This is a genomic window from Solitalea lacus (assembly GCF_022014595.1).
Classification (GTDB): domain Bacteria; phylum Bacteroidota; class Bacteroidia; order Sphingobacteriales; family Sphingobacteriaceae; genus Solitalea; species Solitalea lacus.
Genome location: NZ_CP091740.1, coordinates 1,845,488 through 1,960,830, shown reverse-complemented (window position 1 = coordinate 1,960,830; position 115,343 = coordinate 1,845,488). Strand labels below are relative to the sequence as shown.

Below are 115,343 nucleotides of genomic sequence, written 5' to 3'. Positions count from 1 at the left end.
CTTGGCCTCACCTGTAGCAACTTTGGCAACCGTTTTATTTACCGATAATCCGAAAGAAATTGGCAACCCTGTTTCTTTAATAATTCGTTGTCTAAGCTCATGCGTCCATTGCTGACAGCCAAAAAATCTATCCATACCGGTAATATCCAGGTAGTGCTCATCAATAGAGGCTTTTTCGACCACAGGTGCGCTCTCTTTGATAATCTGTGTCACTTCGGCTGATTTTCGAGAGTATTCTTCCATATCTCCTTTTACAACAATTGCATCCGGGCAGAGCATCTTAGCCATACGCATCGGCATTGCTGATCTAACGCCGAATCTCCTTGCTTCATAGCTGCACGAAGCCACTACCCCTCGGTCAGACATGCCGCCTATTAACACCGGTTTATCTATCAGCTTACTGTTTCTAAGTACTTCAACTGATACGAAAAAAGAATCGAGATCTAAATGCACTATGTTCCTAATCATTATTCAACTATTGCTTTTGATAATTTTTTTATCAAACTTTACTAAATAATTTAGTAAATAAATTTAAATAATCAAATGATTTTTTTGAGTTCAAATATTAAGTGGTTAAGGAAAAGGGCTAAAAAAAGTCAGGGAATATTGGCAGAACAATTGCATATCACCAGAGAAATGCTGAACAGCTATGAGCATGGCTTAGCCAATCCTTCACTACAAGTGTTGGTTAACATGGCCGATTATTTCGGGCTCAGCACTGATTCACTATTGCGAATAAACCTAACCACGTATCACGAATTACAATTCAGAGCGTTGTTAGAAAAGGAACAATTGAAAGGCCATCTAGAACCAAAATAGTATGAAAACAAACCTTGCTACAAATAATATCATTGAATTTTCGCCAGAAATTCTGATGAAATTTAGACAAGAAGGCTATAAAAGCATTCATCTGCAACACCTAAACAATGCAGATGAAGCAGTTTTTCTAGTTCAGGCATCTTATGAAGAAGCTGAGTCAAAACTGACCATTATTCATAACAGTTGGTTCAGTAAACAACACAAAACCTATTCAATAAACAGTATAGAGTTAGAACAAATAGCTGAAGGTACTGAAGGAATTTCTTACCAGGTTCTCAAAAAAAATTGGGGAACAGCTTGTTAACTGCAAAGCTGAAACGCTTTATCCAACAGCAATCATCTTAATTTTGCTTTATAGAGTAAGTATTGAACACCCAGCTTTTACTTACAAGTAGAAGCAACGGTGCTTTGGATGCAGTGCTTGAAAGAATATCTCCAAACAAGAAAAGGGAACCTTAGGGTTCCCTTCGTATAAAAATCGGCACAAGACTTATTCTCCCACCTGTTTTAATTAGCCAAAACCTCATCCAAGGCTTTTTGCAATTCTTCTTTTTGATATGGTCGTGGAGCGTTGTTGTTTACAATTTTTCCATCCTTATCAATTAATACATAATGAGGTATTCCTGTAATTCCATAATCTCTACAAACAGGATGTCTCGTCCAACCTTCAGCAAGTAAGTTTACTCCATGTAAATTAAGCTTATCTAGGTTCGACTTCCATATAGTTTCATCAACATCAACACAAATGTTCAGGAATACGATGTCCTTATTCTTGTTGTTTTCATGCAAAGCTGGAACGTGATTTTTTATATCAGATACACATGGTGGACATCCCACACCCCAAAAATCGATGTAAACCGCCTTTCCTTTAAAATCTGAAAGAGATACCGTTTGACCTTTTTCATTTTTAAGTGTAAACACAGGAGCTGAATTGCCAGGCTTTAGCTTGCTAACCTTTGCATAGAAAGCATTGAGTGTATCAATGTATTCCTTAGTTTTTGCACGAGGTAAAAAATCTTTATAAACTGCCTCGACTTCGTTAAACGAATAATAATAAAAGCCCAACATAATACATTTAGTTACGTACCAGTCGCGTATTTCATAAAGGGAAATATTTGCTAAGCCGAAGTAGTAATCCTTCCAACAAGGTGAAAATGGTGCTTTGTTTGGGGCTTCCTCTGAAATACCTCCATCAGGAATTTCGATATCAAATGGTCTAAAAAATCGGATATAATTGAATATGAAGTTTCTGTATTCATTAGATTGATTAAAATACCATTCTGACAGTATTTTATAAGGTTCCTTGTTATAAAGAACAGCAACTTTATTGCTGATCTCTGTAGGCGTGGTTATTTTCAAATAATAATGCGGTAAAAGTCTTTCACTTTGCAATACAGATGTGTATCTGAAATAAATATCACAAGCAATTTTTTCTGATGTTCCTTTTATAATTCCATCTTTTAGCAAAAAATTAATCTCTTTATTGTAAAGTGTGTTAATTTTTGAAAATTTAACAGAGTCGGAAGATTTGATTTCGTATAGCTCCTTGTTCAGTTTAAGAAAATCCTTCCAGAATTCCTGATGCAAACCCATTAAAAGCTGAATTTCCCGGTTGCGGATATTGTTTTTACTTTTTATTTCAAAACTGTTTGTGAAATCGTTAGCATCCCAATTAATTTCTAAAGAGTCATTGGGTTTTAAATATTGAATATAGGCTTCGTTATTTAAGTAGAGGTACACATCTTGGTACTCGTCTGTAAGTTTAATTTTAGTTTCAAAGCAGCCTTTTTTGTCAATCGGTATAGTCTGAATAGAATTATTAAAGTAACCGATCAAGCAAATGCTCCATTCCTGCTCTTTATTGTTTTTTACTTTTCCTTTTAGTACCGCAAATTTTTCTTGTGGATTGATTTCATTGGCTTGTCCCAAAAGGTTAATAGAGAAAAATATCCCTATAATTAATAAATAGTGCTTCATGCAAATAAATTAATTCGTTAAAATAAAATTACATAACTAAAACGATCAATCTAAAAGTATAGTATTACAAAAGCAGCAAGTTCCGACTTACGGCGAGGTACAACGATCGATTAAAAAGACTAATTGACTTTGGATCAAGCGGAAAATCTGTGGGATAATTTTTTCAGGCATAGATATTCGATAATCTAAAGAGGAAGAAGCTAATATTTCTAACGCCTCTAAAGGCAGAGCGGAAGGCTTTGATCTTGGCATTAAAAGACTCGGCCGAAGCATTGGTACTGCGGTTGTCGAAGTAATTCAGAATGGTCAGGTAGTGATATTGTATGGACCGGGCTACCGTATTGAAGGACTTAAATCCGGCTTTCTCCACTTTATCGTACCATTGGGCAAGCCTTGTAAAGCCCAGTCCTTTGTCTTTAGTGGAATGGAACACCCTTCCAAGATGCATGGCCAGTTCATAGGCTCTTTCTAAATCGGGATATCTTTCGAATAAGAGCTCCGCTCGTCTTCTTTGGGTGGGCGTCCATTTGCTTTCTGCTTTGAACAAGAGATACCGGCTTCTGGCCAGCAACTGTTTCATCGTATCGCCGTTGTCAAGCACTTCTGGGCGGTACTTCATTCCAGTTTCCTTTCCCAGCTCGATCTCCTTGTTCTCCTGTTCAAGGGCTTGCCATCGATAGTGAATCCGCATTTCCTGAACCGCCTCATAAGCCAGTTTTTGGACATGAAACCGGTCGGTGACCAAACTTGCTTTCGGAAAGGAATACTTGGCAATTCTTTCCATGGTTGGAGCCATGTCCAGGGTCACCTCTTTTACGTTGTTTCTTTTTCGAGGCGAGATGCGTTCCAGCACCTTCCTGACATCCTCACTATTGGTGCCTTTTACCAGGGCAATTAAAGCTCCTTTTTTTCCCTTGGCGGCCTTGTTGGTAATGACCGTGTACAGTTCTCCCTGGGACAGAGCCGTTTCATCGATGCTGATGCATTCTCCCAGGTTTTCTTCGAACAGCATCCATTCTTCGGCGTGTTCCCGCTGATCCCAGATCAAATAATCGCTTAAGAAATGAACATATTGTTCCTCTAATAGCTTTCCATCCACGTTATAGTAGTCTCCGACACTTTTACAGCTAACGGGCTTGGTGTCGAGCAATAGCTTTTAAAAAAGCCGCGAATTCCTTGGTCATTCGCGTTCCTTTGGCTACATGTTCCCAATTTCTGAACACGATCTCTCCCGTACTTTCATTGATCCATCTTCGCCGCTTGATTAACAAATAAACCGCTTTGCCACGGATGGGAAAATCCTGAACCTGAATTTCATCAAAAAAACCTTTGGAAGTTAACCGTTCATGACGGTATTCCTCTGGCTTTTCATTCTTTTCCTGTAAATGAATATGAATTGTTTGCTCCGAGTGAGCAACCTTGGAAATGCTAAAATAATCTAAGATCCCTGTTGGAAGTATTAAATGGACTAAACGTAAATCTTCACCCTGCATAAGCTGCAAAGAAAATAGTTTTTATGCTATCCCCCAACTTTTCCGCTTGATCCTTGACTTTATTGGTCCTGAATAGACCTCAGGTGTATAAACAAGCAAAGGGAACCCTATGGGGGTTCCCTTCGTATAAAAATCGGCACCGACCTACTCTCCCACCTGTTACGGCAGTACCATCGGCTCTGGCGGGCTTAACTGCTCTGTTCGGAATGGGAAGAGGTGGACACCGCCGATATAGGCACCTGAATATCTTTTCAGTTCTGTTTCGACATATTGTTGAAAGAAGTTACTGCTGTTTTTTGGTAAACGAGGCTTTCTTTTCAGAAAGTTTCGGAGAATTAGTACTACTCGACTGTGATGTTACCACCTTTACATCTGTAGCCTATCAACGTGGTCATCTTCCACGATCCTGTATGGATATCTCATCTTGTGGTGAGTTTCGCACTTAGATGCTTTCAGCGCTTATCTCGACCGAACGTAGCTACTCAGCAGTACAGCTGGCGCCATAACTGATTCACTAGCGGTTCGTCCAACCCGGTCCTCTCGTACTAAGGTCAGGTCCACTCAAATATCCTACGCCCACAACAGATAGGGACCGAACTGTCTCGCGACGTTCTGAACCCAGCTCGCGTGCCACTTTAATCGGCGAACAGCCGAACCCTTGGGACCTTCTCCAGCCCCAGGATGTGACGAGCCGACATCGAGGTGCCAAACCTCCCCGTCGATATGAGCTCTTGGGGGAGATCAGCCTGTTATCCCCAGCGTACCTTTTATCCTTTGAGCGATGGCCCTTCCATGCAGAACCACCGGATCACTATATCCTACTTTCGTACCTGATCGGCTTGTCGGCCTCACAGTCAAGCATGCTTTTGCTATTGCACTCCACGTACGGTTACCAAGCGTACTGAGCATACCTTTGAAAGCCTCCGTTACTCTTTTGGAGGCGACCACCCCAGTCAAACTACCCACCACACAATGTCCCCCACGTCCGCGGGGTTAGACACCGAATACAGAAAGGGTGGTATTTCAACGTTGACTCCACGAATCCTAGCGAACCCGCTTCATAGTCTCCCACCTATCCTACACATCCTGTACCCAATGTCAATGTGAAGTTGTAGTGAAGGTGCATGGGGTCTTTCCGTCCCGTTGCGGGTAACCGGCGTCTTCACCGATACCACAATTTCACCGAGCTCATGGCTGAGACAGCGTCCAGATCGTTACACCATTCGTGCAGGTCGGAACTTACCCGACAAGGAATTTCGCTACCTTAGGACCGTTATAGTTACGGCCGCCGTTTACTGGGGCTTCGATTCAATGCTTCGCCCTTTCGGACTAACATCCCCTCTTAACCTTCCAGCACCGGGCAGGTGTCAGGCCTTATACCTCATCTTTCGATTTTGCAAAGCCATGTGTTTTTGTTAAACAGTCGCCTGGACCTTTTCACTGCGGCCCCCGTTAAGGGGCGCCCCTTCTCCCGAAGTTACAGGGCCATTTTGCCGAGTTCCTTAGCCATGATTCACTCGAGCACCTTAGGATTCTCTCCTCGACTACCTGTGTCGGTTTGCGGTACGGGTATCTATAACCTGAAGTTTAGAGGATTTTCTCGGCAGCCTTTAGGATCACTATCCGCGCCCCCGTAGGTTTGCGGTACTTTCAGCTTTCTCCATCACTCACGGATTTGCCTATGAATGATATAGGTACGGCCTTTAACGAACTATTCCGTCAGTTCGCGGATCTTTCACCACTGCGTCTCCCCGTCACAATTATAGATAGTATGGGAATATTAACCCATTGTCCATCGGCTTCGCCCTTCGGCTACACCTTAGGCCCCGACTAACCCTAATCCGATTAGCGTTGATCAGGAAACCTTAGTCTTTCGGTGTGCAGGTTTCTCGCCTGCATTATCGTTACTTATGCCTACATTTGCTTTTCTAACCGCTCCAGCATTTCTGACGAAATACCTTCACCGCTGTTAGAATGCTCTCCTACCATAATACAGAGTATTATCCATAGCTTCGGTAATATACTTGATGCCCGATTATTATCCATGCCCGATCGCTCGACTAGTGAGCTGTTACGCACTCTTTAAATGAATGGCTGCTTCCAAGCCAACATCCTAGCTGTCTATGCAATCGGACCCCGTTAGTTCAACTTAGTATATATTTGGGGACCTTAGCTGATGGTCTGGGTTCTTTCCCTCTCGGCCTTGGACCTTAGCACCCAAAGCCTCACTCCAGCGTATATGTGTCTAGCATTCGGAGTTTATCTGGATTTGGTAGGATTTGACTCCCCCGCATCCAATTAGTAGCTCTACCTCTAGCACACTCAACCGCCAGGCTGTTCCTAAAAACATTTCGGAGAGTACGAGCTATTTCCCAGTTTGATTAGCCTTTCACCCCTACCCTCAAGTCATCCGAATACTTTTCAACGTAAACCGGTTCGGACCTCCATTACATGTTACTGCAACTTCATCCTGCTCAAGGGTAGATCACAAGGTTTCGCGTCTACTCCCACTGACTATGCGCCCTATTCAGACTCGCTTTCGCTTCGGCTCCGGATCTGAAATCCTTAACCTTGCCAGTGAGAAGTAACTCGTAGGCTCATTATGCAAAAGGCACGCCGTCACAGCTTACGCTGCTCCGACCGCTTGTAAGCGCACGGTTTCAGGTTCTATTGCACTCCCCTGTTCGGGGTTCTTTTCACCTTTCCTTCACAGTACTTGTTCACTATCGGTCTCTCAGTAGTATTTAGCCTTACCAGATGGTGCTGGCAGATTCCCACAAGGCGTCTCCGACCTCGCGGTACTCAGGATACAGTTAGGTATAACAATCTTACCAATACACGGCTGTCACGTTCTATGGCTGCTCTTCCCAAAGCATTCTTGTTCTTTTGTTAAGTCCACGGCACTGTCCTACAACCCCCATATTGCCGTAACAATATAGGTTTGGGCTCTTTCGCGTTCGCTCGCCACTACTTACGAAATCACTATTGTTTTCTCTTCCTCTGCTTACTTAGATGTTTCAGTTCGGCAGGTTAGCGTATTTTACAATCAGTCTTCAACTGATTAGGTTTCCCCATTCGGAAATCATCGGATCAATTCGTATTTGCCAATCCCCGATGCTTATCGCAGCTTATCACGTCCTTCATCGCCTCTGAGAGCCAAGGCATCCCCCGTGCGCCCTTAGTAACTTTCTTTTATTACTAAGACTTGCGTCTTAATGCTTACATTATAGAAATTAATCTATCTGTTGCTCGTTTACCTTTTCAGGTAACTTCTTTCAATATGTCAAAGAACTTCGTGAACCCTTTGGTTCATTGGTGGAGAATAACGGATTCGAACCGTTGACCCCCTGCGTGCAAGGCAGGTGCTCTAGCCAGCTGAGCTAATTCCCCAAGCTTTTTTAAGTAGTCCCGAGCAGACTTGAACTGCTGACCCCTACATTATCAGTGTAGTGCTCTAACCAAACTGAGCTACGGGACTTTGGATTGTTCCTGTAGGCAGTAGGCTTGTTCATTCATCTACCCTTCCTACCGGTACTTGGGTTTTCTCTTGGTGAAGTCTTGAAATGAGATTGTATAGCGCAGCAGCTAGTGATAACTGCTATCCTTCTCTAGAAAGGAGGTATTCCAGCCGCACCTTCCGGTACGGCTACCTTGTTACGACTTAGCCCTAATTACCAGTTTTGCCCTAAACCGCTCCTTGCGGCTACAGTCTTTAGGCACCCCCAGCTTTCATGGCTTGACGGGCGGTGTGTACAAGGCCCGGGAACGTATTCACCGCGTCATTGCTGATACGCGATTACTAGCGAATCCAACTTCATGAGGTCGAGTTGCAGACCTCAATCCGAACTGTGAATGGCTTTTTGAGATTGGCTTCATATTGCTATGTCGCAGCCCTCTGTACCATCCATTGTAGCACGTGTGTAGCCCCGGACGTAAGGGCCATGATGACTTGACGTCGTCCCCTCCTTCCTCTCTACTTGCGTAGGCAGTCTGTTTAGAGTCCCCATCTTAATGCTGGCAACTAAACATAGGGGTTGCGCTCGTTGCGGGACTTAACCCAACACCTCACGGCACGAGCTGACGACAGCCATGCAGCACCTAGTTTCGTGTGATTGCTCACTAATCTATTTCTAGATTATTCACTAACTTTCAAGCCCGGGTAAGGTTCCTCGCGTATCATCGAATTAAACCACATGCTCCTCCGCTTGTGCGGGCCCCCGTCAATTCCTTTGAGTTTCAATCTTGCGACCGTACTCCCCAGGTGGATTACTTAACGCTTTCGCTTAGCCGCCGACTGTATATCGCCGACAGCGAGTAATCATCGTTTAGGGCGTGGACTACCAGGGTATCTAATCCTGTTTGATCCCCACGCTTTCGTGCCTCAGCGTCAGTTACACTTTAGTGAGCTGCCTTCGCAATCGGTGTTCTGTGACATATCTATGCATTTCACCGCTACTTGTCACATTCCGCCCACTTCATCTGTACTCAAGCGAACCAGTATCAAAGGCAGTTCTACAGTTGAGCTGCAGGCTTTCACCTCTGACTTAATTCGCCGCCTACGCACCCTTTAAACCCAATAAATCCGGATAACGCTTGGATCCTCCGTATTACCGCGGCTGCTGGCACGGAGTTAGCCGATCCTTATTCTTCGGGTACCTTCAACTCATTACACGTAATGAGGTTTATTCCCCGACAAAAGCAGTTTACAACCCGTAGGGCCGTCATCCTGCACGCGGCATGGCTGGTTCAGACTTGCGTCCATTGACCAATATTCCTTACTGCTGCCTCCCGTAGGAGTCTGGTCCGTGTCTCAGTACCAGTGTGGGGGACCATCCTCTCAGATCCCCTATGCATCGTAGCCTTGGTAAGCCGTTACCTTACCAACTAGCTAATGCAACGCATGCCCATCTCTAATCACCTTAGTTTTAACAGTTAAATGATGCCATTCTGCTGTTTTATGCGGTATTAATCTCCCTTTCGGAAGGCTATCCCCCAATTAGAGGTAGGTTGCATACGTGTTACGCACCCGTGCGCCACTTTCATGAAGAGCAAGCTCCTCAATCTCGTTCGACTTGCATGTATTAGGCCTGCCGCTAGCGTTCATCCTGAGCCAGGATCAAACTCTCCGTTGTATACTTTAAGTTTGTTCCTTGTATCTTGCGATACAGGTGGTTCCGAAGAACCATTGTCTCTTGGATTGACAGTTATTGTATGCTAGCTTCTTGTATTGCTACAAGTTGCTGCGCTATTCTCATCTCTTCAAAGAACGTTCGGTTAACCGTTGTTAACCTGTGGCGGATAGTACCGGAGTCGAACCGATTCGTCTTGCGACTTCCCTGTATCCTTCGTCGTTTTTTCTTTCTTCTTTTTCGCTGCCGACCTTCCGTCTCAGCGGGGCTGCAAAGGTAAGCATCTTTTTGACTTCTGCAAGAACTTTTTTTTAATTTTTTTTCTCGCTTTTTCGCTTTCGATTCCTTTTCAGGCCAGTTTTTCAATTTCTTCCGCTGTTGACTGATTCAGCAGCGTCCCCGTCGTTTGGGGAGTGCAAAGGTGAAACTTTTTTTCTCTTCTGCCAAATTTATTTTAAAATAATTTTGGCCGCTTTTTTTTACGTTTCCAGGTAGCCTTCCGCTCGCTCCGTTTCCTTCCTCACCTGTCCTTTCGTCCCTCAAGTCCTGCCGCCCTCCTTCCGATTGCGGAGCGCAAAAGTACGACTCTTTTCCGTTCCTCCAAATCCTTGCTCCCCCTTTTTCCGCTACCACTCCCTAACCCCCTGGTGCACTGTAGGAAAAATTTGAAAGTATTCGGATAATGTTGGTTATTTCTTCTTCTCCTACTCCTATTAAGCTATTAACAGACTCTGTGCTTTGCTTCTTTTAATATAAAAGCGGTTGAATGTTTTGTTCATAAGCCGGTGATCACAAAACTAAAACCCATGTACAGAAATTTAACGTACGATTTGAAAATTTGTACATTATTTACGTACATATGTGTAAAAAAAAGAAAGTTATGAGTACAGCGATTAAAGAAAATGCGAGATTTGATGTACGTCTTCCCAAAGAACAAAAAGAATTCTTTGAAAAAGCTGCATATTTAGGTGGTTTTAGAAATTTAACAGACTTCATTATTCTAACCATACAAGAAAAAGCAAAAGAAATAATCAAAGAAAAAGAACAAATAATTGCCTCTGAAAAAGACAGCGAAATCTTTTTTAATGAAATTACTAATTCTAAGAAGCCTTCAAAAACATTGAAAAAGGCCTTAGAAGATTAGACAAAGATAGGTTGCAATCAATCGTAGGACTTTGTTTAAAAGGCTGGATTTGCTTTAATTAAAAGATTATAAATAATATGTTTATGACCTCTCCAGACATGTTTATATGGAGGTAAACGGAATAGTATTTTCTTATTGGAAGGTATATTGGGAGTTACTCTCCAAGTAAAAGTAATGGTATCCATAGGGGAAAAATATATGTTACTTATGCAGCATCACTTATAATTTTGAAAGTTCGTTGTTAATTACTTGCAGTTCATCGGTAGTAAGGCTAATGTTTGTAGCCTGTGCATTCGCAATAGCCTATTCTACATTGGGGCTTTTCCTTACAACCCCGACGACCACTTAGTTCAGCACTTTAATCAACTTAATGCTCCCGGAAAATACTTTAATGGAAAAGATCTGTTGCAGATGTTGTTTTTGTTCGCTAAATTCGATTGTTCGCGTTTATCGAACATGGACAAAAAACGAACAATGAAGCAAGGATTAATCAATGAAGTGTTAGCTCAACTGGCTACAATATTGCCCAAAAACACGGTTTGGAAAGTACTTGAACCCACTAACCAATGGTTAGATGGACAGGTAGAACTCACTATGCAGGGGCAAAAACTTACATTTCCTGTAGAATATAAAACAGAAGTTAGGAATCAACATCTTCCAAAATTGCTAAATCAAAAGGAGCAATGTGAGAATTTATTGCTGGTAGCCGGCTATATTTATCCTAAAATACGGGAAGAATTACGTACGGTTGGAATCAATTATATAGAGACGTCAGGCAATGTTTACCTAAATCAGCCACCGTTCTACATCTTTATTGATGGCCATAAAAAAGAGGCCCCAAAGCAAGAACTTAAAACCAGAGTTTTTACCAAAACAGGATTAAAGGTGGTGTTTGCCTTATTGCTAAACCCTGAGCTTCTTAACGCACCGTATAGGATTATTGCCGATGAAGCCGGTGTGGCCTTAGATACCGTCCATAATGTCATCAACGGTTTAAAAGAATTGCGTTTTATCAAACCAATTGCTGATAAACAATACTTATTCGAAAACCAAAAGGAACTCTTTAACCGATGGATGCACGAATATGATGCAAAACTAAAGCCCGATTTGCATTTGGGTAATTTTCGTTTTGCTAAACCCGATGATTTTTATACCTGGAAAAACACACCAATTAACGCACCGGCAACCCAATGGGGGGCTGAGCCCGCGGCTGATTTATTGACTAATTACTTGAGGCCTGCAATACTTACACTTTATACAGATGAGCCTAAAATAGAAGTAATGAAACAGCTGAAACTATTGCCCGACAAAAATGGAAATGTTCAGCTTTACCAGAAATTTTGGCAAACAAATAAAGATGATCATCAGCCTCATGTACCCGATCTTTTAGTATATGCTGATTTAGTAAACCACGGCGATCCACGAAACTTTGAAGTAGCACAAAAAATTGATGAGCAGTACCTACAAAATAGATTTAAATAAAATCCGTCAGGAAAACATGAAAGAGGTCTTTGTCTTGCTCGAAAAATCCCTTTCAGAGCTAAAAATTGACTTTTATTTAATTGGTGCCATTGCGCGGGACGTATGGATTTCAGGAGTCCATAAAATGACGGCTAACCGTACAACCCGCGATCTGGATTTGGCCGTATTAGTGAGTGCAGAAGAAGAGTACAAGCAACTGAAAGAATACCTGGTTAATACCGGGCGTTTTGTCCCTTCGCGCGAAAATCAATACGTGCTGATTTTTGAGGAAGGTATAGAGGTTGACCTGCTTCCTTTTGGTGGTTTGGAGATTGAAGGACTAAAATTACCTAACAGCCTGGCATTAACCACTAACATTACAGGGTTTACGGAGGTTTTTACCGAAGCCACCCAGTTAATGGAAATTGAAGGGCTGCCATTTAAAGTATGTACTCTGCCGGGTATAGTGGTGTTAAAGCTCATAGCTTATGACGATCGTCCCGAAATGCGGCGCAAGGATTTAGTTGATATAGGTGATATCTTATTGAAATACGACAGCATAGCTGGCGATGAGTTATACAGCGAAAAACATTATGACCTTCTTGAACTTGAAAACACGCTGGTTATATCTGCTCGTTTAATGGGAAGGCAATTGAAACCCATCCTGGAAAAATCAGAGCCATTAAAGGAGCGAATTGTAAGCATATTAATCAACAATCGTTTAACTCCGCATGATTGCCACATTAACCAGGCTAATTACCGCAATGTGACCGACGAAGAAAGTACAATCGATTTATTAAAAGAACTCTTAACCGGACTAACCCATGACCACTAAATAAGCCGAAAAACTGAAACAGATAAAACAAATAGCTGAAGGTATAATGGGCAGCCAGAAACGGCTGTAAACAAACAAAGCCCCTTGGGGATTCCCAAGAGGCTCGTATAAAAATCGGCACCGACCTACTCTCCCACCTGTTACGGCAGTACCATCGGCTCTGACGGGCTTAACTGCTCTGTTCGGAATGGGAAGAGGTGGACACCGCCGATATAGGCACCTGAATATCTTTTCAGTTCTGTTTCGACATATTGTTGAAAGAAGTTACTGCTGTTTTTTGGTAAACGAGGCTTTCTTTTCAGAAAGTTTCGGAGAATTAGTACTACTCGACTGTGATGTTACCACCTTTACATCTGTAGCCTATCAACGTGGTCATCTTCCACGATCCTGTATGGATATCTCATCTTGTGGTGAGTTTCGCACTTAGATGCTTTCAGCGCTTATCTCGACCGAACGTAGCTACTCAGCAGTACAGCTGGCGCCATAACTGATTCACTAGCGGTTCGTCCAACCCGGTCCTCTCGTACTAAGGTCAGGTCCACTCAAATATCCTACGCCCACAACAGATAGGGACCGAACTGTCTCGCGACGTTCTGAACCCAGCTCGCGTGCCACTTTAATCGGCGAACAGCCGAACCCTTGGGACCTTCTCCAGCCCCAGGATGTGACGAGCCGACATCGAGGTGCCAAACCTCCCCGTCGATATGAGCTCTTGGGGGAGATCAGCCTGTTATCCCCAGCGTACCTTTTATCCTTTGAGCGATGGCCCTTCCATGCAGAACCACCGGATCACTATATCCTACTTTCGTACCTGATCGGCTTGTCGGCCTCACAGTCAAGCATGCTTTTGCTATTGCACTCCACGTACGGTTACCAAGCGTACTGAGCATACCTTTGAAAGCCTCCGTTACTCTTTTGGAGGCGACCACCCCAGTCAAACTACCCACCACACAATGTCCCCCACGTCCGCGGGGTTAGACACCGAATACAGAAAGGGTGGTATTTCAACGTTGACTCCACGAATCCTAGCGAACCCGCTTCATAGTCTCCCACCTATCCTACACATCCTGTACCCAATGTCAATGTGAAGTTGTAGTGAAGGTGCATGGGGTCTTTCCGTCCCGTTGCGGGTAACCGGCGTCTTCACCGATACCACAATTTCACCGAGCTCATGGCTGAGACAGCGTCCAGATCGTTACACCATTCGTGCAGGTCGGAACTTACCCGACAAGGAATTTCGCTACCTTAGGACCGTTATAGTTACGGCCGCCGTTTACTGGGGCTTCGATTCAATGCTTCGCCCTTTCGGACTAACATCCCCTCTTAACCTTCCAGCACCGGGCAGGTGTCAGGCCTTATACCTCATCTTTCGATTTTGCAAAGCCATGTGTTTTTGTTAAACAGTCGCCTGGACCTTTTCACTGCGGCCCCCGTTAAGGGGCGCCCCTTCTCCCGAAGTTACAGGGCCATTTTGCCGAGTTCCTTAGCCATGATTCACTCGAGCACCTTAGGATTCTCTCCTCGACTACCTGTGTCGGTTTGCGGTACGGGTATCTATAACCTGAAGTTTAGAGGATTTTCTCGGCAGCCTTTAGGATCACTATCCGCGCCCCCGTAGGTTTGCGGTACTTTCAGCTTTCTCCATCACTCACGGATTTGCCTATGAATGATATAGGTACGGCCTTTAACGAACTATTCCGTCAGTTCGCGGATCTTTCACCACTGCGTCTCCCCGTCACAATTATAGATAGTATGGGAATATTAACCCATTGTCCATCGGCTTCGCCCTTCGGCTACACCTTAGGCCCCGACTAACCCTGATCCGATTAGCGTTGATCAGGAAACCTTAGTCTTTCGGTGTGCAGGTTTCTCGCCTGCATTATCGTTACTTATGCCTACATTTGCTTTTCTAACCGCTCCAGCATTTCTGACGAAATACCTTCACCGCTGTTAGAATGCTCTCCTACCATAATACAGAGTATTATCCATAGCTTCGGTAATATACTTGATGCCCGATTATTATCCATGCCCGATCGCTCGACTAGTGAGCTGTTACGCACTCTTTAAATGAATGGCTGCTTCCAAGCCAACATCCTAGCTGTCTATGCAATCGGACCCCGTTAGTTCAACTTAGTATATATTTGGGGACCTTAGCTGATGGTCTGGGTTCTTTCCCTCTCGGCCTTGGACCTTAGCACCCAAAGCCTCACTCCAGCGTATATGTGTCTAGCATTCGGAGTTTATCTGGATTTGGTAGGATTTGACTCCCCCGCATCCAATTAGTAGCTCTACCTCTAGCACACTCAACCGCCAGGCTGTTCCTAAAAACATTTCGGAGAGTACGAGCTATTTCCCAGTTTGATTAGCCTTTCACCCCTACCCTCAAGTCATCCGAATACTTTTCAACGTAAACCGGTTCGGACCTCCATTACATGTTACTGCAACTTCATCCTGCTCAAGGGTAGATCACAAGGTTTCGCGTCTACTCCCACTGACTATGCGCCCTATTCAGACTCGCTTTCGCTTCGGCTCCGGATCTGAAATCCTTAACCTTGCCAGTGAGAAGTAACTCGTAGGCTCATTATGCAAAAGGCACGCCGTCACAGCTTACGCTGCTCCGACCGCTTGTAAGCGCACGGTTTCAGGTTCTATTGCACTCCCCTGTTCGGGGTTCTTTTCACCTTTCCTTCACAGTACTTGTTCACTATCGGTCTCTCAGTAGTATTTAGCCTTACCAGATGGTGCTGGCAGATTCCCACAAGGCGTCTCCGACCTCGCGGTACTCAGGATACAGTTAGGTATAACAATCTTACCAATACACGGCTGTCACGTTCTATGGCTGCTCTTCCCAAAGCATTCTTGTTCTTTTGTTAAGTCCACGGCACTGTCCTACAACCCCCATATTGCCGTAACAATATAGGTTTGGGCTCTTTCGCGTTCGCTCGCCACTACTTACGAAATCACTATTGTTTTCTCTTCCTCTGCTTACTTAGATGTTTCAGTTCGGCAGGTTAGCGTATTTTACAATCAGTCTTCAACTGATTAGGTTTCCCCATTCGGAAATCATCGGATCAATTCGTATTTGCCAATCCCCGATGCTTATCGCAGCTTATCACGTCCTTCATCGCCTCTGAGAGCCAAGGCATCCCCCGTGCGCCCTTAGTAACTTTCTTTTATTACTAAGACTTGCGTCTTAATGCTTACATTATAGAAATTAATCTATCTGTTGCTCGTTTACCTTTTCAGGTAACTTCTTTCAATATGTCAAAGAACTTCGTGAACCCTTTGGTTCATTGGTGGAGAATAACGGATTCGAACCGTTGACCCCCTGCGTGCAAGGCAGGTGCTCTAGCCAGCTGAGCTAATTCCCCAAGCTTTTTTAAGTAGTCCCGAGCAGACTTGAACTGCTGACCCCTACATTATCAGTGTAGTGCTCTAACCAAACTGAGCTACGGGACTTTGGATTGTTCCTGTAGGCAGTAGGCTTGTTCATTCATCTACCCTTCCTACCGGTACTTGGGTTTTCTCTTGGTGAAGTCTTGAAATGAGATTGTATAGCGCAGCAGCTAGTGATAACTGCTATCCTTCTCTAGAAAGGAGGTATTCCAGCCGCACCTTCCGGTACGGCTACCTTGTTACGACTTAGCCCTAATTACCAGTTTTGCCCTAAACCGCTCCTTGCGGCTACAGTCTTTAGGCACCCCCAGCTTTCATGGCTTGACGGGCGGTGTGTACAAGGCCCGGGAACGTATTCACCGCGTCATTGCTGATACGCGATTACTAGCGAATCCAACTTCATGAGGTCGAGTTGCAGACCTCAATCCGAACTGTGAATGGCTTTTTGAGATTGGCTTCATATTGCTATGTCGCAGCCCTCTGTACCATCCATTGTAGCACGTGTGTAGCCCCGGACGTAAGGGCCATGATGACTTGACGTCGTCCCCTCCTTCCTCTCTACTTGCGTAGGCAGTCTGTTTAGAGTCCCCATCTTAATGCTGGCAACTAAACATAGGGGTTGCGCTCGTTGCGGGACTTAACCCAACACCTCACGGCACGAGCTGACGACAGCCATGCAGCACCTAGTTTCGTGTGATTGCTCACTAATCTATTTCTAGATTATTCACTAACTTTCAAGCCCGGGTAAGGTTCCTCGCGTATCATCGAATTAAACCACATGCTCCTCCGCTTGTGCGGGCCCCCGTCAATTCCTTTGAGTTTCAATCTTGCGACCGTACTCCCCAGGTGGATTACTTAACGCTTTCGCTTAGCCGCCGACTGTATATCGCCGACAGCGAGTAATCATCGTTTAGGGCGTGGACTACCAGGGTATCTAATCCTGTTTGATCCCCACGCTTTCGTGCCTCAGCGTCAGTTACACTTTAGTGAGCTGCCTTCGCAATCGGTGTTCTGTGACATATCTATGCATTTCACCGCTACTTGTCACATTCCGCCCACTTCATCTGTACTCAAGCGAACCAGTATCAAAGGCAGTTCTACAGTTGAGCTGCAGGCTTTCACCTCTGACTTAATTCGCCGCCTACGCACCCTTTAAACCCAATAAATCCGGATAACGCTTGGATCCTCCGTATTACCGCGGCTGCTGGCACGGAGTTAGCCGATCCTTATTCTTCGGGTACCTTCAACTCATTACACGTAATGAGGTTTATTCCCCGACAAAAGCAGTTTACAACCCGTAGGGCCGTCATCCTGCACGCGGCATGGCTGGTTCAGACTTGCGTCCATTGACCAATATTCCTTACTGCTGCCTCCCGTAGGAGTCTGGTCCGTGTCTCAGTACCAGTGTGGGGGACCATCCTCTCAGATCCCCTATGCATCGTAGCCTTGGTAAGCCGTTACCTTACCAACTAGCTAATGCAACGCATGCCCATCTCTAATCACCTTAGTTTTAACAGTTAAATGATGCCATTCTGCTGTTTTATGCGGTATTAATCTCCCTTTCGGAAGGCTATCCCCCAATTAGAGGTAGGTTGCATACGTGTTACGCACCCGTGCGCCACTTTCATGAAGAGCAAGCTCCTCAATCTCGTTCGACTTGCATGTATTAGGCCTGCCGCTAGCGTTCATCCTGAGCCAGGATCAAACTCTCCGTTGTATACTTTAAGTTTGTTCCTTGTATCTTGCGATACAGGTGGTTCCGAAGAACCATTGTCTCTTGGATTGACAGTTATTGTATGCTAGCTTCTTGTATTGCTACAAGTTGCTGCGCTATTCTCATCTCTTCAAAGAACGTTCGGTTAACCGTTGTTAACCTGTGGCGGATAGTACCGGAGTCGAACCGATTCGTCTTGCGACTTCCCTGTATCCTTCGTCGTTTTTTCTTTCTTCTTTTTCGCTGCCGACCTTCCGTCTCAGCGGGGCTGCAAAGGTAAGCATCTTTTTGACTTCTGCAAGAACTTTTTTTTAATTTTTTTTCTCGCTTTTTCGCTTTCGATTCCTTTTCAGGCCAGTTTTTCAATTTCTTCCGCTGTTGACTTCCTCATCAGCATCCCCGTCGTTTCGGGAGTGCAAAAGTACAACTCTTTTCATTACCTCCAAATCTTTTTCTCCATTTCCTTCCCACTCCCCACCTAACACCTTGGAATCCTGATCGAAAAATTTTAGAAAAGAGATTTAATGTAATCAAAATTCATCAATTCATCAAGAGAAATCTCAAGTAATATTCACTCCCATTAATTACAGAAAGGATGACAATTGCCATCCTTTCCTTCTATTCCTTCTATTAATAATTCAATATTAATTTAAAATATCATCCAGGTGAAGCCAGTCGCCAACCTTTTTTTCCAGTTCTTTAATATTCTCGCAAGAGATAATTACATCCGGACGTAATGTATCCAATTGCTTTCCAGCAAACTCTTGTGCATACCCTCCATAAGCTTTCAATGCAAAGATTGGTTTATTTTGAATCCAGGCGAAACAGATTTCAGAAAGAGTAGCTGCCCCTCCCCCAATCACTATAATAAAATCCCCGCTAAGAATATTTACATAGTTACGGGCATGTCCCAGGCCTGTTGGAATTACAACTTTACACCACGAATTGGCCTTAGTGCTTTCCTCAAAAGGTAAAATCCCAACAGTCAACCCTCCGGCTTCTGCAGCTCCTTTGCTAGCAGCTTCCATGACCCCTCCTCTTCCACCGGTAACAACAGTAACTCCCATTTTAGCTAAAATGGCCCCAACAGTTTCGGCGGCTGTTAATGCTTCCGGTTCTGCATCCGAATCACCGATTACAGTTGCTTGAATTCTGCTAACATTCATAAAATAACTTACTAAAAAAGTAGATTTTGATTGTAGAAATAAATTGACAAAAATCCACTTGATAAAAATTGATTGCTTAAACTTTACAGCTAGGGTGAATAATCAATGTTCGCGAACCAAGAGTTGATTAGCAAAATCGATAAGTAATTGTTTACGGGTTTGGTCGGCCTTTATTTCATTTAAATGTAAAAGAGCATCCTCTACAAATGCTTGCATCTTTTCTTCTGCAAGCTCTCGTAAATTTAGTTCGTCATAAATTAATTTGATGGCATTTACTTTTTGCTCAGCAATAAAAACCTGTGTATTTAACCAGTGATTGAGTGATGATTTTGCCGTTCCTTGAGCCATTTCCAAGGCCTTAATCAACAAATATGTTTTTTTGTTAGCAATGATATCTCCACCTATCTGTTTACCAAATTTCTCCGGCTCGCCATATACATCCAAAATATCATCTTGAAGCTGAAATGCAACACCCAACTTTTTACCAAACTGATACAAATGTTCTGCATCAGCTTCTGATGCTCCTCCCAGCAATGCCCCCGTTTTTAAACATGCACCTAACAAAACAGCAGTCTTTAATGCTATCATATTGATGTATTGATCAACATTAACAGTATCATACTGTTCAAAATTCATATCGATTTGCTGACCTTCACAAACTTCAGCCGCCGTTTTATTAAACAGATTCAAAACTTGGCGAAGATGCATATCAGAAACCTGCATCATTAACTCATACGCCTTTACCAACATCACATCTCCGGAAAGAATTGCAACATTAGGATTCCATTTTTCATGAACGGTAGCTTGCCCCCTACGAATTGGGGCATTATCCATAATATCGTCGTGCATCAATGTAAAATTATGAAACACCTCCAGACCTAAAGCCGGAATTATGGAGGGTTGAATTTCATCGGTAAACAAATTGCATCCCATAAGTGTCAATACCGGACGCATACGTTTTCCGCCCAATTGCATTAGATATCGAATGGGTTCATACAACTCAGCTGGAAACGCCGGCAATGATATTTGATCTACTTCTTTACTTATTATATCTTGTAATTGCTTAATTGAATACATTATTATTTAATAGGTTTGAGAGAGGAATGGTTACTGGTGATTTAACACCATCACAAAATCAATTTGGCGCTTAATAAGATTTACTGCTTTTACTTTAATCTTTACGGTATCTCCCAGTTGATATTTTTTCTTCTTACGTTGGCCAATGATGCAGTAATTGGCTTCATCCAATACATAAAAATCATCATTCATATCTCGCAGTCGAATCATTCCCTCACACTTGTTATCAATAATTTCCACATACATACCCCATTCAGTTACTCCTGAAACCACACCTTCAAACTCTTCTCCAATATTATCTTTCAAATATTCGGCTTGCTTATACTTAACCGAAGCACGTTCTGCCTCTGCGGCTTTTTTCTCCATTTGCGAAGAATGTTCGCACATTTTCTCATACTGAGCTTCATTTGCCGATTTACCATTAACCAAATACTGGGCAAGCAATCGATGCGAAAGAACATCAGGATAACGGCGGATTGGAGAGGTAAAATGTGTATAATAATCAAAAGCTAACCCGTAATGGCTGCTCTTTTTTGTAGTATAAATTGCCTTGGCCATTGAACGTATTGCCAGTTGTGTTAATACATTCTGTTCTTTTTTCCCCACTACGTCATCCATCAGAAAATTCAATGATTTTGAAATTTCCTTATGGCTCTTTGTGCTAATTTTATAACCAAAGCGAGAAGCAAATTCTGAGAATTTCAACAACATTGTTTCATCAGGCGCATCGTGAACACGATAAACAAATGTATAAGTACGTTTTTTAGGACCTAGCTTAGCAACATATTCAGCAACCCGACGGTTGGCCAATAACATAAAATCTTCGATCAATTTATGTGCATCCTTACGCTCTTTCACATAAACACCAATAGGTTTACCTTTTGCATCAAGCTTGAACTTAACTTCAGTTGTTTCAAAATTGATGGCTCCTAAAGCAAAACGGTGATCCCGAAGAATGTAAGCCAGTTTGTTCAATGTTAGCAGCTCATCTGCAAATTGTCCATCTTTACCCTCCAAAATTTCCTGCGCTTCTTCATAGGTAAAGCGTCTGTCAGAGTTAATAACCGTGCGACCGAACCATTCATTGATAATATTTGCTTTCCCATCCATTTCAAAAACGGCTGAAAAAGTCAGTTTCTCTTCATTGGGTCTAAGCGAACAAACTCCGTTTGACAAACGCTCAGGCAACATCGGGATTACACGATCAACCAAATAAACAGAGGTTCCCCTTTCTTGAGCTTCCCTATCCAATAAGGTATCAGGTTGAACATAATGAGATACATCCGCAATGTGAACCCCAATTTCATAATTTCCGTTCTCCAGTTTTTTGAAAGAAATTGCATCATCAAAGTCTTTTGCATCAGCCGGGTCGATAGTAAATGTAGTTACAGCTCTGAAATCACGACGTTTTGAAATTTCTTCAGATGTAATTACATCCGAAAGCTGATTGGCCTCAGTTTCAACATTTTCAGGAAACATAATAGGGAATCCGAAATCAGCCAAAATGGCGTTCATTTCGGTATTATTCTCCCCTGGCCTACCTAACACATGGATAATTTCACCGATAGGATTTTTGGCACCCTGAGGCCAGTCGGTAATGCGTGCAATGGCCTTATCTCCATCTTTAACATTTTTCAACCCTTGCTGCGGAATGAAAATATCATGCAGCATTTTTCGGTCATCCGGAACTAAGAAACCAAATTTACCCTCAAGTGTAACTAATCCAGAGTATTCCCATTTAGTCCGTTCCAAAATCTCCACTACTTCACCTTCTGGCTGGCGACCATTATTTTTTGCGTAAACGAAAATTTTAACCGTATCTCCGTTTAAAGCATTGCGTAGTTTCCGAGGAGCTATGTAAACATCCTGATCCAACTCAGGAGTTATAACATAAGCTGAACCAGATGCAGCCATATCAACACGACCGACTACAAATGTTTTTAACGCTTTTATCTGAAATTTACCGGGAGTTGGCTCACTCAATGTTCCCTGTTTAGCCTCTGCGCGTAAGACTTCGAGAATTACTTTCCTCGACTCTTCATCATTAATATTTAGTTTGGCGCTTATTTGCTTATAATTAAGCGCTTGGTTAGGATGCTGCGATAATATATTTACCACCAATTGGGTAAAAATCTGGCGCAATCCTTTCATTGTTTTTTTCGCCATGCAACGAAGATAGGAAAATTAGAAGTAGGATTTAGAGGTTGGAAGTAAAGTAGAGCCGCTAAAAACTTGCGGCAAACCAATCCTTTATAAAATAAAAGGCGAAAATTATGCTTACGATCATTTTCATTGCTGTTCCAGCAATAAATCCGGCAAAAGAACCTAGTCCAGATTTGAGTGCCTTTTGCCAATCACTGGTATCGTGGATCAGTTCACCCAAAATCGCTCCCACAAACGGGCCTAAAATTATACCCAACGGACCAAGGAAAACACCTACTAGTAGTCCAACAGCAGCACCACGTTGACCATAAGGAGTTCCACCCGACCGTTTGGTTCCCCATACCGGAATGTAGTAATCAAGAATACTTACTACCAAAACAATTACAGCGGTAAATATTAAAAACTTATCACTGTACTCTACCCTATCTGTAAAATGAAGAAATAACAAACCCAGCCAACTAAGCGGCGGGCCTGGCAACACAGGCAAAAAACTCCCTAAGAAACCGCCAATTATGCAAACCAACCCAAGTGCAATGAGTAATATATCCATCCTTGATACCTTTATTAAACTTTTAGCAGTTTACCTTTGGGAATTGCATCAATTAATCTTTTAGTATACTCCTGTTGCGGATTATTGTAAATCTTCTCAGGATCACCCATTTCCTCAATCTTTCCTTTTTTCATTACCACCATACGATCAGAAATGAATTTTACGACAGAAAGGTCATGCGAAATGAAGATATAAGTAAGATTAAACTCTTCACGAAGTTCAATTAACAAATTAAGTACCTGAGCCTGAACAGATACGTCCAAAGCTGAAACTGATTCATCACAAATAATAAACTTTGGATTCAGAGCCAAAGCACGGGCAATGCAGATACGCTGTCTTTGCCCTCCAGAAAATTCATGCGGATAACGATTGAAATGCTCCTCCTTTAAATTCACCCTTCTAAGCAATTCTAATACACGCTCTTTCCGTTCTTTGTCATTCATTAACACCTTATGAACCTGCATCGGCTCCATAATTGAACTTCCAACAGTCAAGCGAGGATTTAACGAAGAATACGGATCTTGAAAAATAATTTGTACGTCTTTGCGAAGTTCGCGCATTTGTTCATTAGACAAACTACGCAACTCCTTCCCCTCAAACAAAATACTCCCTCCGGTGGGTTCAACTAAACGCAAAATACTTCGCCCCAAAGTTGTTTTACCACAACCGGATTCACCTACCAAGCCTAAGGTTTCACCTGGATAAACATCAAACGTAATATCATCCACTGCTTTAACATAGTCATTTGCCTTACCGAATAGGCCTTTTTTAATTGGAAACCATGTTTGCACACCCGATAGTTTCAGCAGTGGTTCCTGTGCATACAATTTTTTTCTTCTCTCTTCCCTTTCGCCGGATTTGAATCCAAATTGGTCATCTAAATTATTCAAGTTGATGGCTGTTTCAAGGATAGTTCCGTCTTCTGTGACTTCCATAAAATCTGAAACAGTAGGCAATCTTTTAAGTCGAAGATTCGCTGCCGGACGGCATGCCAGCAACCCTTTTGTATATGGGTGTTGCGGCTGGAGAAAAATCCTGTCGGCTAAACCTTGTTCAACCACCTGACCTTTGTACATTACCACAACCTTGTCTGATATCTCAGAAACCAAACCCAAATCGTGAGAAATGAAAATCATGCTCATCCCACGATCTTGTTTCAGTTTTTTCAGAAGTTCAATAATTGTTTTTTGTACAGTAACATCTAGGGCAGTTGTAGGTTCATCAGCTATTAACAGTTTTGGATTACATGAAAGTGCCATGGCAATCATTACACGCTGTTTTTGACCTCCAGAAACCTGATGTGGATAAGAATCATACAATTGTTCGGCTCTTGGCAGCTGCACCTCATTAAACAAATCAATGGTTTTTTGGCGGGCTGTAGCTTTATCTACCTTTTGATGCAATCGAATGGCTTCAGAAACCTGATCCCCTAATGTGTAAACGGGATTAAGCGACGTCATTGGTTCTTGAAAAATCATCGCAATTTTATTTCCACGGAAAGCCCTAATTTCTTCTTCAGAAAGGGTTAGCAAATTAGTTGTATTCCCTTCTTCGGTAAATAAAATCTCCCCTTCATTTCGGCCGTTGCTCTTGGCAATCAATTGCATGATTGATAATGATGTAACTGATTTACCCGAACCCGATTCTCCTACAATGCCTACTACTTCTCCTTCATCTAGGGAAAAGTTGACATTTTTAACCGCTATTACCCAACCGTTTTCTGTTTTAAAATGTGTATTAAGATTTTTTACTTCAAGAATTGCCTTTGACATGCCCGCAAAATAGCAATTAAGAATGATTGGAACGATAGAAATTTAGAGGGAAATAAATGCGACAGAGGCTATACAATTTCAACTTTATCAGCAGAAATTAAATTGCTTCCTTTAAACTTTAACAAGAGCTGAGCGATGGTAAGCACGTCTTTTTCGCAATAAGTACGAATTCGTTCCAAATCGTGGCTGTTCCAGTAAACCTCTCCCACCATGCTTCCATCAATATCATCTTTTGGAGTTGGAATTCCGAAAACTGCAGCTAATAACCGAAGGGAAGTATAACTTTTATAATCTCCGAATTTCCATAGCTCCATCGTATCGAGGAGATTGATTTCCCAAGGCCTTTTCCCTGCATTATCTAATAAATGAGGGAGAAGAACCCCATTGATCAGCATTCTTCTTGACAAATAAGGAAAGTCGAATTCCTTCCCGTTATGTGCACATAAAATGGCAGTACTTTTTTGTTTGTGAAGCAAATCTGCAAAATCATTCAGTAAAGCCTTTTCATCATCACCATAAAAGGATTTCACTCTAAAACGTTTGTCATCTCCATCAATAATAATTCTACCAATAGATATACAAACAATTTTACCAAACTCGGCATAAATGGCAGCTCGTTGATACACTTCTGAAGCTGATTGATCCTCTTTTCTAAAGTATCCCGATTTAGCATCCCACAGGAGCTTAAACTCTTCACTTAACGAATCAAAATCTGACTGTTGTGAAACCGTTTCAATATCTAAAAATAAAATATTGGGTAGATGTAGGTGATGCAGCATTGTACTTATTTATAACTAACAGTTAAAAAACATACAATAACTAAACCATTTTTCTATAAACTAACTTTTGCAGCTAGTTTAATTCCACCTTTAGATTCTCCAGAATAAGTATAAGTTAATCGTTTAAAATACCCTACCGATAAAAATCTGAAAATATTATCCAAGCTTGCCCCTACTTCAATATAAGGCTTATTAAATGTTAATGATTTTAAACCTAAAGGGCGCTCCATCTGCCACTGATTTAGTAACACTTTATTTTCATTACGTAAACTACCAAAGACCAACCCTGCATATATGCTCGTTCTGCATCTTAAATAACGGCTTAATTGAGCAAACACAGGCACTCGGTCACATAATGGAGAATCGAATGAATGATTCCAGTTAAAAGCTACGTATTGATCACTTACAAACTCGGCATATTTCATTTGGTTGAATCCTCTGTCAAAAATCATGATCGATTCATTACCTTGATGAGTTCGTAGTAATGGAAATGGCACTTTGGAGAAAATATATCCTCCATTTATCTGGAAAAAGGAATGGCCTAAGCCCAAAACATTTATATTTTTTTGCGAAATATTAGCATAAACCTTCTGGTAATTATACTGTCCACCCAACAAACCTTTCACCCCCTTTGCCAACCAAACCGTAAAACGAGGAAACTGCATTCCGCCCATATTAATCTGACGGTTATTCTTCATCCTTATTTTTTTCTGGGTTTTCATAAAAGATATTTCCAGAAGGATTTCAGAATAAGTTAAATCATTAAACCGCATTGGACTTAATTGGACATCCTTCAAACTGGAATTATGGAAAGAAAGTTTCTGCCTGATTTCAGCAGTCAAATCAGTTTCAAACCATACTTTGTTCTGATTTTGATAGAATGGCAAACGCTCTGCAATAGCCGCCCAGCGTGTACTTGTGATAAACAACTCACGCATAAAGGCATTAGCATTTACCCATTCACTGTTGTTCTCCCCTACTATACTCAGCGGCAAAATATCTTTCTGAATGCTTGCCCCCCAAATACTGTTACGCTTATTTCTATATCGATATGCTACCTCTGACGAGTATTTAAATTGTTTATCAGTAAAACCGTACGCAATTGATCCTGCTAATTGCCAATTTGCATGAAAGTATTGATTGCTTCGCAAAGCTACTCCTGGTCTAAAGCCTTCCACATCATTCCATAACCCAAATCGAGTAATCGGACCAATATCAACTTGTCCAACCGGATAATACAACGTACCTATAACGTTTGCTAATTTCACATTTTGCTTTACTGCTCCTAGATTTCGCATCGCTTCTATCTGAGAAAAAATAGCAGGAGGAACCGTTGAAGAACTGTTTAACCTGGCAACTAGCTCCCTGCGCTTTAAATCAAATTCTGAAATTGTGGTATCTGCAAGTTGATAATAGAAATTTGGTTCGTAGAGTTTATTGGCTACTATATTTGAGTTTAGGGTTAGATAGCTAACGTAGATACGAGGTAAAAGATTTTGAGGATCAACTACCTCCGCCTTCGATAAAGTACTAACCGGAAAGCATGCACTTTCACCTTTTGCTAAATGCTGTTCAATACTAAGGTTTTCAATAAAATTGATGGTGGTTTTGTTATTCGTTTGTAAACTAAGCTTAACCGGAGCATAATCATTAATACTTAACCAAATAGTACCGGTAAATGCCAGCGCTGCCGGATTATGAGGTTTTATATCAATTCGCGTGCACCATACGCCATCAACTAAATCACTATCGGCTTTTAACTTATACTTATAGTTTAAAATACAACCATCTCCTAAAGGAGAAGAAAAGTCCTTTGATAAGATTCGGATGTAATTATTGAAGAAATTATAGTTATTAAGTTTTCCCGTCAATAAATCACCGGCGGCATCCACGTCATCAATACCAATTCCTTTCACATTTTTATTAACCACATCTTCCCTTTCCGCTTGCGGATTGTTCGAATTATAGTAGTTACTATAGGTTTCGGCAGCAACAATAGGTATCATTGAATTACCGAGACTGTCTTTCACAATATTCAATTCCTTGGCTTTGGTTCGCATCTGTTTAAAAATGCGCATACCATTAATTGATGAACTATCCGCACTGCTCAAGTAGCTTTCAACGCGGCTGTAGCTTTCGTATTCATAGGCCTTTAAATTGAATGGATTATTGATTTTCCTTCTTTTCAAGGCTTCCCGAATAATGTCGTAGGCAGGATCTTCTCGTTTGAACGTAACTATATAATCGTTCAACAATACTGTTGAAGAAACTAACTTAACCACTAAAGTATCGGTTTGACTTTCATCAAAACCCACGATCGCCTTTTTGTAACCTACAAAGTTTACCTCTAGAGAATCCTTAAGATTTTTTGGTATCACCAATTTAAAATAACCATTTACATCTGTAAGAATTCCAGTCCCTTTAGTTTTCAGGAATGAAACACTTGCGCCGGGTAACGGATCTCCGTATTGTTCGTCTATTACTTTTCCATTAAGCACCCATTGCCCATTTACAGTTACCGGAATAAGGAATAGAAAAAATAAGAAAATGCGTAACAATAGGACTTGCCCCGGCATATAATTGGTTTAGCTTTAATTAAAATGATAGATTAGAATGAGAGGCAAACATTTATGCAAAGAAAAAACAATAGAATTAAAAAATAAATGCCGGTTACCTATTTTTTATATTTTTATACATGTTTAAACAATCATCATAAATATCTGACTCAACAAGCTCTTTCATTTATCAAAGCTATTGAACGACCTCATTTCTGAAGTGGAATCATAGGAATTAAGGAATCAATAAATTGGAATAAAAAATGACACCTTTTAAGGGTGCCATTCTGCTATTATTTTGAACTTAAGTTCGCTCGATAGAAAATCAATTCATCCCAACGTTTATCAATATTCTCTGCAACTTTTTGGATGAATTTATCATAAGAACCCGCTCCGTTAGCCGCATTATATCTTTCAGCCATCGGCTTACGATAGCCTTCTGCTAATTCTTTTAAGCCCCCTTTCATCCGAAAGGCAATTGTAATTGAAGGAGGGCCTGATGCCACTGATTTATATACGGCAACAGATTCATTTCCTGATTGCCACATTTTTTTCAAGGATTTAATCATTTCTAAAACCTGGGGAAACTTACCGGGTTTAGGATAAAGATGGATTAGGGAAACTTTATCAGTATAATCAGTAAGGGCAACTGTACTTAATTCCTCACTATATACCCCATAGGCTGAGGTGCCACGATCCGAAATTAAAGGAGCAATATTAGTGTTCCAATCAGTCATATGTTCAGCGCTTATATCGCCGCGCCCATCAATTGCATCCCAACTGGTGGGTCCTTCAACGATATTATAACCGCCAGCATCCGGACCGGTTTCAATACTAAACACTCTCCACCGCCAATCTCCGGTGTGAAATTTTTGTGCGTGACTGGCAAGAGCTTTTTCAAATTCAGCTCCTTTGTCGGGTTTAGGGAATACTCGTGTTGTATTAACAACATTCTTTGTCTGGCTCATTCCTAATACTGGAAGAAGCAACAGAAGAAAAAAAAGCTTTTTCATTTAGAGAGAGTATAAATAGGTACCATAAAAATAGATATGTATTTTATTGAATAACTAGTAATTTAATAAATAAGATTGAAAAATAAAATGGATTATACAATTTATTAACAAGTTCGAAGAAGCGTGATTACTATTGATAACAAAACGGAAGAAATAGCTTTTAGAATGGCCATAAAAATCACAATAACTTGAGCTGCATTTTTACTTCTCCTTTTCCAAAATTTCAAATCCAATTTCCAGTCGTTCACCATTTTCATCTACCAAAGTAAGTTTATGTTTACCCGGTTTAGGATTTAATGCAACTTGATGAAAGCTTTTGGTGGTTTCAATAAATTTATCATCCAGATGCCAAAAGATTGCTGTTTCGGCGTTACGATGGGCAACTGAAAAAATCGTTTTTCCTTTTGAACCGTCAAATTCTAACGGAACATAAATTTTAGATCCATTTTTCGGATAAATCATGTCCATTGCAGTGCCTTGTTCTGTGGCTCCAACACAGTCGGGTTTAAAAGGTGGTAGTGGCTGATAATATTGATTTTTTGATTTATAATACCATTCCATGGATGGAGGAAGAACAAACCATGCTCTAGTTTTCATTTTGTCGGGAGATTCACAGTCAGCGTTTACACGATACCTCCCGCTTTGGTCTAAATGTATCAACTGATGATAAGGACACATCTGTGTATTTACGCCAGCTTTAGGTACCCAAACCGAATCAGACATTTCGCATAGCTTACTTGCTTTATATCCGCTTAGCCTGCAAATGGGTATTTTTCTAAGTTTATCATAGGGTGCATCAAACCAGTTTCCGGCTGGTAAAAGTCTGAAAATATCAAACATAACCGGAGCCGCCATAGAGATGCCAGTTAAACCGGGCCGACCTTCTCCATCAGCATTACCAGCCCAAACTGCCACAACATATTTTGGAGTAAGTCCTATTGCCCAACCATCGCGAAACCCAAAACTAGTTCCTGTTTTCCAGGCAATACGTTGTGTTGATGAAAATTGCTGCCAAAGTTGTTCTTCTCCGGGACGCATAACTTCTTCCATCGCATTAAATGTGGACCAAATTGCTCCAGCATCTAAAACTCCATGATCGCGTAAGTTGTCGGCGTTATCAGCCATATTAGTTTTAACCAGACAATAATTAGGCTGATGAAAATCTTCTGATGCATATTTCCCATTATCTCTGCTTTGATGATTTAATGTTCGGGCCAAACCGGCATAGATTCCGGCCAATTCCCACATAGAATTCTCTCCTCCTCCAAGTATCAATGATAAGCCATAATGTCCTGATGGTTGTTTAAGTGTAGTAACTCCAAGTTGCTTAAGCTTATCGTAAAAACGTTCATAGCGATAATTCTGCAACATTTTCACCGCTGGAATATTTAATGAACGTGCCAGAGCGCGTGATGCCGGAACAGCTCCATCGTAGCCTAAATCGTAATTTTCGGGAGTATACCCGGCAACCTGAGTTGGTATATCAGGTATCAAGGTATTAGGCAAAATATCGCCTTCAGAAAGCATTGCAGCATACAATAATGGTTTTAAGGTACTACCCGGACTGCGAGGAGCCGGTATTACATCAACCTGGTTATCGGAAATGCCATTAACAATATTACCAACGTAGGCCAGTGCATTTCCGGTTTCAACATCTAATACTAAAGCAGCAGCGTTATCAACTCCATTTGCTTTAAAATAAATATGATGACGGTTTAGGATATCAGAAACTTTTTGCTGCAGTTCAAATTGAACAGTGCTAAGGATGCGCGTTTCTTTGAATAATTGAGGCTGATGCTTAAAATCATGCACGAACCGATCCAGTAGGTGAGGTGCAAAACGGGGTAATGCATATGGTTTATCAGGTAGCGGCTCCAACTTTGATAATTCACAAGTGCTTTTGTCAATAATGTTTTCTGACAATAATTTATCCAGCAACCTGTTTCTCTTTGTTTCCAATATTTTCCTGTTTTTACCCGGATGTACCAGCGAAGGACTATTAGGCAGCACTGCCAAAGCAGCTATTTCTCCCCAGCTCAATTGATCAGCCGAACGACCGTAATAACGCCAAGATGCAGCCTCCAAACCAATAACATTAGTTCCGAAAGGAGCATTAGCAGCATATATAGCCAAAATTTCTTTTTTTGACTTTGAAAGCTCTAACCGAAACGCCAAGAGCATTTCTATTAACTTTTGACTGATAGTACGTGGCTTATTTCTTGAAAGTCTTACAACCTGCATAGTGATGGTACTACCACCGCTCACTACTGAGTTAGCTTTTATATTTTGCTCAATTGCCCTCCCAAATGCTAACGGATCAATGCCCAAATGGTGATAAAATCGTTTGTCTTCAAAGGCAACAATGCATTTCGAAAACTTTTCAGGGACTATTTCATTGTTTGGAAAACGCCATTGTCCATCGCTGGCTATTGTTGCACCCAGAAGCTCGCCTTTATTATCTTCAAGAACAAAACAGGTAGGAGAATTAAATAATTTATCAGGAAGGGAGAAGAACCTAAACCAAATTAACCCTATTAAAATAGCACAACAGATTAATTTCTTTGTTTTAGATAGGTTTTTGAGCTTTTGCAACATTATGTAAATATATAAATGGCAAACTCAAACACTATACTTTATTGAATTTCATCCTTACCGCAGAACAACAATTTACAACCTACTGTATATCAACTCAATAAAACTTAAACACCAATAATAATTCCGTAAATTTATACCACAAGTTCTTTGCAACTTAACTACTAATGCTATGAAACGCAATTCCAGTCTTTTCATAACGTATCTAATAGGCATGTTATGGATATTTAACGGATGCGGCGGCGCACCTGAACAAAACACCGAAATGAATAATGATCAGCTAGTCGAACGTGGCAAATACCTAACCATCGCAGCCTCTTGCAATTATTGTCACTCACCAAAGTTATCAACTCCTTATGAAGGATTGATTCTTGACAGCACCCGCTTACTTTCAGGTCATCAGGCAGGAACGGCTTTATCAACCATTAACTATAAGGTTGATTCTACGTTAACTCGTAAGGGTGATTGGGCTTTGATGAGTTTAGACATGACAGCCTTTGCCGGACCATGGGGAATTTCTTACACTGCTAACTTAACACCCGATACCGCCACTGGTATTGGTGCCTGGAGTGAAGATGCTTTCATCAAAACACTCAGAACTGGTAAACACTTGGGCCAACCAGGCGGACGTAATGTATTGCCTCCTATGCCATGGGCACTAATTGGACAAATGTCTGACGATGACCTCAAAGCTATTTATACTTATTTACGTACCTTACCTCCAGTTGCAAACCAGGTTCCTGCTCCTGTACCGCCAGAAGAAGTGAATAAGGTTTTAACAACAAAGAAATAAGCCGATACCTAAAGAAATTTTTAAAAAAACAAGTCAAGAATTCTCGAGTGGTTTGGAAGGGACTTAAAGGAGGAAGTCCCTTCAGGGATTTATAACTTACAACATTTAATGTCGAATGATATCGTTTGTTCGCTTTTAGCGTAGCAAATAAAAGGAGCTTAAATCATTTCGAGTTCATAAAACCTCATATTTTTTACCCCTCATGCAAGCCTGCCCGGAAAAGGTGCGATGAAAACTGTGCGATCTTTTCCGCCGTGACGTAAAGATAATCACAAAAACTCGAGCGGACATTGTTGTAGTGACTTATGAAAAGACATGCTATTAACCGAAAAAAAGCCGCCGCATAATATGAATTGTGGTAAAAATCAAGAAAAAGCGACACAATTATTCGCATAATTTTCCTTAAACTCCCGATTTGACAATGGCAAAAGCTTAAGCAGTTTGTTGCAAACGGCAATCAAAGCAAAGAATGAGATAACCCATGTTCTTTTTTTCAAAAATATTACCAGAGTTTTAAAACCCACTGACATTCAGCCTGCCGCCGGTAACGCATTTGCCGCTTAAAGAACTTGTAGGCACAGCACTATTTAAAATGGCCGCTTTAATTGTTGCTGCCGATACTCCTGGGTGAGAAGCTGCATAGAGAGCAACGCCGCCTGTAACATGTGGTGTGGCCATTGAAGTGCCGCTGTAAGATCCATAAGAGGAGGTACCGACATTGCTAGGCAAGGTAGAATAAATACCTGAACCGGGAGCCCCAATATCTACAGTATTAACACCATAATTGGAGAAACTTGATAAAGCACCGGAAGAAGTAATAGACGCCACTGCAATAATATTGGCACTTGTATAGCTTGAGGGATAACGAAGTGTTAAGTCATTGCTTGCGCCGTCATTGCCGGCAGCAGCTACAAATAGAATATTAGCCGCATTTGCTCTATCAATGGCATCTTTTAAGCCCTGCGAAAAACCACCACCTCCCCATGAGTTATTCGTTGCCGGAATATTAAGGCTATGGCGGGTTTTCAAATCTGTTATATAATCAACAGCTTTAATTGCATTTGCAGTGGTTCCCCCTCTTCTGCCCAAGAATTTGGCGGAGATAATTTTAACTTTCCAATTTACGCCCGCTACTCCAATTCCGTTGCCACCGACTGCACCGATAGTACCCGAAACGTGGGTGCCATGATCATCCTGAGTACCATCAAAGGTGGTATTATCATTCTTGTCAAAATCCCAGCCGTGAATATCATCTTTATAACCATTGCCGTCATTATCTACCCCATCCACTGGATCAAAGGGATTCGTCCAGAAATTAGCCGCAAGATCTGAGTGTGCATACATAGCTCCCTCATCAATCACCCCAATATATACCGAACTGGAACCTGTATGGCCCGCCGCCCAAGCTTCACCAGCCTGGCAGCCATACTGATTTACCGGAGAGGTGGCATCACCATACATACCCCATAAAGAACTGTTAGTAAAATAAGGGTCATTTGATAAAACATCATGCTGATAAATATAGTTAGGTTCCGCGTATTCGATCTCTGCTGCTCTCTTAATCTTACCAAGCGCTTCAAGTACAGCAAGAGGCATATGAATCACAACAATTCCTTCATTATCACCAAATCTTTGCATGGTTTTGGTAAGAATCTTTTCTGAAATATTAGCGTTGATCCTTGCCAATATTTTGTTTTTGACTTCTCCTGAAAGACCTTTCTTAAATTTTACGATTAATTCATTTGGCACATAATTACTTGCTTGCACTGTCGATGCACTTTCTGTCGTTTTTAACTGGACACTTTCTTCTTTTGTAGAGGTTAAAATTTCTTCTTGTTTTTGACAAGAGCTGATGAGCATTGCCAACAGGCCTGCAGCAGCGATAATTAATTTTTGATTTCTCATAATACCGGAGATTTGTCAAGCAATTGACCACTAAGTCAATAAGCAAAACCAGAAGCAATTGTAATACCAATATTACTTAAAGAAGGTCTCTTTGATATGATTTCAAGAAGTGAGTGACAGGCACTTGTTGCGAAAGTTGAACTGTTGCTGTAAAAATATTGATTGGATGAAGGACTAACGTATGTCGCCCATTCACTTGTTTGTGGTATTGCTTATTTTATTAAGAGAGAGTATTAGTTGGTTCCATTACAGCTAACGATTTATAGCATGGCGATGGTGGGGCATTTGAAAAAATCAGCCCAACATTTGCACAGATGCCCAGTGGAAGTACAGATGTTGAATATACAACCATCTACCCCTCTATTGTCAAACAAAAGTTAGCGGTAGTGCTTCTGGCAACATAATAGAAGCTCCACTCCCTATTTTAGTCCCCTGGTAATTAATGAAGCATTTTGATTTACTTCAAAGTCAACCGAAGAAACGTTTTTTACGAACGGTCGGCTTACAACTGCTTTTACAAGGTCAGAATGCATAAAGTCCTCCATTGCAGTTTTGTTTTCCCACAAATAGAAACCTCCAAAAGTATTTTTCTCTTCGTCTGCCAACCAGATTTTTGAAATAAGACCATGTACTTTCGATATAACTGGTGCATCGGGTTCTACCATTTGCTTAAGATATTCCGCTTGGGAGATATCTTTTAATTGATAAGTGATTAATTGTGCGTGCATTATTTTATTTTTTAAGTTAATAAATAATTAATAATGATGCAAAGGTAGTTAGTTGTATCGTCATAGCATTACCAAAAACGTTTCGCAGCGCATTGCTGCCACTAAATGTGCAAGCTTCAAAAGAAACTTATTTGGAAACAATTTATCGGCTTAACCTTGCAATAAAGCCCCTGAGTCTTCAATAGAATTGACTTCAAAGAAAAAGGCTCTGAAATTTGTCCATCCAAATCTCAGAGCCTTCTTTTTAGCAGGGGTTGTGCAACAGCTACGCATGTTATAGCCCGTTTTACTCTTCCCGACCCAAAGCAGGATTATTTGATAAAAGTCGTCTGCTGTGATGTACTGTTAAAACGTCAATCAGGTCTGCAGAAACAATACGGTAAATGATTCTATAATTGCCCTGAATGATTTCTCTGACTGCTTGATTGTTAAATTCTGGAACAATACGACCAGCTTTTGGCTGTGTCTCAAGGATTTCAACTGCATCAAAAAAACGTTGAACCTGAATCTCGGCATATCGTTCAGAGTCTAGGGCAATAAAATCAGCAATATGTTCAATGTCATGAATTGACTGGAGCGTCCAGTTTACTTTAACCATTTTTTAAGTTTTTCTTTGGCTTGGTCAGTGGTTAAAGTTTGTCCGGAGTTAGATTGTTCGAGTCCAATCTCAATTTTTTGAAGCAATATGATTCTGTCAAGCAAATCGTCTAGAGAGAACTTTTCAGGTAAGTCCTTTATTGTCTGTATTAATTGTTCTTTTGTCAACATAGTCCTACAAGTTACCCAAATATAACAAATTTGCAATGAAGTGCTGAACAGTGAACTAAAATGGGCTATAACGTTTTGCGCTTGACGCAGGTGCGAAGAAAGTTCCATTTCATTGTCCAGCGTGACGAAAATAATTTAACGTATTTGGATTTGCAAGTTGCACGTCGGCGCACTTGCGGCATAGCGCGTGTGCTTGTTGCACAACTCGGGTGAATATCCACACTTTCGGTTAAATTACCAACACAGCGGTTAAAAAAGGGGCTTTGGGGTTATTTTTAAAGCATGCAAGGCCGTAAAACCTACCAAGAAAAACTCTTTACTTCTTTCCAGCTCTCCGCCCAGCCTTCATCGCTTGTCCTGCGGACACGACGAACGCTTAGTTGTTAGCTGTCGCTTTATTTATCGCATCGATGTTTGATTACTTCCAATAACCTATCCTGAAAGTCTTGTAAGAACAGATTACCCCAAAACCTATTGTAATAATTTACTTTTGATGTCAATCGATAACTTGAATTGAGACTTAATTTCAATTGATGGTTGTCCAACTTTTTAATTTCGTACGTAGCATTTACAAAGTGAAAGTAACCACCTTCCAAAACATGCTTATCAAATACTCTGTTCCCAATGGTTGTTGGGTCAACCTTGATATCAAATGAAACACGTTGATTGGGTTGCCAATCCGTGATTGTTTCAATAAAAGTCAACCCTCCCTCAAAATGACCTATTCTCAAAGCTCCTAATTTTTCTTCTTTAAGTTCTGCTGCTATTGGTCTTGGAACGCCCAAACGATTAAATAAACCTGAATTATATTCTTTACTTTGGATTTCAGAAACGCGAATGATATTATTCCAAACGAAATTTGGTGTTGAATTTATTGTAACTTCACTTTTAACGGTATAAATTTCAGAGGGGCTTTTGAAAGCTTCTTCTAAGGGCGAAAATAAAAATGGGATTAATATTACAGTTAATAAGGTGTTATGCCTTGAGGCTCTGTTAATCCTAATTAGGCGGAAAATTAATGCTCCGATTGTCGCTAATATGAAAAAGGGACCTCCTAGAATTAAGAGACAAATTGTTTCTTCCCAACCCAACAAAAACATTATTAAAAAGGCCGATGAAACGGTCAACCATGGAATGAAAATAATTGTCTTATAAGATTTGATTTGCCTATCGTCCGCGAAAATCAAAGGGACAATTCCCAAAACTGCTGGCACAAGAAATAAATAAGACAAGGAAACGAGAGTAGCCTTTTCGCCAAAAACGAATCTAGTTACCAGTCCATAAGCAACTCCAATAATTAGTCCTAAATAAACCAGTTTATTTTTTTCTGTAAGTCTTTTTAACATTATTACTGTTGCCCTTGTTTAAATTTCATATTTGCACAGTGCCTCCAAGAATGCCTATAACGTTTTGCGCTTGACGCAGGTGCGAAGAAAGTTCCGTTCCATTGTCCAGCGTGACGAAAATAATTTAACGTAGTGGGTTTTGCAAGTTGCACGTCGCCAGCACTCATATCATTGTAAAAGTATTATATTTTATGTACTCAGGTAAAAAGAGGAATCAGGGCCCCGCACTAGACAAGTGCTTTGCACTATGTTGTTCGCAAGGCATCCCTCTTTTTGTTATTCTTTTCAGCCTGAACAGTACTTAAAGGCGTGCTTAATCCCAACACGACCTTGTATAACACATGAGTATAGGCCGCAGAAAGAATGGAGTTTTTCTAAACCACTGCATTATGAACAACAACGACTACTTGAAGTACGGCATTGGCATCGACATGGCCAAAGCCAAATTTGATGCTTGCATTGGGGTAATCAACTGCCAACAAAGCTTTACCAAACTGAGCAGCCGGCAATTTGCCAACACCCCGAAAGGGTTTGTGGAGTTGATAAAATGGGTTAAAAAACAATGCAAACAACCTTTACCTCAACTTTTTGTGATGGAAGCCACCGGTGTGTACTATGAAAACCTGGCTTTTCACCTTAACCAGCAAGGAGAACATGTGGCCGTAGTGCTGCCCAACAAAGCTAAAAAGTACAAAGAATCCCTGGGGCTGAAATCCAAGAACGACAGCATTGACGCCCTGGGCCTGAGCCGCATGGCTTGCGAACAGGCCTTGGCGCTGTGGAAAGCCCCGCAAGCTGGTATCTACGCCTTGCGAACGCTGACCCGGCAAATTAAAAACATGGCTACCCAGATTACCGTAGCCTCCAATCAGTTGGAAGCGGTTCAGTATGGCATGTATACCGACAAGCTGGTGGAGAAAATGCTGCGGCAACAAATCGCCTTCTTTAAAAAACAAAAGGCCCTGCTGCTCAAAAGCCTCGAGCAGGCCATTGCTGCCGACCCTGTGCTCAGCGCCAAGTTTGAAAAGATCCACATCAAGGGCTTGGGGCGATTGGCTGTGGCCACCGTGGTAGCCGAAACTAATGGCTTTGAACTCTTTCACAACAGTGCCCAGTTAGTCAGTTATGCCAGCTATGACGTGGTGGAAAACCAATCGGGCAGCCATCGGGGCAAAACCAAAATCTCCAAAAAAGGTAACAGCCACATTCGCCATTGTCTTTTTTTTCCGGCCTTGAACATGGTGCGCTACCGAGTGAGTCCTTTTGTTCAGCTGTACGAACGTATTTATGAACGCAGCCGCATCAAGATGAAGGGATATACGGCCATCCAGAAAAAACTGTTGGTAATGATTTATACGCTGTGGAAAAACGATATGGCTTTTGATGAACAGTACCATCTTAAATCCATATTCGCTGATGGGGAGAAGGCGCCTTCTTTCGGTTTAGAAAATAACCCAAAGGCTCAAAAGCAAGTAGTCCCGCTCAAAAGCAGGACTACACAAGATAAGCATTCCCCGACGGGTCGAAGTTTGCCTTCTTTCGGTTGAATAAAGTTAAAAAAATCTTGAAAATTTCTTGGTTTTTATGACAGTACCTTGCGGCATAGCGCGCGTTGTGTGCAGACATTATTCCCGCACCAACTTGACTTTTGCAACAAACCAAGGAACTGGTTCTAGTCCATTCACCTCATCATTCATGTAGACCACTACTGGTTTCCAATCTATTCGATCGTTAAACAAACCATATTCATTTGCATTAAGTCCAAATGTGTTTAATAAATCTTCTGAAATGCTATTACAATAGAAGGTATGGAAGCTACCGTCTAGCTCGACACCAATTAAGTCAAAACCTAAAAGTTCTTCTTTAGTAGACTCCGATTCAATAATCCTATTTGAAAGATTTTCATAAAGCCCGATTGTCCCTGAGTTTTCACCTTCTGGTTTAAATTCACCAACAAAATCGTTTGTTTCAGATTCACTGAAATAAACGGCCATGATTTTTACATCAGTTAGATGAGAAAAGAAAATTTGTCGGTATTCTTTTGCTGTTTCAAGGTCTGCAAATACGCTATTCCACCCAATTCTTTTATCTTCAAATTTTCTGTCAACCCATTGACGTATTTTCGAAACTGTGTTGTCATTTACAGAATAGTCTTTTTTTATGGTGTCAATTTGGAGATTATTGTCTGAAGTCCATGAATAAGCCCAACTTTCGAGCAGACTGTTATTGATGCAACTGCTACAAGTATGAACAGTCTTTCCAACTAAAGGACCAAAGTCCATTGGTCGCAGTCTGATTAAATAATATCCTCCGAGATAGTAGTTCATTTATGTTTCTGACTAACGTTTCAAGAAAAGATGTTTTAAAGGCTATTAAAGCCCAATTCTTCATTAGTCAGGCCGAATTTATCAATTTGTTTCCGAATCCGTTTCACCATGCCCAGTTTTCTTTTCTGATCCAAAAACAGGTAACCTGCTGGGTTAATGTAAGTGGCTCCTTTAATCAGTAAGTTCCAGATAATCACGGCCAGCTTTCTGGCAGTAGCGCTGATGGCCGACACACGTCCCTTTCGGAAACTGATCCGTTGAAAAAAATCCCTTAAGGGTGTGGAGTCTTTCAGGTTGCCAATGGCATTGGCTGCATTTCGCAAGGCTATTTTTAGCCGGTTACTTCCCTTGGGCACTTTGCTTGAGAGTACCTTCCCCCCGCTCACCTTGTTGTTGGGCGCCAGGCGCAACCAGCTGGCAAATTGCTTGGCATTGCCAAACTTCCGAATGCCTGCTAAACCAACTTCGCTCATTAAGGAAAGTACCGTTGAATAACTCATTCCTTCGATGGCCAGTAAATCCACTCCCTCGAACATTTGATAGGACTTCAGATTCAAGTCAATGTCTTTTGGGCTGTTTTTATTAATGCGTTTATAGATTTTAGGGGGGAGTTGATGCTGGTTTTTATTGGGGTCATTGCCAATAATCTTTTCAAGCTGCTCGCCTATTTTTACGTCACATTGCAGCACCTTCTCCTGCAGGTAATCATAAGTCTCCAGTTCCTGCTGCAAGGCAAAGAGGTAATCGGCTCTGCCGTTGCTTTGCAGGGCCAGGGCAAGTTCGTGTTCACTTTTTCGGCAGTTGCCATGTCGCAGGGAAGCTAGCTTTTGCGGATTGGATTCACCTTGGCAAATGGCTCGAATGATGCTTAAGCCGGTAAGTCCGCAAATGTCATTGACCACCACATCCAGTCGCAAGTTGAGCAATCGAAGGTATTTCTGCATTTTTTTGGAGGTAGAGGCCGCCTGATGAAGTAAGTTGGATCGGTGACGACAGTAGGTGCGCAGTTGCTCGGTCGCTTCATCGGGTAAAAAGCTGCTGTTTAACAAGCCCAGCGTGTGCAGCTTCTGGATCCACTGGCAATCTTTTACATCCGTCTTTTTCCCTTTAATGTTCTTGGTGAATTTTCCGTTGCACAACACGACCTGAAAGCCTTTGGCTATGAGTACGGCATAAAGGTTTTGCCAATAGGTGCCTGTACTTTCCATCGCTACTGTTTTGACTTTTTTCTCCCCGAGCCACTGGGCCATGGCAAAGAGATCCTGGTTATACACCCCAAATTCCCTGACCTCTTCCGGCTGTTGTCCCACAGCCACCCAGTGCGACCGGCTGCCCACGTCGACTCCTGCCGCATGAGCATTGACCACTTCCATTGGAATCGATTCCTGTTCCATGTGTTAACAGTTTAGAAACTCTTTGGAGATGTGCTTTTGGCTAAGAAAATATTCTGAACGGGGTCCCTCTTTTATGGAGGGCCACCAATGAAGTCATGGCAAACATCTCAACCAGGATTGCGCCCGTGCTTTATAGCGACACTTTTTAAAACGGCCTTGCAAAGAGCTTTCCTAATTTAATGAATTTGCCCAGATTGTGATAGACCTTTACGTTAGCCCAAGGAGTCAATTCCTCTGAAATAGGATGGATTGCACACAACGATTGGATAAACGCAGTCCTTTTTACCTTTTTGGCTTAGTTGCATTTATATTTCAGTTATCAGGCCCTCTGCTTTTTCTTATTACCTGGCCGGTATTACCTCCACCCAAGAACTGGATGTTCCAGAGCTAATGGTTGCATCATACATAGCCTCGCAATAAGATGATGGCAAATAGAATCTGCCTATATAAGATGCATTCAGTAACACATGGTAAGTAACGGTATTACCTGTTGATAAATTAAAATAGGTATAAACCGCATCGTCCTTAATATCCTTATAAGTAGCAGGCGATGAGTTGAACCTGTTCTCATCATTAGTTAAGCGGGTATTGATAATTTGCCAGCCCGAAGGAAATAATTGCGACAATGCCATTTGCTCATAATTACCACGTTTACCCGGGTTGGTAATAATCACCTCAGCCAAAAAGTCTGTTCCTTGTTCCAGTTTTCCGGGATTTATCGTTTTTCCATCCAATGATCTATAACTCACCCGCATTTGCAAGACATCAGTGTTCTGATGCTCTTCAACTTGTTCGCCTACCAAAGGTTTTCCGCTAGTAATCACCCTAACGTATAAAATATTGGTTCCTTTATTTTGTAAATTAACGGTTCCGTTCTTGTTCAAGTTAATTTGCGAAACAACTGATGAAGAATTTACCACAGCACTTGCGCCATTTATCAAATAGGAATAGCTCATCTTTGATCCTTTGTTAGACCCGCAATAATTGGCTATAGCAATTAATGAGTAAGCAGTTGTTTGCGTACTGTACCAATCTTCTTGTGAAAGTTTGGCCGCAACGGTTTGTACTAATGCACTGGCCTTTTGCTTTTCTCCCAATAATGAAAGAGTTTCCAAAATCATGGCTTGGTCTCGTAAATCGGAACCAAAAGTACCTCCTAATTGCTTATATTTTTTCACCGAAGTACTTAGTCCACGGATCAAGCTTTGAGCGGTTTCCTCTTGTCCGGCCAGTTGATATGCAGCAGCCAAACGCCATTTAGCTTCATTTGACAAGTATTTAAATGCTTTCAAGCGATTCATTGCTCCAATTTCAGGCGCTTTTACCAAGGCTAACAAGTATAATCGATAGGCTTGAGAAAGGTCTCCTCCATAAAAATTATCAGTTGTTGGTGTCCAGGCAATTGCTTTGTACTTTTGGAATTTTTTCCATTGCTGCAGCATTGAAGGCGGCAAAGTATAACCACGCTCCTGCGCTTCTAAAATAAAATGGCCTGCATAGTTTGTTCCCCATTCATCAGGCTGTGAATCACCCGGCCAATAACCAAAACCTCCATCTGAGGTTTGAAATCCTTTCAAGCGATTAATAGCCGCTTTAATATTTCTGTCGATTTCTGCTTTGCGGTGATCGTTCAAATCCATTAACTGGTCTAAGGTTAACTGTGGAAATACAGAAGAAACCGTTTGTTCAACACAACCATGCGGATACTGCATCAAATAGCTTAAACGTTTAGCCAGGTTAATCGGTGGTATATTTGAAACTTCCAGAGTTCCTTTAGCGGTGCTTAACATTCCAATCATCTTTACAGGCAGAGAAACCGACTTACCTGGCATAAGAGTAGCTTGCTGTACTTGGGTGATAGTATTATTCGGATTCCGTACATCTATTTCTACAGTTTCTTCTGATTTCTCAGCGCCACTCTGAGCTGTAACTTTTACCTTGGCAACCCCTGTTATTTGTTTTACACGTACATCAAAATAAACCATTTGCTCACCCGGCTGACTGAAATTCGCCGCTTTTGCATTTCCACCAATAACTTCTAAAAACGGATTGCTTTGCAATGAAACAGCGACAGTGTGAATGTTCTTTTCCATGGCAAACACACTAACAGGCAGTTTAAACGATTCACCAGGGCTCAATACTCTTGGCAAAGTGGCCAATAGCATCAATGGCTTTTTAACGGCAACAACCTGCTCTGCGAAACCATAAGCCCTCTTTTGTCCTGCAATAAGCATCACTTTTACCGAGCCGATATAAGGAGGAAGCTTGACAGAATGATTGTTGACACCTTTTCCTTTCAACACAAATGGCCCTAAAAACTTCACAACTGGTTTAAATCTGTTAGCCCTGTTAGCCGCAGCTGCTTTGCCGCCGTTCTGGTCACCGCCGATGCTTAGAATACGTTCCAATTCACCTCCCCAGGCACCAATTACATAGTCAAACATATCCCATGTTTTAACACCCAAAGCTTCACGGGCATAAAATACCGAGTAAGGATCAGGTGTTTTAAAACGGGTAATATCTAACAAACCTTCGTCAACCAAGGCTACGGTATAAGTCATTTCTTTGCCTGTTGCTTCCGAAACAGAAAACTTCACTTCGCTTTCCGGCCTGATGGATGAAGGAATTTTAAGTATTGGTTTCAGGATGGTATTTTTATCTTCCACCGAAATAGGAATAGCTCCATACATGCGTATAGGCTTATCATTTACAGTTTGTGAATGCGGTTGCAACAAAGTAATGTTTACAAATACATTCGGCGACATGTTACTTTCTGCTTTAAACTTGAAATGTGTTTCGCCTTTTTGTGCATCAACCCAATACGTTTTTATCACTTTGCTACCCGATTCAATGCTAATCAAAGCTCTCCCTCCTTGAGCTGATGGGATAGTTAACTTTACCTCTTCTCCAACATTATACTTTTCTTTATCACTGTTAAAGTTTAGCATAGTAGCAGCAGTAGCACCGCTTTCATCTGTCCGTGAGCTCCAATATGGATTATCAAGGTAAACAACCTGACCGGTAACATGACCGCTTGCAACATCCCTCAATCGTATTAAATACCGTCCCCACTCATCGTCATTTACTTTAAGGTTCCACGTGGCACGTCCGTTGTTAAGAGTGACGGTTTCTCTGCTGATAAACTTGTTGTATTCATCCTGGGTGAAATTACTGAAGTCATCATTGCTTTCGTCCCACCACCATTTCCATTGAATTTTAAATAACTCAACTTCAACCTGTCGTGTTCCTCCAATTAAGCCCCCGGTCGTTGTTACGTTGGCAATATCTACCGGAACATTTTTCCCAGTAGGTAACATGCCTGTATATTCGTCACCTGGAGGCGTTTTCATACCCACGTACGAACTGTATACATGATAAGGAAGTGTGAAATTATCAATACTGAAATTGCCGCCGGGTTCAAAAACTTTAACCAGAAAATTAGCATTAAGCATACCCGGAGCCATTTTATCTACGGAAATGACTGCTTTTACTGTTGCTTTTCCGTTTTCATCAAGTTGCCCATCAAAAATTGTTTTATTTTCAGTAGAAAAACTTGAAACAGGATTCTGAAAAACATAATCAGAAAAACCTTTGAAAGATGGTTGTGCAGCTGATAATGAAATATCAACTTTAGCCTTTAAACTTCGGGCTGTACCTCCAAACAACCATTTAGCATTTAGCATCCCTACTGGATTATCACCTTTGCTTAATTCCTTTTTACCAAAATCAAGATTGATTTTTAAGCGATTCGGCATGATGGTTTCAACACGAATAACTTTTTGAAATGTTGCTCCCCCCACCTTTACTTTCGCCTGCCAGTTCCCAGTTGGTGAATTAGGTTCAGTAGCTGTTGGGAATGAATAAAATCCATTTACCGACTGTGATTTCACTACTTTTTTATACAATTGCCCTTTAGGATTATACAGTTCAAAACTTACCGGATGCCCCTTGGGAAGCTTGTTTTCTAGATCTTCCAGAATAAAGGTTACATAAATAGAATCCCCCGGACGCCAAACGCCTCTTTCTCCATAAATAAAACCTTTTATCCCTTTTTGTACTTCATCACCACCTAAATTAAACTTACTGATCGGTAAAGAGCTTCCGTCATCCAACTTTAAGTACCCGCGCTGTTGGCCACTTTTGGCTAATAACAAAAATGGTTGACGAGGCAGCTCAAGTCTGACTAAACCTTCTTTATCGGTTTTTCCCGTACCCAAAACCTGGCGCTGATAATCGAGTACCTGCACTTCAGCCCCTGAAATTGATTTAGTGGATAACAAATCTGTAACTGCCACCAACATACTATTATCATTACCGCGTTTAGCAATAATACCTAAGTTTGAGGCCAGCACATTCCGTACTGCCCAACGTTGTTTATTGTAGTATGACAGCTTACAAGGATCTTCTCTTTCATCCCAACTGTAACCATATGGATAATAAGAATCGTATCGATTCCAAAAATCATCGTCCTCATCTATCTTATCACCGTAATATTCCCGTTCCTCATTTACAGTTTCCGTTGAATCATGCTCACATGTACGTAGCGCATATTCCCTTCTAAAACCAATAGTAATACGATAAATAGCTCCTGGTTCCGTTCTGATCAACTTATCCAGATCAAGAGCAAATCGATTCTTTTTATTCAGTTGGATGCCTTTATCAGTATCAAGTCGAATAGTCTTTTGTGCAACAGGTTTAGCAACTCTCCTCAGGTCAGATTCCCCATTTAGATCATTTTGCTGCAAATATTGCGGTATGTTGTTTTCGTAAATTTTGATGATGGTTACATCTACTGCGTTAAGGTTTGATGCAATGAACGGCATTACAAGTTTTCCACCAGTTGGCATTATTACGCCTTTACCAGGAATTTCAACTGAAGGTAAACGATTTTCAAAAAACACATTAGCTGTCATTGATCGTGTTAAATCAGCATCATTTGCATTTTTGATGCCGGCAGCTACATTAACAGTATAACTTTCATTTAAATAGTCAGGAGCATAAACTTTGACCTCACTTCCTGAAATTGTGTACCGCAAATCGGTAATCTGTGCAACTGAAATCAATCCTTCTAAACTTTGACTAATAGACAAAGGCTCTGAGAACTGAACCAAAACATATTGTTCGGGATCATTAATTGCTCCTACATTTAAAACCTTAAAATCGTTTAAAGCCGGAAGACTTGCTTGTTGTCCAACGACCTTATCTATATCAAGCGGGCTTCCTGAACCTTTTATAACTAATATTTCTTCAGTATTTGCTTTGTGTAAGCTGTCAATTATAAATCGATGTGTCCTTAGCTCATTTTCATGCGTCCATTTTATCAATTTATCTTTTCCTGCTAATGATGAAGAAATTATTTGTTCTACTTTTTCCGGATCTTCAGCATCAGCGGTATAGATAACTCCAGAGTAACTCATCAACTCAAACGAGTTATCAACTGCTTTAAACCCATTATAATCAATAGAAAAGGACGGCTTAATTGTAGAAAAACCAAATTCAAAATCAGCTAGCTCTACCGGCACATTAGTAACCTTTTTCAGATTGAATTTAACCTCATATGCCTGATCCGGTTTCATATCCTCTTCCGGCCTGAACTCAACAGTTCGGGCATCAACCCAAAACGCCTTACCTTTAATTGCAGGACTAATTTGTATGATTCCATCACCTAAAGGCTCATCTGCAGCATGCAAAGTTTCTGTTTGTGAGGCCAACTGAATTTTAATGGTGCTCTGCTTCGAAATTACGCCACTGGTATACGCTTCAATAAATTCATTGTAAGCTGCGTCAGGTTGCTTAGCGGTAAATTTCTTACATGAAACAAACCAATAACTGGCAGTTACTGTAACTAAAAAGAATGAGAGAAATATGAATAATACTTTACGTTTTGACGGATCGATCTTAAGGCTCATAGGTATGTGATAAGAATATGCCTTAAAATTGAGAAAAAAAACAAAAAGTTAAGAACGAGTAGACTATTTATTGCAACTTTTGGTTTCAGCCAAAAAAACAGCCCTTGCTTAACACGGGCTAAATACTTTAGGATTAACTAATTATCCATAAAAGCTTTATCTAATCATTACTCCAATCTTATCAATCAAAGGGAGCTTAACAAAGTTATCTTCGATAATACTTTCAGGCAAGAAAATATATTTTTTGTCATACATGATGCCATTGTGATAAAAGCTCAACCAATACTCATTAGTTAAACCAAAAACCTGCTCATCAATGGCTTCAATTTTGGCGTAATCTTTACTATCTACGTTTCCAATTACGTGACGTAAAAGTGTTGTTTTAACATCCTTTCCATCATGTTTACCATAACCTTTTGAATTAACCAAAACGGTTTCTATCGGAGAGTTCTTAAGGTTAAGCAGGTACACATTCCAACTGCGTCCTTCAGCTGACTCATTTTCCAAAGCAACCACAATTGCTACGTCTTCTACAATATTTTCAGGAAGGTCTTTTTTCATTGTTTATTGGCTTTATAAAAAAGTCCATGGACCACAGACAATGGACCATGGACTTTTCTGATAGTATAATTACTTACTCGACTTTTTTGTTGTCGTTTTCTTTGCCGGAGCTTTTTTTACTGTTGTAGCTTTGGCCGCAGTAGTTTTTGCAGGAGCTTTTCTAGTTTTTGATTTATCAGCTGAAGCATCTTTGTCCGCAAGCTCTTTACATTGTTCGAATGTTAAGGATGCAGGATCGGTTCCTTTCGGAATTTTCACGTTTTGTTTACCGAAAGCAATGTAAGGCCCCCAACGTCCATTTAACACTTTTACATTTTCGTCTTCATCAAACGCTTTAATCAACTTATTAGCGTCCTTTTCACGCTTAGCCAAAATCAATTCAATAGCCCTTGCTTCATCTATCGTGAATGGATCATCCTCTTTTGTTAACGAATAAAAAGCATTATTATGACGAATATACGGTCCAAAACGACCGATTGCCACAGTCATTTCCTTGTCTTCAAACACGCCTACCTTTTTAGGCAACCTAAATAGCTCAAGCGCTTCATCAAGGGTAATTGTCTCAATCATTTGACCGGCTTTCAGACTTGCATATTTCGGCTTTTCCTCATCATCCGATTCACCTATCTGGACAAACGGCCCATAACGACCGATACGAACCGAAACCCTTTTTCCGCTTTCAGGGTCTAATCCTAAATCACGGTCAGCACGCACACGATCGGCTGTTTTAATAGTATTTTCTACATCTTGATGAAAAGGATTATAGAAAGAACGAATCATTTCTGTCCATTCTTTCATACCGTGAGCAATCTCGTCAAACTCCTTCTCAACCGTAGCTGTAAAGTTATAATCAACAACTTTATCAAAATATTGAACCAAGAAATCGTTTACCAAAGCGCCTATATCACTAGGGAACAATTTGGCCTTCTCATTACCATAAGTTTCTGACTCGATTTTCTTTTCAATTTTCCCGTCTTTGAGGGTAAGCAGTTGATAATTGCGCTGCTTTCCATCACGATCCTCCTTAATTACGTAACCGCGCTTCTGTATAGTAGAAATGGTAGGCGCATAGGTTGAAGGACGACCGATACCAAGCTCTTCCAGCTTTTTCACCAAACTTGCCTCTGTATAACGTGCTGAAGGGCGAGAAAAACGCTCTGCGGCTATCATTTCCAAAAGCTCAAGCGGTTGGTTTACAGACAATGGAGGCAATATTGATGTATTTTCGTCATCGTTTGCATCTTCCTCGTCACGAGATTCCATGTAAACTTTAAGGAAACCATCAAACTTTAACACCTCTCCTTGCGCCTGAAATTCTTCCTGACGAGTAGAAACTCCAATTTTAACATTGGTGCGTTCAAAAGCGGCATCACTCATTTGTGAAGCAATTGCTCGCTTCCAGATTAATTCATATAAACGACGTTCAGCCGGTTCACCATCAATAGTATGATCATTAAAATACGTCGGACGTATAGCTTCGTGAGCTTCCTGAGCGCCGGTAGTTTTAGTTTTATATTTACGATGATGATGATATTGGCTGCCATAAGCAGTTTTAATCTCATTCTCTGCAGCACTTAACGCTGTGTCCGATAAATTTACCGAATCAGTACGCATATAGGTGATCTTTCCGGCCTCGTACAAACGCTGGGCAATTTGCATGGTTCTGCTAACGGAGAACCCTAATTTGCGGGATGCCTCTTGTTGCAGTGTAGAAGTGGTAAATGGAGGTGCAGGCGTACGTTTCGCAGGCTTAACTTCTAAACCATTTACTTTGAAATCAGCACCTAAACAGTCTTTCAAAAACTGTTCACCTTCTTCTGCCGTTTTGAAACGTTGAGGTAATTCGGCTTTTAAATTTCCTTTTTTACCATCCGTAGAAAACAAAGCCGTAATCTTAAACTGAGCTTCAGCTTTAAAATGATTGATTTCACGTTCACGTTCAACAATAAGTCGAACAGCCACAGACTGCACACGACCAGCTGATAAGGAAGGCTTTACCTTTTTCCAAAGAATAGGAGAAAGTTCGAAACCCACCAGACGGTCTAGCACACGACGGGCTTGTTGAGCATAAACCAACCCGTAATCAATACCACGAGGATTATCAATAGCCTTTAAAATTGCAGGCTTGGTAATTTCATGAAAAACAATACGTTTGGTTTTGGATTCATCCAAATTTAATGCCTGCAGCAAGTGCCAGGAAATGGCCTCTCCCTCACGGTCTTCATCGGATGCCAACCAAACCGTCTCGGCTTCTTTGGCTAATTTTTTTAATTCAGAAACAACTGCACGCTTATCATCGGGCACCTCATACTTTTGTGCAAAGTTGTTGTTCACATCAATCGCATCATCACCCTTAGCCAAATCACGTATATGACCAAAGCTTGACTTGACAAGAAAATCCTTGCCCAAGTATCCTTCAATGGTTTTGGCTTTAGCCGGTGACTCAACGATTAACAAATTTTTGGCCATAGAAAGTCAAATTTTTCGCAAATAAACTAAATTCTTTATAATACCTACAAACAATAAAAAAGGGATTTATCTTTCAGTGCTTAAATGATACCCATTTATAAACTGATAGCAAGAAACTTAACTTTTGTTTGGGTAGTGTAGATTTTTGTAACGGGCTTAACTATTTTCGTGCCAGTTGCTACATTTTTATTGGTGTAACCAAAGCTAAGACAAATATTCAACTCATTATTAACACTGTAAAAAATGATTCTCTTTTTTGACCAAGATTAATTCAGACCAATTTATGCTTAATCAATTGTACAATTACATAGGCCGGTTGAATTAATAACTGTATTTATCCTTCCACCTGGCTTTTAAAAACTGACGATATTGTGCCTCTTTGGAATTATCTCCTGGATCATAAATTTTCTGTCCGCTAAGCTCGTCCGGCAAAAATTCCTGTTCAACAAAATTACCTTCATAATCGTGTGAGTAAAGGTAGTCCTTCCCATAGTTAAGTTCCTTCATCAACTTGGTTGGTGCATTGCGCAAATGTAATGGCACCGGCAAATCTCCTGTTTGCTTTACCAGTTGCTGGGCTTTACCTATAGCTAAGTATGAAGCATTGCTTTTGGGTGATGTTGCCAGGTACACAGCGCACTGACTTAAAATGATCCGGCTTTCAGGATAACCAATAGTTTGTACTGCCTGAAATGTGTTATTAGCAATAACCAAAGCAGTTGGATTGGCATTACCAATATCTTCAGAAGCTGAGATCAGCATCCTGCGGGCAATAAATTTAAGGTCTTCACCACCTTCAATCATTCGGGCCAACCAATAAACAGCACCATTGGGATCACTACCTCGAATGGATTTGATAAAGGCGGAAATAATATCGTAATGCTGTTCTCCCGACTTATCATAAAAGGCGCCATTCTTTTGAGCCATTGTTGCCACCAGCTCGTTGGTAATCACTAAGGGGTTATCTGTAGAGCCGGCAGCCACCAATTCTAATGTATTTAATAATTTTCTAGCATCACCTCCCGAAATTCGGATCAACGCATCTGACTCCATGATTTCGATGTTCCTCTTGGCCAGAATCTCATCTGTGGTTATGGCTTTTTGCAATAGTAAATCCAGATCAGCCTTAGCAAAATGATTGAGAATATAAATCTGACAACGAGACAACAGAGCCGGAATCACTTCAAAACTAGGATTTTCTGTAGTTGCGCCTATTAAGGTAACCAAGCCTTTTTCTACCGCACCTAATAAGGAGTCTTGTTGTGATTTACTGAATCGATGAATCTCGTCAATAAACAATATTGGACGTTGTGCAAACATGCCCCTACTCGAGGAAGCACTGTCTATCACCTCCCGAACATCCTTTACACCTGCATTTATAGCACTGAGCTGATAAAATGGCCGTTTAGCTACATTAGCAATAATTAATGCTAAGGTAGTTTTTCCTGTACCCGGAGGGCCCCAGAAAATCATGGATGGAAAAGAATCCATGGCCAGCATTTTACGCAAAACACCTTCACTGCCAACTAAATGAGATTGGCTGATATAATCATCTAAAGTTTTAGGGCGAAGGCGCTCGGCAAGAGGTTGTATCATTTTTCGTGAAAATCTATCAAGCAAAAATATTTATTTTGCTAATAAATTTAGGAAATAAATTATACATCCAGTCTAACAATAGCTTTGCTTTTACCATTATACTTAGCTATCTGAAAACTATTAGCGAGGAAGGCCGTTAAAATACCTCCCCACAAAAAAGCATCTGCCGATTTAACAGCATATGGAATAGAAGGATAAGCTTCCAAAGTTTTTATTCCTTTTGATTTAGCAAAGACAATTGCCCCATGAATAAGCTTTTTTGAAATCCCCAATCTTCTGTAATCTTTCTTAACAAAAAAACAAGTGATTGACCAAACAGGCTTATCATCGAGCCTTGCTAAACTTTTAGATTTTTCAATTCTATAATAATCTTCACGGGGAGCCAAGGCTATCCATGCAACAGGTACGTTTTCAACAAATGCCATTAATCCAATAAATTTTCCGGCATTTACCAATGAATGCATTTTTAACTTGTTCCCCTCATACTTATTTTCATTAAATTCTTTGGATGATAATCGATACCACATACACCAACATCCCGCGCAACCTCCCTTTTGTCCCATTAAGTTTTCAAAATGAGACCAGTTATGGATTGAGAGTTCTTGAAATGTTAGCTCCTTCATGGTTTTGAAATATGGGTCACTCTTGGTGACGATTCATAGCATAAAATACTAAATATGATTTTTTTTACCCAAAAAACAATCAAAAACGGGAGCTTTCAGGGAAGCTTAATAAAGGTGAATTATTCGCTGTTTTACTCAAACTAAAGTTGATTGGTAAAGAGAACTGAACTCTTGCAGGTTCTCCTCTAATTATCCCCGGGTTCCATTTTCCATTCATTAATTTCACAACACGAATCGCTTCTTCATCGCATCCGAAACCAATTCCTTTTTTTACTTCTGCCTCTTCTATATTTCCCTCTTTACTCACAATAAAAGTCACCAAAACCTTTCCTTGAATATTATTCGTACGAGCCCAATTTGGGTAAGTTAGGTTGCTGAGAAGAAATTTTGACATATTATTCATCCCGCCTTGGAATTCTGGAAAAGTTACAGCTGCAGTATATTTTATATTTTTTTTCACGTTAAACCCATCTATCAATTCTCCTTTGCTGAAATTTTCTACAAAAAGCAACTCTTTGTTATCTAATTGATATTCTTTAAACTCTCCTTGCTTTTTGCCTGAATCATATGAACCAATAATCAGCGAGTTACTAAGCACTTCTTCTAAAAGCCCGGCTCCATTAGCTATTGTTTTCTTTCCAGTTTTCTTCCAATACTCAATCAATATTCTTGACTGATAACTTTGTTTATTTTGAATAATAGATTCAAATTGCCCGTTATCATACCAAGAGTAGGTTGTGGCAGTGCCCTTGTTATAATTTGTAACAGATGAGACCAACCCATTTGAATAATACTCAATTCTAGGGCCGCCATTGGGCCATTCTGTTGAAATAAGCTTTCCATCAATAGTAAAAGTTGAACTTTCACAAGAAGCATTCACCCACTTTTTACTATCAGGCTTAAAAGAAATTTTATATTCAGATGCACTATCGACATCTCTTGCAAGTACCAACTGAGTAGTCCCATTAATTGTTGTACCTTTAATTCTCTTAAAAAGAGTTTTCCTATAAGTGAAAATATCCACTTCTCTATTTTTAAGATTCAGTAAATATTGATCAGCATTATAAGTCCCTAAACCATCAACAGGTTTAACCCAACGATAGCTTGCATTTACTGTGTCTCTAGTAAATTGCAACTTATCATCCAGATAGGTTAGAATATAATCCTTAAAGTGAAAATCTTCATTCTGAGGCAAGGTGAATTCTACCGAAACAGGAACTGATTGACATACTGTCTCACCATTTTTCACAGCAGGTTTCCATGCTTTAAATAATGATACCAACCTTTTTGCTTCTTGGTCACACAAGGGATCTATCCCAGTGACTATTTTAACTTCACCGGATTCTCCGTTCTTATTAATAACTACTTGAAGTGTCACAGTACCTGATTTTTTTTCAACCAAGGCTCGATGAGGATACATCATATTAACATCGAGATATAATTTGAACTTTTCCCAACCACCAAATGGTTGAACTATGGAATCGACTTCAGAGGGATTAAATATGCGTGTTTGTGAAAAAGTTAAATCAGAAACTAAAAATAAAATGGTTGATAGTAATAGGTATTTAAATTGGTTTTTCATTAGGGTTAATAATTTTTATTCAGTCAAGCTCTTCGATAGAAAAATTCAGTTCGTTTATATTGATATGTTTATTAATACATTACACCTGCAAAACCCCAACATTAAATGGCTTTTCAATTGGAGCATGATTTGCAGCTTCAATACCCATTGAAATCCACTTACGGGTGTCTAACGGATCGATTATTTCATCTACCCACAGTCGTGCGGCTGCATAATAGGGAGTAGTTTGACTGTTATATTTATCCGTTATCACTTTCAATAGTTCTTGTTCTTTCTCTTCGGTAATCTCCTCTCCTTTTGCCCTTAAAGATGCCTCTTGAATTTGCAACAAAGTTTTGGCAGCTTGAGCACCACCCATCACCGCAATTTTAGCACTAGGCCATGCGGCAATAAAACGAGGATCATAAGCTTTACCGCACATGGCATAATTACCAGCTCCATATGAATTACCCACCACGATGGTAAATTTAGGTACTACAGAGTTGGCCACAGCATTTACCATTTTAGCTCCATCTTTAATAATTCCGGCTTGTTCGGAGCGAGACCCGACCATAAACCCTGTCACATCCTGCAAGAATACCAGTGGTATTTTCTTTTGATTACAGTTCATAATAAAACGGGTAGCTTTATCAGCCGAATCGGAGTAAATAACCCCACCAAACTGCATTTCTCCTTTCTTTGACTTTACAACTTTACGTTGATTGGCGACTATACCTACAGCCCAGCCATCAATACGGGCATAACCACATAAAATAGACTTACCGTAAAGCTCTTTATACTCGTCAAACTCGGAATTATCTACCAAACGATGAATGATATCGAGCATATCAAACTGCTTGTCACGACTCTCTGGTAAGATTTGATAAATTTCTTTTGGATTATTAATTGGCTCTTTAGCTTCAATTCTGCTGAAACCAGCCATGGGATTATGGCCAATTTTATCAACCAATGATCTTATTTTATCTAAGCAATCCTGATCATTCTCACATTTATAATCTGTCACTCCCGAAATTTCCGAATGTGTAGTGGCTCCTCCCAAGGTTTCATTATCGATATCCTCGCCAATTGCTGATTTTACCAGATAAGAACCAGCAAGAAAAACAGAACCTGTTCCATTTACAATTAAGGCTTCATCACTCATGATGGGCAGGTAAGCACCTCCTGCCACACAAGAACCCATAATGGCTGCAATTTGAACAATTCCTTTAGATGACATAACTGCATTGTTCCGGAAAATCCGACCAAAATGCTCTTTGTCCGGAAAAATTTCATCTTGCATAGGCAAATACACCCCTGCACTGTCAACCAGGTAGATAATCGGCAAATGATTTTCCATCGCTATCTCCTGTGCTCGAAGATTTTTTTTGGCTGTAATTGGGAACCATGCACCTGCTTTTACGGTAGCATCATTGGCGACAATTACACATAAACGGCCGGATACATAACCCAGCCCCGTAACCACACCTGCCGACGGACATCCGCCTGCTTCTTCATACATATTATAGGCGGCAAAGGTCCCGAATTCAGTAAAATCTGTTAGAGGATCAATTAAGTAAGCTATGCGCTCGCGTGCGAGCATTTTGCCCTTTTCTTTTTGCTTTTCTGCAGCTTTATTCCCCCCACCTAAATGAATTTTCTTTTTCTTGTTTTGGAGTTCGTAAAGGAGTTGCTTGTTAATATCTTCGTTACGGCTAACTTCTATTTCATTATCATGCATAGGGTAATGGATTATTGATTCCGAAAAATAAGCAATCCAAATTAATTATTCAGGCTTTTACAACTTTAATTAACAGCAGGTGAAAGCCTTAAGAATTTCTTTATTTAAAATAATTCTAAATAAAAATAAAATTATACTTTTGCGTCACTTTAAAATTAGTCTAAATAATCCATGAATAAATATTTACTCTCAATTCTTGCTTTAACAACCTATACTAGTGTTTTAGCTCAGAAAACCAATCAACCATTAAAAGATAGTTTAAAAGTTAACGCGCCCATCGTTAAGGAAAAATACTTAGATGAAATCGTGGTATCTGCCAGTCGTGGAACGGAGACCAGAGATAAAGTACCTTCAACCATCAGCCTTGTAAATAAAAAACAAATCGAGTCGCAGATGGCTGTGAGTCCTAACCTTGGTGAACTTTTGGCAAGAGTACCAGGCATGGCTGTTGCGTCAAACCGTACTTCTAACTTTGGTCAAACATTAAGAGGTCGTGGTTTATTGGTGATGATCGATGGAATTCCTCAATCAACTCCACTTCGTAATGGTGGCATGGACGTTAAAACCATTGATCCGGGTGTATTGGAGCGCATTGAAGTTGTCAAAGGCGCTACTGCGATTTATGGTAACGGTGCAGACGGAGGTTTGATCAACTATATCACTAAAAACCCTGATGTGACTAAAAAATTCGGCTCAACTACCAGCTTAAGCACAGGTGGATCATTGGTTAATTTACGTGAAAGTATGGGAGGCCGCATTTCGCAACAAGTATATGGCAAGCTGAATAAATTCAGTTACGTGGCAAGCGGTATGTACGAAAAAACTGGTGTTAATCGTGACGCCAATGGCAGCATTTTGCCTCCTCGCTACGGTTTAGGTGAAAATCAAGCTTATAATACCTTTGGAAAATTAGCTTATGAGTTTAATAATAAACACAGCGTTGATGTCATGTACAACTTCTACAGCAACCGCCAAAAGACAAACTATGTGGTTTTACCAGGGGTACCCGGTTCTAGTCCGGCCACAGCGCAAGAAGGCATTGCGCCTGGTGTACCTGAAGGAACTCCTCATAATCACAATGCTCAAATTCATTACGGCGCTAAGGAATTGTATGCTAATACAAGCCTTGATGTAAACTTGTATTTGCAAGATTTTTATACCATTTATTTCTGGTCACCTACCTTTAAGAACGGTGGTCAATCCACAATTAAATCGAATAAAAAAGGAGCCCGATTCAACCTTAATACTCCTTACTCAATCGGAGGTTTTGCCGATGGCAGTATTACCTATGGAGTTGACTTTTTAAATGATGTAACTTCTCAATACTTAATCGATGGTCGTGTATGGGCACCAGAAATGAACATGAAAAATCTTGCGCCTTACATGCAACTAAAAACCACTGTACTCAAGGATTTTGTATTGAAAGGCGGTTTGCGTTTCGAAAACATCGGCGTTGATGTTCCTGATTACACCACATTGATAACGATTAACCAAACAACAGGTAAAGAAACTGGGGGAGTTGCGGTAAATGGTGGTAAGTTAAATTACAATGCATGGGTATTCAATGCCGGATTACGCTATACCAGATTTCAGGAATTCAACCCTTATTTCAGCTATTCACAAGGTTTCACAATTAACGAATTAGGACGTATTTTAAGAACTGCCCAATCAAATTATTTACAAAATTTACAACCTGAAGCCATTCTTATTAATAATTATGAACTGGGCTTTAACAGTCGTTTGAACAACAATTTAAGCTTTTCGGCAGCTGGTTATATTAGCACTTCAAAACTAGGTGCCAACACTAAGGAACTAAATGGGGTTTACTATGTTCTTCGTGCTCCTGAAGAAATTTACGGTTTTGAAGTAGTGGCTGATTATAAATTTAACAACAAACTTCAAGCAGGTATTTCATACGATTATATTGAAGGTAAAGTGGATGAAAACAACGATGGTACATTTGAAAAATATTTACCGGGTAACCGTATTATGCCTCAAAAATTCACCACTTATATTGAATACAGCCCTATTAATAAATGGAGCATGAAAATGCAGTGGTTATATACTGCCGACCGAGAACGTTTCCAGCCAAATGCAACAACGGGAGCCTATGGTTATGCAGAAAGACCGGTTTCAAGCATCAATGTTTTGAACTTTAGCACATTCTATACTGTTAATCCCAAAGCTAAAATCAGTTTAGGAGTTGAAAACCTTTTGAATAATGATTATTACACCATTAACTCACAATGGGAAAATGATGCTTACTTATATCAAAAAGGTAATGGTATCAAAGCTACAGTTTCATTAATTTTGAACCTTTAAAAAAAATCAAAGCCCCTTCCCATTTGGAGAAGGGGCTTTGATTTGAATTTAAAACAAACTCAATGTCAAATATTCTTCTTCGCAAAACATATAAAATCCATAAATGGGTGGGCCTTATTTCGGGCTTATTATTATTAATCATTGCCCTAAGTGGATCTATTCTAGTTTTCAGAGAAGACATTAATAAAATTCAACTGCAACCTCCAGTTGTAAGTTATACGCAAGAAAAGCTAAGCCTTGGTAAATCAATTAGAACAATTGCCGCACGCTACCCGGATGCAGAAATTCGGTTAGTTAATGCTACTCCTAATGAAAGTGAAAGCTTGCAGTTTAGCGTACGAAAATCAAAAACTCGCCTTACAGTTTACACTCATCCTGTAACCGGCGTTGTTTTAAAAACTATAGACGCGAACTCAACATTAGTAGTATGGATGTTAAACCTTCATTACAACCTGCATGCAGGTCTAACCGGTAAAACAATTGTTTTGGTCACCGGTATATTGTTTCTATTATCAATTATCACTGGTTTTATTATCTATCGAAAATCCATTTGGAAAGTCTTATCGTTCAATGTTAAGGTAAACGGAAAAAACAAACGGTCTCTATCCTCTTCCTTGCACCGCACTATAGGTGTCTGGAGTTTACTCTTAAACTTTATTTTAGCCCTAACAGGAATAATAATTAGTTTTTCAGTAGTATCAACAGGCTTTAAAAAGAAGGATAAAAAAAGCCATTCGCATATTCCTTTACACATTAATTGCAACATAGACAGCACAATAACCAAAATTAAGGCAGAGCATCAGTACTATACTCCTAACCTTATTCGAATCCAGGCAGGAAGTCAGACTATGCAAATTGGAGGAAGCTTACCTGACGACTTTCCTCTTTATTTTCCATTTGTAAACCGTATTAAAGTTGACTTGAACACAGGCAAGGTAATAGGAAAATTTGAACGTATGACTGAAAAAAGTGTTGGAGAAAAATTTAATGAATTAGTTAAACCACTTCATTTTGGTGAATACGGTGGTTTAGCAATTAAATTTTTTTATTGCCTAGCAGGATTAAGTATTCCATTTCTTTCCATTACTGGTTTCGCTTTATGGATGCTTAAAAGAAGACAACCTCAGAAAACCAAACCTATATTAGCATAAGAAACTCTTAACCTTACTCTTTATGCTTTTTGCCATTCATTGGCAGTTTCTTTTGCAAAATCGATGAAACTTCGAGGAGTATGACCTAGTAATTGAGTAAGCAATTCAATGTCCTTGGTTGTTGCCTTTAACCCATTTTTTTGAAAATAGGCAAACATTAGACTTAAATCAAAAACCAACCATGCAGGTAGGTAGTTTAGAGCTTGTTGCTCCCAAGTTATAAGGTCGTCTCCAACATATACTATTGGTCTTCCCAATACATTACTCCATGTTTCGGCTACGCTATTTCCTGTAAAAACATCGGGACCAACCAAATTATATGTTTTACCGTCATGACCATCAGTAGTCAATGCAATTGCAGCAGCTTCTGCAATATCTCGTACATCAACTCGCGAGAGGCCTATATTACCAATTGGTTGCGGCCATACATTGTATTGCAGCAATGCATCTTTAAACATATAATCATTTTGATAAAAATGATTAGGCCTCAGGATTGTGTAAGGAATTCCTGAAGCTTTTATCGCAATTTCAATAGAAATTTTTGAACCAAAATGAGGCAAGTAAGGAGCTAAATCCAAATTATGGACAGACATATAAACAAATCTTTTAACGCCAGCCATTCGTGCTCCATTTACCGCCATAATTCCTTCGTGTGTTTCAGTTAGACTTACGCCATTAAGCATAAAAACTCCATCCATTCCCTTAAAGGCCGACCGGATTGTTTCTACGTCAAGTAAATCACCTTGAATACCTTTTACTCCATGAGGCAGATTGTCAATCTTAGCTGTATTGCGTGTAAGCACAGAAACATCAACATTCCTTGAGCGTAGTTCATCAACTACCTTAGATCCAACCGTACCGGTACCACCAATAACAAGAATTTTCAACTGTCACCCTCCTTAATTTTTTAGTTAATGTGTAATTTGTATAGAAATTAGGGGTTCCAACAAACGATTTAACTCTTACTTAATCCACTAAATACAAGCCACTTACTATCATGAATATACTTTTTGTTTGTGAATATAACAAGATGCGAAGCCCTACCGCCGCATCAATTTATGCAGCTGATAAACGGTTTAATGTGAAATCTGCAGGAGTAGATCAATCGGCTGAAAAGGTTGTCAAAAAAGAAGACCTTGAATGGGCTGATTATGTAATTACTATGGAGAAAGAACAAGCACATAAACTGCAAAGCATGTTTCCTGAACAATTTCCACAAACAATTGTACTTAGCCTTTTCATCCCTGATCAATATCAATTTATGCAACCTGAACTGATCGAAGAATTAAAAAGCCACTTTGAGTACATTTATCAAGCGAGAATTATTCCTACCGAGATGGCTAAAGAGAAAGACGATGATGAAATGTAAAAACCTTCACAGTTCATTTTGTAGAATTTGATGCAGAAACTCCTGCAATCGATTATAGTGCGAGCCTTTCCAATAAATACGTTTGCATGACTTACATTGGAAGAATTCATTGAAATACTTCCTTGTTTCTTCCTGCAACCAATTATCGATGGACTCTTTATCTACCCTAACAATTATTCCATTGCACTCCAAACACCTTACAAATGGGGCAAACTTGGGGGCAAGCTTAAAAAACCTGACAACCTCCTTAATCTGTTCGGATACATATTGAGATCTAATCCAATAACCCCACTTAACGGCATTATGTTGTAATAAATGCAAATCACGGGTTAAGATGATACGTTGTTCTTTAGCTGCAATACTCACAATGGCTTCATCGGCATAATCGTTTTCATAGAGCGTATCCAATCCAAGCAAGCGTAGAGCTTTGGCCAATTTGCCTAAATGAACATCCAGAATAAACGTGTCAGGTGTTTTATGATTGTTGAGTGAATATGCCTTAGGAAAAGTATTTTTATCATTAATTGGATAAACATCTACCCTATCCTCTTTCTTAATTAGATATGAAAAATCAACAGGCTCATTATTTACTAAAATAACGCTTACCTCTGGATGAGGAACACCCAATGCTTCAATAACATTCTTTACAGATGGTGATACATAGAATTGATACTTAATCCAGGTATTTTTCTGCTTAGATTCCAGAAAGTCATTCAATTGGCTATGAAAACGAAAACTAGCAGATTTAAGCATAAGATTTAAACTATACTTTCAAAGCTAATGCCGATGGCTGAAATTCCATTGAAAGCTAAACAACAGGGTAATCATTCTTCATTTGTGATACGGCATCTTCAACTTCCGCAACAGGTAATTGGCAAGTCTTATTAACGCAAACAAAGATTCTGGATTCTTCTGAAATTTTTCCATCAAGCAATGGCAAACTTCCCGTCTCTCCTCCCATAACCAATTTATTTGGTATATAATACTGCTCAAGAGCCAAAAGCTTTTGTGTATTATTTTTACCGGTTATCGCTACTTCATAATATGGAAATACATTTTCCATCATCAATAAGGCCCAATTTGAATAACCCGATACGTATTTGCTAATTTGAGCACTAACATTGTTCAGCATTTGGGCTGACAAATCAAGATAGTCTTGTTTTTGGAAATAGGTACCCAGCTTTAACAACACGCGAGCCAATGTGGAATTTGATGCTGGAATAACGGAGTCCATAATTTCTTGCTTGCGAGAAATCAATTGTTTGTCAGTATCAGCTGTGTAAAAGAACAAACCTGATTCTGCATCATAAAAATGGTCGATGCAATACTTAGCCAATTCATCAGCCTCTTGTAGCCATTGCTCATTTAACGTGGCCTGATACAATTCAACAAATGCCTCAGCTAAAAACGAATAATCATCTAAAAAACCATTTATTGTAGCCTTCCCTTCTTTATAATTCCGTTTTAATCCACCATTTTCTGTTTTCAAATTACTAAGTAGAAACTGGGCGTTGGTTATTGCAATGGTTAAATACTCCTCATTTTGAAGAGCTTTATAAGCATCTACATATCCCTTCATCATCATGGCATTCCATGAGGTAAGTATTTTATCATCCAATCCCGGCCTTATGCGGCCTTGACGCACTTTCATCAATTTGGTTTTGCAGCGTTCAATAATTTCCAGTAACTGATGTTCAGGCATTCCCAATTCCATTGCCAATACGTCATCATCTTGCTTACGATGAAGAATATTGGTTTCCTCCCAATTTCCTTGCTCTGTTACATTGTAGTAAATGCTAAAAAGCTCTTCGTCGCTACTTAAAATTCCCTGAAGCTCATCTTTCGTCCAACAGTAAAACTTGCCCTCCACACCTTCGCTATCCGCATCCAAAGCCGAATAAAATCCACCTTCGGGCGATGTTAGTTCTCGTTTAACAAAATCAAGCGTTTGCTCTACTACATTTTTATACAATTCTGAATGGCAATATTGATAAGCTTCTGCATATAAACTCACTAATTGAGCATTGTCGTAAAGCATTTTCTCAAAGTGAGGCACCAACCAAACCGTATCGACCGAATATCGCGCAAAACCTCCTCCTAATTGATCATAAATCCCGCCATAAGCCATTTTATCCAGCGTTAGACGTACAATTACATTGGCAGCCTGATGCTTCATTAAATGCGCATAGCGCAATAAAAATTGAAAATTATTAGGCAAAGGAAACTTTGGAGCTCTATTATGCCCACCATCGGAAAAGTCAAAATAATGTATCCACGGCTCTACTAACTGATAGAGGGTTTCAGCAGTATATAGTTGCTTTTCTTTTACAAATGACACCAAATCAGCCTGATTGATTCCCTTGAGAAGACGATCAGCATATTCTTCTGCCTCTTGGGGCTTGTTATGGTAAAAGGCATTTAAATCATGTAATAATTGTTTCCAATCATTTTTTCGGTAATATGTACCTCCATATAATGGGCGCTGGTCAGGCAAACAAAAACAATTCAAAGGCCAGCCTCCACCTCCAGTCATTAGCTGTACCGCAGTCATGTATATTTGGTCGATATCCGGCCGTTCTTCCCTGTCAACTTTAATGCATATATACTGCTCATTCATTATTGCAGCCACCTCTTCATCTTCAAACGACTCGTGCTCCATTACATGGCACCAGTGACAAGCCGAGTAACCCACACTCACCAAAATAAGCTTATTTTCCTCTCGTGCTTTTTGCAAAGCCGCTTCGCCCCATGGATACCAGTTTACCGGATTATGTGCATGCTGAAGCAAATAAGGAGAAGTTTCGTGGATAAGAGAATTGGTATGTTTTTGCATAAACGAAGATACGAAAAAACAGCCTCCCCCAACTCCTATAAAGGATAGCTGTGACTTAAACATTAGCAATATTTTAAGACCGATGGTTAGTCTCAGTCTATGAGCTACCCCGTTCACCGATCAAACAATGCTGTTTACCGAGACTTTACTAAGCATCATCGGAATGAGGTTTGGTAGGTTCCAATTCAGTATTACTTTTGGATTATTGAAACGCTAGAATTTAAAAAAATGGAAACAGAATCAAATTATCCAGAAGATAGATACAGCAGAATGAGAGAACGCAGAGAACGTCACATTCAAAAATATGGTCGTCCAAATAATTTTTTAGGTGGATTGGTGATCGTGGCCATCGGAGTTATTATTTTATTGAGACAGATGGATTTGGGCATCCCTGATTATATTTTCAGCTGGCAAACATTACTAATCGGAATTGGACTCTTTGTTGGAGCAAAGCACAACTTCCGAGGTGGAGGATGGCTAATACCAATCTTTATTGGCTCGTATTTTTTGGTAACTGAATATTATGCATGGGATCTACCCATCCGAAGGTACCTCATCCCTGCAGGTGTAATCCTCCTCGGACTTTTCATCATGCTGCGTCCTAAACACAGAGTATTTCAATGCGCAACAGAAGGTGTTTCGGATGAAGATGTGGTAAATATTACAAACGTTTTCGGTGGCACTAAGCGAACCATCTTATCAAAGAATTTTAAAGGTGGAAGAGTAGAATCAGTTTTTGGCGGAGTGGATATGAACCTATCCCAAGCCGATATTGAAGGGACTATAATACTTGAAATCGAAAATGTATTTGGAGGCACCAAAATGGTTATTCCGGCTAATTGGGAAGTAAAAATTGAAACTGTCAATGTTTTCGGTGGTGTAAATGATAAACGCCCGGTAATGCCATCTACAGAGGTTCCTTCCAAAACATTGATTATCAAAGGATCTTGTGTTTTTGGCGGAATTGATATCAGGAGTTATTAATCAAAAGAACTTTATTACAAACAAAACCTTAACAACTACAAATATGGAATGGTTTATTGCAAAGTTAGTTTACCAAATCCAATCAGGAGAAGGTAAGCATCAGCCTCAGTTTGATGAACAGTTGAGATTGATACAGGCAGAAGACTTTTCAGCTGCACTCTCTAAAGCTAAAGAAGTCGGAGTTGATCAACAAGCGGTATTCTTAAATGTGAACAAGGAATTAGTGAACTGGCGTTTTATCGATGTAATTGCTCTTGATAAAATTAACTCAGTTTCGGATAAATCGGAGGTTTATTCAGAAATTGTGGAGGCGAATAACGAAGTAGAATACTTAGATGAACTAAAAATTAAAGCACGCAAAGTTCGCCGACAACTTATTCAATTAGAGCATTATATTTAATTTCCAATCGAATAACCATCAGCTTGCAGTCGTCGGTTCAAAAACAGACGACTGCAAACTACATAGCATACGCATCATAAAATGGCCACATACCCATTAAAAAACAAATTTTTTTTATGCGCATTTTTTACTTTCTGGCTAGCCTGGGGAGTTATACATGCCATTATTCTTAATTATTCATTTGGGTTAGAATGGAACATGGCTGCAATTGATAGTGCAGCTTCCAATATACTATTGGCATGCGGTTGTGCACTTATAAGCTATATCTTTATATTCTATCGTCCGGAAGGTAATTATGCTTTCACTATAATTGAAATTATTGCAGTAACTGCTTTATGGTTGTTCTTGAGCAATGTCACACTTTCAAATCTTATAAGCTCGCCTGATTATCAACTATTCTTAAAAAAATCAATACTGGTAAGATTTTTATTAGGCTGCCTCGTAATTGGCTGGGTAGCTGTATTGAGTCTGTTCTGGTACAACAAAGAAGAACAGGAAGAACACATTCGAATTCATGAATCAACAGAAAAGTTAGCCCGGGAAGCAGAACTGTTTAAACTGAGGCAACAGCTTCAACCACACTTTTTGTTCAATAGTTTAAATTCCATTAGTGCATTGATCGTTGTTCAACCTGAACAAGCCAGAACAATGATTCAGCAGCTTTCCGACTTTTTGAGGGGAACACTTAAAAAAGAAGAAAACCAATGGGTTACAATTGAAGAAGAAATCCAGCATTTAAAATTGTACCTCGAAATAGAAAAAGTTCGTTTTAGTCATCGTTTAAAAACCATTATCAGCATGGATGAAGATGCTAAAACATGTACCTTACCCCCAATGCTACTACAACCAATTGTTGAAAATGCAATTAAGTTTGGATTGTACGACACCATTGACGAGGTAGAAATAATCATTGCTGTTACCCGGAGTGCCAATAATGATCTCATTGTAAAGGTAAGCAACCCTTTTGATCCTAAAACAAATGTTCCACAAGGAACAGGTTTCGGCTTAAGTTCAATCAATAGACGTTTGTATTTATTATTTGCACGTAATGATTTATTAGAAGTCAAACCACAAGAAACAACTTATCACGTTACCTTAAGAATTCCACAAACCAATGATTAAAGCAATATTAATTGATGATGAACCTCTTGCCAGGGCTATTGTGCAAGAATACTTAAAATTCTATTCAGAAATTGAAGTGATTCTGGAATGCGGTGATGGTTTTGAGGGAGCAAAAGCCATTAATGCACTTAAACCCGATTTAATTTTTCTTGACATACAAATGCCTAAAATCACAGGCTTTGAAATGTTGGAGTTGCTAGATTGCCCTCCTGCCGTAATATTTACCACAGCCTTTGACGAGTACGCAATTAAAGCTTTTGAAGCTAATGCAATTGATTATTTATTGAAACCGTTTTCAAAAGAACGATTCGATAAAGCCTTACAAAAATGGTTATCTAATAGATCTTCAAATGATCCTGGTGCTGCAAATTTAAAGATAATTGAAAGCATATCCACCAGTCCTGCTCAAAGCAACCGGGTGGTTGTTAAAGTAGACGGAAAAATTAAAATCATTCCTACTTCAGAAATTCAATACCTGGAAGCTGCTGACGATTACGTAAAAATTCAAACAGAGGAAGGTGCATTTTTAAAGAACAAAACAATGAGTTTCTTTGAGAAGACTTTAGATCCTCAACAATTTATCCGCATCCATCGCTCGTATATCCTCAACATGAATCAAATCGTACGAATCGATTTGTACGATAAAGAGTCGCATTTGGCTGTATTAAAGTCAGGTATTCAATTGCCTGTGAGTAAATCAGGTTATGTAAAACTGAAAGAAATATTAAGTATTTAAACCGAAATTTATAGTGAAACCACTAGTCATACTTATAGCAACCTTTCTGCTAGTGTTGTTAATTACCGCTTTGACATCTGCAGGTATTAATCCTTCATTGGCGGGGCGTGTAGGCATGAGTGCCATGTTATTGTTTACTGCACTTGGCCATTTTATGTTTACCAAGGGAATGACTATGATGATTCCTCAAGCTGTACCTTTTAAAACGTCTTTGGTTCGCATTACAGGTATTCTTGAAATTTTAGCGGCCATAGGATTATTAATTCCTTCATTATATCAGTTTACAGGGCATTTCCTTATTCTCTTTTTCTTATTGCTTCTACCTGCTAATGTATATGCCGCCATAAAGAAAGTAGATTATCAAAAAGGAGATTTTACCGGTAAAGGATTAAAGTATTTATGGTTCAGAATACCGCTGCAACTATTTTTTATTACCTGGACATGGTATTTCTGTTTATAACATTTTTTAAATTAATATCTGAGTCTACTGCCAAAAGATCGGATTCGAAAAGCTGTAACAACCCACATTAATCCCATTACAATTGAAAATGCTGCAATTAGCCAAACAAGGCTGATTGCACCTGCAACGGGGTTACTTATTATTAAAAAGCCGAAAATAATAGTCATTACGCCACTAAAGGCAATCCAGCCTTCCCCCTTTACCTCACTGCGAACATGAATGGAAAAGGCTATTTTAATAATTCCCCCAATAATGGCCCAAAAACCTACCATAAAAGCTATGGAAATGGTAGCAGCCTCGGGCAATTGCAATGCAATAACACCGACTCCCAAACTTAGTATGCCATCTAATACCAACAGCCACTTATCTTCACGACGCCCCCAACTCAAAACAACTGTAAGCAAAGCGATGAAACCATCGGCTATTAAATAAAAACCAAAGAAATATAAAAGAATGATTAAAGTAATGCTTGGCCATATAATAGCAATGATTCCAAAGCCTAAAGCAACCAAGCCGCGTAAGAAAATGACCCACCAGTTGCGTATAAGAGATTGTAACATAAGCGCATGTTTAGCTAGTTAAAAATATTTCGATTAACGAAATTTACTCTAACTTCTCTTAAATATAATAAATGATTGAGAAAGAATAAAATATACATAATAGCAATTACACAGATCTGAATTTAAGTATCTTTAATTAGGAAGCTCTGTCCAATAATATACTACTACGTGTTCTATGCGCTCGACATTTTTTTTGTTATCCTGCACAGCTCGCTGATTCTTTTCAATCTGTTTGGATGGGCAATAAAGGGATGGAGAAAAGTTAACTTAATTACACTTTCTCTTACTGCATTTTCATGGTTTATTTTGGGAATTTGGAAAGGTTGGGGGTATTGTCCTTTAACCGACTGGCATTTTGAAATAATACGAAAGCTTGGAGCCAAAAACTTACCTAACTCATATATAAAGTATTTAGCTGACCGTATTACCGGGTATAACTTTGATGCGAACCTGATTGATACAATAACTTTGCTAAGTTTTATTGCAGCTCTTACAATATCAATTTATTTGAATTTGAAGAATCATAAGTCCACCATTAATCAACCATAAAAAACGACCCCGATGATGGGGCCGTTCAATTCACTATCTATAAAGAAAAATTTTATGAAAATTATTACTACAAGTAGTTTTCTACAGGAGTGAAAGACATGTTAAATGCATCAGCAACAGGCTTGTACACAATCTGACCGTTAATTACATTTAAGCCTTTACGTAATTCCTCATCGTTTTGACAAGCTTGTAACCAACCTTGGTTAGCTAATTTGATAACATAAGGCAACGTAGCGTTGGTTAATGCCAAAGTTGAAGTATAAGGCACAGCACCTGGCATGTTAGCAACACAGTAGTGAACAACTCCGTCAATCACAAATGTCGGATTTTCGTGAGTTGTAGGTTTACATGTTTCAATACATCCACCTTGGTCAACTGCCACGTCAACCAAAACAGTACCCGGTTGCATGTCTTTTAACATTTCGCGAGTAATTAAGTGTGGAGCTTTAGCACCTGGAATCAATACCGCACCAACAATCAGGTTTGAAGATTTAATTGCTTGGGCAATATTGTATGAATTCGACATAACTGTTTTAACGTTTGCCGGAAGAATATCAGATAAATAACGTAAGCGAGGCAGGCTGATATCCATAATGGTTACATCGGCACCTAAACCAGCAGCCATTTTAGCAGCTTCAGTACCAACGATACCACCACCTAATACTAAAACTTTTGCAGGAGCTACACCGGCAACACCGCCTAATAAAATACCGCGACCACCTAATGGTTTTTCAAGGTAGTTAGCACCTTTTTGAATTGCCATACGACCAGCAACTTCACTCATTGGAACTAACAATGGTAATGAGCGGTCTTTTTTCTCAACAGTTTCATACGCCAAACACACTGCTTTGCTTTGAACCATCGCTTTTGTTAAAGGCTCATGCGAAGCAAAGTGGAAATACGTGAAAACAAGTTGGTTTTCTTTAATCAATTTATATTCTGATTCGATCGGTTCTTTAACCTTAACGATCATTTCTGCGATAGAATAAACTTCTTCAATGGTAGGAAGAATTGTAGCACCAGCAGTTTTGTACTCCTCATCGCTGAATCCGCTACCGTTTCCGGCTGAAGCCTGAACATACACTGTATGTCCGTTTTTTACCAACTCAGTTACACCACCAGGTGTAAGAGCAACACGATTTTCGTTGTTTTTAATTTCTTTTGGTAATCCGACGATCATAATGATAATGATTAGGTTTTTTGACGTACAAAAATGTTCATTTTAATTCATCAAAAGTTAACAATTATCAAGAAAACACTATCATTTTGAACTATTTACACAAACTGAAATGTTATTTTGAGTTTTAAAGATTACTAAAAATTTAACTCTGCATAACATAGAATTTATAAACTATATTTTTAAAAAAAGCACGTTTTAACACGTAGTTTGTGAACCAAAACTTAATGAAAAACGCGCGTTTTCACCTTAATCAATCGATTGCTTTAAATCTTTTGTATTTTTAATAGATACGTCACCATCATACAAAATACTTATGCGCTCACTATTTACCTTCAACCTCTTTTTATTGTGCCTTTTTTCAACCTGTTGTAATGTTTTTGCTCAAGCTGAAAAGTTAGTAAATCACAATGCCATGTCCTGGTTTTCACTCAACAATGTTATACAGTTTACCCCCAAATGGGCTACTATAGTTGATATTCATAACCGCAGGCAAGATTTTATGGCTGAAACTAATTTTTGGTTCTTAAGAGGAGGCCTCTCCTATTATATAAAACCGAATTTACGTGTAACTGCGGGTTATGGACATTTATGGCTTGCGCCAGCAGAAGGATTATCGAACTGGCAAGATGAAAATCGATTTTATACAGAGTTACTTTTTACCCAAAAACTTAACACATTAGGTTTACTACAACGATTACGCGTTGAACAGCGCTGGCAAGAACAGTTGACCAATGATGTAAAAACCGGAATTCGATTTACTAACCGGATACGGTATTTACTTAGCTTTACCATACCCGTTTTTAAAGGAGAGAAGAAAAATAAACTGCCCGCATTGATGATTGCAGATGAAATACTTCTAAATTTCGGCAAACAGGTAGTTTATAATTCTTTAGATCAAAACCGTTTCTTTGTTGGAATAAAACAAAACATTACCTCCACACTAAACTTCGACTTTGGATATATGAATGTTTTTCAACAAAAAACCAGTGGTAATGTTTATGATAGCAATAACACCTTACGATTATTCTTTTACTACACACTTAATTTGAGAAAAAAAGAAATAGAACCGACACCGATACATGAAAGCGGGGATTAGATAATCCTGCATCCTGATGTGGTTAATGTGAAATACCGAATAACGAACTTTGGGTCAGTCTTCCTTTACATTCATTATTCGGTATATCTATTTATTATTTAACTGTTTGATAAATTTCATACCAGTCTTCATGCGACATATTAATATCAAAGGCTTTAGCCGCATTAGTAATTCTTTGCATATTTAAGGCTCCAATAATAGGTAGTGCCCCAAGCTTAATTAACCAGGCCACAGCAGTTTCTTCCACATTGGCATTATATTTTTGTGCCACTTCATCCAGTTTGGATCTCAATTTAACTGCCTGTTCATCAGATCCATCCAAAATACGACCACCGGCTAATGGAGACCATGCCAGCGGTTTGCTGTACTTCTGACGAATAAAATCAAACCTGCCATCATCAATTGCTGAAGTATTCAATAGGTTTAACTCGATATGACTGGTTACCACCGGCACGCGCAAATAAGAAGAAATAAGTTGATGTTGCGAGGCCGTTAAATTGGCTACACCAAAATGTTTTATTTTACCCGCTTCAATTAACTGTAAAACAGCCCCTGCAGTTTCCTCCAAGTTTGAAATATGATCAAGATTATCTAACAAAAAGATGTCAACGTAATCCGTTTGAAGATTTCTGAGGGAATTGTCAACGCTTTTTTTAATGTACTCGGCAGATGAATTGATATAATCGAAATTAACTCCGCTAGTTCCTTTTTTAACTATTCCGCATTTGGTAAATAGCACAATGTCTTCCCGCTTAATAGATTTTTGGCGCACCACTTTTCCAAATAGCTCTTCGCAGGAGTAATTACCGTAATAATCGGCGTGATCAAAGGTGTTAATACCAAGATTTAAACAATGTTCTAGTATTCCATCCATATCCTCGGCGCTCACTTTTCCTTCAGTCCCCCAACGCCAAAAACCATAAATAGCGGCCGATACTTTTGGCCCTGAATCACTTAGATAGACCTTTTTCATTAAATAAAATTGATTTTTGAGTTGTAAATACGTTTAAATTATTTGATAGCTATTATACGCAATCCGAACAAACTCACAAAGCTCTTATTTAAGAACTCATTCTACATAGATAGTTAATTGGATTTTAGTCCAACTCCAGGCAGAGGTCTTTTAAATCTTCCAAGCTGCCGTTAAACACGTTAAAATCAACCTTGTGCCTAATACCATTAACTTTTCCAATATCCGAATGTTGCCAAAAGCTCCACCTGGTATCGTCCTCAAGTTTTAGACTTGACTGATAATAATGAGCAATCCAATACGGATATTCGTCAAAATAACCTTTAAGGTAGTCTTCATAAAACTTAGAACCGGTATAAATAATAGGCTTCTCCCCTACCTTTTTCTCCACAATATCTAACCATTCTTTAAGGTTGGCCCGAAGATCTTCAGGAGACAAACGGCCTGTTTCTTCAATATCAAGAACCGGAGGTAAATCACCCGATTCAAAATTTACCGTTTGCAGAAATAATAAAGCTTGCCATTTGCCCGATTTTCGAGGCTTGAAATAGTGGTAAGCTCCACGCATTAATCCGGCGTTTTTACACTGACGCCAGTTACGCTGAAAATAGGAGTCAATTGTAAACTGCCCTTCAGTTGCTTTAATGAACACAAAGTCAATTTTTACCCCTTCATCTTCCATTTTCTTCACACTTTCCCAATCAATTCGTGATTGATATTTTGAAACATCAATACCATGAACTTTAAATCGCTTAGGAATTTTGATGCCATAAGACTCAACATGAGCGTAACGATAATCAGTAAGCTCGCCACTAACACTCTCCTTTATAGCTAAAAAGGCCTGCACCATGGGAGCGTAAAAAACTATCATGCACATGAGTAATAAAAACCCGCTAACTTTCCACCAAAAATATCGAATAGGAATACCCTGAGTACGTTTACTTTTTTTTGAAGAAGGACGAGTTGAACTATTGCTACGTTTGGCCATGTGGTAAAATCAGCAACAAAGATAAAATTTGTTACTATTTCTGGTAAGGTTTTCGGCAGTTCAGAATTTGTAATATGAATGTCATAAAATGTTTAAACATTTAAATCTCCTGCCTTATCAGGTAGATTTGGCAAATTTTCTCAATTAATGAAATCCAAACTATTTCTTGTTTTCTTTTTACTTTTCAACTGTTTCCTACATCGTACCTTCGCACAAACAGATTCATTGCCTAAACCACCATCTTTAAAGAAACTTCAATTTCTGGCATTTCCGGTAATAGGCATTTCGCCCGTTACAAAACTTGAATTTGGAGCTGGAGCTATTTTATCCTACCAGTTAGGTGATAAAACCATAACCCGACCATCCTTTTTGTACTCCTATAATTCGTACACAGTAAATAAACAAACGATGATAAATTTGCTAAACAACCTTTATACCGAAGGCAATAAATGGCATGCTTACGCCAACTTTAGCTTCATCGATTATCCAGTTTATTTTTATGGTGCCGGAAGATTACCTGATGGACAATATCCAAAGATCAATTCGAACCGTAAAAATCTACTTGCTTTTGTAGAAAGAAAGGTAACCAGAAACCTCTTTCTTGGAGTTGGATCAATGTTTCAGTCGACACATTTCACTGATTTAAGTACGGAAAAACCATTAGCAAACTCCGATTTAGAAGGCAAAGATGGTGGCAATGATATTTTCCTTGGAGGTGTTGTTACTTATGATACCCGCGATTACGAAAACCAAACACACAAGGGTTATTTTGTGAGATTGATAAATGTTCATACCATTGGATCAGGTAAATATACCACCAATCAGCTAACATTTGACGGACGGATATTCAGACAGGTTACCCGTAATCAGTATATTGGCTTTCAGGGATACTTTAGTTCAGTCCAAGGAAATACGATCCCTTTTTATAGTTTGGCTCAACTTGGCAGTGCCAACTTAATGAGAGGTTATTACAATGGAAGATATTTAGGGCAGAACTATTCCGTTTTACAGTCCGAATATCGCTATACTCCGTTTTCAAATCGTTCTGATGCAGGGTTATTTTCACTATCCCGAATAACAGTGGCCGGTTTTGCCGGTGTTGGAAATGCATTTATGAATCACCAATTTGAGTGGAAAGATATAAAACCTACTTATGGGTTTGGTGCACGTTATATGTTCAATCCCAAAGCACGAATGTGTCTGCGTGTTGATTTCGCTTGGGGAAATAAGCCAAACGGTTTACCGAGAGAATCAGGAACGTACTTCGCCTTTAATGAGGCATTTTAAAAACCATGCATAGTTTAAAATAGATGATGGTCGATAAACCATCATCTATGGCCTATATTACAGGTTCCCTTAGTATTGTTTTAAGCTTATCAGAAGAAACCTTTCTGAAATCAGACAGGTAAATCTCATGATGAACACCGTTTCGTTTTAAGTTATTTTGATTTATAAATTCCTGGATTTGAAGCAAAGATCCGGGTTCTTCTGCAAACGGTCCAACATGGAGTAATTGCACTACCGCTCCTTCATGCATTCTAAATAAGGAGCAATTTTTGGCAAGAAATAAATTCTTTTTAAGAATTACCGTTTCAATGGCTTCATGCACATCTGCCTGAGTTACAAAGTCTGGCAATCGAATTAACATTCGGTAATTCCATTCATCACGTGAAACTTTCATAGGTGCATCAGCCAGCCCATAACTTCCAAATTTCTGTTCATCAAACCACCATAAACCTTCCAATTTTGCAACAGTAAAATCCTTGTTTCTCGCCTTCCAACCAAATTTGATTGCATAAGCAACTGCGTAAAGTGTTTGTATATTATCCGAAAAAGTTTTTCCGGAAGGATCTCCTATTCCTTCTATTGATAAAAATTGTGCTGGTTCAATTTCTATTAACTCGGGTTTTAATTTAGCTGAATAGTAACTTTTAAATTGCTTGGTAAGATCAATCTTCATAATCGTTTTATTTTCAAATAAAAAGCGTCTGTATGACAACCCTATGTCAGCAGACATTCAAAAATCAACCTATAAAGACTAAATACTTTTAATGCAAAGTTTCTCAAGATCATCCATTGATCCATTAAAGGTATTGAGATCAACTCTACCAATTATTCCCTTAACTCGCCCAGTATCTGTATGTTGCCAAAAATGCCAATTATTACCGTTTCCCAATAATTTAGTTTGATGATAGTTGGCTATCCAACATGGATAATCCTTAAAACCATTTTTAATAAAATCCTGGTAAAATCGATAACTACAATAAATGACCGGTTTTTCTCCAACCTTTTTTTCAACTTCAACGATAAATTCCCGTAAGTTTTTCTGAAAAGGCTTGAGCTTCATTTTACCTTTTTCTTCCACATCTACCACCGGTGGAAGATCTCCGGGAAAATGATTTACGGTGGCTAAAAATAATTTTGCCTGCTTTTTACCCGAGCGTTTGGGTTTAAAGTAATGATAAGCTCCTCTTTTTAAGTTTGCTTTTCTGGTTTCTAACCAGTTATATGAAAACATTGGATCAATATCATCCTCTCCTTCTGATGCTTTTATATAAACAAAGGAAATGGTATTATCACATTTATTTAACTCTTTTACTTTCTTCCAATCAATTTTATTTTGATAACGGGATACGTCTATGCCGTGAACCGAATATCTTTTTAATAGAAAATCGCCATAAGCATTGAACCTGTAATTAAGATGGTTCTTATAAACGGCTCTCTCTCTAATGGGGCTGCACAATACCGCAGTATCAGAATGTTTAGGAATTAAAAGAAGGATACAAACTGACAGAAAAAAGAAAATGACACGGATTCTTTGCCCCTGCGCAAAGCCCAAGATTCTGGTTGGTGAAAATGTCATAAGAGAACAAGGTCCTGGTTTGGTTTGGCAAGTGACCTTATTTAAATAACTTATACCAATTCAATTAACCAATAGTTACAAAATTTAAGTTGAATTATTTCCCCATAGTCCCCAATACATTACTCATTTTCAAACAACATGGGCGTCTGTCTCTACATCTGCCAACAAAAAAGGCAACCTTAAGCTGCCTTTTTTAAACTATCTCTTTTAGTTTGATTATTTACTCAATTCAGCATAGTGCTTAAAGAACAACGGAATAGTTTCAATTCCTTTGTAGTAATTGAACAAACCGTATTTCTCATTAGGAGAGTGCAATGCATCTGAATCTAAGCCAAAGCCCATCAACACTGATTTTAACCCAAGTTCCTTTTCAAACAAAGCAACAATAGGAATACTTCCTCCTCCACGAGTTGGAATAGGTTTTTTACCAAAACTTTCTTCCATTGCCTTGCTTGCTGCCTTAAACGGAACTGAATCAGTTGGGGTCACCACTGGTTCTCCTCCATGATGAGCAGAAACTTTCACTTTCACGTATTTAGGAGCAATCGATTCAATGTGTTTTGCAAACAATTCTGAAATTTCATGCGAATCCTGACCAGGCACTAAACGCATAGAAATTTTTGCATTTGCTTTTGAAGGTAACACGGTTTTAGCTCCTTCACCAATATAACCGCTCCAAATACCGTTAACTTCCAATGTTGGACGAATTGAAGTGCGTTCAATTGTACTGTAACCTTTTTCACCCCAAACTTCGTCAATATTCAAATCTTTCTTGTATGCTGCTTCACTGAACGGTTGTTTTGCCATTTCAGCACGCTCTGCATCAGAAAGCTCAATTACCTTATCGTAAAACCCAGGAATGGTAATGTGGTTATTTTCATCATGTAATGAAGCAATCATTTTTGCTAAGATGGTTGCAGGGTTAGCCACCGCACCACCATAAACGCCGGAATGCAAGTCACGGTTAGGACCAATAACTTCTACTTCCATATAAGCTAAACCACGTAAGCCACACTCAATTGATGGAGTATCGTTGGCAATCATTGAAGTATCAGAAATTAATACTACATCACCTTTCAAACGCTCCTTGTTAGCTTTAACAAAGGTTGCAAGGTTAGCAGAACCTACTTCCTCTTCCCCTTCAATCATGAATTTCACATTACAAGGCAGTGTGTTTGTTTTCATCATCAGCTCAAATGCCTTAACGTGCATATACATCTGACCTTTATCGTCACAAGCGCCACGTGCATAAATCGCCCCTTCAGGATGCTCCTCTGTAATTTTCACAGTCGGTTCAAACGGAGGTGTATGCCACAATTCAAGTGGATCTGCCGGTTGAACATCATAATGACCGTAAACTACTACAGTTGGCAAGGAAGGATCGATAATCTTCTCACCGTAAACTATTGGATATCCTGCCGTTGGGCATACTTCAACTTTATCAGCGCCGGCATCAATCAGGCGTTGTTGAAGATAATCAGCCGTTTTTAATACAGATTCTTTGTATTGAGGATCGGCACTAACCGAGGGGAAGCGCAAAATATCAAACAGTTCATCGAGGAAACGTTGTTTGTTAGCTTCAATATAGTTCTTGATGGTATCCATGAAATTAGAATTTGGGGACAAAGGAAGAAAGAAATATAGAAATATGAAACGGCTTGTTTGTAATTTTTTCGAACATAAGCTAAAATTGATTTACTTAAGGTAAAACGAGTCAAGATACTAACTAATATTAATTAATTTTAACTAAAAAGTATTTATTTTTACCATAACAACTTTTTTGCACAACTACTTGCTATTTCGCTTAAATCGTGTAGGTTTGTTATAAAATCGATCTGTTTATTAATTGTTTATGATGAAAAACATACCAAAGCGCAGCTTCTTGTTGTTATGTATTCCGATTGTGGGGATACTATGCTTTGGCCTCCATTCTTGTAATTCTACCCAAAAAGCCAAAACTGCAAGTTCCAGCACCTACATCAAGAAATACATGGACAAACAAGCGTTTGAAATTCAACGCTATGTAAAGGACAGTAAAGTTGAAAGAGTTGGTGATTCAATTAAAATAACTTTCGTGAATGAAGTATTTTTTGATCTTAACAAATATGAATTACGTCCAGAGGCTGAATCTTCCGTAAACCGATTGGTGGCTATTCTTAAAAAATACGCTAAAACATACAACATAATACAAGGTCATACAGATAATTCGGGAGATGATGCATACAACATTTCATTATCTTATAAAAGAGCAGACGAGGTTAGAAAATACCTTATTGCCCATGATATTGCTCCAGAAAGATTAAACGCTTATGGGGTTGGAGATACGCAACCTATTGCATCAAACGAGACTGAAACTGGCCGAGCTAAGAACAGAAGAGTGGTAATTTGGATTACCAGCGATTATGGTCTTAAAGAAGAAGCCGAGGCCCGTAAACGCTAATCAGGAAACGCTACCTTAAACATCCTGTTTTTCCTCTTACTTCAATAAGTTTGCTTAACTTAGCAGGCTTTTAAAATTGGGGAGTTCAATTGAGTTATTTAGATAAATTAAATCCTACGCAAAGAAGTGCTGTTGAATGCACTGAAGGCCCATTGATGATTATTGCCGGAGCGGGCTCTGGAAAAACTCGTGTAATTACATATCGCATTGCCCACTTAATTAATAAAGGGGTTGATCCGTTTAATATTTTAGCCTTAACGTTTACTAATAAAGCTGCTCGTGAAATGCGTGAGCGTATTTCAGCCATTGTAGGCCCCGATGCACGCAATATCTGGATGGGTACTTTTCACTCCATTTTTGCCCGTATCTTACGTGTTGAAGCCGATAAACTAGGTTATCCGAGCAATTTCACCATTTACGATACGGACGATAGCAAAAGCTTATTACGAACCATCATTAAGGAACAACAGCTTGATGATAAGCTGTACAATGTAAACTTCGTTTTAAACAGAATCTCCTCTGCAAAGAACAATCTAATTTCGGTTGCTGAATACAAAAAGAATGAGCAAATACAAGCTGATGATTTCTCTTCGGGCAGAAGTAAAATGGCAGAGCTTTATGAGATTTATGCCCAGCGTTGTTATAAAGCCGGAGCAATGGATTTTGATGACTTGCTTTTCAAAACCAATATCCTATTAAAGCAATACCCTGATATACTGAACAAATACCAGCATAAATTCAAATATGTGATGGTTGATGAGTATCAGGATACTAACTTTTCACAATATATTATTGTAAAAAAACTGGCTGCAGTAAATCGTAATATTTGCGTTGTAGGAGATGATGCTCAAAGTATTTATGCCTTTCGCGGGGCCAATATTGAGAACATTCTCAACTTTGAAAAGGATTATCCCGAACTGAATATATTTAAGCTGGAACAGAATTATCGCTCTACCCAAAATATTGTTCAAGTTGCCAATAGCATCATCAAAAACAATAAAAATCAGCTCGAAAAGAATGTTTTCTCTGAAAATGAAACCGGAGAAAAAATTAAAGTAATCAGAGCTTTTAGCGACAATGAAGAAGGCAAAATTGTAGCTGAATCAATAGCTCAGGAACGAAGTCTTAAAGGACTTAACTTTCACGACTTTGCAATTCTGTATCGTACAAATGCTCAGTCGCGTTCTCTCGAGGAAGCTTTACGTAAGCTAAATCTTCCGTATAAGATTTACGGAGGTATGTCATTTTATCAGCGTAAAGAAATTAAGGATCTGATTGCCTACTTCAGGTTAACCATTAATCCTAATGACGAGGAAGCCTTAAAACGTGTGATCAATTATCCTGTACGTGGTATTGGCAAAACCAGTTTGGATAAAATTATCGTTTTGGCAGATGAGAAAAACCTGCCATTGTGGGAAATTGTATCAAATATTCATTTATACATAAGCGGTCGTGGGGTGGAAAACGTCATGAATTTTGCCACCATGATTCGCAGTTTTCAAGCACTTGCCAAAAGCAACAGTGCTTATGATGTTGCAGAACATATTGCAAAGCAATCAGGCATTTTGCGTGAATTGCATGCTGACAAGTCAATTGAAGGGCTTAGCCGTTATGAAAACATTCAGGAATTACTAAACGGTATTAAAGAGTTTAGTGAACGTGAAGATATAGAAGACCGTAGTATCAGCCAGTTTTTGATGGATGTTGCCCTTCTTACCGGTGATGAAAAGCAGGAAGAAGAAGATAAAAATACAGTGTCGTTGATGACCATACACTCTTCAAAGGGTTTGGAATTCTCTCATGTGTATATTGTTGGATTAGAGGAGAATTTATTCCCTTCTCAAATGTCCCTAAACTCACGTCAGGATTTGGAAGAAGAGCGTCGTTTGTTTTATGTGGCTACCACACGTGCTGAAAAAAAACTGACCTTAACTTATGCCACCAGTCGTTTCAAATTTGGCACACTGCAGAATTCTGAACCAAGCAGATTTTTGGATGAAGTTGATCCAAAATTCCTCGATCTGGATTTCAATCCGGCAAAGCAGCAAAAAGAACAAAATCCTTATATTGATTTCGGGGATGAACGAAGAGGATTTACAGAATTTGCGGCCAAACCGAAAATTTCTTCTAAACCTAAAACCACTCAGTTATTGGCTAAAGCTCATACGCCAACCGAAGGTTTTGCTCCAAGTGATACCTCTGATTTACAAGTAGGCATGGAAGTTGAACATGAACGTTTTGGTTTTGGTAAGGTGATAAATTTGGATGGAAAAAAACCGGATATAAAAGCAACTATATTCTTTAAGGAGCTTGGACAAAAGCAGCTTTTACTTAAATTTGCCAAACTAAGGATAGTTGAATAACAACCATAAACCTATAGTGTAAGTTCACCAGTAAACATAACAATCCATGTCAAAAGACAATCTAAAGCCGTTTGATTACAACACTACCCGTCCGCGATTAAAAATGGCCGAGTATGGGCGCAACGTACAAAATATGATTGACCATGTTCTAACCTTGCAGGATAAGGAGGAACGTAATAAATATGCGCAGGCTGTAATTGAATTAATGGGCCAACTGAACCCGCATTTGCGTGATGTTACTGATTTTAAACACAAACTGTGGGATCACTTGTTCATTATCTCTGATTTCGAGTTAGAAGTCGACTCGCCATTCCCGGTTCCTTCAAAGGAATCAATTTACGCAAAACCTCATCGATTGAAATACCCATCGAACCATATCAGATTCAAACATTATGGTAAAACGCTTGAGTATATGTTGGATAAGGCTCGTAACTCACCGGAGTCCGATAAAAGAAATCAGTTTGTAAACTCATTGGCTGCATTCATGAAGATGTCATACATCGCTTGGAATAAGGATACAGTAAGCGATGAAACCATCATCAATGATTTGAATGATCTTTCAAATTTCCAGCTAAATGCAGAAGAGGCAGCTCAGTCTCTAAGCAAACTGGACTTTAAATCGATTGCTCGTCAAACCAGTAATCGCGATACACGTGAAGCACGTGAAAAAATGCAAAAAGATCGTGATAAAGGCTCTAAAGATCGTGACCAAAAAGACTATAAACGCCATTCAGGTGGTTATAAGAGCGATAACAGAGACAAAGGTGGACGAGATAACAACAATCGAAATTATAAACAACAATATAATAAACGGTCAGACAGGTAAGAGAATCAAACCTGTTAATTTTAACACAATACATTACAACACAAAACCCTACTACTACAACATAGATGAGTGCTTTTGAAATTATTGGAGGAAAAAAACTAAAAGGAGAAATAACTCCGCAGGGTGCCAAAAATGAAGCTTTACAAATCGTTTCGGCGGTATTATTAACCGAAGAAAAAATGACCATCTCCAATATTCCAGATATTGTGGATGTTAATAAACTTATAGATCTGCTAAAAGATTTAGGTGTTTCCGTTGAACGTTTATCGAAAGACACTTATACTTTTGAGGCTAAAAACATCGACCTTGAATACCTTAACTCTGATAAGTTCAAGAAAAAAGGTGGCGCTTTACGTGGCTCAGTAATGATTGTTGGCCCGTTGTTAGCTCGCTTTGGAAAAGCCTACATCCCAAAACCAGGAGGTGATAAAATCGGTCGTCGTAGGTTAGACACGCACTTTCTTGGCTTTGAAAAATTAGGAGCTAAATTTAACTACAACCCTGTTGAGCACTTTTTTAGTGTTGATGCCAGTGATCTAAAAGGCACCTACATGCTTTTAGATGAAGCTTCTGTAACCGGAACTGCGAACGTTGTTATGGCGGCTGTTTTGGCAAAAGGAACAACAACAATATACAACGCTGCCTGCGAACCTTATTTGCAACAACTTTGCAAAATGCTTAACCGCATGGGAGCTAAAATTTCAGGAATCGGTTCAAACCTATTAACCATTGAAGGTGTTGAAAAGCTTGGCGGAACCGAGCATCGCATGCTTCCTGATATGATTGAGATAGGTAGTTTCATTGGCCTTGCAGCAATGACCCGGTCGGAAATCACCATTAAAAACGTTGCATACGATGAATTGGGAGTTATTCCAGAGGTATTCAAACGTTTAGGAATTAAACTTGAACGCAGGGGTGACGACATTTTTATCCCTTCTCAGGAGATTTACGAGATCGATACATTTATTGATGGGTCTATCCTTACCATAGCTGATGCTCCATGGCCTGGCTTTACTCCTGACTTGTTGAGTATAGTGTTGGTGGTAGCTACTCAAGCTAAAGGAAGCGTGTTAATTCACCAAAAAATGTTTGAAAGTCGCTTATTCTTTGTTGATAAACTTATTGACATGGGTGCTCAAATCATTCTTTGCGATCCTCATCGCGCTAATGTTATAGGTTTGGGTAGACGCAATCAGTTACGTGGAATTTCAATGACTTCACCTGATATCAGAGCCGGGGTTTCATTGCTAATTGCCGCATTATCAGCCGAAGGTAAGAGTACTATTTACAATATTGAACAAATTGATCGTGGCTATCAGGATATTGAAGAACGCCTGAAAGCATTAGGAGCAGACATTAAACGAGTTGCTGCTAACGAATAAAATATTAAATGGAGCAACTCTATATTTTTATAATTGCATTTGTGGCAAGCTTTATCGGCTCCCTACAACTGGGGCCGGTAAACCTTACCGTTATTCAAACATCTGTAAACAAAGACTTTCGTGCAGCATTTTGGGTTTCTGTTGGCGGTTGTTTACCAGAGGTATTGTACGCAGCCCTAGCTGTTGCCGGCGCTAGCCTGATTAACCCACAAAGCTCGTTTTTTACTTACGCTGGATTTTTTATGATTCCCTTGCTTTTAGGTTTAGGAATCTTTAAAATCATCAAATACAAGGAACCGGAAAGTACCAAACCACAGGAATTTCCTTCAACCTTATGGGGTGATTTCATAAAAGGTTTTACCCTTTCCATCGTTAACCCTTTATTATTGCCATTTTGGAGTACAGTATTGATTTACAATACCAGTATCAATGTTTTTTCATTGGATAATAAAACAGAAAAATCATTATTTGTTTTGGGTGCGGCTGCGGGAGCATTAGGTCTCTTATTGCTTTTTGCAGGAATAGCACATTGGAAGAAAGATCGCATCAACAAACTGGTAAATGGCAACATTAACAAAGCCATTGGATGGGTATTTATTGCTTTAAGCTTAGTCCAAACAGTTGTTTTTGTATTGAGATACAAGCATATGATTTAACCTTGCTATCTGCCAAAACAGATCAACTTCTATCGAAGAACCTTACAGCAATTACATTAACCAACTAGCTTTAAGCATCTTAAACAAGACAACTCTGCATTAAATAACTGAAATAATTCAGTTACAAAACATTATTGTCCTTTACTCCATTGTTGAATTATTATATTTGGCGCTGTTTAAAGAAATTCAATCCTCATGAACTTAAAAAATTTAGTTGCAGTTCCTTTCATTGCCCTTGCATTAGGAGCCAATGCACAGGATAACCTGATTAATAGTTTAAAGAACAATCAAAGTCAAGTTAGTAAAAATGCTTTTGTTTTTACTCCGGTAGTTAACATTGAAGCTACTTCAGTTAAAGACCAAGGTAGTTCTGGTACTTGCTGGAGTTACTCAACCAACTCATTTCTTGAATCGGAAATGATTCGTATGGGTAAAAAGCCTGTAGATATAGCTGAAATCTTTACGGCACGTAATGCCTATATCGAAAAAGGAGTAAACTATGTGCGTATGCACGGTGCTATTAGCTTAGGCGATGGTGGAGCATGTCACGATGTAGTTAACATGTATGCTAAATATGGGGCCCTGCCTCAGGATGTTTACACTGGTTTAAACTACGGTACTAAAAAGAATAAGTTTAGTGAAATGGGAGAACTAACCAAGGCGATATTGGAAGCCGTGGTAAAAAATCCTAATGGTGAATTAACTCCGAACTGGAAGAAAGCTTATACCGCTGTTATCGATTCATATTTAGGTCAGGTTCCTGAAACTTTCACCTATGAAGGCAAAACTTATACCCCTCAGTCATTTGCAAAAGAAAGAGTTGGCCTTAACCCTAAAGACTATGTTGAATTATCGTCATTTACAACCAACCCATATTATGAAAAAATGACTTTAATGGTTCCGGATAACTGGTCATTGGATCAGATTTATAATGTTAAAATGGATGACATCATCACCATTATTGACAATGCTATTAAAAAAGGATTTACCGTTGCCTGGGCTACGGATGTAAGTGAAAAAAGCTTTAGCTGGAAAAACGGTGTAGCTTTTGTCCCAGAAAAAAAATACGATGAAATGAGCCCTGAGGAGAAAGCGGCAATGTTCAACGGACCAAAACCGGAAATGAATATTACTGAAGAGCTTCGTCAACAAGCATTTGATAACTATTCAACTACTGATGACCACGGTATGCAAATTACCGGTATCGCTAAAGACCAAAACGGTAAAGAATATTATATCGTTAAAAACTCTTGGGGAGAAAGCAACGATTATAAAGGATATTTATACGTAACCAAAAACTTTGTCAAATATAAAACAACTGCGTTTTTATTGCATAAAGATGGAATCCCTGCTGACTTTAAAAAGAAATTAGGTTTGTAACCAAATATTAATATCGAGTAGGAAGATAGGGATTATTTCCCTATCTGTCCTCTCACACCACCGTACGTACGGTTCTCGTATACGGCGGTTTGTTAAAATAACGACGGTTGCCCATCGGCTTGCCATTGACAATAATAATGCTGAAAACCCCAATAGCCTTTCTTTTTCCAGTAGCTGATATTCAGCGTTCTAAGTAAAATGGGGCTGTGTGCAACTCTGGCTGCACCTTTACTTGTGTTGCCCCACTGATAGGCCAATGATTTTCCTACTTCGAGTTTTATTAGGTTGGAGACTTTGGTTCGTATCCGTTTCCATCTCCTCCAGGTGTTGATTCGCAATCGGGTTCTTAACCATTCATCAAGTTTCTCCATTTTACTTCTCGCATTGGCGATTTTAAAGTAGTTTACCCAGCCTCTGATGATTTCGTCGAGCTTTTTAAGCTTGTTTGCTTCTGGGCTGGGGTTACTTGATTGGGTTATCCTTTTACATTTCGCTTTCACCCTTTGGAAGGGCTGTTCTCCTATTCTAATCTGCCAGCCTTTCTTTGTTTTATAAAAGCTGAAGCCAAGCAGGTAGCTGTTGGAGGGTCGGCTGATTTTCGTCTTTACCCTGTTTACCTTTAGTAGTAGCTCCTTTTCTATGTATTCTATGATTCCGGCAGCTACTCTTTGGGCTGCTTTCTTACTTTGTACATAGATACTGCAATCATCGGCATAACGCACAAATTTATGTCCCCGCTTTACCAACTCCTTGTCCAGCTCATTTAAAATGATGTTGGAAAGCAATGGGCTTAACGGGCTACCTTGAGGGGTACCTTCGCTGCGAGGGCTTAGCACTCCGCCTTCCATTATGCCGCTTTTCAGGTAAAGGCTGACTAGTTTTAGGGTCCGTTTGTCCGCAATCTTCTTACTTAGTAAACCCAGTAGTTGCTGGTGGTTTACCTTGTCGAAGAATTTCTCCAAATCCAGCTCTATTATCCATTCCCGACCTGTGTTAAGGTACTTTTGGGCAGTCATTACTGCCTTATGGGCATTCTTACCAGGCCTGAAACCAAAGCTGTTTTCGTTAAATTCCTGTTCGTACTGTGGAATTAGCCATTGGGAGACCGCTTGTTGCAGCATCCTGTCCACTACACAAGGAATTCCTAGCATCCTTTTGCCGCCCTGTGGTTTGCGTATTTCTACTTTCCGCACGGGTTGTGGCTCATAAGTGCCTTGGAGTATACTTTTCAGTAGGGCTTGATAGTGGGCATTTACATAGGGGCGAAGTTCATCGCTCTGCGATGGTCAATACCCGCTGCCCCTTGGTTGCGTTCTACGGCAACAAGGGCTCTTTCAAGGTTTCTTCTGTCGAATATTCTCTCTAGCATTACTTTAACCGATAGCGCATTCGGGCAATTCCGTCAGTTTCTTTCATTTTCTGCTAAGCTCCTTCTGCAGTCTACTTTCGGTTTCCGACCTTTCCTCATGCAGACAGTTCTCTTACGTGTTTCGGCTTTTTTTTTTTTTCGCTTCAAATGATTTAGCTGTTTCCTTGCCAATTTTAACATTCAGCCCTTTTCCCAACATTACTTGGAATACTATGGCTTCTGCTGACTTCTGATAACACCAGTGCTTGCATCCCTGCAAGCTGTTTCCGCTTTAGGTTGCGCTTCTCCCGCTGCCAGATTGTTATCAGATCTCTCAGGGTAAGTCTAATCGCTTTCCTCTCATGTAGCCTCTGCATATACATTCATGGCATCTGTATAGTGTGGGACTTTGATTTCTTTAGCAATCTTATCCTGCCATGACTGCCTCTTATACAGTTTCTGTTCGTAGGCTCGAGAGTTTGCCTTGGGCTTCCTTCAGATTCCTTCTCGCGAAGGACACCCTTGCCGTCGGCTAACACTTCCCACTACAAAGCGTGTTCGGGACTTGCACCCTAGAGCTATTAAACATGCCTGACGCACTAAAATCGAGTAGGAGGAAAATAAAATAGGTTTTCCTCCTATTTCATTTTCCGACCTCTCACACCACCGTACGTACCGTTCGGTATACGGCGGTTTCTTAATTTACACAACGCAATTTTTGATAGTAGTCAGTAAAGAACAGGTAACCCGACTGCTTAAGGCGTTCATTGGTGATACTTCTGCTAAGGATTGGACTATTAGCTATGTGCCAGTAGCTTTTCCTTGTGTTGCCGTATTCCTTTGCCTTGTTTTTCGGGATATCCAGTTTTATCAGATTCCTAATTCGGGTTTTGATACTTTTCCATTGTTTCCATATCAATGACCTGATTCTTCTTCGATACCATTCATCTATGCGTTCCAACAATCCTTTCATGTCTGCCAGCTGAAAATAGTTAAGCCAGCCTGTGATGTACTGTCTTATTGCTTCCTTTCGGCGTTCATTGCCCCATCCGTTGCTCCGTGAGGTCAGTTCTCGGATTTTCTCTTTCATCTTTTCAACACTTTTCTTATGGGCGCGCATTTTGCAACCATTTTTGTTGAAGTAAAATCCATACCCCAAGAACTTAACGTCCTTGATGTGTGCAACTGTGGTTTTCTCTCTATTTACTTTCAGATAAAGCTTTTGTTCGATGTAGTTGGTAAGGCTGACAAGCACCCTCTGGGCGGCTCGGCGGCTTTTACAGAATACCATACAGTCGTCAGCGTATCTGACAAAACGATGTCCTCTTTCCTTTAGTTCCTTGTCCAGTTCGTTGAGCATTACATTGCTCAACAGCGGACTTAGGTTTCCTCCTTGCGGAACTCCCATCGATGTCTCTTGAAATTTTCCCTGTACCATTACGCCTGCTTTTAGGTATTTATGTATCAATGATACTACCCTGCCATCTTCAATGGTTCGGGATAAAATCTCTATCAGCCTGCTTTGGTTAACAATATCAAAGAATTTCTCCAAATCCATGTCCACAACGTAACGATAACCTTCGTTTGCGTTGGTTTGGCACTGCTTTATGGCCTGATGAGCACTGCGTTTTGGACGAAAACCGTAACTGTTGGACGAGAACTGTTTTTCGTAAATAGGTGTTAATTGTTGGGTGATTGCCTGCTGAATGACTCTATCCACTACCGTAGGGATGCCTAAAGCTCGCTTTTTGTCGTTCTCTTTGGGTATTTCAACCCGGCGAACAGCTTGAGGCTTGTACCTCCCATTTTGTAGTGAATGAAGCAATACTTCTCGATGGGATTGTAAGTAGGGTAAGAGCTTTTCCACACTCATCCCATCAACCCCGCCTGATCCATCGTTACGCTTAACTTGTTTGTAGGCCGCATTAAGGTTGGATGGTGAGAGTATATACTCCAAAAGTTGGGCTTGTTGCCCTTGCGTTGTGTTGGTGTTTCCTTTTTCAGTCATCCATAGATATGTCTGCCCTCCAGAGCTTGATTCGGTTGCCGACCTAGTTCCGCTCTGCCAGGTGTCTTGCTCCGTTTTCTGCTTTCTACCATTCATACAGTAACCTTCATTTGATGCTCACCTCTTAAGATTCGACCCTTCCCCTGCTAGCTCGTAGCAGCGTACTTTGATCTCTGCTGACTTCTGACAGCAATTGTTAGCCGTGTTTCATACTGCTTGTTTCCGCACGTCTGTCAGACCTCCCGTGGTAAACCTATACACTTTCTCCCCATGTAACCGCCTTATTTACACTCCAGTATCCGGGTAGTTATTGGACTTCGATTTGTGTTGCAATCTCATCCTGCTGGATATGCCTGATAGGGTTCGTGTGCCTCGGTTCAGGGATTTGCCTCAAGCTTCCTTCTATGTTGTAAAGCAAGAGATCTGGAAGTTTTTTTAATGATTACCTTTGTGATATAAATCCGAAGAGGAAGTGGGCGCTGCTGGAGAGCAACTCACCAGCAATAGGATTTATGACGGTGAATATAGCTTTGAAGCCCCACAATGACAGGGGCTTTTTTGCTGTATTCATTGTCCTAAATGGCTAAAGAAAACTCTCTTGCCCTGAATCTTCAGACACACCTGTCTTTTCAATGAACTAAAAGCCTATAAAAACATCCTTCTATTAGCAGAACCGGTAAATCGGGCTGCAATGCCGTGTTTAATTTTTTATAGATAGTGAGCTGTAGCCTTCAGATAGCAGATACAGAATGACCAGCACTGCAGGAAGCGTGTTATCAGTCTCAGATTAAAAGGATGTTTTTATATGGCGTTTTAGTTTTATTTAACCACTGCACACTCATATTCTTGTTTGTTTATTAATACATACCTGATTCTGTTGAGTAATTTCCGGGCTATTCTTACGATGGCCTTATTCGGTTCCATTCGCCGGCAATACTCATGAAAACTTTTAGTCAGTGCCGGATCCAGGCGTGCGGCTACCCATGCACTTTCAATCAGGGCGCTGCGCAGCACGCTATGCCCCCGTCGGGTGATAGTACCGGCTAGTTCTTTTTCCCCACTTGAATGCGTCGAGGGGATGAGTCCTATAAAACTGCAGAGTTGATCCGTGTTTTTAAACCGGTTAATCGTCTCCAGCTCGGTTAATAAGGTCATGGCCGTTAATAATCCGATGCCAGGGATACTTCGCAGTAAAGCGATGGCTTCCTGGTAAGTACCTGTTTTTGATAGCTCTAGTAAATGCCGGGTGAGTTGCAATACAGAGGCTCTCAAATGTTTCGCTTCTAAAATCATGGCCTGCAGGGCCGTTTTACTACTCTGCTCAGCCATAGCGATGCTTTCCAGCCAATCAACAAAAGGTTTCGACCAGTGGGACTGTTTTTTGGTGAAGGGCGCAGGTAGTTCAATGCCATGAAAGTACAGGAACGATTTTACCCGGTTTTTATACCGGGCAAGGTCCTTGGTCAGTATGGACCGGGTGCGAACTAAACAACGGTCCTCTAGGGTTTTACTGGAAGGAACATAAATCGGGATTAAGGCGCCACTTCTTAATGAGTGTGCGATTTTACGGCTATCCCTGGAATCCTCTTTTTGCACTTTTTCTTTATCGGTGGTGGGAATATCGGCAGGATTGACCACGATGGAGTGAATGCCCAGAGCCTCCAAGCGGTTATGGATCCAGTAGCCGCAGAAGCCTGCTTCGTAGGCGGAATGATAGGTGCCGCCGGGGAAATTCTGCCGGAGATACTGGTGTAATACTTCGGGTTTAGGTGGCTGCGAAAAGGTTTTATGGGTGAGCAGTTCAGTCATAACGGTAACCTGCCAGCTTTTTAAGTGCACGTCAAAACCAACATAAATGTTTTGACCGCTAAAATCTAATTGATTAACTTGTGGTTGCATAAGTTCCAGTGTTATAAAATTTTAGGGGTTCTTTCTTAAATTTACATAACTTCCTGGAACTTATTCCTTTACAAACATACGGCCTTCAGATTCCGCTTCGCAACGGACACCCTTGCTCTTGGCTAATGGTTGGTAACTACCGACCCCCATAGAGGACTTGCACCTCCTAGTTTATAGATATGCACGGCACACAACGAAAAGCCCGGTCCCACCGGGCTTTTTGTTTTTTTAACCTGATCAAAGTCATTGGTCAGTCGTATTTTTTTAGCTATCTTCCATTCACTTAATCATTATCCGATTGAACAACTTTCATAATTCTTAAACACTTATGACTAATGCTCTTTACATTGCTACCTCAGAACCCTATAGCGGAAAATCAGTTGTGGCCTTGGGCCTAATGAACATGCTTTTAAGCAAGGCCAAAAAAATTGCCTACTTCAAACCCTTTGTTGATGATGACCCTCAAAAAGGGAAAAAAAACAGTACCATTGAAACCATTCTAAAATATTTCGACCTAAAGCAAAACTATAGTGAGACATATGCTTTTACTCGAAATGAAGTGTTTCACATGATCAACCTTCATAAAGAAGCCGAAATCATTGACTCCATTATAAGAAAATACAAAGTACTTGAAGAAAACTATGATTTTGTACTGATTGACGGCTCAGACTTTATAGGAGAAGGAACTGCCTTTGAGTTTGATTTAAATGTTTCAATAGCAAAAAACTTGGGCGCTCCAGTAATATTTGTGCAATCGGGAGAGAATGAAACAGCATTTGAAACATCTGCTGCTATTCGAACAGCATGCAATAACTTTACTGACAAAGAAGTACAGGTATTAGCCGTAATTGCAAACAAAATTCAATCAACTCAGGCATTTGAATTAACAACACTATTAAAGGAAAACCTTCCTTCGAAAATAATCAAATCCGTTATTCCTGAAATAAAGGAACTTGGTAATCCAACCATGCAGGAAATCCATGAAACGTTGAATGGAAAGCTTCTTTTTGGCGAAAATAAATTAACCAACCAGGTAGACAGCGCCATAGTGGGGGCCATGATGATGCGTAATTTCTTAACTCGATTAAGAGAAAACACACTGATCGTTACTCCAGGAGACCGAGCCGACATTATAATCGGTGCTTTACAAGCCAATATATCAAAAAACTATCCCCCGGTTGCAGGCCTGGTTTTAACAGGTGGATTACTTCCTGACGAACCAGTTTTAGACCTTATTGATGGGTTAGACTCTAAGGTTCCGATTATTGCCACCGATAAAGGCACATTTGAAACAACTAATAAAATTGGCTCAATTCAATCTCGTATCTACCCGGATAATGTAAAAAAAATTGAGCTAGCAATTAACACCTTTGAACGCTATGTTGATACTCCGGAACTCGACCAGCGCATAGTTACCTTTGAACCTGAAGGAATTACCCCTCGCATGTTTCAATACCAACTGGTAAAGCGGGCCAAAACAGCAAAAAAACATATTGTTTTACCTGAGGGGAATGACGACAGAATTCTTACAGCTGCAGCCCGACTGGTAAGTCAGGATATCGTCGACTTAACCATTATAGGAGATAAATCAGAAATACAAGCAGCATTTAAGCGTCTGGCAATAAATACAGATATTACCAAATTCAACATTACTACACCATCTGAATCGATTCATTTCCAAGACTTCGTTGAAACCTTTTATGAACTACGTAAAGATAAAGGCGTGAATATAGATATGGCGAAAGACTTGATGAATGACGTTTCTTATTTCGGTACGATGATGGTTTATAAAGGACTGGCTGACGGAATGGTTTCAGGAGCGGTTCACACTACGCAGCATACAATTCGTCCGGCTTTACAGTTTGTGAAAACCAAACCGAATGTTTCAGTCGTTTCTTCTGTTTTCTTCATGTGTTTGCCTGATAGGGTTTCTGTTTTCGGAGATTGCGCAGTTAACCCCAACCCTACCGCCGAACAACTCGCAGAAATTGCTATTTCCTCTGCAGAGAGTAGCCAAATGTTTGGCATCGACCCTAAAATAGCAATGCTTTCTTACTCATCAGGTACGTCCGGTCAGGGAGAGGAAGTTGAAAAGGTTCGTAAAGCCACGGAAATCGTAAAGCAAAAACGCCCGGACTTAAAAATAGAAGGTCCAATTCAGTACGATGCAGCAGTTGATCCAACTGTAGGTAAACAAAAACTGCCCAACTCTGAAGTGGCAGGGCAAGCAAGCGTATTGATTTTCCCTGATTTAAATACTGGAAACAATACTTATAAAGCCGTACAACGTGAAACTGGAGCTCTGGCCATAGGTCCTATGTTGCAGGGATTAAACAAACCGGTTAATGATTTAAGCCGGGGCTGTACCGTGGATGACATTTTCAACACTGTAGTAATAACCGCAATTCAAGCTCAGCAATAGCCTATTAATAAATAATTCACAATTCTTGAAATGAAAGTATTCGTCATAAACTCAGGAAGTAGCTCAATAAAATATCAATTATTTGAAATGCCCTCCGCAAAAACCATTTGCAGCGGTCTAGTTGAACGGATTGGATTAAACAATTCGGTTATTACCCACAAAATATTTACACAGGGAACCGATGAAATAGTGAAAGAAAATTTAGACTTAAATGATCATGCAGAGGGATTAAAAGAAGTAAAGGCCCTACTTACCGATCCTGACTATGGGGTTATTCAAAATCCTGAAGAAATTGAGGCTGTTGGACACCGGGTAGTGCATGGTGGAGAACAATTTGCTGTAACAACAGCTATTACTCCCGCTGTAAAGGAGCAGATAAAAAAGCTTTTCCCGTTGGCACCTTTACATAATCCTGCAAATTATGTTGGTATTGAAGTAGCTGAAAAAATATTTACCAGTGCACAGCAGGTTGCCGTTTTTGATACAGCTTTTCATCAAACCATGTCAGAAAAAGCCTATCGCATTGCAATCCCTAATGAGTTTTATCTTAATTACGGAATTAGAGCTTATGGATTTCATGGCACCAGTCATAAATATGTTTCCGAACAGGCAGCTATCTATTTGGGTAAAAAAGACGCTAAAATAATTACCATTCATTTGGGGAATGGTTGTAGTATGACCGCAATAAATGCCGGCAAATGCATTGACACATCAATGGGATTAGGCCCAATGAATGGCTTAATAATGGGAACTCGTTGCGGAGACATTGACCAATCTGTAATATTTCATTTGGTTAACCAGCTTGGATATGATTTAGACCAGGTAAACACCATACTGAACAAAAAAAGCGGCATGATAGGCTTAACTGGTTTTAGTGACATGCGAGATATCACGCTAGAACTGGAAAAAGGCAGCCATGATGCAAAGATTGCTTATGAAATGTATGCTTATCGGATACAGAAATACATTGGTATGTTTACGGCTGTTCTAAACGGGTTGGATGCAATCGTGTTTACCGCTGGAGTTGGAGAAAATGATGCCTTGATTCGAAAAATGGCATCGGAAAACCTTGATTACTTAGGAATTCAAATAGATGAAGAAAAGAATAAGCAACGTGTTAAGGGAATTCGGGAAATTAACCAATCAGATTCAAGAGTAAAAATATTGATTATCCCTACTAATGAAGAACTTGAAATTGCTAAAGAATGTTATACATTATTAAGTCCGAAATAAACAGGGGCTGAAGTTGAATTTCAGCCCCTGTTCGTTTACATATGTGTAATAATATCCTGCTGGGTAATGATATGATAAGAACCATCGTCCAGCTTCACTAATACAGCCTTATTACCATGGTTAAGGTATTTGGTCACTTTCTTAATCGAATCATCGCCACTTACTTCTGGCAAAGCAGGAAGCATGACATCTTCAATTAATTTATTAGTCGTTAAATTATCTCCAACCATTAATCGGAATAAATGACTTTCATCCAGAACCCCGGCAAATTCGCCATCTCGCTTTACAGGAATTTGTGAGATGCCGTATTTCTTCATCTTTTCTATAGCATTCGAAACCGGCTCGCCCGACCCTATTGTAACCAAAGCGGCCGGATGATCTTTCACCAAATCTTTTGCAGTGATAAACTCTTCCTGCAAGAAACCTCGCTCGCGCATCCAGTCATCATTAAACATTTTACCTAAATAGCGAGTTCCATGATCATGAAAAATAACTACAACAAGGTCATCTTTCGTAAGCTGATCCTTTAATTGTTTCAGTCCTGCAATGGCCGCACCTGCAGAGTTTCCAACGAAGATTCCTTCTTTTTTTACAATCTCTCGGGTCATCAAGGCCGCGTCTCTATCATTAACTTTTTCAAACAGGTCAATTACATCCATATCAACATTGGCAGGTAAAAAATCCTCTCCTATACCTTCTGTTATGTATGGATAAATCTCATTTTTATCAAAAACTCCTGTTTCCTTGTATTTTTTAAAGACAGATCCGTAAGTGTCGATCCCCCAAACCTTAATATTTGGATTCTTCTCTTTTAAATACTTTCCGGTACCGCAAATAGTACCACCTGTTCCTACCCCTACAACTAAGTGAGTAATCTTCCCTTCTGTTTGTTCCCAGATTTCAGGCCCTGTTTGCTCGTAATGAGCTTTTGTGTTAGAAAGGTTATCATATTGATTAGCTTTCCATGAATTAGGCGTTTCATTAACCAATCGGGTTGAAACTGAATAATACGACCTCGGATCTTCAGGATCAACATTGGTAGGACACACGATAACTTCGGCACCAAACGCTTTAAGAGCATCCACTTTTTCTTTCGACTGCTTATCGGTGGTTGTAAAAATACATTTATAACCTTTTATAATTGCAGCCATGGCCAACCCCATACCAGTATTCCCAGACGTGCCCTCAATTATTGTATAGCCAGGCTTAAGCTTACCTTCCTTTTCCGCATCTTCAATCATCTTTAAAGCCATGCGGTCTTTAATAGAGTTACCTGGATTAAAGGTCTCAACCTTTGCCAAAACTGTGGCCGGTATATCCTCTACCAATTTATTTAATTTTACCAATGGCGTATTACCAATGGTTTCCAATATATTATTGTAATAACTCATCTGTTAATTGATTGCATTAGTTTACTAAATTCCATAAAATCGACACCATTATCAAATTATAACATTATATCTTTTGCAATAACTGAACTCAAGAATAAAATTAAAACTGAAATAATTATTTTGATATTCATTATTGTAAACGCACATTTAAGTATATTGACTAAAATTTAATCCTGATAGGATCAACTTAACCTAAAACAAAAACACTTCTTCAAAATGCAGCAAAACAAGAGTCTTTTGGTTGAAATTGCCTGGGAAGTATGTAATCAAGTAGGTGGAATATACACTGTAATCCGGTCAAAGGCGCCGGCAATGGTTGACATGTGGGAAGACAACTATTGCTTAATTGGACCTTTATTTCCAGGTAAAATGCCAGCCGAATTTGAAGCCACCACCAAATATGATGATGCTTTTGGTAGGGCCGCACTTAAAATGCAAAGTCTCGGATATGAAGTTCATTACGGCACTTGGCTTGTTTCAGGAAACCCCAAGGTCATTTTAATCAATTTCGCTCCTGTGTATTCTCGTTTACACGAGGTTAAATATTTTTTATGGGAAAACCATCAAATTGATACGGTAAATTATGATGAATTGGTAGATCAAACCATTGCCTTTGGAGATGCTGTTAAAATTTATCTGGAATTTCTAGCACAACCTGGTACAACTACCAAAAAGATATATGCTCATTTCCATGAATGGATGGTTGGAAGCCCTATACCCACAATTAAAAAAATGGGGCTCCCTATTAAAACTGTATTTACCACCCATGCAACTCAATTAGGACGCTATTTAGCAACCACCACTCCTCGGTTTTATGATATATTACCTGGCATAAATTGGGAACGAGAAGCCGTTAGGTTCAATTGCGTATCTAAGGTCTTGCTTGAACGATCTGCTGCAAAAAATGCTGATATTTTTACTACTGTTAGTGAAATAACGGCTTATGAATGTGAAGTTTTAGTAGGTAGAAAACCTGATGTAATTACACCAAACGGAATAAATATAGAACGATTTGTCGCCTTACATGAATTCCAAAACCTGCATTTGGAGTACAAACAGAAAATTCACCAGTTTGTAATGGGGCATTTTTTTCATAATTATTCTTTCGATCTTGAAAACACCCTATATTTCTTCACATCTGGCAGATTTGAATATGTAAATAAAGGATTTGATCTTACAATTGATGCAATTGAACGATTAAATAAAAAAATGCAGCGTTCCGGAATTGATGTAACGGTTGTAATGTTCATTATTACTAAGCAAGATTTCTATTCAATTAATTCCAAAGTATTACACTCACGTGCACTAATGGAGGAGGTTCGGGATACATGCACAGCTATCAGAAAGCAAATTGGAGATAAACTTTTCTTAGCTTCAGCATACAACCCAGATAAAAAAATGCCACAATTAAATGATTTTGTGGATGATTATTGGAAACTACGATTAAGAAGAACACTGCTGAGCTGGAAAAATGAAGAGTTACCATACATTGTCACACATGATTTAGTTGACAACCATAATGATCAAATTGTAAACCACCTTAGACGCGTTCAATTGCACAATGCTAAAAACGATAAAGTTAAAGTTGTTTATCACCCCGACTTCATTTCCCCTACTAACCCTCTATTCGGTTTAGAATATCATCAATTTCTTAGAGGTTGTCATTTGGGTATATTCCCAAGTTATTACGAACCGTGGGGCTACACACCCTTAGAATGTGTAGCAAGTGGTATACCTACGGTTACAAGTGATTTATCAGGATTTGGGGATTATGTATTGAGCAACTTACCTAATGAGGAGTCTCATGGGATATATATAGTTCGACGAAGGCATAACGACTATTCAAAATCAGCAGAGTCTTTGGCTAACATGTTATTCTCATTCGTTCAATTAACCCGCAGGGAGCGGATTTCTCAACGAAACATGGTGGAAAGTTCTTCAGAGCATTTTGATTGGAAATATCTTTCAAGATATTATAAAGATGCCTATGATCTACTTATTAAAGAAGAGGAAAAAAATATTTCAAAATAGAGCAAGACAGATTTTCAATAACAAAAAAATCCGGCTTATGGCCGGATTTTTTTTGTTATTGAAGCTCAATCAAATTATTTGCTTGAAGCAATAGCACTTACTTTTGTCACTTTAAATTCTGTACGACGGTTCAAAGCATGTTCAGCCTCCGAACAATCAGCAGCGTTATCGCACATTACAAGAGGTTTGGTTTTTCCGTAACCCTTAGCAATAATACGTGTAGCTGCAATTCCTTTAGTAACTACATAATCAACTACAGCTTGGGCGCGTTTCTGCGACAATGCTAAATTGGTAGCAGCATCACCTCTTGAATCGGTATGAGCACCAAGCTCTACAATAATCTCAGGGTTTTCTTTCATAACACCCACCAAATTATCTAAATCATTTTGAGATTCAGCCGTAATGGTAGCCTTATTAAAGTCATAATAAATGTTATTCAAACGGATTGAACGATCCAATACAATTGGGTCAAACTTTAAGTCTGATTGCAACATGTCAGGGCGCAGTTGATCTCCTGTATTGAATAATTGTTTTGAAGCGAAATAGTTATTCTTCTTCATCACAATCTCATATTGACGATTTGGCTTTAACGGAACTTCGTAATCACCTTTATCATTTGATTTATAGGTATTGGATGTTTTGCTAGCCAAATCAATTACAGTAATCGAAACATTGGTAATTGGCAAACCGGTCTCATTATTGATTGTACGCCCTTTGTAATAGTATTCCTTTTGGAACTGAGGCATTACACAAGTAAACTGATAAATATCGTCAGCACCTTTTGAGTCAAAACGATCCGAAGAGAAGAAACCTTCTAATTTAATTTTATCAGCATTCTCCGGAACACCTGATATCTTAGTAACCACCAAACTGAAATCATCCTGAGGTGAGTTAATCGGATAATCTAAACGAATAACGTCTTTCCATTCTTCTTTTGAACGAGTAGCACGGTAAATGTCCAATCCTCCCATACCAATACGGCCGTTTGAAGAGAAGAACATTACATTATCATTCATTAAAGTAGGAAAACGCTCATCACCCTTACTATTAATGCCAGGACCAGCATTCTTAAATGCGCCCCACTCCCCATCAGTACCCATATCGCAATAGTAAATGTCTGTACCTCCGTAGCCACCTAACATATCAGAAACAAAGTATAAACGACTACCGTCTGAAGTAACGGCAGGGTCTCCTACTGAGTATTTCAAAATTGAGTTATGCTTAAATGGTTTAGCTTCTTTCCAAGCTTCAGACATGAATATCTCTAAACGCAAAACTGGTTTAGTACCGGTTTCTGGAGTATTTACAAAACGAGTACGAGTAAAGAATACTGTATTCTGGCGCTCATTGAATGCAGCACCTGCAGTATGATATTCACCATTGAAGAAATCAGAGAATAAGGTTGGAGTTCCCCAAACATTTTTCTCAGGATCACTTTCTACATAGAAAATCTTTAAGAATGGACGACCTGTCCAGCCATAAAGTTTCTTAGAGTTTTTATCAATTGTTTTTTGTTCCCATGGACGGTCAGAACTGAACACGAAACCATTACGATATTTTACCAATCCCCAATCCGAATAAGGAGTACTCAAAATATCAAGAGACTTTACTGTAGCCTGAGTTTGAGGGTTATTCATTTGATACAGAGCACTATCACAAGAAGCTTGTAAAAACTGTGACTCGAATAATTTACCATTAGAATAACGGCCATACAAATAAAAGGCTTGCTTAGCATCAGCGTATTTACCATTTCTTACCAAAGCTTCACCATAAGTAAGGTAATTCTCTGGATTTTTATTGTCTGCAGCAATTAATTTTGCCGCCCAAGTTTCCCACTCTTTATAACGATTGGTTCGTTTATAACACTCAACAATTCTTTGAAGAATTGGTACTGTTTTGGTTTGTTCAAAGGCTTTTTTGTAAAGTTCTAACGCAGTAGTATAACTCAACTGCTCAAACTCCTGATCGGCCTTATCAACCTGTGCGTAGGTCATCTCTGCACTGCAGATAAAACCTACTATTGTTAAAATACCTAAAAAACGTTTCATATGACCCTAAGTTTATTTAATTGCCAAAATATATATATAATTCCTTTTTCCAAATGGTTAAGTTAGATTATAATCACATTATCTAACCAAGAGTAAATCATAAAAAACTGAACCACAATAATTTCTATTAAATAATTAACATTTAATTGTTAATAAAATCATTAGTCTTCACACAACATTAGAAGTATCGTGGCGTTACCATTGCACCTTTTTGACGCTTAAGTTTTTTGATACGCTTAGCCTCTTCTTTTTCAGCTTTTTTCCGTTCCTCACGTTGCTCAGGTGTTTCCACTTCCTTAGCCTTTTCTTCCTTCATTTTCTCCGCTTTTTCTTTGGCTTTTTCAGCATCTTTCTCTTTCATTGCAGCGCGCTCATTTTCACGTGCAGCCTCTTTTTCTTTGCGCTCTTCCTCACGTTTGGCGTCCTCCTCTTTACGTTTTGCATCTTCTCGTTCTTTCGCCTCAGCTTTAGCTCTTGCCTTGGCTTCAGCACGTTCTCGCTTGGCTTCGCTTGCACGTAATTCAGCTACCTGTCTTTCTTCTTCTTTTATACGCTTAGCTTCATCATGAGCTTTACTTTCCTGAGCTTTAGCTTCTTCATTTACCTTAGGTTGAGGAACTTCTACCTTTTCCTTCTCTTTAACTTGTTGTTCTATAACTTTCGGTTCTTCTTTTTGCTTAACGACTTTCTCCTCAGCAGTTTTCTGCTCTTTCTCTTTTCTTTCTTGTTCCTTTTGAGCGGCCTTTGAAGCTTCTTGTTCAGCACGAGCTTTTTGCTTCGTTTCTTTCTCTGCTGCCTTAGCTTTAGCTTTTTCTGCACGTTCAGTTACACCTTGTACATTTCGTGGAGCCGGTGCACGCTCGGGTATAATATCCTTAACATCCAAGCAATAACTTAATGAGACTTCATGGGAACTAGCGTTCAAATCTTTTACAGCACTCAATGACATATCAAATGCATAACCAACCCTGAACTTTTCGCCTAAAAACAGTTCTGTCATTAGAATGGCTGCATTGGCATTGTATAAAGGTTGATTAGGTTGTTTATTGATGAGTTTGAAACTATTTCTGTAAGCACCTCCTACCCAAATTTTATCGTAAAACAGGAAAAATGCATTCAAATCAAGTGTTGAATAACCCTTTATATCTTGTTTTAATAAAAATGAAGGTTTCATAACCACATTTTCACTTAAAGGTAAAGCAACACCTGAGGTTAAATAAACCTGGGTGGATTTAGGTGGAGAAATCGTACTTAAATCGTAATCCTTTTTCAAATAAGGTGATAATAGATTATTGGCTGATAATCCCATATAAAAGCGTTCGGTATTATAGAATAAACCAAACTTTAATTCAGGACTGAAAGAACTGGATGCGTTACCAGAGTTCAGTGGATCTCCTGAATCATCCAGAATATTTTTCGAACCATTAAATGCTGAACGGTAAAAACCTACACCTAAGCCAAATGCCAAATGTGATTCATCGTTAACCTGTAATCTGTACGAATAGATTCCGAATGCAGACAGATCATTGGTATTTCCAATTTTATCACTTGCTACTTGAAAGCCCAATCCCATTGTGTTATCATACATTGGAGCATCCAGGGACAGAGTCATTGTTCGGGGTCCTCCATCGAATCCACTCCATTGCATTCTATAAAAAGAATTTATGTTGAGATTTTGCTTAAAACCGGCATAAGCAGGATTAATGTACAAGCCATTAAACATATATTGGCTAAACTGTGCATCTTGCTGAGCCCAAACTTTAGTGGTAAACAAAAAGCACATGAAAACTAGAAGTTGTAGTTTTTTATTCATAAAACACCATTACATTTAACCACTTATTCTACTTCTCATTAAAGTGATAAAACCTTTATATACTTTTATTTTATTCCCAACCGTAATTTTTAGCACATAGAAATAAGTTCCTTCAGCTAATCCCTCGCCATTCCAATTGTTCTGATACTCTTTTACAGCATATACCCTATTTCCCCATCTGTCCATAATTGTTAACTCGTTATTAGGAAAACTAACAATATTTGGAACTTTAAACACGTCATTATATCCATCACCATTAGGAGTAATCATATTAGGAACATGCGCCGCATCAATACCAAATACAACCTCCCTAATTACTGCCTTTGAACGGTTATTTGACAAATCTGCGTCAACGACCTGCGCCGAAATAAAGGCTTCATTTATTAGATTGCGATTTTCAAGAGGTTTAGCATTAATCCTAAGTTTTACTTCCTCCTTATCAGCTAGTTTATCAATCTCCCATTTTATAATCTTTTTAACAGGATCATAATCAACAAAACCTACATCTGTTTTATATGAAATATATTCCAAATTATCTGCCAATGTATCAGTCACTACAATAGCCATTGCGTCTTGAGGACCTTTATTGATCGCCTTTATGATAAACTGAACAGCATTCTGAACATCATCACTAATGCCTCCAGTTTTTTCAATTGCCAAATCAGTGTTAGTAGTAATTGCGATGAGGTATTTTTCACTTGTTGAGCTACATGCCCCAGAAGTCACGGTTCTTCTATAATAAACAGGAGCTGATTGTGCTGGAGGTTGGTAATTCAGTTGGTTATTAATACCAGAAGCAACAACCCAGTTATTTTGTCCACCCTCACTTTTCTCCCATAAGTAATTGTAGGTTCCATCTCCTCCTGTTGGCAGAGACCCTGCAATAGCAGCAGGTATACCTCCTGACGGAATTACTTGTGGTTGAGATAATATTGTATTATTATCAAGTGCAACCGGAGTAACTAAAAACACTACAACATTACTCGTATCACGGGTGGTTCCGGCAATTGCAATCCGGCGGAATGATACTTTTTGGTTTAAGTTTGAAGGATCAAAGTTTTGTCCTGTTGCGTCAATAATGTTTGACCAGCTGTTGTTATTAAAGCTCTGTTGCCACTGGTAGGTTAATACATTAGTTGCAGCAGTACCAGTTATAACGCTTGGATCAACAGAGGACAATCCACAATAGGAAACTGTAGGGGGCGCTGTTATTTTATTATTAGAGATAGCACCTGAAGGCAAAACCGTAACCTTTATACTATTACTTTCTGAAGATGGACAAACTCCCGATCCAATCTTCCGATGAAAATACGTGGTTTGAATCAACGGCTGAGGCTGATAATTTTTACCTGTATTAGCTCCAGGAGCAGAAGTCCAGCCTGTTAAACCATCGGCGCTTTGCTCCCATCTGAATTCAAATACGTTCCCACTTGGAGTAGGATCACTTCCTGTAATTAATTGCGGCTGAACACCGGCCTTAACATCAGCAATAGGATTTATAACATTATTACCAACGCCATCAGGGTTGATAATAATAAATACGATATTACTGTTATTAACTACTGTTCCTGATATAACATCACGCCTAAAACGGGTTGTTCTGGTAAGTTCAGGCGGATCATAGTTCTGCCCAACAGCTCCGGGGATATTGGTATAGGTGGCACCACCATCAATACTTTGCGTCCATTGATAAGTAAAGGTTGCCCCTGTAGTTACAGAAACCTGCGCGCCAGCTATTTCCTTTGGATTAAAACTAGCTATACCGCACTTTTCATTTTCCAAAGGTTGAATAATGGTATTGCCAGAAACAGAAACCGGAACTATTGTTACTTTAATTGTATTACTAACGAAAACAGGACACACTCCCATTCGCACGCTCCGTCTATAAAAAGTGGACGTAGTTAATGCTGTTGGCTGATAATCTCTTCCGGTAAAGGCCCCAGGAACTAATTGCCATGTAGAGCCGTCTTTGCTTTGCTCCCATACAAACTCATAACTTACACCGTCACCACCATTAGGATCCGATCCAATAAGCTTCTGAGGGGTAGCTCCGGAAACGATATCCTGATTGGTTAAAATAGTATTATTTCCAACAGAAGTACTAGCAATGACAATTCTTACAACATTACTTATGTCCTGGTCAGGGCCATTAATGGCAACTCTTCGATACCATGTGGTTTTAGTTGATACAGGAGGATTGTAATCTCGTAAGGTTACGCCCACATCTGTCCAGGTTACTCCTAAGTCAATACTTTTTTGCCAATTATAAGTTGTGCCTGCAGGAGATGCATCCGACCCTACTATCAATCCTGAATCAAATGAAAAGCCATTACAAATTCCATAAACCGGAGGTTGTATGATGGTGTTATTACTTATTGGTGAAAAGGTAAAAGATTCCCCAGGTAAAAAAGATGCATAAATTAACCTATGAACGTTTAGCCTTGATTGTACTTTAAAAGGCAAAGCAGCTGCCTTCCAATTGCATAATACAATTAGCAAACAACTCACTAATGCGGATAACCGTATTGTGAAACCGCGGTCGAATTTCATATGGTCGGGTTTGGTGTTTAGTTTGTAAACGTTTCCCATAAGTAAAATGATTAGATTTTCATAATGGGAATTGTTTGACAGGGTTTAACTGTCAGTTTTTGTAGAGAGAGGAAAGTTAGATAAGGTAATTATAACAAAACGCTTTTTGAAACCGAAATTTTACAAGCAATTTTTATTATTAAGCAAATATATTAAATAATGATCAATTCCCATCTAAATGTATTTACAACTAAAATAATTTAATTTTTCATAATAAAAAAAAGTTAATCAAGTTTAATAAAAATTCAACTTTAAGGAATAAAGGCAGATAATGAGGTTTAAAATACGGTTTTCAACCGATTATTAAGCAAAAAAAAAGAGAACCGAATAGGCTCTCTCTTAAAACTAATATCAATGGAGATAATTTAAGCGGCTTTCAACTTTTTCAAATTGGCCGATTTCTCAAACTTATCTTTAGCATAATCTAATGTAATCACTAACTCGCTCACATTTTCTTTTGATGGTAGCTCAAACATATGATCAATCATAATTGCTTCACAAATTGAGCGCAAACCACGAGCTCCAAGTTTAAACTCCATTGCTTTATCAACAATATACTCCAATACTTCATTTTCAAAAGAAAGCTTAATGCCTTCATATGAAAACAGTTTGATGTATTGCTTAATCAATGAGTTTTTAGGTTCTACTAAAATGGAAAGCAAAGTAGCCCTGTCTAAAGGATTTAAATAAGTTAATACAGGTACTCGACCAATTAGTTCAGGAATTAATCCGAAACTTTTTAAATCTTTAGGAGTAATGTACTGGAGCATATTGTTCTTATCGATCTTTTCTCCGTGTTTCTTAGCTCCATAACCTATTGCCTGGGTTTGTAAACGATTTGCGATTTTTTTATCGATTCCATCAAAGGCTCCACCACATATAAATAAAATGTTGCTGGTATTAACGGCAATCATTTTTTGGTCTGGGTGTTTACGACCGCCTTGTGGAGGTACATTTACAACTGTTCCTTCTAAAATTTTCAAGAGCGCCTGTTGCACACCCTCTCCTGACACATCGCGAGTAATGGAAGGATTATCACTTTTACGAGCAATTTTATCTACTTCATCAATATAAACGATGCCTCGTTCCGCAGCAGCCACATCATAATCAGCGGCTTGCAATAAACGGGTTAAAATACTTTCAACATCTTCCCCAACGTAACCTGCTTCAGTTAAAACAGTAGCATCACATATACAAAACGGAACATGCAATATTTTGGCAATTGTTTTTGCCAATAACGTTTTGCCTGTTCCTGTTTCACCCACCATCAGGATATTTGATTTTTCAATCTCAACTTCATCCTTATCCACCTTTTGGTTTAAACGCTTATAATGGTTGTAAACAGCAACAGCAAGCACACGCTTAGCATCATCCTGTCCGATTACATATTGATCAAGATGCTTCTTTATCTCAATCGGTTTAACAAGATTTAATTCAAGCTGCGCTTTTTTTGCTTTGTTTTGAACGGTTTCTTCGTTCAAAATCTGATAACCTTGCTCAAGGCAACGATCACAGATATGCCCATCAATTCCTGCAATCATTAAAGCAACATCTTGCTTTGACGAACCACAGAAAGAACACCTAACGTCTTTTTGATTTTTACTCATTATCTGATATTAGATTTCAGGGAGACAATTCTATTAATTGCCTCCCTAAAATCATACTTTATTATTTAATATCCTTGGTTGAAGTCAATACTTCATCAATCATACCAAATTCTTTGGCTTCTTGTGCAATCATCCAAAAATCACGGTCAGAAGATTCCCAAACCTTATCATAAGTTTGTCCACTGTGTCGAGCAATGATTTCGTACAACTCTTTCTTCAATTTACCAATTTCACGAGCTGTAATTTCGATATCTGATGCCTGACCTTCTGCCCCACCCATTGGTTGGTGGATCATTACACGAGAGTGCGCTAAGCCAGCACGTTTACCTGCGGCTCCGGCACATAAAAGTACGGCTCCCATTGATGCTGCCATACCGGTACAAATTGTTGCAACATCCGGCTCTACAAATTGCATAGTATCGTAAATTCCTAAACCTGCATAAACAGAACCGCCCGGACTGTTCAGATATAATTGAATATCACGCTTTGCATCTACTGACTGCAAAAATAACAACTGAGCCTGAACAATATTTGCTGTAACATCATAAATCGGATCACCTAAAAAGATAATACGATCCATCATCAAACGTGAAAAAACGTCCATTGAAGCTACATTCATAGGGCGTTCTTCAATAATATAAGGCGTAATGTTAGTTGGCAGCTTACGATTTTCAACACGTGAAATAAAACCGTCAACAGCTAAACTATTAATACGATGGTGCTTTACAGCATATTTACGAAATTCGTTTTTATCGATTCTGTCTTTCATGAAATATAAAATTAGATTTTTTTAATGATATCATGATACTAACAATCAACAGCTTACTAAGATTTTAACAGCATCTGATTAGCTATTGTCGTTATTTCATTCTTATTTCTTGTTGAAACGAATATAATCAAATATCATACATAAATGATGATTGATACTGTAAAGTAAGGGGTAAACAGTTAAGCACAAGCCCCATAGACCAACAAAACCCTATTTATCAATAACTTATAAATAAAAAAGAAATCTGCCATTTACATGACAGATTTCCCTATATTATGACAATATGACTAACTCGGCAGAATTATTTCAATTCTAAGAATGATTTGTAGTCAATTGATTTCTCTTCAGCTGAAACTGTGTTTTTCAAGAATTCGAAAACTTTGTTACTGCGAACCTCATTGTACATTTGAGTAGCACGTTCGCGATCTGAAAGGAAGTTATGAGCATACTCGTTCAACTGAGCATCGTCAATTGGAGTTGGACTGTACATTGCAAATTGAGTAGCAATACGTCCTTTAGCAAGAGCAACAACTTCTTCAGGTTTAATTTCAATGTTATTAGCTTGAAGAACTTTATTTTCAATTAACGACCATTTAAGGTTTTTCTCAAATGAATCATAATCTTTCTCCAATTCCGCATCAGATAACTTCTCATTGGTAGCTTTTAACCAACGTTTTAAGAAATCAGAAGGAAGTTCAAATTTGATATTAGCTAATGCATATTCGTAAATATCATTTGAAAACTTACGATCAGCATTTGTTTCCATTTGTTTTTCGATCTCTTCTAAAACATAAGCGTTAAAGCCATCTTCATTCGTTACGCTACCATCAGGGAATACTTTATTAAAGAATTCCTCATTTAATTCAGCAGGCTCTAAGCGGTTTACGTTTTTAACCGTGAACTGGAAGTTACCTTTTAACTCTGTAGCTTCTTCCTCACTAATATTTAACAAGTTATGAATCAGGTGTGCATTGTTTTTGTAAGCTTTCTGTATATCAAAACTTACTACATCATCCTTTTTCAAACCTACTAATGACTTTTTAATTTTAGCATCTTCAACTAGTTCGATACGTAAAGATGCATTATTGTCAATACCACCTTCTAAAACAGAACCATCTTCAGCCAACTGCACAAACTCACCATATAAACTGTCGTTATCAGAAGAAACTTCAGGATTAGTCATTTTACCATAAGCACGTTGTAAGCTTTCGGTACGACTTTTAATTGTTTCTTCGTCTGCAGTAATTTTGTATTTGGTAAATTTATCTTTTGAAGAAAATTCAGCTTTAAATTCAGGAGCCAAACCTAATTCATAGCTAAATACAAACGAATCTTCAAAATCCCAGTTGTATTTCGCATCCTGATCAACCTTTGGAAGTGGCTGACCCAAAACCTCCAATTTGTTGTCAGCAATATAATTGTTCAACGAATCAGAAAGCAAATTATTGATCTCATCAACCAAAATGCTTTTACCGTAAAGCTTTTTAATATGAGCGGCAGGTACCATACCCGGACGGAATCCTGGCATTTGTACTTTTTTACCATGCTCTTTAATAGCTTTTTCTACTTTAGCTTTATAGTCTTCAGGCTTAATGTTGATAGTAACTATTGAGCTTAAGTCGTTGATTTTTTCTTGGGTGATATTCATCTTAAAAAAGAATTATTTTATTGACCTTAAGGTTAAGTATTTAGCAATACTGTTAGTTTAAATTAAAAATCCTGCGTCTAAGCGGCGGCTTAAATACCTGTGCGAAAGAAGGGGAAACTGCTCCTTTGTTTTCGTCCGCATCCAACCGCTTTTTTGGAGGTGCAAAAGTAGTTTTTTTATTTAAACTTTCCATTTTTTTATTAAAAATGTGTCCCTTATGTGTCCTTTTATTATAATAAGAATCTACACTTTAGTAAAGTCATCAATTGTCCTGTTAAATGCATCATGTAACTGATCTAAATATTGAATATTATTAGAATAAATAATACCCGTAAAGATGGTATGATCTCCCTCAACAGTCCCATCTAGCTTACCATACAATTTACCGTAATTATTCTTATCAAACATGGATTGCGGGTATTGCAATATCATTTTTTGCAATGTTGTGTACGGTGTATTTGAATCAATTAAAAGCAAAAAAGAATAGATTAATATTTCGAAAAAAACATAACCATAAATAACACTAAATGAAAAACTTGGCACTTTTTATGTCTTAATTTTCTTTCTAAAATCAGAGCATATGAAAACTACTATTGAAGTACCTACGGAACTAGTTGGTGTATTAGAACATGTATTAAGACACTACAGTTATGCTCTACAAAAGCATCCACAATTCCCTGATTGTTTAGTACATCAAGCTGCAATTGTTGCAGAAGAAGCTGGTGAATTATTGCGTGAGGCAAATAATAAAAACCAGAATCTGGCACGCCACGAATGTACTCAAACGGCCGCAGTAGCATTGAGAATGTTAACAAAACTTAAATAATCGATGCATGATCTGTTATACTTACTTTTCATGCCCCCCCTTTTAGCACCATACTTTTTAAATCGAATACTCCTGTGGAGTATTTATGCCAAAGGATTGTAAAGACTGGATATATAAGTCGAAGTGTTTACAGAGCGCGTCGTAATTGATAGAATCTACTTCTATACTATAAGGCTTTGCCGAGCTTAATTCCATTTAATTTCAATTCATCAAACTTTCCTTCTCTCACCAATTTTTGGACATATTTCTTACGTTCCATCATTGCTTTGATAACAACAGCTGCTTGTGAATTTTCTGGAATATTTATTACTTGGTTTTTCATAAATAAATATAAATGGCTTATTTATAATGCAAAATTCGACATTTTTAAAACAAATAAAATATTGCTTTTATTTTTCTTAACTTTTAAGCATGAAAGATACCACCCTAACCCTTAACAATTTTCCTAGTTTTTTTTAACCATCATTATTTGTGGATAATCTGGAGCAAAGTGGTTCTTCGCCACTTTTGGTGAAAAGTATATAAATTAATTACACTTTATTTATCAATCCGCACTTCTTTTCAAATGTAATGCCGACTTTCTCAAGCAGATTGTATACCTGAGCCTTCTGATACTCTAATCCATATTCATTTTTGATCCATTTCACCAGAAGGGGGCCGGTCCATTTTTCCAATGATAATCCGTGCTGGTTGGGGCTTTCCAAGAGGACTAATGACTTAATTCTCTTTAGTTGATCTTCCGATAGGGCACTGCGCCTACCTCGTCCTTTTCGATCTTTCAATCCTTCAATCCCTTCTTTTTCGTATCGATGCACCCAGTTGGTTATCTGCCGTCCGCTTTTACATTTTATAAGAGAAATCTAATTCTTTTCGAATTTATTTTTTTATAACATAAGCAATGTAATGTAGATTTTTTTGAGGATCTATCAAATCGTCTCCTACCCAGGCTTCAAAAAGGTCTTCATTATCACAATCTTCAGGAAAAATCTCTCCACGTCCAGGCACTTGGAACCAGTTGATTTCTAATTGTAGTGAGGAAACAATATAAATAGCATCTCCTTTCTTATAGTGGTTCAATGGAAATTGGATTTTCCAATTTTTAATAAAAGTGCAAATATTATCTACATCGTAGTCATTTTTATATGGGAAGTTTTCGATTGTAGTCGGTACTTTTGATAGGTCTCCTATGAAAACTCGAGGATGCCAAAAGCCTACTGGCTCATATTCTAACTGATAGCTGATTGTCAAGTATTTCTTGTCATTGGTAATGGGAGACAATCATTTTGGAGCAGGGCCCCTGCCTTCAAACTTTAATCAATTGGTCAATCTAACCTCATTGACTATTTACTCAACCAACCATACTCAGTTTCCAACGGTTGTAAACACTATTCCTAGTTTAAAGTCTTATGATCATGGATTTTCAAATGCACTTACTGGATGGGGTAACCTTGCTACATTGGTTAATCTCGATACACTTTCAATACCTGGAGGTATAAATCTAACCCCTGTGCTTCCTGCTTATCTCTCATCGCTAACGAAACTTAAAACGCTTGCTTTAAGGCGTTTTGGGACAACTCCATCCAATAAATTAGATACACTAATCAACAATCTATATGACTTTGTATCGACAAATGCAGCCATGACTGGCGCCAATAGCCTTCCTTTTCGCGGGATGAATATTAATGTATCAGTAATTTCAATAGGAGATGCAACACAAACTCCATCTGGCATCAACCAACAGCCAGCAGGCTATGTACAAGGTATTAGTAATGGAACCCCTGCAACTCCGAAAGAAAAGATATGGGTAATGGTTAATCAATACGGACACATTTGGATAACTAAATAATTAAGAAAAAATGAACAGATATTTAATAAGGTGGGCAAATTTCAGCGTGTATTCAATTAGCGCGGCACCAACTTCAGGCATCACGTATGTGGCGGATGATATTCTTATAGCAGCGGATTTACTTGCTGCAAAAATTGGTTTAACAGCATTGGGCATCGACTGCACTAAGATCGACGAAGAAATTGCTAACCCTACAATTCAGTTTAATTAATGGGCATTCCTCCATACCTCATATCGGTCATTTTAAGTGTGCTAGTATTTGTTTTTGCACAGGTGGTAATGCATTATCAAAGCATTAAGCAAGCGCAATCAATAGGACATTGGTGGAGAATCATTAATATCAATTACAAGTTAATGGCAATTAGCCGGGATATGTATGCTAATGTTTGGGGTAAGGATATTTTAACGCTACTCTAAAACGTAAAGACGGGTACAAGTTTGGAAACCGAAAAGAAACCATTAGCAGTGCATTAGGAAAGAACTTGGTTAAAAACACTCTCACTAAAATGGGTAACGCCTTAAATCGGGTTTTAAACCGATTTGAAAAGAATCATAGTGTAAACAGTATTGATAAACTAGTATAACACATAACATAAATGAACAACATCTTACTACAAGCAGCTGAAGTATTACCGCCTGGCATTTTAGAAAAGTTGGGTGATCAGCTTTTTTCCATCATCATTTTGGTTGCTGTCGCATACCTTTTTTGGAAGCAACAAAATAAGCTTTCAGAGAAAATGGAAAAATACATTGAAGAAGATCGAGCACAAATGCTTGAGGTAATCGAGAAAAACACCAAAGCATTTGAGCGATTGGATGATTTGATAGGCAGTAGAATAAAGTAACATGAAACTCATTGAACTAAACGATATAGCTGAATTAGCCGTATCAAACCACCTTGAACCATCGGCATTAATGGCAGTAATAAAGGTAGAAGGATCAGGTAAAGGCTTTGATGCTTCTACCGGCAAAATTTTAATCCAGTTTGAACCTTATCATTTCCAGCGTTACACAGGAAATCGTGTTGCTAACGGTGTGGAAAACCAGCCTAAAGAATGGATCGCATTTAATGAGGCATGGAAACTGGATAAAGAAGCGGCCATGCTTTCTACATCCTGGGGAATGATGCAGGTAATGGGTTTCAATCATAAGGCGGCTGGTTTTCAGATTGTGGATGCTATGATAGATGCCTTTAAAGAATCTGAATTTAACCAGGTCAAAGGAGCAATTAATTTCATTAAGTCAAATCCGGCCATGTTCAAAGCCTTACAGATAAGAGACTGGGCAACTTTCGCACGTGGTTATAACGGTCCGTTGTTTAAGAAGTTAAATTATGATAACCGCCTGAAAGATGCTTATCAGCAGTCAAAGGAATTGTTTAATTAATTAGTCTATACTATGCGATTATTGACTATATGGTCTATACTAGCCTTTTTCCTGATCTCAGGAATATGGTCTTGCGGCTCCCGTGAAAAGTTAAAGCAAACCAGCACTTCAGATAGTTCGTATTCCAGAAAAGAAGTAAACCATTTCTTTTCTTTTGATTCGGCAAGTGTGAGTAAAAACCAGGTTAATTATGAACGTGAAGTTCAGGAGTTTGAAAGCTTTAGAGATGCTGATGGAAAGGTAAAAGCGGTATTAAAAAATCAACTAAAGAACGTCTTTCCAACTCAAAGGAAAACAGAATGGAGCAAAAAAGCAGCATTCAGAATAACCAAAGCGAAACAAAGGCTGACGTTCAGAAGAAAGGTAGTTTTAAAGGTAAACAGGCAGATACTACTGCTGGTGCAAATATTCCGAAAAGTTTAGGGAACTGGATAGGTTTTTGCTCCTTAATAGTAACACTTGGGATACTGATCAAATTCGGGCTAAAACTCAAAAAGAATAAATCTTAATTATCATTTAGGTTTGGTTTAATTGTATGAAAATGCCTGGCTCCCGCTGGGCTTTTCATTTTCCTAATAATAAAAAAAGCAGCATATTCGTATTACAATCTGGTTCCCAACCGTGTTTTCATAGGTAGATGTGGTCTCATTCTTAATTGGATGGGGATTTTTTATGTGCGTCATCCATGGCGACAAGCGTCTCAGAACAGTCCTGCAACCATTAAACTATAATAAACAACTAAAAAATAAAGGCAGTCTTCAGAAACTGCCTTTATATTAAATAATAAGATATTAGGTGTTGTTATAAATATCCTTGAAAATGTTAATCGATTTGGATATAAGTATTCTTTGTTTTTGTTTAATTTTTTTGTTTTTTTTCCCATGCATCAAAAACCTGGATCTCATTTTTTGTAAGATTCTCTGGTTTAATTTCTAATCTTACTGAGGTCATTGATCCTGAGACATTCTCAATTCTATCTACTCTGGCCAATGTGCCATATTTTTTATCAAATAATTTCATTATAGGTAAGCCTGTCACCTGGTTCTTTACAAAGTAAGTGATTGTTTTGTCGGTTGGTTTTTTATGTATGCAGAATTTATATAATTTATTGTCTATTAAAGTATCTGCAAAAGCGGTTTGCTCATTAATACCATATGTTGATGGACTCATACTTTTTTGTAAACCAACTAATCCAATTAGTTTGTCTTCCCACTTTAAAGATTCGGCTTTTGTAGCATTACTTGAAAAACTTGTGTACCTGTCGCATTTTCCAGAAACAGTATTAATAAAATAGAAAGAAGAATCTTTAGAAATCACAGTTTCCAAGTTGCCTACTTTTACATTTTTTGTCTGGATATATTGTTCAATTATAAAATCTTTATAATACAATACTTTTGTATTAGGAATTAAAGTATTTTGCTGTTCTTTATTAGTTTTTGTATCAAAAAAATAATATTTCACAATTAAAGTACCATTTTTAGGCGGTGTTTTTAAAGGCTGAGAATGACAACCATATACTACAAAACAAAAAAATAGAAATCCGTAAAATTTAAACATAAAATAAGATTATATAATAACGAATTAAAAAATAAAGCAAAGACTTTAAAAATCTTTGGTTTTCTATACTTAGTAACGAAATCCCCTCTTTATATCCTCTATGGTACAAGCAGTAGATCTTTCTTTGATTGAAGAATACTGCAATGCACCATCCTTATTAACTGTAAGGACTCCTCTCAAATAAACAACTGCGCTATAAGATCCACGTTGATGAAAATGTTCCAGTTCTGTCCAATTTACATAATTATTAAAACCTAATAGAACGGAGTACAAGTGCTCGCTATCTTGAATTCTTTCGTTTCCATATTGGGTATAAAGTACAAATCTTTCATAAGAATCAATATACCAGAGACATTGACTTTGCGTCCATACTCCCCAACGGGCTCGATATGTTTGGCCATTAGGATCTTCTGCATCAATTTGAAAACCTCCTACCTGTCCACTATAATATTCTCTTTCAGTTTGAAATTCATACCCCTCACCACAAGATGCGAGTTCTTCAGCAGTAGGGTCTTCAGTAGATTCGACATTTTTGATAAAGTTATTTTTTCGAACGGGATATTTTTTATTAATGGCTTCCCTCCTTAAACTATCATTCGGTAATCCATCCAAATATTTGACAAAAGCTTTTAACTCTGATCTTTTTTTTCTGATATAGAAACCTTTAAATCACTGAGAGGTTCTTTTTCACATGAACTTAAAGTTGATAATAAAATCAATAGACCACAGGAATAATGTAAAATTTTCATAATAATACTATAGGTTAAATATGTGTGATTTTTTCATACGCAAAACAATCTTTTATTTCTAACACAAAAATGGATTATATAGCTATTTTGATGGATTGTCCAACTAATTGATGGATTAATACATTGTTTTAATAGATTATCTATTTAATTTTATTGGCCGGCTTTGGTGAATTAAATTCTAAATAAAAATATTAGAAAAGATGCATTGCCATATGTATTGAGAGGGTGGATTACCCAGAGCTGGGGATCCGGTTGTTCTTTATGATCAACTAGTTGGAAATAGTCAGAAACACCTTCGGGAATAATCAGATGAAGAAGGGCTTGAAAGGAATCGTGCATAATAAGTTCTTACCCCACAAAAATCAACTTTTCCTTTTTGAATGTGTCTATAATGTGTCCATAATGTAGAAAAGCAGCCTTTTTGGGCTGCTTTCTATGTTTGTGCGGAAGAAGGGACTCGAACCCCCACGCCTCGCGGCGCCAGATCCTAAGTCTGGTGCGGCTACCAATTACGCCACTTCCGCGTTCCCTTGTGTGTTTCGGGACTGCAAAAGTAGAAATCTTATTTTAATTCTCAAGAAAAAAATGAAATTTTTTGAAAATAATTTGAAGCGTACTGTAAACGGCTGCCATACCAACTGAACATTTCTCCATCTACCAGTAATACCTGAGCTTCAGGCAGCATTTTTTGAATCTCATTAACATGCTTATCCTTAAACGGATACGGCTCTGATGATAAAAAAACCAAATCTGGGCTAGCCTTTTTTAAGTCCTCAAATGTAACCTCAGGATAGCGCTCCTTCTCAGAAAAAATATTTTCCAAACCTATTAAGGAAAGTATATGATCAATAAATGTATTGCTTGCAGCAACCATATATGGATCCTTCCAAATAAAATATGCTACTGAAAGAGGTGATTTTGAACCCACAGGTCCAAATAAGTTTGTGCAAGTCAAAAACTCATTTTTAATTTTCGTTGTAAGCGTTGTGGCTTCTATTTCCTTCTCCACTAATTGCCCAACTGCGGTAATCATTTCCACAGCATCATCCAAGGTATGTATATCACTCATCCAAACCGGGAACTCTTTCATCAATTGTTCAATTTGTTCTTGCAGGTTCTCTTCTTTATTACCTATAATTAAATCAGGTTTTAATGCTCTAATCTTCTCAAAATTAATGGCTTTAGTACCCCCAACTTTGTCTGTAATTTTAAATTTATCAGTAGGATGAATACAAAATTTAGTTATACCTACCACTTCTTCATTGAGTCCGAGTTCAAAAAGAAGCTCTGTTTGAGAAGGAACAAGTGAAATAATCCGACGTGGAGGATGATTAAATTCAACGATTCTACCCATCTGGTCGGTAAATTGCTGTAATGTCATTATTTTAATCTGTTTAAACGTCAAATTTCTTATTAAACAAGTAAAGAACATAAAGTATGTTCTTAATTTTGCAAAAATGAAAAAAGCTTTACCCTACGGACTGCATAAGGTCCTGCTTATATTCTTGATTGGTCTAAGTTACTTTACTACTCAAAACCAAGGCATACAAATACTTTCACTCTTTACCCTTTCTTTTGCAGTTTACTTCATTCTCCTCAAGTATTATAATAACGACGACTATTATCAATTAAACTTATGGAGTGGAGCATTATTGCGTATAACCGTATTATTTGCTTTGCCTGCTCTTTCCCATGATTTTTACAGATATATATGGGATGGGCAATTATTACGTAACGGTTTCGACCCTTTTGCACATCGCCCCGCAAGCTACATGGCTGCAGGAGTTGAAATAAGTGGAATTACACCCGAATTGTACAGTAAGCTTCTTTCTCCTCATTCCTATTCTATTTATCCACCTTTTTGCCAATCCATATACGGAATAGCTTGTACCCTATTCCCAAATGATCTTTACAAAAGTGTTTTGGTAATGAAAGGATTCATTTTGTTGTTTGAATTAGGTACATTTTGGATGATTATTTTGCTCCTTAAACAGTTTAATCTACCTAAAAACCGAATTGCAATTTATGCGCTCAATCCATTAGCTATTATTGAGTTTTGTGCCAATTTACATCTTGAAGCAGGCATGATATTTTTCACTTTATTGGCAATCTATCTCTTAACAATAAACAGAACATTAATTGCCAGTTTGTTTATGGCAATGGCATTTTGCATTAAACTTTTACCCATAA

At 39.0% G+C, this 115,343-nt stretch carries 89 protein-coding genes, 5 tRNA genes and 6 rRNA genes (2 of these 100 running past the window's edge); 35 read left to right on the top strand and 65 right to left on the bottom strand.

Going from position 1 to position 115,343, the window contains the following annotated elements; genetic code table 11:
- A protein-coding gene (dinB, locus tag L2B55_RS08310; protein WP_237850072.1) for a DNA polymerase IV crosses the window boundary here: on the bottom strand, nucleotides 1-468 show its beginning. Its footprint begins 675 nt before the window's first position; only the first 468 of its 1,143 coding nucleotides appear in the window; its start codon is at nucleotides 466-468; its stop codon lies off the left edge, out of view.
- Between the two features lie 75 nt (nucleotides 469-543).
- Here dinB and L2B55_RS08305 point away from each other — a divergent pair, with 75 nt between their 5' ends.
- Nucleotides 544-819, top strand: coding sequence for a helix-turn-helix domain-containing protein (locus L2B55_RS08305; RefSeq protein ID WP_237850071.1), 276 nt, complete (start codon nucleotides 544-546; stop codon nucleotides 817-819).
- Between the two features lies 1 nt (nucleotide 820).
- Entirely contained in the window at nucleotides 821-1,123 is a 303-nt protein-coding gene (locus L2B55_RS08300) for a hypothetical protein (protein ID WP_237850070.1), read from the top strand.
- A 203-nt stretch (nucleotides 1,124-1,326) separates the two neighbouring features.
- Here the strand turns inward: L2B55_RS08300 and L2B55_RS08295 are convergent, their stop codons facing one another.
- From L2B55_RS08295 to L2B55_RS08260, 8 genes are all read right to left on the bottom strand, one after another.
- Nucleotides 1,327-2,796 (bottom strand): TlpA family protein disulfide reductase, encoded by a 1,470-nt coding sequence (locus L2B55_RS08295; RefSeq protein ID WP_237850069.1) that lies wholly within the window; start codon nucleotides 2,794-2,796, stop codon nucleotides 1,327-1,329.
- A 163-nt stretch (nucleotides 2,797-2,959) separates the two neighbouring features.
- On the bottom strand, nucleotides 2,960-3,895 hold the full coding sequence (locus L2B55_RS08290; RefSeq protein ID WP_237850068.1) for an ISAon1 family transposase: 936 nt from the start codon (nucleotides 3,893-3,895) through the stop codon (nucleotides 2,960-2,962).
- A gap of 28 nt (nucleotides 3,896-3,923) precedes the next feature.
- Nucleotides 3,924-4,289 (bottom strand): ISAon1 family transposase N-terminal region protein, encoded by a 366-nt coding sequence (locus L2B55_RS08285; protein WP_237850067.1) that lies wholly within the window; start codon nucleotides 4,287-4,289, stop codon nucleotides 3,924-3,926.
- 131 nt (nucleotides 4,290-4,420) lie between these two features.
- Nucleotides 4,421-4,532 (bottom strand): 5S ribosomal RNA (gene rrf / locus L2B55_RS08280).
- A gap of 73 nt (nucleotides 4,533-4,605) precedes the next feature.
- A 23S ribosomal RNA gene (locus L2B55_RS08275) occupies nucleotides 4,606-7,481 on the bottom strand.
- 121 nt (nucleotides 7,482-7,602) lie between these two features.
- A tRNA-Ala gene (locus L2B55_RS08270) sits at nucleotides 7,603-7,679 on the bottom strand.
- A gap of 13 nt (nucleotides 7,680-7,692) precedes the next feature.
- Nucleotides 7,693-7,767 (bottom strand) — tRNA-Ile (locus L2B55_RS08265).
- Nucleotides 7,768-7,901: 134 nt separating this feature from the next.
- A 16S ribosomal RNA gene (locus L2B55_RS08260) occupies nucleotides 7,902-9,421 on the bottom strand.
- The 16S, 23S and 5S rRNA genes sit together here with 2 tRNA genes alongside, the layout of an rRNA operon.
- An 877-nt stretch (nucleotides 9,422-10,298) precedes the next feature.
- On the opposite strand from L2B55_RS08260, the gene L2B55_RS08255 reads away from it, so the two are divergent.
- From L2B55_RS08255 to L2B55_RS08245, 3 genes are all read left to right on the top strand, one after another.
- Nucleotides 10,299-10,562, top strand: a complete 264-nt coding sequence (locus L2B55_RS08255) for a type II toxin-antitoxin system TacA family antitoxin (RefSeq protein WP_237850066.1) — start codon at nucleotides 10,299-10,301, stop codon at nucleotides 10,560-10,562.
- Between the two features lie 474 nt (nucleotides 10,563-11,036).
- Nucleotides 11,037-12,044, top strand: coding sequence for a type IV toxin-antitoxin system AbiEi family antitoxin (locus L2B55_RS08250; protein WP_237850065.1), 1,008 nt, complete (start codon nucleotides 11,037-11,039; stop codon nucleotides 12,042-12,044).
- Nucleotides 12,013-12,858 (top strand): nucleotidyl transferase AbiEii/AbiGii toxin family protein, encoded by an 846-nt coding sequence (locus L2B55_RS08245; RefSeq protein WP_237850064.1) that lies wholly within the window; start codon nucleotides 12,013-12,015, stop codon nucleotides 12,856-12,858. The genes L2B55_RS08250 and L2B55_RS08245 overlap by 32 nt, the downstream gene beginning before the upstream one ends.
- 112 nt (nucleotides 12,859-12,970) lie before the next feature.
- Here the strand turns inward: L2B55_RS08245 and rrf (L2B55_RS08240) are convergent.
- The 14 genes from rrf (L2B55_RS08240) to pbpC form a co-directional block, all read right to left on the bottom strand.
- Nucleotides 12,971-13,082, bottom strand: a 5S ribosomal RNA gene (gene rrf, locus L2B55_RS08240).
- Between the two features lie 73 nt (nucleotides 13,083-13,155).
- Nucleotides 13,156-16,031 (bottom strand): 23S ribosomal RNA (locus tag L2B55_RS08235).
- 121 nt (nucleotides 16,032-16,152) lie between these two features.
- Nucleotides 16,153-16,229, bottom strand: a tRNA-Ala gene (locus L2B55_RS08230).
- Between the two features lie 13 nt (nucleotides 16,230-16,242).
- Nucleotides 16,243-16,317: transfer RNA gene (locus L2B55_RS08225), tRNA-Ile, on the bottom strand.
- Between the two features lie 134 nt (nucleotides 16,318-16,451).
- Nucleotides 16,452-17,971 (bottom strand): 16S ribosomal RNA (locus tag L2B55_RS08220).
- Nucleotides 17,972-18,612: 641 nt separating this feature from the next.
- The gene (locus L2B55_RS08215; protein WP_237850063.1) at nucleotides 18,613-19,134 is read right to left on the bottom strand and encodes a TIGR00725 family protein; all 522 of its coding nucleotides are present in this window, start codon (nucleotides 19,132-19,134) and stop codon (nucleotides 18,613-18,615) included.
- 102 nt (nucleotides 19,135-19,236) lie between these two features.
- Complete coding sequence (locus L2B55_RS08210; RefSeq protein ID WP_237850062.1) at nucleotides 19,237-20,211, bottom strand: polyprenyl synthetase family protein; 975 nt, start codon at nucleotides 20,209-20,211, stop codon at nucleotides 19,237-19,239.
- A gap of 30 nt (nucleotides 20,212-20,241) precedes the next feature.
- The gene (rnr, locus tag L2B55_RS08205) at nucleotides 20,242-22,377 is read right to left on the bottom strand and encodes a ribonuclease R (protein ID WP_237850061.1); all 2,136 of its coding nucleotides are present in this window, start codon (nucleotides 22,375-22,377) and stop codon (nucleotides 20,242-20,244) included.
- A gap of 58 nt (nucleotides 22,378-22,435) precedes the next feature.
- On the bottom strand, nucleotides 22,436-22,924 hold the full coding sequence (locus L2B55_RS08200; RefSeq protein WP_237850060.1) for a DUF456 domain-containing protein: 489 nt from the start codon (nucleotides 22,922-22,924) through the stop codon (nucleotides 22,436-22,438).
- Between the two features lie 14 nt (nucleotides 22,925-22,938).
- A complete protein-coding gene (locus L2B55_RS08195; RefSeq protein WP_237850059.1) occupies nucleotides 22,939-24,696 on the bottom strand; it encodes an ABC transporter ATP-binding protein in 1,758 nt (585 codons plus the stop codon).
- 68 nt (nucleotides 24,697-24,764) lie between these two features.
- The gene (locus tag L2B55_RS08190; RefSeq protein ID WP_237850058.1) at nucleotides 24,765-25,475 is read right to left on the bottom strand and encodes a 3'-5' exonuclease; all 711 of its coding nucleotides are present in this window, start codon (nucleotides 25,473-25,475) and stop codon (nucleotides 24,765-24,767) included.
- A gap of 53 nt (nucleotides 25,476-25,528) precedes the next feature.
- Complete coding sequence (locus L2B55_RS08185; RefSeq protein WP_237850057.1) at nucleotides 25,529-28,051, bottom strand: DUF5686 family protein; 2,523 nt, start codon at nucleotides 28,049-28,051, stop codon at nucleotides 25,529-25,531.
- Between the two features lie 272 nt (nucleotides 28,052-28,323).
- Complete coding sequence (locus tag L2B55_RS08180; RefSeq protein WP_237850056.1) at nucleotides 28,324-29,043, bottom strand: hypothetical protein; 720 nt, start codon at nucleotides 29,041-29,043, stop codon at nucleotides 28,324-28,326.
- A 201-nt stretch (nucleotides 29,044-29,244) separates the two neighbouring features.
- Nucleotides 29,245-31,638 carry a penicillin-binding protein 1C gene (pbpC, locus tag L2B55_RS08175; RefSeq protein ID WP_237850055.1) on the bottom strand — a complete coding sequence of 798 codons (2,394 nt, stop codon included), beginning with the start codon at nucleotides 31,636-31,638 and terminating at the stop codon, nucleotides 29,245-29,247.
- A gap of 169 nt (nucleotides 31,639-31,807) precedes the next feature.
- Here pbpC and L2B55_RS08170 point away from each other — a divergent pair, with 169 nt between their 5' ends.
- Nucleotides 31,808-32,428, top strand: coding sequence for a c-type cytochrome (locus L2B55_RS08170; protein ID WP_237850054.1), 621 nt, complete (start codon nucleotides 31,808-31,810; stop codon nucleotides 32,426-32,428).
- 513 nt (nucleotides 32,429-32,941) lie between these two features.
- On the opposite strand, the gene L2B55_RS08165 is transcribed toward L2B55_RS08170, so the two are convergent.
- The 5 genes from L2B55_RS08165 to L2B55_RS08145 form a co-directional block, all read right to left on the bottom strand.
- Nucleotides 32,942-34,333, bottom strand: a complete 1,392-nt coding sequence (locus L2B55_RS08165) for a S8 family peptidase (RefSeq protein WP_237850053.1) — start codon at nucleotides 34,331-34,333, stop codon at nucleotides 32,942-32,944.
- Between the two features lie 419 nt (nucleotides 34,334-34,752).
- Entirely contained in the window at nucleotides 34,753-35,061 is a 309-nt protein-coding gene (locus tag L2B55_RS08160) for a YdhR family protein (RefSeq protein ID WP_237850052.1), read from the bottom strand.
- Between the two features lie 286 nt (nucleotides 35,062-35,347).
- Nucleotides 35,348-35,659 carry a type II toxin-antitoxin system RelE/ParE family toxin gene (locus tag L2B55_RS08155; protein ID WP_237850051.1) on the bottom strand — a complete coding sequence of 104 codons (312 nt, stop codon included), beginning with the start codon at nucleotides 35,657-35,659 and terminating at the stop codon, nucleotides 35,348-35,350.
- Nucleotides 35,647-35,829, bottom strand: a complete 183-nt coding sequence (locus L2B55_RS08150) for a hypothetical protein (protein WP_237850050.1) — start codon at nucleotides 35,827-35,829, stop codon at nucleotides 35,647-35,649. The genes L2B55_RS08155 and L2B55_RS08150 overlap by 13 nt, the downstream gene beginning before the upstream one ends.
- A 395-nt stretch (nucleotides 35,830-36,224) precedes the next feature.
- A complete protein-coding gene (locus L2B55_RS08145) occupies nucleotides 36,225-37,175 on the bottom strand; it encodes a hypothetical protein (RefSeq protein WP_237850049.1) in 951 nt (316 codons plus the stop codon).
- Nucleotides 37,176-37,564: 389 nt separating this feature from the next.
- Between L2B55_RS08145 and L2B55_RS08140 the strand changes: the two genes are divergently transcribed.
- Nucleotides 37,565-38,722 carry an IS110 family RNA-guided transposase gene (locus L2B55_RS08140; RefSeq protein ID WP_237850048.1) on the top strand — a complete coding sequence of 386 codons (1,158 nt, stop codon included), beginning with the start codon at nucleotides 37,565-37,567 and terminating at the stop codon, nucleotides 38,720-38,722.
- A gap of 78 nt (nucleotides 38,723-38,800) precedes the next feature.
- Here L2B55_RS08140 and L2B55_RS08135 read toward each other — a convergent pair whose 3' ends face one another.
- The 9 genes from L2B55_RS08135 to L2B55_RS08095 all read right to left on the bottom strand — a co-directional run bounded on the left by L2B55_RS08135 (nucleotide 38,801) and on the right by L2B55_RS08095 (nucleotide 55,353).
- Nucleotides 38,801-39,502, bottom strand: coding sequence for a hypothetical protein (locus L2B55_RS08135; RefSeq protein ID WP_237850047.1), 702 nt, complete (start codon nucleotides 39,500-39,502; stop codon nucleotides 38,801-38,803).
- Nucleotides 39,503-39,537: 35 nt separating this feature from the next.
- Nucleotides 39,538-40,896, bottom strand: coding sequence for an IS110 family RNA-guided transposase (locus L2B55_RS08130; protein ID WP_237847101.1), 1,359 nt, complete (start codon nucleotides 40,894-40,896; stop codon nucleotides 39,538-39,540).
- Between the two features lie 341 nt (nucleotides 40,897-41,237).
- A complete protein-coding gene (locus tag L2B55_RS08125) occupies nucleotides 41,238-46,805 on the bottom strand; it encodes an alpha-2-macroglobulin family protein (RefSeq protein ID WP_237850046.1) in 5,568 nt (1,855 codons plus the stop codon).
- Nucleotides 46,806-46,961: 156 nt separating this feature from the next.
- A complete protein-coding gene (locus tag L2B55_RS08120) occupies nucleotides 46,962-47,366 on the bottom strand; it encodes a hypothetical protein (RefSeq protein WP_237850045.1) in 405 nt (134 codons plus the stop codon).
- 69 nt (nucleotides 47,367-47,435) lie between these two features.
- Complete coding sequence (gene topA, locus L2B55_RS08115; protein ID WP_237850044.1) at nucleotides 47,436-49,835, bottom strand: type I DNA topoisomerase; 2,400 nt, start codon at nucleotides 49,833-49,835, stop codon at nucleotides 47,436-47,438.
- Nucleotides 49,836-50,156: 321 nt separating this feature from the next.
- Nucleotides 50,157-51,431 carry a replication-associated recombination protein A gene (locus L2B55_RS08110; RefSeq protein WP_237850043.1) on the bottom strand — a complete coding sequence of 425 codons (1,275 nt, stop codon included), beginning with the start codon at nucleotides 51,429-51,431 and terminating at the stop codon, nucleotides 50,157-50,159.
- Nucleotides 51,432-51,490: 59 nt separating this feature from the next.
- Nucleotides 51,491-52,054: a GNAT family N-acetyltransferase gene (locus L2B55_RS08105; protein ID WP_237850042.1), complete on the bottom strand. Its 564-nt coding sequence runs from the start codon at nucleotides 52,052-52,054 to the stop codon at nucleotides 51,491-51,493.
- 79 nt (nucleotides 52,055-52,133) lie between these two features.
- On the bottom strand, nucleotides 52,134-53,636 hold the full coding sequence (locus L2B55_RS08100; protein ID WP_237850041.1) for a TonB family protein: 1,503 nt from the start codon (nucleotides 53,634-53,636) through the stop codon (nucleotides 52,134-52,136).
- 79 nt (nucleotides 53,637-53,715) lie between these two features.
- Complete coding sequence (locus tag L2B55_RS08095; protein WP_237850040.1) at nucleotides 53,716-55,353, bottom strand: acyl-CoA carboxylase subunit beta; 1,638 nt, start codon at nucleotides 55,351-55,353, stop codon at nucleotides 53,716-53,718.
- Nucleotides 55,354-55,524: 171 nt separating this feature from the next.
- Here L2B55_RS08095 and L2B55_RS18855 point away from each other — a divergent pair, with 171 nt between their 5' ends.
- Nucleotides 55,525-57,675: a TonB-dependent receptor gene (locus L2B55_RS18855; protein ID WP_255696570.1), complete on the top strand. Its 2,151-nt coding sequence runs from the start codon at nucleotides 55,525-55,527 to the stop codon at nucleotides 57,673-57,675.
- Nucleotides 57,676-57,737: 62 nt separating this feature from the next.
- Complete coding sequence (locus L2B55_RS08080; protein ID WP_237850039.1) at nucleotides 57,738-58,826, top strand: PepSY-associated TM helix domain-containing protein; 1,089 nt, start codon at nucleotides 57,738-57,740, stop codon at nucleotides 58,824-58,826.
- Between the two features lie 20 nt (nucleotides 58,827-58,846).
- On the opposite strand, the gene L2B55_RS08075 is transcribed toward L2B55_RS08080, so the two are convergent.
- The gene (locus tag L2B55_RS08075) at nucleotides 58,847-59,713 is read right to left on the bottom strand and encodes an SDR family oxidoreductase (RefSeq protein ID WP_237850038.1); all 867 of its coding nucleotides are present in this window, start codon (nucleotides 59,711-59,713) and stop codon (nucleotides 58,847-58,849) included.
- Between the two features lie 110 nt (nucleotides 59,714-59,823).
- On the opposite strand from L2B55_RS08075, the gene L2B55_RS08070 reads away from it, so the two are divergent.
- The gene (locus L2B55_RS08070; RefSeq protein WP_237850037.1) at nucleotides 59,824-60,195 is read left to right on the top strand and encodes a protein tyrosine phosphatase; all 372 of its coding nucleotides are present in this window, start codon (nucleotides 59,824-59,826) and stop codon (nucleotides 60,193-60,195) included.
- A 6-nt stretch (nucleotides 60,196-60,201) separates the two neighbouring features.
- Here L2B55_RS08070 and L2B55_RS08065 read toward each other — a convergent pair whose 3' ends face one another.
- Complete coding sequence (locus L2B55_RS08065) at nucleotides 60,202-60,948, bottom strand: Mut7-C ubiquitin/RNAse domain-containing protein (RefSeq protein WP_237850036.1); 747 nt, start codon at nucleotides 60,946-60,948, stop codon at nucleotides 60,202-60,204.
- A 55-nt stretch (nucleotides 60,949-61,003) separates the two neighbouring features.
- Complete coding sequence (locus L2B55_RS08060; protein WP_338092198.1) at nucleotides 61,004-63,091, bottom strand: thioredoxin domain-containing protein; 2,088 nt, start codon at nucleotides 63,089-63,091, stop codon at nucleotides 61,004-61,006.
- 165 nt (nucleotides 63,092-63,256) lie between these two features.
- Between L2B55_RS08060 and L2B55_RS08055 the strand changes: the two genes are divergently transcribed.
- The 5 genes from L2B55_RS08055 (at nucleotide 63,257) to L2B55_RS08035 (ending at nucleotide 66,730) form a co-directional block, all read left to right on the top strand.
- Entirely contained in the window at nucleotides 63,257-64,012 is a 756-nt protein-coding gene (locus tag L2B55_RS08055; protein ID WP_237850035.1) for a LiaF transmembrane domain-containing protein, read from the top strand.
- Between the two features lie 43 nt (nucleotides 64,013-64,055).
- On the top strand, nucleotides 64,056-64,412 hold the full coding sequence (locus tag L2B55_RS08050; protein ID WP_237850034.1) for a DUF4288 domain-containing protein: 357 nt from the start codon (nucleotides 64,056-64,058) through the stop codon (nucleotides 64,410-64,412).
- An 81-nt stretch (nucleotides 64,413-64,493) separates the two neighbouring features.
- Nucleotides 64,494-65,534: a sensor histidine kinase gene (locus L2B55_RS08045; protein WP_237850033.1), complete on the top strand. Its 1,041-nt coding sequence runs from the start codon at nucleotides 64,494-64,496 to the stop codon at nucleotides 65,532-65,534.
- Complete coding sequence (locus tag L2B55_RS08040) at nucleotides 65,527-66,270, top strand: LytR/AlgR family response regulator transcription factor (protein ID WP_237850032.1); 744 nt, start codon at nucleotides 65,527-65,529, stop codon at nucleotides 66,268-66,270. Before L2B55_RS08045 ends, L2B55_RS08040 begins: the two co-directional genes overlap by 8 nt.
- Before the next feature lie 13 nt (nucleotides 66,271-66,283).
- Nucleotides 66,284-66,730 carry a DoxX family protein gene (locus L2B55_RS08035; protein ID WP_237850031.1) on the top strand — a complete coding sequence of 149 codons (447 nt, stop codon included), beginning with the start codon at nucleotides 66,284-66,286 and terminating at the stop codon, nucleotides 66,728-66,730.
- 11 nt (nucleotides 66,731-66,741) lie between these two features.
- On the opposite strand, the gene L2B55_RS08030 is transcribed toward L2B55_RS08035, so the two are convergent.
- Entirely contained in the window at nucleotides 66,742-67,290 is a 549-nt protein-coding gene (locus L2B55_RS08030; RefSeq protein ID WP_237850030.1) for an HdeD family acid-resistance protein, read from the bottom strand.
- 168 nt (nucleotides 67,291-67,458) lie between these two features.
- Here L2B55_RS08030 and L2B55_RS08025 point away from each other — a divergent pair, with 168 nt between their 5' ends.
- Complete coding sequence (locus tag L2B55_RS08025) at nucleotides 67,459-67,839, top strand: DUF2784 domain-containing protein (RefSeq protein ID WP_237850029.1); 381 nt, start codon at nucleotides 67,459-67,461, stop codon at nucleotides 67,837-67,839.
- A 67-nt stretch (nucleotides 67,840-67,906) separates the two neighbouring features.
- Here L2B55_RS08025 and ald read toward each other — a convergent pair whose 3' ends face one another.
- Entirely contained in the window at nucleotides 67,907-69,019 is a 1,113-nt protein-coding gene (gene ald, locus L2B55_RS08020) for an alanine dehydrogenase (protein WP_237850028.1), read from the bottom strand.
- A 412-nt stretch (nucleotides 69,020-69,431) separates the two neighbouring features.
- Here ald and L2B55_RS08015 point away from each other — a divergent pair, with 412 nt between their 5' ends.
- On the top strand, nucleotides 69,432-70,115 hold the full coding sequence (locus L2B55_RS08015; RefSeq protein ID WP_237850027.1) for a DUF2490 domain-containing protein: 684 nt from the start codon (nucleotides 69,432-69,434) through the stop codon (nucleotides 70,113-70,115).
- A 94-nt stretch (nucleotides 70,116-70,209) separates the two neighbouring features.
- On the opposite strand, the gene L2B55_RS08010 is transcribed toward L2B55_RS08015, so the two are convergent.
- Together L2B55_RS08010 and L2B55_RS08005 are read right to left on the bottom strand one after the other, a co-directional pair.
- Nucleotides 70,210-71,088, bottom strand: coding sequence for an aldo/keto reductase (locus L2B55_RS08010; RefSeq protein ID WP_237850026.1), 879 nt, complete (start codon nucleotides 71,086-71,088; stop codon nucleotides 70,210-70,212).
- A 124-nt stretch (nucleotides 71,089-71,212) separates the two neighbouring features.
- Entirely contained in the window at nucleotides 71,213-72,073 is an 861-nt protein-coding gene (locus L2B55_RS08005; protein WP_237850025.1) for a glycoside hydrolase family 25 protein, read from the bottom strand.
- A gap of 147 nt (nucleotides 72,074-72,220) precedes the next feature.
- On the opposite strand from L2B55_RS08005, the gene L2B55_RS08000 reads away from it, so the two are divergent.
- Nucleotides 72,221-73,360 carry a BamA/TamA family outer membrane protein gene (locus L2B55_RS08000; RefSeq protein ID WP_237850024.1) on the top strand — a complete coding sequence of 380 codons (1,140 nt, stop codon included), beginning with the start codon at nucleotides 72,221-72,223 and terminating at the stop codon, nucleotides 73,358-73,360.
- A gap of 52 nt (nucleotides 73,361-73,412) precedes the next feature.
- Here the strand turns inward: L2B55_RS08000 and L2B55_RS07995 are convergent, their stop codons facing one another.
- The 3 genes from L2B55_RS07995 to L2B55_RS07985 all read right to left on the bottom strand — a co-directional run bounded on the left by L2B55_RS07995 (nucleotide 73,413) and on the right by L2B55_RS07985 (nucleotide 76,541).
- Complete coding sequence (locus L2B55_RS07995) at nucleotides 73,413-74,033, bottom strand: GyrI-like domain-containing protein (RefSeq protein ID WP_237850023.1); 621 nt, start codon at nucleotides 74,031-74,033, stop codon at nucleotides 73,413-73,415.
- 78 nt (nucleotides 74,034-74,111) lie between these two features.
- Nucleotides 74,112-74,936 carry a glycoside hydrolase family 25 protein gene (locus L2B55_RS07990; protein WP_237850022.1) on the bottom strand — a complete coding sequence of 275 codons (825 nt, stop codon included), beginning with the start codon at nucleotides 74,934-74,936 and terminating at the stop codon, nucleotides 74,112-74,114.
- Nucleotides 74,937-75,152: 216 nt separating this feature from the next.
- Entirely contained in the window at nucleotides 75,153-76,541 is a 1,389-nt protein-coding gene (locus tag L2B55_RS07985; protein WP_237850021.1) for a dipeptidase, read from the bottom strand.
- Nucleotides 76,542-76,788: 247 nt separating this feature from the next.
- Between L2B55_RS07985 and L2B55_RS07980 the strand changes: the two genes are divergently transcribed.
- The 6 genes from L2B55_RS07980 to L2B55_RS07955 all read left to right on the top strand — a co-directional run bounded on the left by L2B55_RS07980 (nucleotide 76,789) and on the right by L2B55_RS07955 (nucleotide 83,983).
- The gene (locus L2B55_RS07980; RefSeq protein WP_237850020.1) at nucleotides 76,789-77,376 is read left to right on the top strand and encodes an OmpA family protein; all 588 of its coding nucleotides are present in this window, start codon (nucleotides 76,789-76,791) and stop codon (nucleotides 77,374-77,376) included.
- Nucleotides 77,377-77,465: 89 nt separating this feature from the next.
- A complete protein-coding gene (locus tag L2B55_RS07975) occupies nucleotides 77,466-79,739 on the top strand; it encodes an ATP-dependent helicase (protein ID WP_237850019.1) in 2,274 nt (757 codons plus the stop codon).
- Nucleotides 79,740-79,785: 46 nt separating this feature from the next.
- Nucleotides 79,786-80,565 carry a DUF4290 domain-containing protein gene (locus L2B55_RS07970; protein ID WP_237850018.1) on the top strand — a complete coding sequence of 260 codons (780 nt, stop codon included), beginning with the start codon at nucleotides 79,786-79,788 and terminating at the stop codon, nucleotides 80,563-80,565.
- A gap of 65 nt (nucleotides 80,566-80,630) precedes the next feature.
- Complete coding sequence (murA, locus tag L2B55_RS07965; RefSeq protein WP_237850017.1) at nucleotides 80,631-81,947, top strand: UDP-N-acetylglucosamine 1-carboxyvinyltransferase; 1,317 nt, start codon at nucleotides 80,631-80,633, stop codon at nucleotides 81,945-81,947.
- An 8-nt stretch (nucleotides 81,948-81,955) separates the two neighbouring features.
- Entirely contained in the window at nucleotides 81,956-82,603 is a 648-nt protein-coding gene (locus tag L2B55_RS07960; RefSeq protein WP_237850016.1) for a LysE family translocator, read from the top strand.
- 195 nt (nucleotides 82,604-82,798) lie between these two features.
- Nucleotides 82,799-83,983, top strand: coding sequence for a C1 family peptidase (locus tag L2B55_RS07955; RefSeq protein ID WP_237850015.1), 1,185 nt, complete (start codon nucleotides 82,799-82,801; stop codon nucleotides 83,981-83,983).
- A gap of 92 nt (nucleotides 83,984-84,075) precedes the next feature.
- Here L2B55_RS07955 and ltrA (L2B55_RS07950) read toward each other — a convergent pair whose 3' ends face one another.
- The 3 genes from ltrA (L2B55_RS07950) to L2B55_RS07940 form a co-directional block, all read right to left on the bottom strand.
- Nucleotides 84,076-85,206, bottom strand: a complete 1,131-nt coding sequence (gene ltrA, locus L2B55_RS07950) for a group II intron reverse transcriptase/maturase (protein WP_237850276.1) — start codon at nucleotides 85,204-85,206, stop codon at nucleotides 84,076-84,078.
- A gap of 822 nt (nucleotides 85,207-86,028) precedes the next feature.
- On the bottom strand, nucleotides 86,029-87,435 hold the full coding sequence (gene ltrA, locus L2B55_RS07945) for a group II intron reverse transcriptase/maturase (protein ID WP_237849835.1): 1,407 nt from the start codon (nucleotides 87,433-87,435) through the stop codon (nucleotides 86,029-86,031).
- 723 nt (nucleotides 87,436-88,158) lie between these two features.
- Nucleotides 88,159-89,238: an IS110 family RNA-guided transposase gene (locus L2B55_RS07940; RefSeq protein ID WP_237845150.1), complete on the bottom strand. Its 1,080-nt coding sequence runs from the start codon at nucleotides 89,236-89,238 to the stop codon at nucleotides 88,159-88,161.
- A gap of 328 nt (nucleotides 89,239-89,566) precedes the next feature.
- Between L2B55_RS07940 and pta the strand changes: the two genes are divergently transcribed.
- A complete protein-coding gene (gene pta, locus L2B55_RS07935; protein ID WP_237850014.1) occupies nucleotides 89,567-91,660 on the top strand; it encodes a phosphate acetyltransferase in 2,094 nt (697 codons plus the stop codon).
- Nucleotides 91,661-91,690: 30 nt separating this feature from the next.
- On the top strand, nucleotides 91,691-92,893 hold the full coding sequence (locus L2B55_RS07930; RefSeq protein WP_237850013.1) for an acetate/propionate family kinase: 1,203 nt from the start codon (nucleotides 91,691-91,693) through the stop codon (nucleotides 92,891-92,893).
- Nucleotides 92,894-92,928: 35 nt separating this feature from the next.
- On the opposite strand, the gene L2B55_RS07925 is transcribed toward L2B55_RS07930, so the two are convergent.
- Nucleotides 92,929-94,284 carry a pyridoxal-phosphate dependent enzyme gene (locus L2B55_RS07925; protein WP_237850012.1) on the bottom strand — a complete coding sequence of 452 codons (1,356 nt, stop codon included), beginning with the start codon at nucleotides 94,282-94,284 and terminating at the stop codon, nucleotides 92,929-92,931.
- A gap of 216 nt (nucleotides 94,285-94,500) precedes the next feature.
- On the opposite strand from L2B55_RS07925, the gene L2B55_RS07920 reads away from it, so the two are divergent.
- Nucleotides 94,501-96,315, top strand: coding sequence for a glycosyltransferase (locus L2B55_RS07920; RefSeq protein ID WP_237850011.1), 1,815 nt, complete (start codon nucleotides 94,501-94,503; stop codon nucleotides 96,313-96,315).
- Nucleotides 96,316-96,389: 74 nt separating this feature from the next.
- Here the strand turns inward: L2B55_RS07920 and L2B55_RS07915 are convergent, their stop codons facing one another.
- The 7 genes from L2B55_RS07915 to L2B55_RS07885 form a co-directional block, all read right to left on the bottom strand.
- Nucleotides 96,390-98,363 carry an OmpA family protein gene (locus L2B55_RS07915; protein WP_237850010.1) on the bottom strand — a complete coding sequence of 658 codons (1,974 nt, stop codon included), beginning with the start codon at nucleotides 98,361-98,363 and terminating at the stop codon, nucleotides 96,390-96,392.
- A 178-nt stretch (nucleotides 98,364-98,541) separates the two neighbouring features.
- Complete coding sequence (locus L2B55_RS07910) at nucleotides 98,542-100,176, bottom strand: PorP/SprF family type IX secretion system membrane protein (RefSeq protein ID WP_237850009.1); 1,635 nt, start codon at nucleotides 100,174-100,176, stop codon at nucleotides 98,542-98,544.
- A gap of 15 nt (nucleotides 100,177-100,191) precedes the next feature.
- Complete coding sequence (locus L2B55_RS07905; protein WP_237850008.1) at nucleotides 100,192-102,765, bottom strand: T9SS type B sorting domain-containing protein; 2,574 nt, start codon at nucleotides 102,763-102,765, stop codon at nucleotides 100,192-100,194.
- Nucleotides 102,766-103,130: 365 nt separating this feature from the next.
- The gene (clpX, locus tag L2B55_RS07900) at nucleotides 103,131-104,372 is read right to left on the bottom strand and encodes an ATP-dependent Clp protease ATP-binding subunit ClpX (protein ID WP_237850007.1); all 1,242 of its coding nucleotides are present in this window, start codon (nucleotides 104,370-104,372) and stop codon (nucleotides 103,131-103,133) included.
- Between the two features lie 61 nt (nucleotides 104,373-104,433).
- Entirely contained in the window at nucleotides 104,434-105,141 is a 708-nt protein-coding gene (clpP, locus tag L2B55_RS07895; RefSeq protein WP_237850006.1) for an ATP-dependent Clp endopeptidase proteolytic subunit ClpP, read from the bottom strand.
- A 301-nt stretch (nucleotides 105,142-105,442) separates the two neighbouring features.
- Entirely contained in the window at nucleotides 105,443-106,789 is a 1,347-nt protein-coding gene (gene tig, locus L2B55_RS07890; RefSeq protein WP_237850005.1) for a trigger factor, read from the bottom strand.
- Nucleotides 106,790-107,032: 243 nt separating this feature from the next.
- Nucleotides 107,033-107,221 carry a hypothetical protein gene (locus tag L2B55_RS07885; protein ID WP_237850004.1) on the bottom strand — a complete coding sequence of 63 codons (189 nt, stop codon included), beginning with the start codon at nucleotides 107,219-107,221 and terminating at the stop codon, nucleotides 107,033-107,035.
- Between the two features lie 148 nt (nucleotides 107,222-107,369).
- Between L2B55_RS07885 and L2B55_RS07880 the strand changes: the two genes are divergently transcribed.
- Nucleotides 107,370-107,615, top strand: a complete 246-nt coding sequence (locus tag L2B55_RS07880) for a hypothetical protein (RefSeq protein ID WP_237850003.1) — start codon at nucleotides 107,370-107,372, stop codon at nucleotides 107,613-107,615.
- 166 nt (nucleotides 107,616-107,781) lie between these two features.
- Here L2B55_RS07880 and L2B55_RS07875 read toward each other — a convergent pair whose 3' ends face one another.
- From L2B55_RS07875 to L2B55_RS07865, 3 genes are all read right to left on the bottom strand, one after another.
- Complete coding sequence (locus tag L2B55_RS07875) at nucleotides 107,782-107,937, bottom strand: hypothetical protein (RefSeq protein ID WP_237850002.1); 156 nt, start codon at nucleotides 107,935-107,937, stop codon at nucleotides 107,782-107,784.
- 208 nt (nucleotides 107,938-108,145) lie between these two features.
- The gene (locus L2B55_RS07870) at nucleotides 108,146-108,466 is read right to left on the bottom strand and encodes a helix-turn-helix domain-containing protein (protein WP_476749662.1); all 321 of its coding nucleotides are present in this window, start codon (nucleotides 108,464-108,466) and stop codon (nucleotides 108,146-108,148) included.
- A 25-nt stretch (nucleotides 108,467-108,491) separates the two neighbouring features.
- Nucleotides 108,492-108,863 carry a hypothetical protein gene (locus tag L2B55_RS07865; RefSeq protein WP_237850000.1) on the bottom strand — a complete coding sequence of 124 codons (372 nt, stop codon included), beginning with the start codon at nucleotides 108,861-108,863 and terminating at the stop codon, nucleotides 108,492-108,494.
- Nucleotides 108,864-108,882: 19 nt separating this feature from the next.
- Between L2B55_RS07865 and L2B55_RS07860 the strand changes: the two genes are divergently transcribed.
- From L2B55_RS07860 to L2B55_RS07835, 6 genes are all read left to right on the top strand, one after another.
- A complete protein-coding gene (locus tag L2B55_RS07860) occupies nucleotides 108,883-109,461 on the top strand; it encodes a leucine-rich repeat domain-containing protein (RefSeq protein ID WP_237849999.1) in 579 nt (192 codons plus the stop codon).
- A gap of 10 nt (nucleotides 109,462-109,471) precedes the next feature.
- Nucleotides 109,472-109,672: a hypothetical protein gene (locus L2B55_RS07855; RefSeq protein ID WP_237849998.1), complete on the top strand. Its 201-nt coding sequence runs from the start codon at nucleotides 109,472-109,474 to the stop codon at nucleotides 109,670-109,672.
- Between the two features lie 38 nt (nucleotides 109,673-109,710).
- Nucleotides 109,711-109,878: a hypothetical protein gene (locus L2B55_RS07850; protein ID WP_237849997.1), complete on the top strand. Its 168-nt coding sequence runs from the start codon at nucleotides 109,711-109,713 to the stop codon at nucleotides 109,876-109,878.
- 179 nt (nucleotides 109,879-110,057) lie between these two features.
- Nucleotides 110,058-110,306, top strand: a complete 249-nt coding sequence (locus L2B55_RS07845) for a hypothetical protein (protein WP_237849996.1) — start codon at nucleotides 110,058-110,060, stop codon at nucleotides 110,304-110,306.
- A 1-nt stretch (nucleotide 110,307) separates the two neighbouring features.
- Entirely contained in the window at nucleotides 110,308-110,847 is a 540-nt protein-coding gene (locus tag L2B55_RS07840) for an N-acetylmuramidase family protein (protein ID WP_237849995.1), read from the top strand.
- 12 nt (nucleotides 110,848-110,859) lie between these two features.
- On the top strand, nucleotides 110,860-111,270 hold the full coding sequence (locus L2B55_RS07835; protein ID WP_237849994.1) for a hypothetical protein: 411 nt from the start codon (nucleotides 110,860-110,862) through the stop codon (nucleotides 111,268-111,270).
- A gap of 435 nt (nucleotides 111,271-111,705) precedes the next feature.
- On the opposite strand, the gene L2B55_RS07830 is transcribed toward L2B55_RS07835, so the two are convergent.
- The 4 genes from L2B55_RS07830 to L2B55_RS07815 form a co-directional block, all read right to left on the bottom strand.
- A complete protein-coding gene (locus tag L2B55_RS07830) occupies nucleotides 111,706-112,404 on the bottom strand; it encodes a hypothetical protein (RefSeq protein ID WP_237849993.1) in 699 nt (232 codons plus the stop codon).
- A gap of 69 nt (nucleotides 112,405-112,473) precedes the next feature.
- On the bottom strand, nucleotides 112,474-113,016 hold the full coding sequence (locus L2B55_RS07825) for a hypothetical protein (RefSeq protein ID WP_237849992.1): 543 nt from the start codon (nucleotides 113,014-113,016) through the stop codon (nucleotides 112,474-112,476).
- 579 nt (nucleotides 113,017-113,595) lie between these two features.
- Nucleotides 113,596-113,677: transfer RNA gene (locus L2B55_RS07820), tRNA-Leu, on the bottom strand.
- A gap of 50 nt (nucleotides 113,678-113,727) precedes the next feature.
- Nucleotides 113,728-114,534 (bottom strand): ABC transporter substrate-binding protein, encoded by an 807-nt coding sequence (locus L2B55_RS07815; RefSeq protein ID WP_237849991.1) that lies wholly within the window; start codon nucleotides 114,532-114,534, stop codon nucleotides 113,728-113,730.
- A gap of 76 nt (nucleotides 114,535-114,610) precedes the next feature.
- Here L2B55_RS07815 and L2B55_RS07810 point away from each other — a divergent pair, with 76 nt between their 5' ends.
- Nucleotides 114,611-115,343, top strand: partial view of an MptA/MptB family glycosyltransferase gene (locus L2B55_RS07810; protein WP_237849990.1) — the 5' portion only. The gene runs 629 nt beyond the window's last position; only the first 733 of its 1,362 coding nucleotides appear in the window; its start codon is at nucleotides 114,611-114,613; its stop codon lies beyond the right edge, outside the window.

Bases quoted from the DNA above. Each gene is read 5' to 3' on its own strand.
- L2B55_RS08305 (WP_237850071.1), top strand. From the start codon at position 544: ATGATTTTTTTGAGTTCAAATATTAAGTGGTTAAGGAAAAGGGCTAAA.
- L2B55_RS08300 (WP_237850070.1), top strand. From the start codon at position 821: ATGAAAACAAACCTTGCTACAAATAATATCATTGAATTTTCGCCAGAA.
- L2B55_RS08295 (WP_237850069.1), bottom strand. From the start codon at position 2,796: ATGAAGCACTATTTATTAATTATAGGGATATTTTTCTCTATTAACCTT.
- L2B55_RS08285 (WP_237850067.1), bottom strand. From the start codon at position 4,289: ATGCAGGGTGAAGATTTACGTTTAGTCCATTTAATACTTCCAACAGGG.
- L2B55_RS08255 (WP_237850066.1), top strand. From the start codon at position 10,299: ATGAGTACAGCGATTAAAGAAAATGCGAGATTTGATGTACGTCTTCCC.
- L2B55_RS08250 (WP_237850065.1), top strand. From the start codon at position 11,037: ATGAAGCAAGGATTAATCAATGAAGTGTTAGCTCAACTGGCTACAATA.
- L2B55_RS08245 (WP_237850064.1), top strand. From the start codon at position 12,013: ATGAGCAGTACCTACAAAATAGATTTAAATAAAATCCGTCAGGAAAAC.
- L2B55_RS08215 (WP_237850063.1), bottom strand. From the start codon at position 19,134: ATGAATGTTAGCAGAATTCAAGCAACTGTAATCGGTGATTCGGATGCA.
- L2B55_RS08210 (WP_237850062.1), bottom strand. From the start codon at position 20,211: ATGTATTCAATTAAGCAATTACAAGATATAATAAGTAAAGAAGTAGAT.
- rnr (WP_237850061.1), bottom strand. From the start codon at position 22,377: ATGGCGAAAAAAACAATGAAAGGATTGCGCCAGATTTTTACCCAATTG.
- L2B55_RS08200 (WP_237850060.1), bottom strand. From the start codon at position 22,924: ATGGATATATTACTCATTGCACTTGGGTTGGTTTGCATAATTGGCGGT.
- L2B55_RS08195 (WP_237850059.1), bottom strand. From the start codon at position 24,696: ATGTCAAAGGCAATTCTTGAAGTAAAAAATCTTAATACACATTTTAAA.
- L2B55_RS08190 (WP_237850058.1), bottom strand. From the start codon at position 25,475: ATGCTGCATCACCTACATCTACCCAATATTTTATTTTTAGATATTGAA.
- L2B55_RS08185 (WP_237850057.1), bottom strand. From the start codon at position 28,051: ATGCCGGGGCAAGTCCTATTGTTACGCATTTTCTTATTTTTTCTATTC.
- L2B55_RS08180 (WP_237850056.1), bottom strand. From the start codon at position 29,043: ATGAAAAAGCTTTTTTTTCTTCTGTTGCTTCTTCCAGTATTAGGAATG.
- pbpC (WP_237850055.1), bottom strand. From the start codon at position 31,638: ATGTTGCAAAAGCTCAAAAACCTATCTAAAACAAAGAAATTAATCTGT.
- L2B55_RS08170 (WP_237850054.1), top strand. From the start codon at position 31,808: ATGAAACGCAATTCCAGTCTTTTCATAACGTATCTAATAGGCATGTTA.
- L2B55_RS08165 (WP_237850053.1), bottom strand. From the start codon at position 34,333: ATGAGAAATCAAAAATTAATTATCGCTGCTGCAGGCCTGTTGGCAATG.
- L2B55_RS08160 (WP_237850052.1), bottom strand. From the start codon at position 35,061: ATGCACGCACAATTAATCACTTATCAATTAAAAGATATCTCCCAAGCG.
- L2B55_RS08155 (WP_237850051.1), bottom strand. From the start codon at position 35,659: ATGGTTAAAGTAAACTGGACGCTCCAGTCAATTCATGACATTGAACAT.
- L2B55_RS08150 (WP_237850050.1), bottom strand. From the start codon at position 35,829: ATGTTGACAAAAGAACAATTAATACAGACAATAAAGGACTTACCTGAA.
- L2B55_RS08145 (WP_237850049.1), bottom strand. From the start codon at position 37,175: ATGTTAAAAAGACTTACAGAAAAAAATAAACTGGTTTATTTAGGACTA.
- L2B55_RS08140 (WP_237850048.1), top strand. From the start codon at position 37,565: ATGAACAACAACGACTACTTGAAGTACGGCATTGGCATCGACATGGCC.
- L2B55_RS08135 (WP_237850047.1), bottom strand. From the start codon at position 39,502: ATGAACTACTATCTCGGAGGATATTATTTAATCAGACTGCGACCAATG.
- L2B55_RS08130 (WP_237847101.1), bottom strand. From the start codon at position 40,896: ATGGAACAGGAATCGATTCCAATGGAAGTGGTCAATGCTCATGCGGCA.
- L2B55_RS08125 (WP_237850046.1), bottom strand. From the start codon at position 46,805: ATGAGCCTTAAGATCGATCCGTCAAAACGTAAAGTATTATTCATATTT.
- L2B55_RS08120 (WP_237850045.1), bottom strand. From the start codon at position 47,366: ATGAAAAAAGACCTTCCTGAAAATATTGTAGAAGACGTAGCAATTGTG.
- topA (WP_237850044.1), bottom strand. From the start codon at position 49,835: ATGGCCAAAAATTTGTTAATCGTTGAGTCACCGGCTAAAGCCAAAACC.
- L2B55_RS08110 (WP_237850043.1), bottom strand. From the start codon at position 51,431: ATGATACAACCTCTTGCCGAGCGCCTTCGCCCTAAAACTTTAGATGAT.
- L2B55_RS08105 (WP_237850042.1), bottom strand. From the start codon at position 52,054: ATGAAGGAGCTAACATTTCAAGAACTCTCAATCCATAACTGGTCTCAT.
- L2B55_RS08100 (WP_237850041.1), bottom strand. From the start codon at position 53,636: ATGAAAAACCAATTTAAATACCTATTACTATCAACCATTTTATTTTTA.
- L2B55_RS08095 (WP_237850040.1), bottom strand. From the start codon at position 55,353: ATGCATGATAATGAAATAGAAGTTAGCCGTAACGAAGATATTAACAAG.
- L2B55_RS18855 (WP_255696570.1), top strand. From the start codon at position 55,525: ATGAATAAATATTTACTCTCAATTCTTGCTTTAACAACCTATACTAGT.
- L2B55_RS08080 (WP_237850039.1), top strand. From the start codon at position 57,738: ATGTCAAATATTCTTCTTCGCAAAACATATAAAATCCATAAATGGGTG.
- L2B55_RS08070 (WP_237850037.1), top strand. From the start codon at position 59,824: ATGAATATACTTTTTGTTTGTGAATATAACAAGATGCGAAGCCCTACC.
- L2B55_RS08065 (WP_237850036.1), bottom strand. From the start codon at position 60,948: ATGCTTAAATCTGCTAGTTTTCGTTTTCATAGCCAATTGAATGACTTT.
- L2B55_RS08060 (WP_338092198.1), bottom strand. From the start codon at position 63,091: ATGTTTAAGTCACAGCTATCCTTTATAGGAGTTGGGGGAGGCTGTTTT.
- L2B55_RS08055 (WP_237850035.1), top strand. From the start codon at position 63,257: ATGGAAACAGAATCAAATTATCCAGAAGATAGATACAGCAGAATGAGA.
- L2B55_RS08050 (WP_237850034.1), top strand. From the start codon at position 64,056: ATGGAATGGTTTATTGCAAAGTTAGTTTACCAAATCCAATCAGGAGAA.
- L2B55_RS08045 (WP_237850033.1), top strand. From the start codon at position 64,494: ATGGCCACATACCCATTAAAAAACAAATTTTTTTTATGCGCATTTTTT.
- L2B55_RS08040 (WP_237850032.1), top strand. From the start codon at position 65,527: ATGATTAAAGCAATATTAATTGATGATGAACCTCTTGCCAGGGCTATT.
- L2B55_RS08030 (WP_237850030.1), bottom strand. From the start codon at position 67,290: ATGTTACAATCTCTTATACGCAACTGGTGGGTCATTTTCTTACGCGGC.
- ald (WP_237850028.1), bottom strand. From the start codon at position 69,019: ATGATCGTCGGATTACCAAAAGAAATTAAAAACAACGAAAATCGTGTT.
- L2B55_RS08015 (WP_237850027.1), top strand. From the start codon at position 69,432: ATGTCCTGGTTTTCACTCAACAATGTTATACAGTTTACCCCCAAATGG.
- L2B55_RS08010 (WP_237850026.1), bottom strand. From the start codon at position 71,088: ATGAAAAAGGTCTATCTAAGTGATTCAGGGCCAAAAGTATCGGCCGCT.
- L2B55_RS08005 (WP_237850025.1), bottom strand. From the start codon at position 72,073: ATGGCCAAACGTAGCAATAGTTCAACTCGTCCTTCTTCAAAAAAAAGT.
- L2B55_RS08000 (WP_237850024.1), top strand. From the start codon at position 72,221: ATGAAATCCAAACTATTTCTTGTTTTCTTTTTACTTTTCAACTGTTTC.
- L2B55_RS07995 (WP_237850023.1), bottom strand. From the start codon at position 74,033: ATGAAGATTGATCTTACCAAGCAATTTAAAAGTTACTATTCAGCTAAA.
- L2B55_RS07990 (WP_237850022.1), bottom strand. From the start codon at position 74,936: ATGACATTTTCACCAACCAGAATCTTGGGCTTTGCGCAGGGGCAAAGA.
- L2B55_RS07985 (WP_237850021.1), bottom strand. From the start codon at position 76,541: ATGGATACCATCAAGAACTATATTGAAGCTAACAAACAACGTTTCCTC.
- L2B55_RS07980 (WP_237850020.1), top strand. From the start codon at position 76,789: ATGATGAAAAACATACCAAAGCGCAGCTTCTTGTTGTTATGTATTCCG.
- L2B55_RS07970 (WP_237850018.1), top strand. From the start codon at position 79,786: ATGTCAAAAGACAATCTAAAGCCGTTTGATTACAACACTACCCGTCCG.
- murA (WP_237850017.1), top strand. From the start codon at position 80,631: ATGAGTGCTTTTGAAATTATTGGAGGAAAAAAACTAAAAGGAGAAATA.
- L2B55_RS07960 (WP_237850016.1), top strand. From the start codon at position 81,956: ATGGAGCAACTCTATATTTTTATAATTGCATTTGTGGCAAGCTTTATC.
- L2B55_RS07955 (WP_237850015.1), top strand. From the start codon at position 82,799: ATGAACTTAAAAAATTTAGTTGCAGTTCCTTTCATTGCCCTTGCATTA.
- ltrA (WP_237849835.1), bottom strand. From the start codon at position 87,435: ATGAATGGTAGAAAGCAGAAAACGGAGCAAGACACCTGGCAGAGCGGA.
- L2B55_RS07940 (WP_237845150.1), bottom strand. From the start codon at position 89,238: ATGCAACCACAAGTTAATCAATTAGATTTTAGCGGTCAAAACATTTAT.
- pta (WP_237850014.1), top strand. From the start codon at position 89,567: ATGACTAATGCTCTTTACATTGCTACCTCAGAACCCTATAGCGGAAAA.
- L2B55_RS07930 (WP_237850013.1), top strand. From the start codon at position 91,691: ATGAAAGTATTCGTCATAAACTCAGGAAGTAGCTCAATAAAATATCAA.
- L2B55_RS07925 (WP_237850012.1), bottom strand. From the start codon at position 94,284: ATGAGTTATTACAATAATATATTGGAAACCATTGGTAATACGCCATTG.
- L2B55_RS07920 (WP_237850011.1), top strand. From the start codon at position 94,501: ATGCAGCAAAACAAGAGTCTTTTGGTTGAAATTGCCTGGGAAGTATGT.
- L2B55_RS07915 (WP_237850010.1), bottom strand. From the start codon at position 98,363: ATGAAACGTTTTTTAGGTATTTTAACAATAGTAGGTTTTATCTGCAGT.
- L2B55_RS07910 (WP_237850009.1), bottom strand. From the start codon at position 100,176: ATGAATAAAAAACTACAACTTCTAGTTTTCATGTGCTTTTTGTTTACC.
- L2B55_RS07905 (WP_237850008.1), bottom strand. From the start codon at position 102,765: ATGGGAAACGTTTACAAACTAAACACCAAACCCGACCATATGAAATTC.
- clpX (WP_237850007.1), bottom strand. From the start codon at position 104,372: ATGAGTAAAAATCAAAAAGACGTTAGGTGTTCTTTCTGTGGTTCGTCA.
- clpP (WP_237850006.1), bottom strand. From the start codon at position 105,141: ATGAAAGACAGAATCGATAAAAACGAATTTCGTAAATATGCTGTAAAG.
- tig (WP_237850005.1), bottom strand. From the start codon at position 106,789: ATGAATATCACCCAAGAAAAAATCAACGACTTAAGCTCAATAGTTACT.
- L2B55_RS07885 (WP_237850004.1), bottom strand. From the start codon at position 107,221: ATGATATTGCAATACCCGCAATCCATGTTTGATAAGAATAATTACGGT.
- L2B55_RS07880 (WP_237850003.1), top strand. From the start codon at position 107,370: ATGAAAACTACTATTGAAGTACCTACGGAACTAGTTGGTGTATTAGAA.
- L2B55_RS07875 (WP_237850002.1), bottom strand. From the start codon at position 107,937: ATGAAAAACCAAGTAATAAATATTCCAGAAAATTCACAAGCAGCTGTT.
- L2B55_RS07860 (WP_237849999.1), top strand. From the start codon at position 108,883: ATGGGAGACAATCATTTTGGAGCAGGGCCCCTGCCTTCAAACTTTAAT.
- L2B55_RS07855 (WP_237849998.1), top strand. From the start codon at position 109,472: ATGAACAGATATTTAATAAGGTGGGCAAATTTCAGCGTGTATTCAATT.
- L2B55_RS07845 (WP_237849996.1), top strand. From the start codon at position 110,058: ATGAACAACATCTTACTACAAGCAGCTGAAGTATTACCGCCTGGCATT.
- L2B55_RS07840 (WP_237849995.1), top strand. From the start codon at position 110,308: ATGAAACTCATTGAACTAAACGATATAGCTGAATTAGCCGTATCAAAC.
- L2B55_RS07835 (WP_237849994.1), top strand. From the start codon at position 110,860: ATGCGATTATTGACTATATGGTCTATACTAGCCTTTTTCCTGATCTCA.
- L2B55_RS07830 (WP_237849993.1), bottom strand. From the start codon at position 112,404: ATGTTTAAATTTTACGGATTTCTATTTTTTTGTTTTGTAGTATATGGT.
- L2B55_RS07815 (WP_237849991.1), bottom strand. From the start codon at position 114,534: ATGACATTACAGCAATTTACCGACCAGATGGGTAGAATCGTTGAATTT.